Annotated in this window: 78 protein-coding genes and 7 pseudogenes (2 of these 85 only partly in view); 30 read left to right on the top strand and 55 right to left on the bottom strand. The window is 72.2% G+C overall.

Annotated features, from left to right (window positions below; genetic code table 11):
• From KKZ08_RS36290 to KKZ08_RS36270, 4 genes and pseudogenes are all read right to left on the bottom strand, one after another.
• Positions 1-17,149, bottom strand: the 5' portion of a protein-coding gene (locus KKZ08_RS36290; RefSeq protein ID WP_223778478.1) for a non-ribosomal peptide synthase/polyketide synthase. Its footprint begins 2,111 nt before the window's first position; 17,149 of the gene's 19,260 nt are visible here — the first part of the coding sequence; the start codon lies at positions 17,147-17,149; its stop codon lies off the left edge, out of view.
• A gap of 1,262 nt (positions 17,150-18,411) precedes the next feature.
• Complete coding sequence (locus tag KKZ08_RS36285; RefSeq protein ID WP_223778477.1) at positions 18,412-19,764, bottom strand: serine hydrolase domain-containing protein; 1,353 nt, start codon at positions 19,762-19,764, stop codon at positions 18,412-18,414.
• Between the two features lie 99 nt (positions 19,765-19,863).
• Positions 19,864-21,072 (bottom strand): cytochrome P450, encoded by a 1,209-nt coding sequence (locus tag KKZ08_RS36280; protein WP_223778476.1) that lies wholly within the window; start codon positions 21,070-21,072, stop codon positions 19,864-19,866.
• A gap of 1,444 nt (positions 21,073-22,516) precedes the next feature.
• Positions 22,517-23,025 (bottom strand): annotated as a pseudogene (locus tag KKZ08_RS36270) (transposase); the annotation flags it as partial.
• A 220-nt stretch (positions 23,026-23,245) separates the two neighbouring features.
• Between KKZ08_RS36270 and KKZ08_RS36265 the strand changes: the two are divergent.
• From KKZ08_RS36265 to KKZ08_RS36250, 4 genes are all read left to right on the top strand, one after another.
• Complete coding sequence (locus tag KKZ08_RS36265) at positions 23,246-23,902, top strand: maleylpyruvate isomerase family mycothiol-dependent enzyme (protein WP_223778475.1); 657 nt, start codon at positions 23,246-23,248, stop codon at positions 23,900-23,902.
• 628 nt (positions 23,903-24,530) lie between these two features.
• Positions 24,531-29,705, top strand: coding sequence for a DUF6531 domain-containing protein (locus KKZ08_RS36260; RefSeq protein WP_223779333.1), 5,175 nt, complete (start codon positions 24,531-24,533; stop codon positions 29,703-29,705).
• Between the two features lie 159 nt (positions 29,706-29,864).
• A complete protein-coding gene (locus KKZ08_RS36255; protein ID WP_223778474.1) occupies positions 29,865-30,284 on the top strand; it encodes a hypothetical protein in 420 nt (139 codons plus the stop codon).
• A 91-nt stretch (positions 30,285-30,375) separates the two neighbouring features.
• The gene (locus KKZ08_RS36250) at positions 30,376-31,101 is read left to right on the top strand and encodes a DUF6531 domain-containing protein (protein WP_223778473.1); all 726 of its coding nucleotides are present in this window, start codon (positions 30,376-30,378) and stop codon (positions 31,099-31,101) included.
• A 475-nt stretch (positions 31,102-31,576) separates the two neighbouring features.
• On the opposite strand, the gene KKZ08_RS36245 is transcribed toward KKZ08_RS36250, so the two are convergent.
• On the bottom strand, positions 31,577-33,286 hold the full coding sequence (locus KKZ08_RS36245) for a hypothetical protein (protein WP_223778472.1): 1,710 nt from the start codon (positions 33,284-33,286) through the stop codon (positions 31,577-31,579).
• On the opposite strand from KKZ08_RS36245, the gene KKZ08_RS36240 reads away from it, so the two are divergent.
• Positions 33,285-33,977 (top strand): methyltransferase domain-containing protein, encoded by a 693-nt coding sequence (locus KKZ08_RS36240; RefSeq protein ID WP_223778471.1) that lies wholly within the window; start codon positions 33,285-33,287, stop codon positions 33,975-33,977. The two genes, KKZ08_RS36245 and KKZ08_RS36240, sit on opposite strands and share 2 nt — an antisense overlap.
• Before the next feature lie 332 nt (positions 33,978-34,309).
• On the opposite strand, the pseudogene KKZ08_RS36235 reads toward KKZ08_RS36240, so the two are convergent.
• Positions 34,310-34,554 (bottom strand): annotated as a pseudogene (locus KKZ08_RS36235) (HNH endonuclease); the annotation flags it as partial.
• A 110-nt stretch (positions 34,555-34,664) separates the two neighbouring features.
• On the opposite strand from KKZ08_RS36235, the gene KKZ08_RS36230 reads away from it, so the two are divergent.
• The gene (locus tag KKZ08_RS36230) at positions 34,665-34,868 is read left to right on the top strand and encodes a hypothetical protein (protein ID WP_223778470.1); all 204 of its coding nucleotides are present in this window, start codon (positions 34,665-34,667) and stop codon (positions 34,866-34,868) included.
• A gap of 43 nt (positions 34,869-34,911) precedes the next feature.
• Here the strand turns inward: KKZ08_RS36230 and KKZ08_RS36225 are convergent, their stop codons facing one another.
• The 3 genes from KKZ08_RS36225 to KKZ08_RS38795 form a co-directional block, all read right to left on the bottom strand.
• The gene (locus KKZ08_RS36225) at positions 34,912-35,295 is read right to left on the bottom strand and encodes a hypothetical protein (protein ID WP_223778469.1); all 384 of its coding nucleotides are present in this window, start codon (positions 35,293-35,295) and stop codon (positions 34,912-34,914) included.
• A 385-nt stretch (positions 35,296-35,680) separates the two neighbouring features.
• A complete protein-coding gene (locus KKZ08_RS36220) occupies positions 35,681-36,232 on the bottom strand; it encodes a hypothetical protein (protein ID WP_223778468.1) in 552 nt (183 codons plus the stop codon).
• Between the two features lie 258 nt (positions 36,233-36,490).
• Positions 36,491-39,784, bottom strand: a complete 3,294-nt coding sequence (locus KKZ08_RS38795; protein ID WP_263303386.1) for a BTAD domain-containing putative transcriptional regulator — start codon at positions 39,782-39,784, stop codon at positions 36,491-36,493.
• A 347-nt stretch (positions 39,785-40,131) separates the two neighbouring features.
• Between KKZ08_RS38795 and KKZ08_RS36210 the strand changes: the two genes are divergently transcribed.
• From KKZ08_RS36210 to KKZ08_RS36190, 5 genes and pseudogenes are all read left to right on the top strand, one after another.
• Positions 40,132-41,661 (top strand): MFS transporter, encoded by a 1,530-nt coding sequence (locus tag KKZ08_RS36210; protein ID WP_223778467.1) that lies wholly within the window; start codon positions 40,132-40,134, stop codon positions 41,659-41,661.
• Between the two features lie 142 nt (positions 41,662-41,803).
• Positions 41,804-43,609: an MFS transporter gene (locus KKZ08_RS36205; protein ID WP_223778466.1), complete on the top strand. Its 1,806-nt coding sequence runs from the start codon at positions 41,804-41,806 to the stop codon at positions 43,607-43,609.
• A gap of 134 nt (positions 43,610-43,743) precedes the next feature.
• Positions 43,744-44,376, top strand: a complete 633-nt coding sequence (locus KKZ08_RS36200) for a hypothetical protein (protein ID WP_223778465.1) — start codon at positions 43,744-43,746, stop codon at positions 44,374-44,376.
• An 88-nt stretch (positions 44,377-44,464) separates the two neighbouring features.
• Positions 44,465-44,635 (top strand): annotated as a pseudogene (locus tag KKZ08_RS36195) (helix-turn-helix domain-containing protein); the annotation flags it as partial.
• A 144-nt stretch (positions 44,636-44,779) separates the two neighbouring features.
• Positions 44,780-44,899, top strand: a pseudogene (locus KKZ08_RS36190) (DJ-1/PfpI family protein); the annotation flags it as partial.
• Positions 44,900-45,033: 134 nt separating this feature from the next.
• Here the strand turns inward: KKZ08_RS36190 and KKZ08_RS36185 are convergent.
• The 23 genes and pseudogenes from KKZ08_RS36185 to KKZ08_RS36075 form a co-directional block, all read right to left on the bottom strand.
• The gene (locus KKZ08_RS36185; protein ID WP_223778464.1) at positions 45,034-45,747 is read right to left on the bottom strand and encodes an alpha/beta hydrolase; all 714 of its coding nucleotides are present in this window, start codon (positions 45,745-45,747) and stop codon (positions 45,034-45,036) included.
• 170 nt (positions 45,748-45,917) lie between these two features.
• The gene (locus tag KKZ08_RS36180; protein ID WP_223778463.1) at positions 45,918-46,808 is read right to left on the bottom strand and encodes a helix-turn-helix domain-containing protein; all 891 of its coding nucleotides are present in this window, start codon (positions 46,806-46,808) and stop codon (positions 45,918-45,920) included.
• 65 nt (positions 46,809-46,873) lie between these two features.
• Positions 46,874-47,725: an alpha/beta hydrolase gene (locus KKZ08_RS36175; RefSeq protein ID WP_223778462.1), complete on the bottom strand. Its 852-nt coding sequence runs from the start codon at positions 47,723-47,725 to the stop codon at positions 46,874-46,876.
• A gap of 152 nt (positions 47,726-47,877) precedes the next feature.
• Positions 47,878-49,125 carry a helix-turn-helix domain-containing protein gene (locus KKZ08_RS36170; protein ID WP_223778461.1) on the bottom strand — a complete coding sequence of 416 codons (1,248 nt, stop codon included), beginning with the start codon at positions 49,123-49,125 and terminating at the stop codon, positions 47,878-47,880.
• A 137-nt stretch (positions 49,126-49,262) separates the two neighbouring features.
• Positions 49,263-52,106: a LuxR family transcriptional regulator gene (locus tag KKZ08_RS36165; protein WP_223778460.1), complete on the bottom strand. Its 2,844-nt coding sequence runs from the start codon at positions 52,104-52,106 to the stop codon at positions 49,263-49,265.
• A gap of 63 nt (positions 52,107-52,169) precedes the next feature.
• Complete coding sequence (locus tag KKZ08_RS36160) at positions 52,170-52,784, bottom strand: FMN reductase (RefSeq protein ID WP_223778459.1); 615 nt, start codon at positions 52,782-52,784, stop codon at positions 52,170-52,172.
• Entirely contained in the window at positions 52,781-53,866 is a 1,086-nt protein-coding gene (locus tag KKZ08_RS36155; protein WP_223778458.1) for an LLM class flavin-dependent oxidoreductase, read from the bottom strand. Before KKZ08_RS36155 ends, KKZ08_RS36160 begins: the two co-directional genes overlap by 4 nt.
• A gap of 103 nt (positions 53,867-53,969) precedes the next feature.
• Positions 53,970-54,806, bottom strand: coding sequence for an alpha/beta hydrolase (locus KKZ08_RS36150; protein ID WP_223778457.1), 837 nt, complete (start codon positions 54,804-54,806; stop codon positions 53,970-53,972).
• A 134-nt stretch (positions 54,807-54,940) separates the two neighbouring features.
• Entirely contained in the window at positions 54,941-57,709 is a 2,769-nt protein-coding gene (locus tag KKZ08_RS36145; RefSeq protein ID WP_223778456.1) for an AAA family ATPase, read from the bottom strand.
• The gene (locus KKZ08_RS36140) at positions 57,706-58,593 is read right to left on the bottom strand and encodes a carbohydrate ABC transporter permease (protein ID WP_223778455.1); all 888 of its coding nucleotides are present in this window, start codon (positions 58,591-58,593) and stop codon (positions 57,706-57,708) included. The genes KKZ08_RS36145 and KKZ08_RS36140 overlap by 4 nt, the downstream gene beginning before the upstream one ends.
• Entirely contained in the window at positions 58,590-59,555 is a 966-nt protein-coding gene (locus KKZ08_RS36135) for a sugar ABC transporter permease (protein WP_223778454.1), read from the bottom strand. The genes KKZ08_RS36140 and KKZ08_RS36135 overlap by 4 nt, the downstream gene beginning before the upstream one ends.
• The gene (locus KKZ08_RS36130) at positions 59,555-60,886 is read right to left on the bottom strand and encodes an extracellular solute-binding protein (RefSeq protein ID WP_223778453.1); all 1,332 of its coding nucleotides are present in this window, start codon (positions 60,884-60,886) and stop codon (positions 59,555-59,557) included. Before KKZ08_RS36130 ends, KKZ08_RS36135 begins: the two co-directional genes overlap by 1 nt.
• 102 nt (positions 60,887-60,988) lie before the next feature.
• Positions 60,989-61,714 (bottom strand): alpha/beta hydrolase, encoded by a 726-nt coding sequence (locus tag KKZ08_RS36125; protein WP_223778452.1) that lies wholly within the window; start codon positions 61,712-61,714, stop codon positions 60,989-60,991.
• Between the two features lie 65 nt (positions 61,715-61,779).
• Entirely contained in the window at positions 61,780-62,094 is a 315-nt protein-coding gene (locus tag KKZ08_RS36120; RefSeq protein WP_223778451.1) for a GNAT family N-acetyltransferase, read from the bottom strand.
• 46 nt (positions 62,095-62,140) lie between these two features.
• On the bottom strand, positions 62,141-62,869 hold the full coding sequence (locus tag KKZ08_RS36115) for a GPR1/FUN34/YaaH family transporter (protein ID WP_223778450.1): 729 nt from the start codon (positions 62,867-62,869) through the stop codon (positions 62,141-62,143).
• Between the two features lie 16 nt (positions 62,870-62,885).
• A complete protein-coding gene (locus tag KKZ08_RS36110) occupies positions 62,886-64,721 on the bottom strand; it encodes an amidohydrolase (RefSeq protein ID WP_223779332.1) in 1,836 nt (611 codons plus the stop codon).
• A 47-nt stretch (positions 64,722-64,768) separates the two neighbouring features.
• Positions 64,769-65,722, bottom strand: a complete 954-nt coding sequence (locus KKZ08_RS36105; protein ID WP_223778449.1) for an alpha/beta hydrolase — start codon at positions 65,720-65,722, stop codon at positions 64,769-64,771.
• A gap of 52 nt (positions 65,723-65,774) precedes the next feature.
• A complete protein-coding gene (locus KKZ08_RS36100; protein WP_223778448.1) occupies positions 65,775-66,368 on the bottom strand; it encodes an alpha/beta hydrolase in 594 nt (197 codons plus the stop codon).
• Positions 66,359-66,529: pseudogene (locus tag KKZ08_RS36095) on the bottom strand (NAD-binding protein); the annotation flags it as partial. The pseudogene KKZ08_RS36095 and the gene KKZ08_RS36100, both read right to left, overlap by 10 nt.
• A gap of 55 nt (positions 66,530-66,584) precedes the next feature.
• Positions 66,585-67,163: a DNA starvation/stationary phase protection protein gene (locus KKZ08_RS36090; protein WP_223778447.1), complete on the bottom strand. Its 579-nt coding sequence runs from the start codon at positions 67,161-67,163 to the stop codon at positions 66,585-66,587.
• A gap of 87 nt (positions 67,164-67,250) precedes the next feature.
• Complete coding sequence (locus tag KKZ08_RS36085) at positions 67,251-67,757, bottom strand: DoxX family protein (RefSeq protein WP_223778446.1); 507 nt, start codon at positions 67,755-67,757, stop codon at positions 67,251-67,253.
• 5 nt (positions 67,758-67,762) lie between these two features.
• On the bottom strand, positions 67,763-68,425 hold the full coding sequence (locus KKZ08_RS36080) for a hydrolase (protein ID WP_223778445.1): 663 nt from the start codon (positions 68,423-68,425) through the stop codon (positions 67,763-67,765).
• A 1,380-nt stretch (positions 68,426-69,805) separates the two neighbouring features.
• A complete protein-coding gene (locus KKZ08_RS36075) occupies positions 69,806-70,771 on the bottom strand; it encodes a pirin family protein (RefSeq protein WP_223778444.1) in 966 nt (321 codons plus the stop codon).
• A 130-nt stretch (positions 70,772-70,901) separates the two neighbouring features.
• On the opposite strand from KKZ08_RS36075, the gene KKZ08_RS36070 reads away from it, so the two are divergent.
• The 3 genes from KKZ08_RS36070 to KKZ08_RS36060 all read left to right on the top strand — a co-directional run bounded on the left by KKZ08_RS36070 (position 70,902) and on the right by KKZ08_RS36060 (position 73,017).
• Positions 70,902-71,267, top strand: coding sequence for a tetratricopeptide repeat protein (locus KKZ08_RS36070; protein WP_223778443.1), 366 nt, complete (start codon positions 70,902-70,904; stop codon positions 71,265-71,267).
• Positions 71,268-71,432: 165 nt separating this feature from the next.
• Complete coding sequence (locus KKZ08_RS36065; protein ID WP_223778442.1) at positions 71,433-71,996, top strand: dihydrofolate reductase family protein; 564 nt, start codon at positions 71,433-71,435, stop codon at positions 71,994-71,996.
• An 85-nt stretch (positions 71,997-72,081) separates the two neighbouring features.
• Positions 72,082-73,017, top strand: coding sequence for a glycosyl hydrolase family 18 protein (locus KKZ08_RS36060; protein ID WP_223778441.1), 936 nt, complete (start codon positions 72,082-72,084; stop codon positions 73,015-73,017).
• Positions 73,018-73,051: 34 nt separating this feature from the next.
• Here KKZ08_RS36060 and crcB (KKZ08_RS36055) read toward each other — a convergent pair whose 3' ends face one another.
• From crcB (KKZ08_RS36055) to KKZ08_RS36040, 4 genes are all read right to left on the bottom strand, one after another.
• The gene (gene crcB, locus KKZ08_RS36055) at positions 73,052-73,426 is read right to left on the bottom strand and encodes a fluoride efflux transporter CrcB (RefSeq protein WP_223778440.1); all 375 of its coding nucleotides are present in this window, start codon (positions 73,424-73,426) and stop codon (positions 73,052-73,054) included.
• Positions 73,423-73,770 (bottom strand): DUF190 domain-containing protein, encoded by a 348-nt coding sequence (locus KKZ08_RS36050; protein WP_223778439.1) that lies wholly within the window; start codon positions 73,768-73,770, stop codon positions 73,423-73,425. The genes crcB (KKZ08_RS36055) and KKZ08_RS36050 overlap by 4 nt, the downstream gene beginning before the upstream one ends.
• Positions 73,767-74,255: a fluoride efflux transporter CrcB gene (crcB, locus tag KKZ08_RS36045; RefSeq protein WP_223778438.1), complete on the bottom strand. Its 489-nt coding sequence runs from the start codon at positions 74,253-74,255 to the stop codon at positions 73,767-73,769. Before crcB (KKZ08_RS36045) ends, KKZ08_RS36050 begins: the two co-directional genes overlap by 4 nt.
• Before the next feature lie 187 nt (positions 74,256-74,442).
• Positions 74,443-75,270, bottom strand: coding sequence for a LuxR C-terminal-related transcriptional regulator (locus tag KKZ08_RS36040; RefSeq protein WP_223778437.1), 828 nt, complete (start codon positions 75,268-75,270; stop codon positions 74,443-74,445).
• 188 nt (positions 75,271-75,458) lie between these two features.
• On the opposite strand from KKZ08_RS36040, the gene KKZ08_RS36035 reads away from it, so the two are divergent.
• Complete coding sequence (locus KKZ08_RS36035; RefSeq protein ID WP_223778436.1) at positions 75,459-78,722, top strand: cytochrome P450; 3,264 nt, start codon at positions 75,459-75,461, stop codon at positions 78,720-78,722.
• Between the two features lie 26 nt (positions 78,723-78,748).
• On the opposite strand, the gene KKZ08_RS36030 is transcribed toward KKZ08_RS36035, so the two are convergent.
• From KKZ08_RS36030 to KKZ08_RS36020, 3 genes are all read right to left on the bottom strand, one after another.
• A complete protein-coding gene (locus KKZ08_RS36030) occupies positions 78,749-79,729 on the bottom strand; it encodes a hypothetical protein (protein ID WP_223778435.1) in 981 nt (326 codons plus the stop codon).
• 106 nt (positions 79,730-79,835) lie between these two features.
• Complete coding sequence (locus tag KKZ08_RS36025; protein ID WP_223778434.1) at positions 79,836-80,690, bottom strand: alpha/beta hydrolase; 855 nt, start codon at positions 80,688-80,690, stop codon at positions 79,836-79,838.
• A gap of 37 nt (positions 80,691-80,727) precedes the next feature.
• Positions 80,728-81,453, bottom strand: a complete 726-nt coding sequence (locus tag KKZ08_RS36020; protein ID WP_223778433.1) for an alpha/beta hydrolase — start codon at positions 81,451-81,453, stop codon at positions 80,728-80,730.
• A gap of 638 nt (positions 81,454-82,091) precedes the next feature.
• Here KKZ08_RS36020 and KKZ08_RS36015 point away from each other — a divergent pair.
• Positions 82,092-82,265, top strand: a pseudogene (locus KKZ08_RS36015) (GNAT family protein); the annotation flags it as partial.
• A 1,147-nt stretch (positions 82,266-83,412) separates the two neighbouring features.
• Here the strand turns inward: KKZ08_RS36015 and KKZ08_RS36005 are convergent.
• Positions 83,413-84,060: a hypothetical protein gene (locus tag KKZ08_RS36005; protein WP_223778432.1), complete on the bottom strand. Its 648-nt coding sequence runs from the start codon at positions 84,058-84,060 to the stop codon at positions 83,413-83,415.
• Between the two features lie 589 nt (positions 84,061-84,649).
• Between KKZ08_RS36005 and KKZ08_RS36000 the strand changes: the two genes are divergently transcribed.
• From KKZ08_RS36000 to KKZ08_RS35990, 3 genes and pseudogenes are all read left to right on the top strand, one after another.
• Positions 84,650-85,417, top strand: coding sequence for an SDR family oxidoreductase (locus tag KKZ08_RS36000; RefSeq protein ID WP_223778431.1), 768 nt, complete (start codon positions 84,650-84,652; stop codon positions 85,415-85,417).
• A 26-nt stretch (positions 85,418-85,443) separates the two neighbouring features.
• Positions 85,444-85,815: a MerR family transcriptional regulator gene (locus tag KKZ08_RS35995; protein ID WP_223779331.1), complete on the top strand. Its 372-nt coding sequence runs from the start codon at positions 85,444-85,446 to the stop codon at positions 85,813-85,815.
• Between the two features lie 393 nt (positions 85,816-86,208).
• Positions 86,209-86,406, top strand: a pseudogene (locus KKZ08_RS35990) (transposase); the annotation flags it as partial.
• A gap of 35 nt (positions 86,407-86,441) precedes the next feature.
• Here the strand turns inward: KKZ08_RS35990 and KKZ08_RS35985 are convergent.
• Positions 86,442-88,091: a penicillin-binding transpeptidase domain-containing protein gene (locus tag KKZ08_RS35985; protein ID WP_223778430.1), complete on the bottom strand. Its 1,650-nt coding sequence runs from the start codon at positions 88,089-88,091 to the stop codon at positions 86,442-86,444.
• A 158-nt stretch (positions 88,092-88,249) separates the two neighbouring features.
• On the opposite strand from KKZ08_RS35985, the gene KKZ08_RS35980 reads away from it, so the two are divergent.
• Both KKZ08_RS35980 and KKZ08_RS35975 read left to right on the top strand, forming a co-directional pair.
• Positions 88,250-89,122 carry a LysR family transcriptional regulator gene (locus tag KKZ08_RS35980; RefSeq protein ID WP_223778429.1) on the top strand — a complete coding sequence of 291 codons (873 nt, stop codon included), beginning with the start codon at positions 88,250-88,252 and terminating at the stop codon, positions 89,120-89,122.
• Positions 89,119-90,033, top strand: a complete 915-nt coding sequence (locus tag KKZ08_RS35975; RefSeq protein ID WP_223778428.1) for a serine hydrolase — start codon at positions 89,119-89,121, stop codon at positions 90,031-90,033. Before KKZ08_RS35980 ends, KKZ08_RS35975 begins: the two co-directional genes overlap by 4 nt.
• A gap of 296 nt (positions 90,034-90,329) precedes the next feature.
• Here KKZ08_RS35975 and KKZ08_RS35970 read toward each other — a convergent pair whose 3' ends face one another.
• Positions 90,330-91,763: an NAD(P)/FAD-dependent oxidoreductase gene (locus tag KKZ08_RS35970; protein WP_223778427.1), complete on the bottom strand. Its 1,434-nt coding sequence runs from the start codon at positions 91,761-91,763 to the stop codon at positions 90,330-90,332.
• Positions 91,764-91,927: 164 nt separating this feature from the next.
• On the opposite strand from KKZ08_RS35970, the gene trxA reads away from it, so the two are divergent.
• Positions 91,928-92,353 carry a thioredoxin gene (gene trxA / locus KKZ08_RS35965; protein WP_223778426.1) on the top strand — a complete coding sequence of 142 codons (426 nt, stop codon included), beginning with the start codon at positions 91,928-91,930 and terminating at the stop codon, positions 92,351-92,353.
• A gap of 43 nt (positions 92,354-92,396) precedes the next feature.
• Here the strand turns inward: trxA and KKZ08_RS35960 are convergent, their stop codons facing one another.
• The gene (locus tag KKZ08_RS35960; protein ID WP_223778425.1) at positions 92,397-93,431 is read right to left on the bottom strand and encodes a LacI family DNA-binding transcriptional regulator; all 1,035 of its coding nucleotides are present in this window, start codon (positions 93,429-93,431) and stop codon (positions 92,397-92,399) included.
• 158 nt (positions 93,432-93,589) lie between these two features.
• Here KKZ08_RS35960 and KKZ08_RS35955 point away from each other — a divergent pair, with 158 nt between their 5' ends.
• Together KKZ08_RS35955 and KKZ08_RS35950 are read left to right on the top strand one after the other, a co-directional pair.
• Positions 93,590-95,026, top strand: coding sequence for an amidase (locus tag KKZ08_RS35955; RefSeq protein ID WP_223778424.1), 1,437 nt, complete (start codon positions 93,590-93,592; stop codon positions 95,024-95,026).
• 272 nt (positions 95,027-95,298) lie between these two features.
• Positions 95,299-96,153, top strand: a complete 855-nt coding sequence (locus tag KKZ08_RS35950; protein ID WP_223778423.1) for a calcium-binding protein — start codon at positions 95,299-95,301, stop codon at positions 96,151-96,153.
• 120 nt (positions 96,154-96,273) lie between these two features.
• On the opposite strand, the gene KKZ08_RS35945 is transcribed toward KKZ08_RS35950, so the two are convergent.
• Positions 96,274-97,353 (bottom strand): glycosyl hydrolase family 18 protein, encoded by a 1,080-nt coding sequence (locus KKZ08_RS35945; RefSeq protein WP_223778422.1) that lies wholly within the window; start codon positions 97,351-97,353, stop codon positions 96,274-96,276.
• Between the two features lie 100 nt (positions 97,354-97,453).
• A complete protein-coding gene (locus tag KKZ08_RS35940) occupies positions 97,454-98,302 on the bottom strand; it encodes a TIGR02452 family protein (RefSeq protein ID WP_223778421.1) in 849 nt (282 codons plus the stop codon).
• Between the two features lie 159 nt (positions 98,303-98,461).
• Between KKZ08_RS35940 and egtA the strand changes: the two genes are divergently transcribed.
• Genes egtA through egtD form a run of 4 tightly spaced genes read left to right on the top strand, consistent with a single transcriptional unit; the run spans position 98,462 to position 102,856 of the window.
• Positions 98,462-99,802: an ergothioneine biosynthesis glutamate--cysteine ligase EgtA gene (gene egtA / locus KKZ08_RS35935; RefSeq protein ID WP_223778420.1), complete on the top strand. Its 1,341-nt coding sequence runs from the start codon at positions 98,462-98,464 to the stop codon at positions 99,800-99,802.
• Positions 99,799-101,142: an ergothioneine biosynthesis protein EgtB gene (gene egtB, locus KKZ08_RS35930; protein WP_223778419.1), complete on the top strand. Its 1,344-nt coding sequence runs from the start codon at positions 99,799-99,801 to the stop codon at positions 101,140-101,142. The genes egtA and egtB overlap by 4 nt, the downstream gene beginning before the upstream one ends.
• Positions 101,142-101,897, top strand: coding sequence for an ergothioneine biosynthesis protein EgtC (gene egtC, locus KKZ08_RS35925; RefSeq protein ID WP_223778418.1), 756 nt, complete (start codon positions 101,142-101,144; stop codon positions 101,895-101,897). Before egtB ends, egtC begins: the two co-directional genes overlap by 1 nt.
• Positions 101,894-102,856 carry an L-histidine N(alpha)-methyltransferase gene (gene egtD / locus KKZ08_RS35920; protein ID WP_223778417.1) on the top strand — a complete coding sequence of 321 codons (963 nt, stop codon included), beginning with the start codon at positions 101,894-101,896 and terminating at the stop codon, positions 102,854-102,856. Before egtC ends, egtD begins: the two co-directional genes overlap by 4 nt.
• A gap of 62 nt (positions 102,857-102,918) precedes the next feature.
• Here the strand turns inward: egtD and KKZ08_RS35915 are convergent, their stop codons facing one another.
• Positions 102,919-104,199, bottom strand: coding sequence for an extracellular solute-binding protein (locus KKZ08_RS35915; protein ID WP_223778416.1), 1,281 nt, complete (start codon positions 104,197-104,199; stop codon positions 102,919-102,921).
• A 215-nt stretch (positions 104,200-104,414) separates the two neighbouring features.
• Between KKZ08_RS35915 and KKZ08_RS35910 the strand changes: the two genes are divergently transcribed.
• Complete coding sequence (locus KKZ08_RS35910; RefSeq protein ID WP_223778415.1) at positions 104,415-104,639, top strand: dodecin; 225 nt, start codon at positions 104,415-104,417, stop codon at positions 104,637-104,639.
• A gap of 78 nt (positions 104,640-104,717) precedes the next feature.
• Here KKZ08_RS35910 and KKZ08_RS35905 read toward each other — a convergent pair whose 3' ends face one another.
• Entirely contained in the window at positions 104,718-105,206 is a 489-nt protein-coding gene (locus KKZ08_RS35905; RefSeq protein ID WP_223778414.1) for an HAD family acid phosphatase, read from the bottom strand.
• 68 nt (positions 105,207-105,274) lie between these two features.
• On the opposite strand from KKZ08_RS35905, the gene KKZ08_RS35900 reads away from it, so the two are divergent.
• Positions 105,275-106,282 (top strand): LLM class flavin-dependent oxidoreductase, encoded by a 1,008-nt coding sequence (locus tag KKZ08_RS35900; protein ID WP_223778413.1) that lies wholly within the window; start codon positions 105,275-105,277, stop codon positions 106,280-106,282.
• Positions 106,283-106,382: 100 nt separating this feature from the next.
• Here the strand turns inward: KKZ08_RS35900 and KKZ08_RS35895 are convergent, their stop codons facing one another.
• The 8 genes from KKZ08_RS35895 to KKZ08_RS35860 all read right to left on the bottom strand — a co-directional run.
• Positions 106,383-107,633, bottom strand: a complete 1,251-nt coding sequence (locus tag KKZ08_RS35895) for an ABC transporter permease (protein WP_223778412.1) — start codon at positions 107,631-107,633, stop codon at positions 106,383-106,385.
• The gene (locus tag KKZ08_RS35890; protein ID WP_223778411.1) at positions 107,630-108,391 is read right to left on the bottom strand and encodes an ABC transporter ATP-binding protein; all 762 of its coding nucleotides are present in this window, start codon (positions 108,389-108,391) and stop codon (positions 107,630-107,632) included. Before KKZ08_RS35890 ends, KKZ08_RS35895 begins: the two co-directional genes overlap by 4 nt.
• Positions 108,388-109,656 carry an efflux RND transporter periplasmic adaptor subunit gene (locus KKZ08_RS35885; RefSeq protein ID WP_223778410.1) on the bottom strand — a complete coding sequence of 423 codons (1,269 nt, stop codon included), beginning with the start codon at positions 109,654-109,656 and terminating at the stop codon, positions 108,388-108,390. Before KKZ08_RS35885 ends, KKZ08_RS35890 begins: the two co-directional genes overlap by 4 nt.
• Positions 109,657-109,803: 147 nt before the next feature.
• A complete protein-coding gene (locus tag KKZ08_RS35880; protein WP_223778409.1) occupies positions 109,804-110,016 on the bottom strand; it encodes a ferredoxin in 213 nt (70 codons plus the stop codon).
• Positions 110,017-110,073: 57 nt separating this feature from the next.
• The gene (locus KKZ08_RS35875; RefSeq protein ID WP_223778408.1) at positions 110,074-111,279 is read right to left on the bottom strand and encodes a cytochrome P450; all 1,206 of its coding nucleotides are present in this window, start codon (positions 111,277-111,279) and stop codon (positions 110,074-110,076) included.
• Positions 111,280-111,291: 12 nt separating this feature from the next.
• Positions 111,292-112,404 carry a cytochrome P450 gene (locus KKZ08_RS35870; protein WP_223778407.1) on the bottom strand — a complete coding sequence of 371 codons (1,113 nt, stop codon included), beginning with the start codon at positions 112,402-112,404 and terminating at the stop codon, positions 111,292-111,294.
• Between the two features lie 43 nt (positions 112,405-112,447).
• A complete protein-coding gene (locus KKZ08_RS35865; RefSeq protein ID WP_223778406.1) occupies positions 112,448-113,515 on the bottom strand; it encodes a cytochrome P450 in 1,068 nt (355 codons plus the stop codon).
• A gap of 47 nt (positions 113,516-113,562) precedes the next feature.
• Positions 113,563-115,343: the 3' portion of a non-ribosomal peptide synthetase gene (locus tag KKZ08_RS35860; protein ID WP_223778405.1), read on the bottom strand. Its footprint extends 9,427 nt past the window's final position; the window shows 1,781 of its 11,208 coding nt (coding positions 9,428-11,208); its start codon lies beyond the right edge, outside the window — the gene reads right to left on this strand; its stop codon occupies positions 113,563-113,565.

Here is a 115,343-nt window from a genome sequence, read left to right as displayed (position 1 = left end):
TGGTGGCCTCCCGGGCGTCCAGGTCCCGCAGGGCGAGTCCCTGGGCGCCCGCGGTCGCGTCGCCGACGGGATAGTTCTCGAAGACCACCAGGCTGTCGAACAGGGCTGCACCGGGCGGCAGTTCGCCGAGCGCTTGCAGCTCGGTGAGGGGCAGGTGGTCGTGGCGGCGGTCCTCGGCGCGGGCCTCCTGGAAGGCGCGCAGCCAGGCACCGCAGCCGGCGCCGCCGTCGACCTCGGTGCGGGCGGGCAGGGTGGTGATGAACAGGCCGGTGATGGTGTCGGCGCCGGGCAGGTCGGCGGGCCGACCGGAGACGGTGGTGCCGAAGCAGACCTCCTGCTCCCCGCTCCACCGCGCGAGGAGCAGCGCCCAGGCGCCCTGCACGAGGGTGTTGAGGGTGAGGCGGTGGCGGCGGGCGAACTCCTGGAGCCTGCCGGTCCGCCGGGCGTCGAGCCGCTGGGACAGCCAGGTGCCGGAGCGGGCCGTGGCGTCCGGGGCGGGCCGCCGGTCGTACGGCAGCGGGGTCGGGCCGCGCAGGCCGGCCAGGGCGGTGCGCCAGTGCTCCTGCGCCTGGCGGGTCTCGCGGGCGGCGAGCCAGGCGGCGTAGTCCGCGAACGGCCTGCGTTCGGGCAGGTGGGGCCGCTCGCCACGGGTGAGGGCGGCGTGCGCGGCCGTGACGTCGGACAGGACGTGGAAGACGCTCCAGCCGTCCAGCAGGACGTGGTGGAAGGTCCACACGACGCGGACCGCGTCCGGGCCGAGCCTGACCAGGGCGAGCCGCAGCAGCGGGGCGCGGTCCAGGGCGAGGCCCCGGGCCCGCTCGTCGGCGAGCAGCCGTTCCAGCTCCGCGTCGCGCCGGTCCGCCGGGACCGCACTCCAGTCGTGCTCCGTGACCGGCAGCGTCACGTCCCGGTGGACCACCTGGAGCGGCACGGGTACGCCGCGCAGCGCGACGGAGGTGCGCAGCACGGGGGTGCGGTCGACGACGTGCTGCCAGGCGGCGGCCAGGGTCCGCACGTCGTGGGCGCCGTCGGCCACGAACGTGATCTGCTCGACGTACAGGCCGTGTTCCGCCTCGTCCAGGCCGTGCATCACCATGCCGGTCTGGGTGGGCGTGAGCGGATAGATGTCCACCACGTCCGCCACGCCCGCACCCTCGCCGACGAGCCGGTCGACGGCCGCCTGGTCCAGCGGGGCGAGCGGGAAGTCGGCGGGGGTGCGGCCACCGGCGCCGGGCTCGGCGCAGTGCCGGACGATGGCGCGCAGTTCGTCGGTCAGCTCGTCCGCCAGCCGGGCGACGGTCTCCCGGTGGTGCACGTGACGCGAGTACGACCAGGTGAACTCCAGTCGCTCCTCCGCGACTTGGCCGAGGACGTCGAGGAGGTGGGGCCGCTGTGCCGAGTGGTCCATGCCGCCGGACAGACCGCCGTAGGGCGCGTGCAGCAGGCCGCCCGGTGTGCCGGTACGGTCCTGGCGGCCCAGGTAGTTGAAGCAGACCGGCGGCAGGGCGGGCAGCTCGCGGCCGGCCGTGGGGTGCAGGAAGCGCAGCGCACCGTAGCCGAGTCCGCCGTGCGGCACGGCCCGCAGGTTCTCCTTGACGGCCTTCAGGACGGTGCCGGTGTCCGCGTCGCGCGGCGCGTCCAGGGCGACGGGGTACATGGTGGTGAACCACCCGGCGGTCCGGGAGAGGTCGGTGTCCTCGAACAGTTCCTCGCGGCCGTGTCCCTCCAGGGTCACCGCCACCCGGTCCTGTCCGGTCCAGCGGGCGAGGACCCGGCCGAGCGCGGACAGCAGGACGTCGTTGACACGGGTGCGGTACGCGTCCGGCACGTCCTGGAGCAGTCGGCGGGTCTCCTCTGCGTCGAGTCCCGCGGTCACGCTCTCCTCGTCGGCGACGGTGTTCGCGCCGCCGGGCTGGTCTACGGGGAGTGTGGCGGCGCCGTCGTCGAGGCCGCGCCAGTGGGCGAGTTCACCGTCGAACCCGCCCGCCTCGGTGTGCTCGGCGAGCCGCCGCGCCCACGTCCGGAACGACGTGCTCTTCGGGACGAACGCCGGCCGCCCGCCGCCCCGCAGCGCGTCGTAGGCAGCGTCCAGGTCCTCCAGGACAAGACGCCAGGACACGGCGTCCACGACCAGATGGTGGGCGGCGAGCAGCAGCACCGGCCGCCCGCCGTCGCCCGGCCGGCACAGCGCGGCCCGCAGCAGCGGCCCGCCTGCCAGGTCGAAACCGGCGCCCAGGGCGGCGGCCACCTCGTCCGGGGCCGTACGGTCGTGCACATCCAGGTGGACGTCGTGGACGCCGCCGGGCGGGGTGCCGTACTGCCGCCACCGTCCGTCGCCGAGCGGTTCGAAGCGCATCCGCAGGGCGTCGTGGTGTTCCAGTACGGCGGACAGGGCGGCGCGCAGCAGTGCCTCGTCGGGGTCGGCGGCCAGCTCGTAGGAGACCGTCTGACTGAAGTGGGCGGGGTCGCCCGTGAGGGTGTCCAGGAGCCAGTGCTGTACGGGAGTGAGCGGGGCGTCACCGGCCACCGGGCCCTGCTCGGCGGCTGTGACGGTGTCGGGCACCGGCTCGGCCACGGCGGCGAGTTCGGCGAGCGTCTGGTGGGTGAACAGGTGCCGGGGGGTCAGGGCGAGTCCGGCGCGGCGGGCGGCGGAGACGATCTGGATGCCGAGGACGGAGTCGCCGCCGAGCGTGAAGTAGTTGTCGTCCGCGCCGACTTCGGGTACGCCGAGCACCTCGCGCCAGATGGCGGCGAGGGTCTGCTCGGCCTCGGTACGCGGTGGCCGCCCACCCGTGCCTGCGCCCGGCGCCGCCCACTCGGGTACGGGCAACGCACGTCGGTCGAGCTTCCCGGTGGCCCCGAGCGGCAGCCGCTCCAGCGGGACGATGAGGGCGGGCAGCAGGTGGTCGGGGAGGCTGCGGGCGAGGAAGGCGCGGAGTTCACCGGTGTCGGGCAACACCCCCGCACGGGGCACCACGTAACCGATCAAGCGCCGGTGCCCGCCGTGTTCGACGACGCGGGCCGCTGCCGCCGCCACGGCCGGGTGGCGGGTCAACGCCGCTTCCACCTCGCCCAGTTCGATGCGGAAGCCCCGCACCTTCACCTGGTCATCGCCGCGGCCGAGATAGACGAGGTCGCCGTCCGCCGTCCAGCGGACCAGGTCGCCGGTGCGGTACATGCGGCTGCCGGGCGGGCCGAACGGGTCGGGGAGGAACCGGGCGGCGGTCAGGCCGGGGCGGCGCAGGTAGCCGCGGGCGACGCCGGTTCCGGCGAGGAACAGTTCGCCGGGCGCGCCCGCCGGCACCGGGCGCATCCGCTCGTCCAGGACGTACGCGCGGGCGCCGCCGAGCGGTCGGCCGATCGGCGGGTCGCGGTCGGGGTCGGCGGGGTCGCAGGTGAAGGCGGTGGCGTAGACGGTGGCCTCGGTGGGGCCGTAGATGTTGTGCACCTGGCACGCCTGGCTGCCGGCCACGGCCTCGCGGACCCGGCCGACGGTGCGGGCGGGCAGCCCCTCCCCCGCGAGGACGACCGTGTCCGCGGTGACGTGGACGGCGTCCTCGGCGAGCAGCCGGTCCAGAGCCGAGGGCACCGCGCTGAGCAGTCCGGCCCGCCAGGGGCCGGGGCGTTCGGCGAGGGCCAGCAGGTCGCGCACGATCTCCACGCAGCCCCCGGCAAGCAGCGGCGCGAAGATCTCGAACACCGATACGTCGAAGTTGAGCGAGGTGGACGCCACCACGTGCTCAAGGCCGCGCCCGGTGAACTCGGCCGCCGCCCAGTCGGTCAGGGCACGCACGGAGGCATGGCTGACGACGACCCCCTTGGGACGGCCGGTCGAGCCGGAGGTGTGGATGACGTAGGCCGGGTGTGCCGGGAGCAGAGCGGCTTGGCGTTCGGCGTCGCCGATGGGGGTGTCCGGCAGGTCGGTGCCGGGCTCCGAGTCGAGGAGGATCCGGGTGTACGGGCCTTCCGGCAGCCGCCCCGCGGTCTCCGCGGCCGTGATCACGGCGTCCGGGCGTACGTCCTCGAAGAGGAACGCGACGCGCCCGGCGGGGTACTGCGGATCGACCGGCAGGTACGCCGCGCCGCTCTTCAGCACCGCGAGGAGCGCCACGACCAGGTCGGCGGTGCGGGGCAGGCAGAGGGCGACGAAGCGCTCGGGTCCGGCGCCGGCGGCGATGAGCAGCCGGGCCAGCCTGTTGGAACGGGCGTCGAGTTCGCGGTAGCTGAGGCAGGTGTCGGCGTGGCGGACGGCCGGGGCGTCGGGGGTGCGCTCGGCCTGCCGCCGGAACGCCTCCGGCAGGGTGTCGTGCGGCGCCTCGGCCACCCGCCCGCCGAACCGGGTCACCAGGTCGCGTCCCTCGGCCGGGCCGAGGAGGGCCAGGTCGGCCAGGCGGCGGTCCGACGCGTCGGCCATTCCGGTCAGCAGGGCGCGCAGGCTCTCGCCGAGCGCCTCCACCGTGGTGGCGTCGAAGGCGGCCGGGTCGTAGTCCAGGTTCACGGCCAGCGACTCGCCGGGCGCGACGACCACGCTGAGCGGGTAGTTCGTCGGTTCCAGGTCTCGCTCCGGCTCCATGGCCAGACCGTGCCGGGCCATCGCGCCCTCGTCGAAGGGGTAGTTCTCGAAGACCACGATGGAGTCGAACAGACTGGTGCCGCCGGGCACGTCGCTCCACGACTGCACCTGCGCCAGCGAGACGAAGTCGTGGCGGCGGGCCTCCGCCTGGGCCTCCTGGAGTTCGCGCAGCCAGTCGAGGAGCGCGCGCCGCCCGTCGACGCGGGCCCGGGTCGGCAGGGTGTTGATGAACAGGCCCACCATCGAGGTGACGCCGGGCATGTCGGCGGGTCGGCCGGAGACGGTCGTACCGAACACGACATCATCGCCGCCGCCGTAGCGGGACAGCAGCAGCGCCCACGCGCCCTGGACGACCGTGTTGAGGGTGAGTCCGGCCTGTTGGGCGCTCTCCCGCAGCCGTGCCGAGACGTCCGCGCCGAGTGCCATCCGCACGGTTCCGGAGGAGGAGGCGCGGTGGGCCTCGGCGGGCCGCCGGTCGCGGGGCAGTTCGGTGGGCGCCTGGAAGCCCGCGAGGGTGGTGCGCCAGTACCGTTCGGCGCGGTCGGTGTCCTGCACGGACAGCCAGCGCAGGTAGTCGGCGAAGGGCCGCCGCTCGGGCAGTTGCGGGCGGTGCCCCGCGGTCAGGGCGGCGTACCGCTCGCACACCTCCTCGAAGACCTGGGCGGCGCTCCAGCCGTCGAGCAGGACGTGGTGGAAGGTCCACACCAGCCGTACGCGGTCCGCCGCAAGGCGGATCAGCGTCAGCCGCATCAGGGGCGCGGCGCCCAGATCGATGCCCGCCTCCCGGTCCTCGGCGAGCAGGCGCTCCAGCTCCCGCGCGCCGCGCTCGGCGGGCCATCCGGTCCAGTCGTGGTGGGCGACGGGCACGGTGGCCCGGTGCCGGACGACCTGGAGGGGTTCCGCGGTCTCCTGCCACACCAGGTGGGTGCGGAGCACCGGGTTGGCGTCGGCGGTGTGCTGCCACGCCTCCCCTAGGGCGTGCGGATCGGTGACGCCGGACAGCACGAACTGCACCTGGTTCACGTACGTACCGCTGTCGGCGTCGAGCAGGCTGTGGAAGAGCATGCCGGCCTGCATCGGTGTGAGCGGGTAGATGTCCGCGACGTCCCGGCCGTCCCCGGCGATCCGGTCCACGGCGGCCTGGTCGAGGCGGGCCAGCGGGAAGTCCGACGGGGTTCGGCCGCCCGCGTCCGGCAGGGCGCAGTGCGCGACGATGTCGCCGAGCGCCCGCAGCATTCCCTCGGCCAGCGCGGTGACGGTCTCCTCGCGGTGCCGTCCGGCGCTGTAGTACCAGGTGATCTCAAGCCGGTCGTCCTCGACGCGGGCCACGACGTCCAGCAGGTGCGGCCGTTCGGTGTCCGGTGCCTCGGCGCCGCCCAGGCCACCGGGTACCCCGGCGACGAGGGTGCCTGCGTCGGCGGACCAGTCGAAGCGGCCCAGGTAGTTGAAGCTGATGCCTGGTTCGGGCGCGCCGGTGAGTTTCTCGTCGCGTACGAGGTGGCGGAGCACGCCGTAGCCGATTCCGCGGTCGGGTACGGCCCGCAGCTGCTCCTTCACCGATTTCAGCGCGGTGCCCCAGGAGTCGGCCGGGACGGACAGGGCGAGGGGGAAGAGCGAGGTGAACCAGCCGACCGTGCGGGACAGGTCGACGTCCTCGAACAGCTGGTCCTCGCGGCCGTGCCCTTCCAGGCCGACGGCGACGGTGTCGCGTCCGGTCCAGTCGCTCAAGGCCCGGCCGAGCGCGGTGAGCAGCACGTCGTCGACGCGGGTGCGGTAGACGCCGGGGACGCGGCGCAGGAGGCCGTCGGTGCGTGCGCGGTCGAGGCGGACGGTGACCTCGCGTACGTCGGCCGTGGTGTTGCCGCCGTCGCGGTCCACGGGCAGCGGGTCGGCGCAGGCCCGGGCGGTGCGCTCCCAGTGGCCGAGCTGCCCGGCGAAGCGGTCGTCGTCGCGTAGCCGGGAGGCCCATTCCCGTACGGAGGTGGTGCGGGCGGGCAGCCGTACGGGTTCGCCTGCGGCGGCCTGCCGGTAGGCGGTCTCCAGGTCTTCGAGCAGGATCCGCCAGGAGACGCCGTCGACCACCAGGTGGTGGGCGACGAGCAGTAGCCGGGCGGGCCGGTCGCCGTCGGCGGTGAACAGCCGGGCCGTCAGCAACGGGCCGGTGTCGAGGCACAGTCCGGTGTGCGCGGCCGTGGTGGCGCGTTCCTCGTCCGCCGCGTCGTGGACCTGGAGCAGCTCGGGCACCGGGCCCTCGGCGGCGACGTCCTGCCGCCAGGCGCCCTCGTCGTCGAGGTGGAACCGGGCGCGCAGGGCGTCGTGGTGCGTCCAGAGGGCGGTGAGGGCGGCGCGCAGGGCGTCCTGGTCGACGGCGCCGGGCGTCTCGATGACGACGGCCTGGTTGAAGAAGGCGGGGTGCGCCGGCCGCGGGTCGAGGAACCAGCGCTGGATCGGCAGGAGTTCCGCCGCTCCGGTGACGGGTCCGGTGCCGGCGATGTCGGGCGCGGCACCGCCGGTGGCGGCGGCCAGTTCGGCCACGGTGGGGTGCCGGAAGAGGTCACGGGGGCTCAGCGCGAGTCCGGCGGCGCGGGCCCGGGAGACCACCTGGATGCTGAGGATGGAGTCGCCGCCCAGCATGAAGAAGTTGTCGTCCACGCCGACCCGTGCTACGCCGAGCAGTTCGGCCCAGATCCCGGTGAGGACGCGCTCGGCCTCGGTGCGCGGGGCGCGGTGGGCCTGTTCGCCGCCCGCCGCCCAGTCGGGTGCGGGCAGCCGCCGCCGGTCGACCTTGCCGTTGGCCGTCAGGGGCAGCTCGGGCACGGTGACGAACGCGGCGGGCAGCATGTAGTCGGGCAGTCCGGCCGCCAGGTGGGCACGCAACTCGGCGGCGGAGGGCAGCTCGGCTGCGCCGGCCGGCACGAGGTGTGCGGCGAGCCGCTTGCGTCCACTGTCCTCGTACAGGGATACGACGGCCTCGGCGACGGCCGGGTGGGCGGTGAGCCGGGCCTCGATCTCGGCGGGTTCGACGCGGAAGCCGCGGATCTTGATCTGGTCGTCCGCGCGGCCGACGAAGTGCAGTTCGCCGTCGGCGCTCCAGCGCACGATGTCGCCGGTGCGGTACATGCGGGTGCCGGGCGGGCCGTAGGGGTCGGCGAGGTAGCGGGCGGCGGTCGCGCCGGGCCGTCCCGCGTAGCCCCGGGCCAGGCCGGCGCCGGCGATGTACAGCTCGCCGGGGATGCCCGGCGGCTGCGGCTGGAGGGTGCCATCGAGCACGTACGCGCGGGTGTTGTCGAGCGGGCGTCCGATGGGCAGCACCGCGGGCAGCGGGTCGCCGGGGCGGAAGACGCGGCGGGTGGCGAAGGTGGTGGTCTCGGTGGGGCCGTAGCCGTCGACGACGGTCAGACCGGGGCAGGCGTCGAGGACCCGGCGCACCACCGCGCCGGGCACGGCCTCACCGCCCGTCCACACCTCGCGGGCACCGCGCAGGCAGCCGGGGTCCTCTTGGGCGAGCAGTCGGAACAGACCCGCGGTCAGCCACAGGCAGCTCACCCGCTGCTGCGTGATCGCGTGCCGGACCTGGGCGGCTTCCAGGTCGCCGGGCGGGGCGAGCACGGCCGTGCCGCCGCGCAGCAGCGGCACCCACACCTCGTAGGTGGAGGCGTCGAAGGCGTGCGGCGAGTGCACGAGGACCCGGTCGTGCCCGGCGAAGGCCCGGTCGAGGGCGAGCGCGGCGACGTCGCGTTGGCGTACGGCGACGCCCTTGGGGGTGCCGGTGGACCCCGAGGTGAACATCAGGTACTGGACGTTGTCGGGGTGCAGGGCCTGGCTGGGAGCGGGACTGGTGGAGCTGGTGGGACCGAGGAGGCTGGTGGGACCGGCGGGACCAGAGCCGCCCTCCGCACCATCAACACGCAGAACGCCCTCGCCCGGCAGCACCTCGCGCGCCGTCACCTCCCACGCGGCATCGGTCAGCAGCAGACCGGCCCCGGCCTCCGCCAGGGTCCCGCGCAGGCGCTCGGCCGGTGCCCTGCCGTCCAGTGGCACGTACACGCCGCCGGTGCGCACGAGCGCGAGCTGGGAGACGATCAGGTCGACGGAGCGGTCCATGAGGACGCCGACCGGGTGTTCCGGACGGACCCCGGCCTCAGCCAGCCGCGCCGCCAACCGGGCGGCGCGGGCGTCGAGTTCACGGTAGGTGAGGCGCTCGTCCCCCGCTTCCAGGGCCACGGCGTCGGGTGTGCGGCGCACCTGGGCGGCGAAGAGGTCGGCGACGGTGCTGTCGGGCAGGTCGGTGGTGGTGTCGTTCCACGTGCGCAGGACCTGTTCGCGGCGGTCCTGGCCGAGCAGCGGCAGCCGGGCGGGCGGGCGCCGCGAGCCGGTGGGCATGCCGGTGAGCAGGACGGTGAGGTACTCGGCCATGCGCCCGGCCGTGTCGGCGTCGAACAGCTCGGGGTCGTAGCCGAGGCGCAGGCCCAGCTCCGCTCCCGGGTAAGCGGTCAGGCTCAGCGGGTAGTTGGTGGTCTCGACGCCTTCCAGGCCGCTGAGGCGCAGTCCGTGGGTGGCGGCGAGGTCGTCGTCCACCGGGTAGTTCTCGAAGACGACGATGCTGTCGAAGAGGCCCACCCGCTCGGGGAGTCGGGTGAACGTCTTCATCCGGGTGAGCGGCAGATGGTCGAAGCGCCGGTCCTCGCTCTGGTCCTGCTGGAGCGCGCGCAGCCAGTCGAGCAGGGTGCCGTGGCCGGGGACGCCGACCCGGGTGGGCAGGGTGGTGATGAACAGGCCGGTCATGGCCTCCGCGCCGGGCAGCTCGGCCGGCCGGCCGGACACGGTGGTGCCGAACACCACCTCGTCGCGGCCCGCCTGCCGGGCGAGGAGCAGCGCCCAGGCTCCCTGGACCAGGGTGTTGAGCGTGAGGCCCGAGGTGCGGGCCAGCTCTTCCAGGGCCCGCGTGTCGGCGGCGGGCAGCGTGCCGTGGACCGCGTGCGTGGACTCGGCGCGGTGGGCCTCGCGCGGCTCGCGGTCGTACGGCAGCGGCGTGGCCTCGGTCAGGCCGGACAGCCGGTCCCGCCAGTGCCGTTCGGCCGCTTCCCGGTCACGCCGCCGCAGCCAGGACACGTACTCCCGGTAGGGCGGGCGGTGCGGGAGGGCGGCGGTGTCGGGTCCGGCGTGCTGGGCGAAGACGTCCGAGAGCACCTGGAACATGCTCCAGCCGTCGAGGAGCAGGTGGTGGAAGGACCACACGACGCGTACGGCGCTGTCGGAGACCCGGGCGAGCAGAAGGCGCTGGAGCGGAGCGCGCCCGAGGTCGATTCCGTCGGCGCGGTCCCGGACGAGCAGCTCGTCGAGGCGGGCGCGGCGCTCGTCCTCCGTCAGATCGCGCCAGTCCAGGTGGGTGACGGGCACGGCCGCGTGGCGCTGCACCACAAGGAGCGGTTCGGGTACGTCCTGCCAGACGACCCGGCCGCGCAGCACCTCGGTGCGGTCGGTGACGTGCTGCCAGGCCGCCGCGAGGGCCGCCGGGTCGGGCACGCCGTCCAGGGCGAACGTCAACTGCTGGACGTAGACGCCGCGGTCGTCCTGGGAGAGGCCGTGGAAGAGCATGCCCGCCTGGGTGGGCGTGAGCGGCAGGACGTCGGCCACCGCGGCCGGGTCCGCGCCGGTGATCCGGTCCACGGCGGCCTGGTCGAGCCGGGCCAGCGGGAAGTCGGACGGGGTGCGGCCCGCGGCGCCCGGCCGGGCGGCGTGCCGGGCCAGGTCGCTGAGCGCGTCATTGAAGCGCCCCGCGAGGTCCTCCACCGTGTCCTTCCGGCCGGACTCATCGGCGTAGAACCAGGTGAACTCCAGTTCCTCTCCGACGTGTTGGCCGACGACCTCCAGGGCGTGCGGGCGCTCGGCCGTCGGGTCGGCGTCCAGTTCCAGCGGGCGTACGGTGCCCCGGTAGAGGCTGTCGGGGGCCTCCGGAGTGTCCATGCGGCCCAGGTAGTTGAAGCTGATCTGCGCGGCCGCGGTGCGCGGCGCCGCCTCGGGCCCGGTGAGCCGGAGCAGCGCGTCATGGCCGAGGCCGTTGCGGGGTACGGCGCGCAACTGCTCCTTGACCTGTTTCAGTACGGTGTCCCAGCCCGCGCCCTCGGGGACGGCGAGCGCGACGGGGTGCCGGGTCGTGAACCAGCCGACCGTGCGGCTGATGTCCAGCTCGTCGAAGAGCTCCTCGCGGCCGTGTCCCTCGACGTCGACCACCACCCGCTCCTGGCCGCTCCAGTCGCACAGCGCCCGGCCGAGCGCGCCGAGCAGGACGTCGTTGGCCTGGGTGCGGTAGGTGTCGGGCAGGGTGCGCAGCAGGGCGGCGGTCGCCTCGGCGCCGAGGCGTACGGTGAGCGACCTCTGCTCGGCGTAGGTGCCGGGGCCGCCCGTCAGTCCGGCGGGCAGGGCGGACCCGGTGGCGGGGACCGCCTCGGCCCAGTACGCGCGCTCGTCGTCGAAGCCACCGGCCGCCGCGTAGGCGTCGAGTCGGCGGGCCCACTGCCGTAGCGGCGAGGACTTCGCGGGCAGTGCGGCGGCGCCGTCCTCGCCCGCGCGGCGGGCCCGGTAGGCGCGGTCCAGGTCTTCGAGCAGCAGCCGCCAGGAGACGCCGTCGACCACCAAGTGGTGCACGGCGAGGTGCAGTACGTGGTGCGCGCCCGCGCCGGGGTCGTGCAGCACGGCCCGCAGCAGCGGGCCCCGGGCGAGGTCGAACGGCCCGAAGTGCGGGGTGTCGGTGTCCGTCTGCGGACCGGTGTGGCGGGCCAGGCGGAGGCGGGGGGCGCTCTCGTCGATGTGCCAGCCCGCCGGCTCGCCGGCGGTGAAGCGGGAGCGCAGGGCGTCGTGGTGGGCGACCAGGTCGTTCAGCGCGTCCTCCAGCGCCTCCGGGTCCAGGTCGGCGGGCATCCGCAGGGACAGTGCCTGGGAGAAGTGACCGGCGCGTGCGCCGACGGCGTCGAACAGCCAGTGCTGGATGGGGGTCAGCGGGGCCGTGCCGGTGGGTGCCTCCAGTACGGGCGCGGCTTCGCGCGGTTCCGCCGCCGCGTCCGCGCAGTGCGCGAGGGCGGCCACGGTCTGGTGCTGGTAGAGGTCGCGTGAGGTGAGCGGCAGGCCCTCCTGCCGGGCGCGTGCCACCACCTGGATGCTGAGGATCGAGTCGCCGCCGAGTTCGAAGAAGTTGTCGTCGACGCCGATGCGTTCCTCCCGCAGTACCTCCGCGAGGATCCGGACGAGGGTGCGCTCGGTGGCCGTGCGGGGCGCGACGTGGCGTTTCGCGCGTACGGCGGGGCCCGGGCTGGGGAGGCGGCCGCGGTCGAGCTTGCCGTTGGGGTTGAGCGGCAGGGCGTCCAGTACGACGACGGTCGACGGGACCATGTAGTCGGGCAGCGTCCGGCCGAGCTCCCGGCGCACCGCCTCGGGTTCGGTGGGCTGCCCGGCGACCGGGACGACGTAGCCGACGAGGCGCCGGTTACCGTCGCCGTCACTGGCGGCGACGGCCGCCGCCTCGGCCACGCCCGCGCAGCCGCGCAGTGCCTCCTCCACCTCGCCCAGTTCGATGCGGAAGCCGCGCACCTTGACCTGCTGGTCCGTGCGGCCCACGTATTCGAGTCCGCCGTCGGGGCGTCGGCGCACCAGGTCGCCGGTGCGGTACATGCGCTCTCCCGGCGCGCCGAACGGGTCGGCGACGAACCGGGCGGCGGTCAGCCCGGGCCGGTTCAGGTAGCCGCGGGCCAGGCCGCCGCCCCCGAGGTACAGCTCACCGGGGACGCCGACGGGCTGCGGCCGCAGGAAGGTGTCCAGTACGTAGGTACGGGTGAGCGCCACCGGGTCGCCGATGGGCGGGGCCTGCTCCGGCAGTCGGTCACCGGCGAACCAGGCGGTGGCGTACACGGTGGCCTCGGTGGGGCCGTAGACGTTGGCGATCCGGCAGCCGGGCATGGCGGCCCGCACGTCCTGCGCGGTCTGCGCGGGCAGGGCCTCGCCGGCGAGGACGACGGTGTCGGCGGCCAGGGGTGCCGTGCCGCCCGCCACGAGCCGGGAGACGACGGACGGCACGCCGCTGAGCAGGGTGGCGCGCCGAGGTCCGGCGCCGTCGGCGAGGGCGGGCAGGTCGGCGACCACCTCGACGGTGCCGCCGGCCACCAGGGGGCAGATCAGTTCGAACACCGAGACGTCGAAGTTGAGGGAGGTGGAGGCGATCACATGGGCCAGACCCGCGGACCCGAACCGCTCCCCTGCCCACGCGGCGAGCGCGGCGACACTGCGGTGGCTGACCACCACGCCCTTGGGGCGGCCGGTGGAACCCGAGGTGTAGATGACGTACGCGGGATGGTCGGGCAGCAGCGGCCGGATCCGGTCGGCATCGGTGAGCGGGGAGTCGGTCAGGTCGGCATCGGTGAGCGGGGAGTCGGTCAGGTCGGCATCGGCCTGCGCGGCGTCGGCCAGGCCGGCATCGGCCGGCCCGGCACCGGCCAGCCCGGCATCGAACAAGCCGGCGTCAGCCAGCCCAGCATCAGCCAGCTCGGCGTCAGCCAGCTCGGCGTCAGCCAGCTCGGCGTCAGTCAGCCCCACATCAGCCAGCCCGGCATGGGACGAGCCACCGTCGGCCAGCCCAGCATCAGTCATCCCGGCGTCGGACAAGCCGGCGTCAGCCAACCCCGCGTCAGCCAGCTCGACGTCAGTCAGCCCTGCATCAGCCAGCCCCGCATCGTCCAGCCCGGCACGGGACGAGCCAGCGTCGGCCAGCCCGGCGTCAGTCACCCCGGCATCAGCCAACCCCACATCGGCCAACCCGGCATCGGACAAGCCCGCATCGGACACCCCGGCATCGGACAAGCCGGCGTCAGCCAATCGAGCCTCGGCCAGCCCCGCATCAGCCAACCCGGCACCGGCCAGCCGGGCGTCCGGCACGCCCGGCTCGCCCGGCCCAGCGCAGTCCTCCAGCAGCAGCGGCACGCACTCCGAGGGCAGCGTGGACGCGGTCTCCCGGGTGGCGAGGATGAGGGCGGGACGGGCGTCGTCGAGCATGAGGCGGACCCGCTCGGCGGGATAGGCCGGGTCGACCGGGAGGTAGCCGGCGCCCGAGGCGAGCACCGCCCACAGCACGGGGACGAGGTCGGCGGAGCGCGGCAGGCAGAGCGCGACCAGGGTCTCGGGCCCCGCGCCGCGCGCGACGAGCCGTCGGGCCAACCGGGACGCCCGTCGGGCGACTTCGGCGTAGTCGAGGCGGACCTGGCCGCAGACGACGGCGGTACGGTCCGGAGTCCTGGCCGCCTGGGCGTGCAACAGCGCGGGCAGTGTGCCGTACTCGTTGTCCCGCGCCGCGCGGGCCGGCGGATTCCAGCTCTCCACCAGCGTGCGCTGTTCGTCGGCCGCGAGCATGGGCAGTTCGGCCAGCGCGCGGCCCGGACCGTCCGCCATGCCCTCAAGGAGCCGGTGCAGGTGGGCGGTCATCCGGGCCACCGTCGCCGCGTCGAACAGATCCTTGTTGAACTCCGCGGTCAGCACGCAGCCGCCGTCCGCGTCCGGCGTGAACTCCAGCACCAGGTCGAAGCGGGCGGCGGGGCGCGGCAGCGGGTGGTCGGTGACGCGCAGCCCACCGGCGAGCGGCAGCACGGGAGGGGCGGTCTGCTGTACGACGAGCACCTGCACCAGCGGGGTGCGGCTGGGGTCGCGGGGCGGGGCCAGCTCCTCCACCACCCGGTCGAACGGAACCCTGTCGTGGGCGAAGGCGTCAAGGACCGTCGTCCGCATCGTCTCCACGAACCGGTCCACGGTCGCCCGTTCGTCCACCTCACCACGGAGCACCACGGTGTTGGCGAAGAAGCCCGGCACATCTTCCAGGTCCCGGCGGCCGCGGCCGTTGGTGACGGTGCCGAACGCGATGTCCCGCTGGCCCGAGTAGCGGGAGAACAGCAGCGCGGCGGCGCCGGCGAACAGTGTGAACGCCGTGGTGCCGCGGCCCGCGGCCAGTTGCCGCAGCCGGGACGTCAACTCCGCCGGCAGCACGTGCCGGTGGGTCGCGCCGACGGTAGTGCGCACGGCGGGACGCGGCCGGTCCGTGGGCAGCTCCAGGTGCGGAAGGTCCGCCAAGTGCCGCTTCCAGTAGGCCAGATCGGCGGCGTCCGCGTCCCCGGCCCGCTGCCGGCGCTCCCAGACCGCGAAGTCCGGGTACTGAACGGCGGGTCGCTTCAGTCCGTCCGGCTCACCGGTGGCCTCCGCGTGGTAGAGGGCGGCGAGCTCACGGGTGAGGATGCCGACCGACCAGCCGTCAGTGACGATGTGGTGCTGGGCCAGGAGCAGCAGGTGGTCCTCGGCGGCGAGCCGGACGAGCAGCGCCCGGGTGAGCGGACCTGCCGTCAGGTCGAACGGGCGGCCCAGCTCCGCCGTGAGCAGCTCCTCGGCGGCCTCGGCGCGGCGTGCGTCGGGTACGCCGGTGAGGTCGGCCGTCCGCAGGGGTACGTCCGGCTCCGGCGCGACACGCTGGACGCCCTGGCCGTCGACCGTGGGGAACGTGGTGCGCAGGGAGTCGTGCCGGCCCGCGAGACGGAGCAGGGAGCGGTGCAGCGCGTCCGGGTCCAGGGCGCCGCGCAGCCTGAGCGAGACGCCGGTGTTGTACTCGGTGCCGCCCTCGGTCAGGTCGTCCAGGTACCACAGCCGCCGCTGCGCGCTGGACAGCGGCAGTGCGCCCTCGCGGGGGGCCGGCGGGATCGGCTCCGGCGGCGCGGCGGCCGACGGGTCGGCGAGCAGGGGTGCGAGCGCGGCGACGGTCCGCGCGGTGAACACGTCCCGCACGGTCAGCCGGACGCCCAGGTCGTCCCGGACGCGGGCGAGGACACGGGCGGCGAGGATCGACTCGCCGCCCAGGTCGAAGAAGTCGTCGGTGACGCCGACCGTGTCAAGGCCCAGGACATCCGCCCAGATCGCGGCGAGGGCCCGCTCCTCGGCCGACCGCGGCGGCAGGTGGCCTGCCGACACCGACCGCTCCGGCGCGGGCAGGGCCCGCCGGTCGATCTTGTGCTGCGGGGTGAGCGGCATCCGGTCGAGGACCACGATGGCGGACGGCACCATGTGCCCGGGCAGCACGGCCCCGAGGGCGGCGCGCAGGGCGACCGGGTCGAGGGGGTGCGCGACGGGCTGGGGAGCGGGGCCGGCGGATGGACTCCGGGGTGCCGCGGTGACGTAGGCGACGAGGCGCTGGTGGCCCGGTACGTCCTCGCGTACGACGACCACGGCCTCGCCGACGGCGCCATCACCGGCCCGGCGCAACGCCGCCTCGATCTCGCCCGGCTCGATCCGGAAGCCGCGGATCTTCACCTGCCGGTCGAGGCGGCCGAGGAACTCCAGCTCTCCCTCGGCGGTCCACCGCACCCGGTCACCGGTGCGGTACAGACGCGCTCCCGGCGCACCGAAGGGATCGGCGACGAAGCGCGCCGCCGTGAGACCGGGGCGGCCCAGGTAGCCGCGGGCCACCGCGTCGCCGCCCACGAACAACTCGCCGTCGGCGCCGGGCGCCACGGGCCGCATCGCGGCGTCCAGGACGTACACCCGGGTGTGCGGCAGGGCGCCGCCGACCGTCGGCGTACCGCTGCCCGCGGTGAGTGGCCCGGTCCACGTGGCGACGATGGTGGTCTCGGTCGGGCCATAGGAGTTGATCATCCGGCGGCCGGGTGCCCAGCGGTCCACGAGATCGGCCGAGCACGCCTCGGCGCCCACGATCAGCGTGCGCAGGTGGCGGGCGGTGCCCCGCGCGGGGTCGGGCAGCGAGGTCAGCGCTGCGGGCGGGATGAGGGCGTGGGTGATGCGGTGCTCGTCCAGGACCGCGGCGAGTTCGTCGCCCAGCCAGGGCCCGTGCGGCGGTACGACGAGGGTGGCGCCGCACAGGACGGAGATGAACAGCTCCAGGACGGAGGCGTCGAAGCTCGGCGACGAGAACTGGAGCACCCGGTCGCCGGGGCCCACCGCGTACCGTTCGGCGGCGGCCGCGGTGAAGCCGCCGATGCCGCGGTGGGTCACCGTCACGCCCTTGGGGGTGCCGGTGGAACCGGAGGTGTAGATGACGTAGGCGGCGTGGTCGGCGTCGACGCCGGGGTCGACCGGGTGCCCCGTGTCATCTTCGGCGTCGTCCAGGAGTTCGGCCACCCGGCGCGGATCGTCCAGGGTGAGCGCGGGCGCCGCGTCGGCGAGCATCAGCGCACGGCGCTCGGCGGGGTAGGCGGGGTCCACGGGCAGGAAGGCGGCGCCCGCCCGGGCGACGGCCAGCTCCGCCGCGATCAGCTCCATGGAGCGCGGCAGGACGAGGGCCACCACCCGGTCAGGGCCTGCGCCCCTGCCTATCAGATGCGCGGCCAACCGGCGGGTACGGTCGGCCAGTTCACGGTACGTCCAGGTCCGCCGACCGTCGGTGAGGGCCGGTGCGTCCGGGGTCCGGGCCACCCAGGCGGTGAACAGCTCGCCGAGCGTCGGATACGCCGAAGCCTCCGCGTTCTCCGGTGCGTCGGCGTTGGGGCCGCCCTGCGGCAGGGAGGACGCCGGTGCGGGCTTGTCGTGCAGGTCCGTCATGGGTGAAGTCCTTCTGGAGAGCGGGGGATGCGGCGCGGGCCACGCGGACGATCCCGGCCTTACCTCGTGGGCGGTGCGCCGGATCGGACGTGACACACCGGGTGGGCGCGGCGGTGCGGCGGTGCGTATGGGTGACCTTGTGGGGAGTGGACGTGATCGGGGTACGGCGGGGTGGTGCGGTGACCGAGGGGCGGGTGCCGGTGACGGGGCCGAGGCGCCGACGAGCGGCCCACCGGCCCGGGTGATGGTGCCGCCACCGGGCCGTCGGAGGGAGCCGGAGCTTCCGGTGACCGCGGCCGTCGACAGCACACCCGCTGGTCCCGGTGGGCGGGACGCCGCCGGGACCGTCGGGGCGAGCCGGAGCTGCCGGTGACCGCGGTCGCCGAGAGCACCCGAGCCGACCGGGCCTGACGCCAGGACCACCGCACCGGCGGCCCGACCGCCGAACACGATGGCCCAACCACCAAGCCGACGGCCGGCAGTCGACCCAGGCAGCCGGAACAGCGAGCCCAGTGGCCGACTCGCCGAACCACCAAGCCCAGCAGCCGAACCGCCAAGCCGGGCGGCACCGAACCGTCGAGCCCGGTAGCCACACCACCGAGTCCGGCTGCCGAATCGCCGGACCGGAAGGCCGAACCACCAAGCCCAGCAACCGAACCGCCAAGCCGGACGGCGCCGAACCGTCGAGCCCGGTAGCCACACCACCGAGTCCGGCGGCCGACCCACCAGCCCCGGTGACCGGAACCGACCGGCCCGACCCGAGGGCCGGAACCGCTCGGCTCGCCGGCCGACCCGCCGCCCGGGTCCAAGCGGCCGACCACCACTGGCTCCCGTCGATCCGACCACCCTCGGCCCACCACCGGGCCCCGCCTACGAGCCCGGCAAGCGGCCCAGCCACCGAAATCACTGGATCCGACCGGCGCCCGGCGGACCGGTGTGCCGCCAGCGTGACCCGGCGGTGACTCCGCCGACCACCACCGCAGTGGTCCGGCGGCGGTGGCCCACCGGCCCGGACCGGCGACGTCGAATCGCCACCGGAACCGGTGCCACACGGCAAGGCGGCAAGGCGACTACGCGCACAGGCCCCCAGGCGGCCGCGGGCACTGGACCCGCGCCCGGCCCCCAAGGCAACCGGAACCGACGCACCCACCAGCCCTCGCCCGAGCCGAACCCGCGCCGACCAAGGCCGAGCCGGTGCCGACCAACGCCCGTCCCCCGACCGGAAGCCACGCCCGTCCGAGCCCACGACAACGGTGTCCGGCTCAGCCGTCGTCGGCGCGGCGCGCGGTGCGCCCGGATATCTGCACCCGGTCGATCGTGCCGGTGGCCGGATCGCGGTGGAACCGGCCGCCGGGTTCGACACGCCCGGTGGCCGGATCGCGCAGATCGCAGGACAGGTCGGCGTAGCAGACCAGCGGAAGGGGCAGGTCCCCGTCGACGGACAGGGCCGGCGTGCCGTCAGGTCCGGGCGCGACGCGATAGGTCGTGGTGCCGTTGCGGTAGGTGCCCACGCAGTCGGGCAGGCCGACGGGACGGCCCCGGTCCGCGGCGAGCACGTCGGCGGGCACCCGGATGCCGGTGAGCCCGGCCAGGTCCTCGGTGAGCTCGCGCCAGAGAGCGGTGGCGCCCCCGGCATTGCCCGTGAAGGCCACCACGATTCCGCTCTCCGGGTCGGCCCGCAGATGGCAGGACGTGCCCTGGGCGTTGCCGTCGTGGCCGCACCACACCCTGCCGTCCCGCTGGTACAGGGCGAGTCCGGCACCCCAGCCGTCGGCGAGCGTCCCCGGATCGGCGGCGGTCTCGGCCCGGCGCATCTCCTTGGCGACGGCGGGCGGCAGCAGGTCCGAGCGGCCGGTCAGCGCGTTGCCGAAGGCGACGAGGTCCAGGGCGCTCGCGAGCAGCGCACCGGCGGGCGCCTCCAGCGGTGCCAGGTTCTGCCGGGCGGCGACGGCCTGCCCGGTGGCGGTGTTGACGGCGTGCCCCGCAGCCACGGGACGCACGGGCGCGGCGTCGCCGATGAACGCGGGCCGGACACCGAGGGGTTCGAGAAGCAGTACCCGCACGGCCTCGGGCCAGGGCATGCCGGTGACCGTCTCCACCAGCCGTCCGGCGGCGACGTAGCCGGCGTTGGAGTAGGAGAAGTCGGTCCCGGGCGTGAACAGCAGGTCCCGGGCGGTGCAGACGGCCGTCAGGTAGCGCGTGGGGGTGGTCGCGGCGGCGGTGTCGGAGTCGGGTCCTGTCGGCAACCCGCCGGTATGAGCCAGGAGTTGACGGACAGTCACGTGCGGGGTTCCGGCCAGCTCGGCCACGTACTCGGCGGCCGGCTCGTCCAGGTCGAGGTCGCCGTCGTCGGCCAGGAGCATGACGAGCGCGGCGGTGAAGGGCTTGGTCAGCGACCCCAGCGGAACCGCGGTGTCCGCGGTGAAGGGGCTGCCGGTGGTGACGTCGGCGGTGCCGGTGTGCACGGCGACGACGCCGCTGCCGATGTCCAGGGCGAGTTGGGCGCCGGGCACCCGGTGGGTGTGGGCCAGGTCGTCGAGACGGTCTTGCAGCTCACGGCTCAACAGCGACGGCGCCCGGAGGGCGACCGGAGCGGCGGGGATGGTGTACGGCATGAGAAGGGGACTCCCGTTGGTGGGTCTCATGTGCGGGTGTGCGATCCGGCCCGGGCACGAGCGGTGCGGGCCGGCCGGAGGCGCTGCGCGCGCCGGGGGCTACGGTCTGGCGACCTCGACGGGCAGATGTCGTACGCCGATGAGGACGGCCGGGTTCTGGTAGACGATGTCCTCGCAGGAGGGGATCACCAGTTTGCGGAACCGTTCATGCAACATGTGAAGAGCGATCCGCGCTTCCAGCCGGGCCAGCGGCGCGCCGAAACAGAAGTGGATGCCGTGCCCGAAGGTCAAGTGCGGGTTGGGACTTCGGGTCACGTCGAAGACGTCGGGGTCGGCGAAGCGGGCGGGATCCCGGTTGGCGGCGCCGAGATGGGCCATCAGCATCGTGTCGGCCGGAATCTCGTGGCCGCCGAGGACCACGGGCCGGGTGACCCTGCGGCCCAGTTCGGGGAAGGGCGGCAGCCAGCGCAGGACCTCCTCGACGGCGGCCGGGACGCGCGTGGGGTCGGCGCGCAGCGCGGCATCCGCGTCGGGGTGCTTCTCGAAGGTGACGATCGCGTTGCCCAGCAGCGCGGTCGTGGTGATGTGCCCGGCCACGAGGAGCAAGGCCACGAAGCCGACCATCTCCTGGTCGCGAAGGCGGACCCCGTCGACCTCGGCGGCGATAAGTCTGCTGGTGAGGTCGTCCCCGGGGTGGGCGCGGCGGGCACGGATGTGCTCCAGCATGTAGCCGTTCATCTCGCGCACGGTGGGGGCGATGGCTTCCAGCGCCCGCTCCAGGTCGCCCATGTCGGGCGCCTCGCCGAGCTGGTCGCCGCCGAAGAGGACGCTCGCCCACTCCTGGAAGAGCCGGTGCTCTTCCGCGGGAATGCCGAGCAGTTCGGCGATCACGATGATCGGCAAGGGGTAGGCCAACGTGTCGACCAGGTCGAAGCGGTCGCGGTCGGCCACGGCGTCGAGGAGCCGGGCACAGACGGCCTCGATGCGGGGCTCAAGTCCTTGTACGACGCGCGGGGTGAACGCCTGGCTCACCAGGGTGCGGAGCTTGCGGTGTTCCGGCGGGTCCATGCCGACGAAGTTCCCTTGGGTAAAGGTCTCGAAGTCGGACTGGGTCGGTGCGAGGGTGGAGAGCTCCGAGGAGTACGTCGCCGGGTCGGCGAGCACGGCGGAGACGGTCTCGTGATCAAGCACCTGCCAGACGCGTTGGGTCTCGTCGTACCGCACCGGCCCCGTCTCGCGTAAGCGCCGCCAGCGGTCGGGTAACTCCTCCAAGAGGGGTCGCTCGCCGGTCGGTTGCTTGCTGATCACCTTGTCTCCCTTGCTAGCGGCTGGCGCGTGCGGGCACGGTGGAGTCACGCGCACAGGGGTGTGGTGGGCCGGGTCGGCCAGGGTTGGGCGGCCCCGGGCACGGCTGTGCCACTGCCGCCTGGACCCGAACCCGTACCTGCTGCCCGTACCTGCTGCCCGCACCTGCTACCTGGGCCTGGACGAGAACGGCACGTGGTCCGCGGGGCCCGCGTACGGCAGGACGGGACAGTCAATCGGCGTCAGTCCGACGCCAAGGCGGCCTCGCGGCCTTCAACACATGCGGTACATGCGGTGCAGGATGCCGCGGCGGCCGCGTGGCCGACCACAGCCCCGCAGCCTGCCCAGCCGTGCGGTGCGCAAACCCGACATAACCCATCCCCCTCGGCGATACCCCCGCGTACCGGATACGCGGGGCCCTCCCAGCTCCTGGACGGACGACGGACCCCCAGTCCCGGCCGTTCGAAACGGGTGTGAGAGTACGCAATCGCAGCGCGTCCCATGCTGCGATCGACATGATGCGCCCCTACGAACACCTTCGTTTCGATGGAACTCGGCCACAGTCTTCACGGGGAGTCACGCGCAAGCAACCCCCTGAGGTTGAACGGAAAGTATCCCACCGGTGCTTTTGCGTCACCGCCCGGCCAGTTCGTCCGGCCGGCCGCACAACAAGGCCGACCGCCGATGTCGCACCGCCGCGTGTGCCCCGGCAACCCATCCGCAAACCGAACTGTGCGGAAAAGACCACGGCCAGCGCGTGGACGGGCACGCCGAACGCCCCGGAGACGGGCCGAGTGGACGCCCCGCCGCGCCGTCGCCATACCGGCCCGGATCTCTCCTGATCTGGGGTGATGATTTGGCCAGCGGACGCTCCGGGCCCCGCCGACGGGCCGGTGGCACAACACGCCACGGGCGTACCCGATCCACGGCCGACGCGCCCCGGTCGGCTATGCGCCACCGCCGGATCGCTCACCCACACCACAACCGGACGGAACGGCGGGTCTCCCCCAACGTAGAGATTCCGCCATTCGGCGAGCGTTTGCGCAACCGGCCAACTGGTGTTCGTCCCCAGTGCCATACGTCGAGCCCGGCCCTCGGGTGGAAGGACCGGGCTCGGCTGTCGGTGGGCGCTGTCCGCGCCGCGTCAGCGGTGGATGGTGGATCAGCACCTGACCACCCAGTGGTGGGAGCGGAGCCGGGCTCCGGTGGTTCCGTTGGTGTTGCCGCATCACACGTCGGTCGTCGGACCAGCGAGCCCCGGGCCCGGCGGCGGCCCATCTGGTCCTTCTTCTCCAGGATGCTGTGCGGAATTGGCGCCGGCGCAGGTAGATCCGTATACGACGGCAGCTGTACGCCTTATCGGCGTTCAGCGCATCCGGGCGCGTGGCCGCCGCCCCGGCGAGGAACTCGGACCTCGGCCATGACTTGCTCGAACATGCTCCCGTCGGTAGCCGACGTCCGCCACGATGACGATGTGCGGTTCACCCGGCGCCCACTGCCCCCGCCGCGACGAGCCGTTCGACAACGCCGCGGAGCTGGTCGGCGGTATCCGCGGTGGCGTCGTCGGCCGGTCCCAGACGGACCGCGTCCAGGATCTGCGTCCACGAGGTGGCGCCCATCTCCAGCACCGCGACGAACGAGTACGGCCAGCCGGGAATGAACTGCGAGGCCGTCTCGCCCGGCCGTAGACGTGGCAGAACAGCCGGTCCGGCGGGCAAGGAGCGTCCGACCGCAGCCGGTCGGTATCGATCCGGCCCTGGTCAAGTCCGTCGTACTCGCACCGTGTGCACGGCGGTGTTCGGGCAGGAGCGTCAGCTCGACTGCCGAGTGCACCGCGCCGGGCGCACACAGCACCGCGTCCGCCAGCTCGCGCAGCTCATCACCACGTCCGGTCAGACGCGCGTATGACTCGTCCCGGAAGCGTGGCACTCCTCCTGCCGCGGCTTCAGGCAGCATCCCCACCCTCACGACCGTCGTCTCGTTCAGCGCGCCTTGATCGGAGTACATGATCAGACGAAGGCCGCCCCAGCGTCAGGAGAATGCCCAGGTGAGCGGCATAGTTCGAGTACCTTCTCGACACTGGGAGGTCGAATAGGTTCGCTACGCAGGCGCAGTCGATGAGTTTGGGCGGCGATAGGAGTCTGATGGAGGACACCCGATCTCTGGAGGCCGCCCTATGACTGAACCACACGTTTCGGAAACCCGGAAAGCTCTGGAACGGGCGATCCACGTCGAGCGGTTGGCGCTCGCTCAGGACCTCGCCGAACTCAGCGAGGCTCAGTGGGCGAAAGCATCACTGTGTGAACGCTGGACCGTGGAGGAGGTCGTAGCCCATCTGACGGCAGGCGCCGGCACGAGGATGTGGCGCTGGCTGCTGAGCATGCTGGCCGCGCGGTTCGACCCCGATCTGCACAACGACCGACGACTCGCAAAGCACCGTGGTGCTACCCCCGAAGAGACCCTGCGGCGATTTCGCGAAGTTGTCGCCGGGCCCGCCGGGCCGACAGGACATACTGCGGCCTGGCTGGGCGAAATAGTCGTCCACAGCGAGGACATCCGCCGACCATTGGGTCTCGTGCGGACACCCCCGGTGGCCACGACGACCGCCGTGGCCCGGTTCTTCGCCGGCCGCGATTTCACTGTCGCGAGCAACACTGCGATCGCGGGCTTGCGGGTCGAGGCCACAGACGGACCGTTCACGACCGGATCGGGCGATCTGCTCCGGGGGCCAACGCTCTCGCTGGTAATGGGGATGGCAGGCCGCGCAGCAGCCTGCGAGGACCTTGAGGGGGACGGTGCGGCAGTCCTGCGCGCCCGACTGCGCTCAGGTTGAAGAACAACGGGCATGGACGAGGCGCTTGCCGCCCATACCGTCCAAGCCCCGCAAGGCCGCGGCATTCGGGCCTGCTGATCCGCGAACCGCGGCCGCTGCGCCTGGAGACCCTTGGCACCGTCCTGCCCCGGCTCACAGCCAAAGAGCCGGGGCCCCTCATGCGCCCCTTAGGGACGCGCCCCCTCCCCCTCCAGTCACCGCACCACTTCCCCTCATTTGCCGCCCGGACCTGGGAAGTTCACCTCCGCTGCCCGGCACCCATGTACGGGTTCACGCCAAAGGACACGGCTGCTTCGGCCGCCTTCAGCGTGTGCTCAGGCGTCACGCGGTGAAGCCGTCCACGAGGCACCGGAGGATTCCAGTCGTCTCCGCCGTACCGGGTTAGTTCGAGCACTCAGTGGATCAAAGGTACTGCTGACCTTCTTCACAACTGCTCGACAGGCGGTGCATCATTTCCACGCAAGCGCGAAGACTCGTCACGGCCGTCCTGGCCCTGGCCCTCTTGGTCGTGGCGGGCGTCGCCCCGGCCTGGGCAACCCCGCCCCGGGCCCGGCCGGCCACCACGGCCGCGGCCGTCACCCCCGAGAAGGCCAGGACGGCCGCCGATCTGCCCAAGCCGCCCAAGGCCATGACCCTGGCCGAGCGGCGCGCACAGGTCGCGAAAGAACAGCACGAACTGTCGCCGATGCGCGCCTACATGAACGCGCCCGACAGGAAGCCCGAAGGCACACCGCACAGCCACCCGGACCCGAGCCGGATGCGGCACGGCCCGGCCGCCGCCCCACCGCACCGCGCGGCCGACCCCCGCGCGGCGCCCGAGAACCCGGCGTGGGTGTCGGCCTGGGCCACCGCCTACCCGGGCAAGCTGTCGATCGGCGGCCAGGTCAAACTGCCCAAGCGGGGATCGACGTACAGCGGAATGTGGCTGTACGTCATGGACGAGGGCGGCGCCCCGGTCCACCAGCTGGAGATCAAGAAGGCCACGGACGACCCCAAGGGCGACACCCCGGACACCGGCGCCTGGTGCTACGACTGGTGGACGAGCAACTCCTACCCCACCGACCAGTGCTTCTGGTGGGCGGGCAACGAGCTGGGCGGCGGCCTGAAGGACGGGAAGAAGTACTACGCCTGGGTCTTCATGAACAGCGCCGACGGCTCATCGAGCCCAGGCGGGACCACGTCCCCGCTGGTGGAGGCGTTCTACACCCCGGACATCCCCGGCGCGCAGGCGGGCATCTGCGGCTGCTACGCGCAGGCGCACCGCGCCGATCCGGTCAACACCGCGACCGGCATGTTCTACCAACAGCTCACCGACGCCTCCTTGGTCAGCCCCGGTGTGCCCCTGGCCCTGGAGCGCACCTACCGCTCCGACTCCACCGCCACCGGACTGCTGGGGCGCGGCTGGGCGACGCCCTTCGACGCGAGACTCACCCTCGCGACGGGCAAGGTGACGTACCGGACGGCGGACGGCGCGTCGTTCGTGTTCACACAGGACAGCGACGGCACGTACACCGCCCCGGCCGGATCGACGGCCAAGCTGACCAAGAGCGGAAGCACCTACGCGGTCACCACCCCGGACCACACCAAGCGCACCTTCGGCAGCGGCGGCCAGCTCACCTCCGTGACCGACCGCGCGGGCAAGGGCCTCAGCCTGGCGTACGCGTCCGGCGGGCTCACCACCGTCAAGGACGCCGCGGGCCGCACCACCACCTTCACCACCGGCGCCGACGGACTGCTGTCCAAGGTGGAGCTGCCCGACGGGGGTTCGGTCGCGTACGAGTACGCCGGTGGCCTGCTGACCTCGGTGACCGACCCGGCGGGCCGGACCTCGTCGTACGCGTACGACGCGAACAAGCGCCTGACGTCCCTCACCGACCCGGCGGGCGGCAAGGTCACCAACGCCTACGACGGCGCGGGCCGCGTGAAGTCCCAGACCGACCAGAACGGCAAGACCACCGCGTTCACCTGGGACGGCAAGAAAAAGCAGGCGCATACCACGGCGCCCGACGGCGGCGTGTGGACCGACGTGTACTCCGGCAACGTCCTGATGGAGACCCTCGACCCGTACGGCAAGAGCATCACGTACGACTACGACCGCCAGTTGCGGCCCGTCACCATCACCGACCAGCGCGGCAACGCCACGACCATGACGTACGACAGCGCCGGTCGGATGCTCACCCGCAGCGCGCCCGCCGCGCTCGGACACAAGGAGAGCTGGACCTACGACGGCGCGGGCAACATCACCAGCACCACCGACGGCCGCGGCAACAAGACGACGTACGCGTACAACGCGTCGAACCAGCTTCAGACGGTGACCGACCCGTTGGGCGGCAAGACCACCTACACGCACACCCCGCTGGGTTCCCTCGCGACGGTGACGACGCCGCGCGGCAAGACCACGACGTACGGGTACGACGCGGCGGGCAACCGGACGTCGGTCACCACGCCGCTGGGTGAGAAGTCCACGTTCACGTACGACAAGGCCGGCCGGATCCTGTCCAGGACCGATCCGCGCGGCAACGTCGAGGGCGCCGACCCGGCCGCGTACACCACGAAGTACGCCTACGACGGACGGGGCCTGCTCACCTCGGCCACCGATCCGCTGGGCCGCACCACGACCTACACGTACGACGGCGCCGAGCAGCTGACCTCCGCGCGCAACCCGGCGGGCGACACCACCACCTTCGCCTACGACGACGCCGGGCACCTGACCCGGACCACCGACCCGTCCGGCAAGTCCGTCACGCGTACCTACGACGCGGGCGGACGTCTGGCCTCCGAGACCGACGCCGTCGGCGGCAAGACCACGTACACCTACGACAAGGTGGGCCGCCTGCTCCGCAGCGTCACGCCGCGCGGCAACGCCACCGGGGCGGACCCGGCCGCCCACACCACCAGTTACGCCTACGACGCGGCGGGCAACCGCACCAAGGTCACCGATCCGACCGGCGCAGCCACCAGCACGACCTACGACGCCGTCAACCGGCCGCTCGTGGTCACCGACCCGCTGGGCCGCACCACCGGCTACGCCTACGACGCCAATGACAACGTCACCAAGGTCACCGACGCCGCCGGAAAGACGACCACCTCCGGCTACGACAAGAACAACCGGCGCACGAGCAGCACCGACCAGCTGGGCAAGACCACCACCTACGCCTACGACGCCGATGGCAACCTGCTCAGCCGCACCTCCCCGCTCGGGCACAGGACGAGCTGGACCTACGACGGCGACGGCCGACAGGCCACCGCGGTCGACCCCCGCGGCAACGCCACCGGCGCCGACCCCGCCCGGTACACGACCACCTACGGCTACGACCCGGCGGGCAACCCGACCACGGTCACCGACCCGCTCGGTGGCGTGAGCACCACGGACTACGACGCGGCGGACAACGTCACCCGGCGCACCGACGCCGACCGGCGCGTCACCAGCTACGGCTACGACAAGCTGGACCAGCTGACCGAGGTCACCGCTCCCGGCGGCGCCGTCACCGCCTACGGCCACGACAAGGCCGGGAACATCAGCCGGCGCACCGACGCGAAGGGCCGCGTCACCACGTACGGCTACGACGCGGCACGCCAACTCACGTCGGTCACCGACCCGTTGGAGCGCGTGACGTCGTACGCGTACGACGCCGACGGGAACCTCGCCGAGAAGACCACGCCCCGCGGCACCACCACCCACACCTACGACCCGCGCGGCCTGCTCACCAAGGTCGACTACTCCGACTCCACACCCGACGTGACCTTCGGCTACGACGCGACCGGCCGCATGGTCTCACGGGCGAACGCGAAAATCTCCGAGGACTTCGGCTACGACGCCGTCGGCAACCTCACCAGGACCCGCGGCTTCGCCTACACCTACGACGCGGCCGGGCAGATGCTCACCCGCAAGTACTCCGACGGCAACACCAGCACGTACACCTACGACAACGACGGCCGGACCGCGACGATGGCGGCCGACGGCAAGACCACCACGTACGCCTGGGACCCGGCGGGCCGGCTCACCAGGTCCGCGCTGCCCAACACCGAGACCGAGGAACGCGCCTACGACCGCGCGGGCCGCCTCACGGCCGTCACCGCCACCAAGGGCGACACGACGGTCACCAAGACCGCGCTCGCCCTCTCCCCGGCGGGCCTGCCCACTCGCGTCGACGTCACCCGCGCCGGGGTCGGCACCGGCGGCTGGGACCTGGACTACGACGCGGCCGGACGCCTCACCTCCGGCTGCTTCCCCCAGCCCTGGGCCGACGGCTGCGCCGCCAACCGTGCCACGTCCTACACGTACGACAAGGTCGGCAACCGCCTGACCTCCACCCTGGGCACGGAAGCGACCAGCTACACCTACGACGCGGCCGACCAGCTCACCTCCGCCACCACCGGCACCACGACCACTGCCTACGACTACGACGCCGAGGGCAACCAGACCAAGGCGGGCGCGGACACCTACGGCTACGACCTGGCCGGACAGATCTCCGCCGCCACCGTCGCGGGCGCCTCCTACACCTACGACCACGACGCGAGCGGCAACCAGGTCACCGCCGCCAAGGACGGCACGGTCACCAGCCGCACCCAGTGGGATCCCAACGGGGCCCTGCCGATCCTGGCCACCGAGTACGACAGCGACTGGAAGGTCAAGCAGTCCTACCGCTACGACCCGCTCGGCCAGCCCACGGCCACCAGGACGGGTGGCGCGGACCTCTTCTTCTACCACCACGACACCCAGGGCTCCCCGGTCGACGTCACCGGCAGCACCGGAACGCTCCACCAGCGTTGGGCCTACGACCCCTACGGCACCCGTGTGCTGGGCACGGTCACCGGCGGCGCCCCCGCCGGCACCCCGTCGTACACGGGCGCCCGCTACGAGGCCAGCACCGGCAACCTCGACCTGCACTCCCGCCAGTACGACACCACCACCGGCCGCTTCACCCGCCCCGACCCGGCCACACGGGACCAGTCGACCCCGTACGTCTCGCCGTACGCCTACGCCGACAACGCCCCCACCCTGTACACCGATCCCAGCGGGCTGACCCCGGTCCCGGGTGACGACGGCAACGGCAAGGTCGACAGCTTCCAGGAAGGGGCGCGGGTCTTCGGGAAGGGCTTCCTCCGGGGGCTCAAGGCGCCCTTCGACTTCTTCGGCGACGCGAAGGACGCGGTCACCGGCAAGAACGGCGGCGCCGGTGCCTTCGTCGACAAGTACCTGCCCATCCGTCCCGCCTACCGCCTCTACCGCAGCGAGCACCTCCTCCGGCAACAGGGCTGCGACGCGCTGGCGGACCTGTACGCCGAGGCGGCCGACGAACTCGTCCAGCAACTCGCCCTCACGGGCGTCGGCGGTCTGACCGGGTGGCGCAAGACAGCGGCGGCTCCGCGAGGCAAGGCGGAGAGCGTGATGGGCATTCCGCCCGTCTCGTCGTTCACCTGGGCCGGTGACAGCGTCCGCTACACGAAAACCGCCACGGCCATCGGCGACGACGCGAACACACTCCAGAACCTGCGACGTTCGAAGGGCACGTACGGCCACGACGTCATCGTCCACGGCAACAAGCAGGGGGAATTCATCGTCGACGGCAAGGTAACCCACCCCCAGCAGATCGCTGACCTGGTCAGGGAGAATCCCAACTACCACGGAGGTCCCATCCAACTGGTCACCTGCCACGGAGCCTGCCAGGCGGCCGGAGAAATCTCCAAGGCACTCGGTGGCGTGGAAGTGAGAAACGCGAGCGGCCATCAGGTCGACATCGATCCACGCACCGGAAGGGTCCGTGAGTGGCCGGAGGGTCCGCTGGGCGATCCCAAGTGAACCGGCCCGACAGCAGCCCGGAGTAGCGTGCAAAACACGTGTACGGGTGCGCCCGGGGCCGGGCCCCGGGCGCACCCCACACATACACACCCGCACTGATGTGATGACACCCACCACCGTCAGCGGCCCGTTCGACAGCTCGTTCCGGAAGGACGTTCCATGCGCCAGGTCACCCCGCTCGGCTTGTTCGGCGACAGCTCCAGCCAGTCCCATTTCATCGGCCGCGCGGACGAGATCCGTGAACTCTCCGGCCAACTGCCCGTGAACGAACGCGGACGCGTGGCGGAATACCTGCGGACGGCACCTGTGATCATCGCTCTCATGGGATTCACCGAGGACGTCGTGGGAACCGAGTTCTCCGTCATGGGCGGGTCGGCCCTGCACAGTGACGGAACCTTCTACTGGCGCCGCGACACGGCCGAGTACGTGGAGACCTACGGCACGGGCCTTCCCTCCGCATTCATGGAACACGGCGCCCGACTGGCATGGCGCGTGCCCTCCCTCACCGACGAAGAGGTACTGGAAATCGACGACTTCTTCATGTTCCTCCGCGCACGGACCAAAGGGACCAGCTGGTGATCCCTCTCAACCGCTCCCTGTCCCGGCACAGCGGGCGAGCTGGTTGACAGTTCCTCAGACGACAGACCACACCGAACTAAGGAGCACAGACATGCCCTTCCCTATACGCAACAGCATCACCCTTGGTTTAGCTGGAATGAGCTTAGCGGCCCTAGGCGTTGCGCCGGCGGATGCGACCTCCCAGGAAACAGCGCAGGCCATTCACCAAGAAGCTCGAAACTCGACAGGTGACGTGCGGGTAGTGGACGCGGAGGTGACGAGCAAGGGATTCCCCTTCAGTCTGACCAGGTTTTATCACTGGGATCCCGCAGCGGCGCCCGGGCTCCTGGGCAAGGGGTGGAAGCTCTCCCTTGAAGCGCGGATCGATGTCTCCACCGAGACGGTCGTCCTGCATGATGCGGACGGCACGAAGGTGACCTTCACCAAGCAGAGCGACGGCACCTACAGCGCGCCGGAGGGCACGCCGTACAAACTGTCGGCTACGAGCGACGGCTACCGCCTGACGCCGAACAACGACGGACCGGTGCGGAACTTCGACCAGGCCGGACGTCTGACCACGGTCGTGAACCGAAGTGGAGATGGCCTCCATCTCGCCTACGCGTCGAACGGAGGGATAGCGTCAGTCTCTGATGCCGAGGGCCGTGTGGTCCGGTTCACGACGAGCAGCACGAGATTGTTGCTGAGGGTTACGTTGGCCGACGGCGGACGCGTCACCTATGTGTACACGAACAGTGGATATCTGACGCAAGTCGCAGATGTTCTCGGCCGAGTTCTGAGCTATACCTATGACTCGCAAGGTCGACTCATCACCCACTGAGTTCCAGAACTCAAGGGGACCGACACCTTCTCCCGGCGGAGAACGGTGCCGGTCATCCATCGACTTCGCACAGGTGCCCGATGCGGCGTTCCGTGTCGCCGTACCCGCTCCCGTGCTCTTGTGACGGCGTGCTCCGGTGCGGCTTCGCCATCTGACGGAGCCGCGCAGAGCACTGGATGGGCATAGACGCCCCTGGACGGTATCTACAACCTGTGCCATGTGGTGCCAAGTGAGGCACCGAAGGCAGACACACCGACAACGTTCGCGGACAGGGCAAGCTCCTCATCGCGTCGGGAGACGGGTTGACCGGCCACCCCGGTTAGGGTGTTGTACGTTGACATACCCCCGCGCCCGTGCCAAAGCTGCCCAGGGGCGTCGGCTGGTGGTAACACTTTCGGGTGTCTCATCCGGTAGCCGACAGAAGCCGTGGCTTTGGGTGAGGTTGTTCGCTGGCCAGTGCGAGACATTTCTTCGGTCAGCGTTCAGCGTTGCTGCCGAGGTGCCGTTGCAGGTCGATGTGCCGGAATTGGTAGACATGGCCGACTTGGCGCAGAACTCCGCGATGGTCGTGAGCATCTTGCAGGAATGCCATCAGTTCGCGGGGTAAACGACGACGCATTGCCAAGTAGGTCCGTGCGATCACGAGGTGGGGCCAGGTTGCCGCCGCCGTCCCGAGCATGGGAGCGATCGCCGCCCCGGTCATCACTCCCAACATGATCCTGGAGTCGATACCGACAGTAGCCGTGCTGGAGCCCAGCCCGAATTCGTCTCCGATCGGGGTCGCGAATACGAGCCCGAAGACAGCTCCGGTCACCGCTGCGAGGACGAGGCCCACCAGGAGGAATGCACGCCGGTCCGTGGTGAAGAGCCTCGACGCTCCGATGCCGGACCTCAGATCAGGCGTCCTGGATGTGAGTGCGCGCCCAGTCCCGTAGACGGCGACCATCAGGCCTCCGCACACCAGCCCGGCCAGCACCGCAGCGAGGAACTGGTCCTCGAACGGCCACCCGCCCACCGCTCCGCCTGTGAACCCCACCGCGAATCCGCCCACTTGCCGGCGAACACGTCGCCCGGTGACTTCCCCCGCGAGGCCGCCGCACAGCCCTCCGAGGAACACTCCGACCAGGTCGTAACCGATGAGGACCCAGCCCAGGGCTGTGGCCACGATGGCTGTCAGGCCCCACAAGCCACCGATGAGCCCCTCGCGTGGCCGCTGCGGGCCGGCACTCGCGGCAGCCGAACGCCTGAAGGGACGGAACACCAGGCATCCCAGCATGACCCCGACGAGACACCCCGCGACGGCATTGGTAGCCACGAAAAAGGACGCTGTCCCGTCGACGAGAAAAAAGACCAGTCCACCGACCGTGACGCCGACCAGACCGAACAGGAGGGCACTGACGGACCGCCCGTACGCGCGCATCCCCGTGATCGCGCCCGCTGTTCCGCTGGAGACGACGCTCAGTACCTTGACCGTCCCATAGTCGTAGTCGCCGACCGCACCCGCGGCCCCCCACCACAGAAGGCCGAGCACCAGCCCGCCCACGAGGCACTGAACTCCCCTTGGGACGGCTCGGCGTAGTTCCCACCAGGCCAGGTCGGGGCTGCCATGACAGTGCGATTCCTGGAAGCGGGCGAGAAAGACGAAGGCGCGCTGGGCCTGGGCGGCGCTCCAGCGGGACGGCTGTGGCCCGTCGGGGGCGTAGGCGGCGGGGATGAAGGACCGGAACAAGTGCTGTGCCACCGCGGCCCGGTCGGGGAAGGCCTGCCGGTCGCAGAGCTCGTCCGGGTGTGGCACGGGGTGTGAACGGCCGGTGCCGGGGCGGGGGTTGTAGATGGTGCGGGCGAGGAAGAGTCCCAGTGGGGTGCTCAGCGCCTGGCCGACCGGGCTGTCAGTACCCAGCTGGTCGATGACCGCGTTCCAGCGGGCCGCGCCGGGAGTGTGCGGTCCGCCCGCGTCGCGGTGCAGATAGGTGGCGACGCGTTCGGGGTCCGGGGGCAAGAGCTGAACGACGGCGGCGCCGTTGAGGCGGAGTGTGGGCCCCTGGCCGCTCACTGCGGCCCGGTAGGCAGTGGAACGGGCGGCCAGCACCAGCGGCCGACGGGCAGGTAAGGCCCGGTTGAGAGCGTCCAGGGCGAGGGGGTGCAGATGCTCGGGAAGTTCGTCAGCCGCGGAAGGATCCTCCATGACTCCATGTACGCTGCACGGTGACAGCACCGAGTCCAGGGTATTGACCGCCTGCGGCCAGATCGCCCCCGTCAGCGGTTCACGGGCCGGACGAGCTGTCGCCGAGCTGGCCGAACGCGGCGTCCACGCGGTGGGCGTGGATCCCAGTCAGTGGATGCTGGCGGCGGCCCGCCAACGGTGGCCGGAGTCCGAGTTCCGTCAGGCGGGGGCGGAGGATCTGCCGTTCGCCGACGGAAGCGTGCGCGGCTACCGTGCCGACAAGGTCTTCCACGTACTCCTGGAGCCAGAGCGCGCGGTGGCGGAGGCACGACGGGTTCTCTGCCCGGGCGGCAGGATCGTCCTGGTCGGTCAGGACTGGGACGCCATCATGATCGACTCGGATGACGCGGCGCTCACCCGCAGGATCGTGCACGCCCGCGCCGACCTCCTGGGCACGCCCCGCGCCGGCCGCCAGTACCGCAGCCTGCTTCTGGCCGGCGGCTTCGACGATGTCACGGTCGAGGTGCACACCAGTGTGTTCACCGACCCCGCGATGCTGTCGCTGCTCGCGAGACTCGCCGAGCCGGCCTGCGCCAGCGGCGCCGTCAGCCGTGACCAGGCGGACGAGTGGCTCGCCGAGCAGCGCCGACGCGCCGAGGCCGGCCACTTCCTCATCGCCATTCCGTTCTTCGTGGCCTCCGCTTCCGCTTAAGCGCCTGCGGGCGATATCGAGGCCGCTCTTCTTACCGCGTTCACCGTAGCCAGGTGGGGAGTTCACCTCACCGCCCCCGCCTCCCGGGTGCTCGGCGAAGGCGAAGTGCGCGTGCAGATATACGACGACGCGGCACCGCTGGACCCGCACGACACCGTCCGTGGAGGCACACGTTTGCGGTCCAAAGAAGGACGCCCGTCATCCGATGGGGAACGCAGGTGCAAGGCCTGCCGGGGCGCTCGCGAACGGTGGCCCCCGTCCCACCAGGACAGGGGCAATCACCGTTCCGCCGCACGACCGGGCAGCGCTGGGCGGCCGCCCGTCGGCGAATGTCAGGCGGGGGTGTAGGTGACGGGGGTGTCCTTGCACTGCCGGCGGCGAAGACCGCGATGGCGTCCAGCTCAGCGGGGGCCGCGGCCGGGTCCCAGCGCAGCTTGGTGGACACTCACTCCGCGACGTCGCGGCAGTGGGCGCCGGGCAGCGGCAGCAGCCACCCGGCCGGACCCTGGTCGGCCTTGGCACGGTTGGTGCGAGCGGTGACGGTCACCAAACTGGTGGGGGCGCCCAGGTCGTTGGCGCAGCCTCGCGGCGGGCCGCACTCCTTCGGTGACATCCAGGCGACCGGTGTCCGCATCGAAGCCCGCGGTCTGGACGTGCCCAGCGAGCTCGGGCGCGGCCGCGGTGAGGATGCCGTCGAACTGCGCGGGGACGCTGCCGCCGGTGGCCGGGGCGACCATTCCGCGCTCGGTCATCATCATGCCGATCGCCGCACCGAGCCTGAGCGGTGCGCAGCCGTCACGTCGTACGACGGTGCCGGTGCGCCGCTTCGGCTTCTTCGTCTGGGTGGCGCGCTTCCTCTCCACCGCCTCCCGGAAGGCATCGACGTACTGACTCACCGTTTGTTGAGCGGGCAGCGGGCGTTCGGCGCCGCGGGTCAGTTCAACGGGGCCTTGGGCGGTGTCCCGTAGAAGGTGATGCGCGGCCAGCCGCGCCGGGTGGCGAGTTCGTTGAGGGCCTCGGCGACCTCCTCGGGGGAGATCTCCTGCTGGCCGGAGGTCTCCTCGTGCCGGATGCTGAAGGTCATCGACACCTCCGCATACCCCGAGGTGTGCTGGGCCCGCCCGGAGAACTGGGTGCCCGGCTCGAACGCCACCGCCGCCGCCCGGGCGGGCCCGGCCTCGGTGCTCTGCGCGCCCTTGTCCTCCGTGGCGCCGGTGCCGTCGCTGTCCGCATGAGCCGTACCCGCGGAGGCGAGCACCGCGCCTGCCGCCGCCGAGCCCGAGTAGCCCAGCAGTGACCGCCTGGAGACGTTGGACATGTTCCCTCCCTGGTGAGACGGGTCCCCCCCTGGAGACCCGCAGTGATCGTAAAGGCCAACGCGGCCCCCTGGAGCGGAACTCGACCACTCACTTCGCACGCTGCGCCTTCGGCTCACCCCTTGGCGGAGAGCCGAAGGCCCAAAGACTCAGGGAAATGCCCTCATGACCATCTTTCGCTGGGCCAGCTGCCGACAGTCAGCTACTCCCGGGGGTTCTCAACGGCTCCGGCGCCGCCGGCGCCTCTCAGGAGCCCGCTCGGCGCCCGGCTCGCCGAGCGCGGCCCCCGGGCCCATCGGCTCGCGCCCCTCCCGGCACGGCGTACGGACGGGCAGCGGCTTCGACTTCGCCTTCTACCCGGCGCCGTTCTGGCGAGCCTGTCGACGTTCATCGCTGCCAGAGGAAGGCGGCCTCGCTACAGGGGCGGCAGTGGAAGACGTAGCCAAGGCCGCCCCCGCCGAAGTTGGCGGAGGAGGCGAAGTCCGCTCCTTCTTCGAACGCGGCCGTGAAGGTCATACGGGCAGCGCAGGATGGGCACGCTGGAGTCTCGTCGCCCTGGAGCCAGGGGGGTTCGCTGCCCAGCCACCCCAGCACCGGCTCCTCGGTCGGGGTGTCGGCCGGGTGGGGACGCAGGGCGGTGACCGCGCCGAGCAGCGTTTCGCCTTCGGCGGGGATGGTGGCCGCCGACAGCGGGCCGCTGAACACTACGGCGCGGTTGCCCCCAGCAGTGGCGTCCCAGTCGTCGCACATGCCCGGGTTGTTCTGGCAGAGGAATACCGCGATCACACCCCAGTCGAGGGGCAGGTGAGCGAAGAACAGCATGTGGCCGCCACATTCGCGGCAGTTCGGCCAGGCGAACCCGTCCGGGACGAGGGGCACTCCCCCCGTGCGCAGTTCGAGAGCGTCAGCTACGGCCTCTCCGCCGTGTACCAGCAACATGGCCAAAGCCTAGGCGCAGCCGTTTCCACACCGCTGCCCGGCCCCGGCCTGCCACGACGCTTCTCGAGGGCGTGTACGAGGCATTCGGTGCGCGCCGGGCAGCCGGTGCGCATGGCCCATCGTCGCACGGGTACGCCGTTTGATCGCCGCGAAGGTCGGCTTGCCGTACCTCGTAGAGCACGGCGCTGGGCCGTCTTCGGCCGCACGGCCCGCCGGGCCGTGCCGGCCCCATGAGCGGCACGCTCGCGGAGGTCGGGGTCACAGGTCCTCGAGGAGGGCCGGGTCGCGGGCGTCGAGGGTGCGGCCGGTGGCGAGTTCCTTGGTGTAGAGCTCCTCGCCCAGGACTTCCCGTACGGCGGCGGCGATGCGGTCCACGTCCCCGCTCTCCGCGCGGGGCAGGGGGCGGCCGACGGATTCACGGGCGGCGGTGGCGGCTCCGAGGAGGCGGGCGGCGTGGGCGTGGTGGCCCGTCAGGGCGCACGTGCCGGCCAGGCCCTCGAGGGCGAGGGCGAGGGCGCGGGGGTCGCCGGTCCCGCGGGCGGCGGCGTAGCCGGCGAGGTGGTGGGCGCGGGCGGTGCCGGCGTCGCCGCGCTGTTCGGCGACGAAGCCGAGCTCGGCCATGACGAGGGCGGTGCCGAGGTCTCCGTAGACGGCGCGGAGCCAGCCGAGCCACTTGGTGAGGTGGGCCTCGGCGTCGTCCAGGCGGCCCTCGCGGCGGGCGACGAGGGCGAGACCGGTCTCGGCGAACTGCTCGCCGCGCTTGTGGGCCTGTTCGGCGGCGAGGCGCAGGCCGTGCTCGTGGAAGCGGCGGGCCTCGGCGTGGTCGCCGGTGAGCAGGGCGATGCGGCCGAGGCCGGACCATTTGTAGGAGGCGTCGGTCCACAGGCCGAGTTCCTCGGCCATGCGCAGGCCGTCGCGGTGCGTGCGGGTGGCCTCGTCGTAGTCCTCGTGGATCTCCGCGAGCTGGGCGACCAGGTCTCCTGCCTTCAACTGACCCCAGCGGTCGCCCAGTTCGCGGAAGAGTCCGAGGCTGACGCCGGCGTCGCGGGAGGCGGCGGGGAAGTCGCCGCGGATGAGCGCGTGCCCGGCGCGGACGGTCAGGGCGGCCGCGCGGCCCCACGGGTCGCCGAGTTCCTCGAAGGCGGCGAGGGCGATGGCCGCCCGGTCCTGGTTGGAGGCGAGGTCGCCGGAGCCGTACAGGGTGAAGGAGAGCAGCCACAGGGCGTGGGCCCGGTCGCGGGGGCCGGTGATGTGGTCGATGAGGGGGAAGGCGGCGGCGGCCCTGGCAGGGCCCTCGGCGTCGCCGGAGTGAAGGGAGAGGGCGGCGCGGCGGACGGTGGCGTCGGCGTGGTGGGCGCGGCAGAGGGCGGTGTCCTCGGCGGGGACGGCGAGGGCCTGGTCGAAGGAGCGCAGGGCCTCGCCGAGCCGGCCGCGCAGGAACCAGTACCAGGACTGGGCGATGACCAGGCGCAGGGCGTCGTCGGCGGCGCCGGTGCGGACGCAGGTCTCCAGCGCGGCGCGCAGGTTGCCGGCTTCGGTGTCGAGGCGTTCGAGCCAGGTGCGCTGGTCGTGGCCGCGCAGGCGGGGGGCGGCGGTCTCGGCGAGCGCCAGGTGGTGGCGGGCGTGCCGGCGGCGTACCTCCGTGGTCTCGCCGGCTTCGTCGAGGCGTTCGAGGCCGTAGGCGGCGACGGATTCGAGGAGCCGGTAGCGCGCGCCGGCCGGGGTGTCGGCGGCGATGACGAGGGACCGGTCCACCAGGCGGGCGAGGAGGTCGAGGACCTCGTCGGTGGCGAGGGCGTCGTCGGCGCAGACCGCTTCGGCGGCGTCCAGGGTGCAGCCGTCGGCGTGGACGGCGAGGCGGCGCAGGACGGTCTGCTCGGCGGGGGTGAGCAGTTCCCAGCTCCAGTCGATGACCGCGCGGAGGGTGCGCTGGCGGGCCGGGGCGTCGCGGCGGCCGGCGGCGAGCACACGGAAGCGGTCGTCGAGGCGGGCGGCGAGTTCGCGCGCGCCGAGGGTACGGACGCGGGTGGCGGCCAGTTCGAGGGCGAGCGGGATGCCGTCGAGGCGGCGGCAGACGGCGGCGACGGCCTCGGCGTTGTCGGTGGTGAGGGCGAAGTCCGGGTCGGCGGCCTGGGCGCGGGCGACGAACAACTGGACCGCCTCGGCCCGGGAGAGGGTGTCGGGGCCGGTGGCGGTGGCGTCGGGCAGGGCGAGGGGGCCGACGGGGCGGAGGATCTCGCCGGTGATGCCGAGGGGTTCCTGGCTGGTGGCGAGGACCCGCAGGTGGGGGGCGTGGGCGAGGAGGGTGCGGGTGAGTTCGGCGACGGCGTCCACCACGTGCTCGCAGTTGTCAAGGAGCAGCAGGGCGCGTTTGGCGTGGAGGGCGGTGGCGAGCCATTGGGCCGGGGTGTCGGGGCGGTCGTCGGAGCCGTCCGGGGAGGTGTCGTCGCGCATGCCGAGGGCGGCGGCGACGACGTGGGCGGTGGCGGACACGTCGCCGGAGGTTTCGGGGCGGGCGGCCGGGCCGGTGAGTTCGACGAGCCACGCGCCGTCGGGGAAGGCGTCGGCGGCCTGGGCGGCCGCTTCGAGGGCGAGGCGGGTCTTGCCGACTCCGCCGGGCCCGGTAAGGGTGACGAGCCGGCCCCGGGGGCCGGTGGTGTCGGCGAGGAGCGTACGCAGGGCCGTCAGGTCGTCGGCCCGGCCGACGAGTTCGGCGAGCGGGACGGGCAGGTTGCCGCGCCGGCGGGGGGCGCCGGTTCCGGGGGTGATGGCCCCGGCCGGGGCGGCGGGGGTGGCGGGGGCGTCGAGGGACGGGTCCTGCTGGAGGATCGCCTGGTGGAGGGCGGTGAGTTCGGCGCCCGGGTCGAGGCCGAGTTCGTCGCGCAGGCGGGCGCGGAGGCGGGCGTAGCCGTCGAGGGCGTCGTTCTGGCGGCCGGCGCGGTAGAGGGCGCGCAGGTGAATGGCGTGGAGACGTTCGCGCAGCGGGTGGGCGGCGACCAGGCCGGCGAGTTCGTCGGCGAGCAGGTGGTGTTCGCCGAGAGCCAGGCGGGCGGCGGCCTGCTCCTCCAGGGCCGAGACGCGTTGTTCCTCGAGGTGCTGGACGGCCCGGCGGGCGAAGGGCTCGTCCTCGAACTCGGTGTAGGCGGGGCCGCGCCACAGGGCGAGGGCTTCGGTGAACAGCGCGACCTTGGCGCGGAGGTCGGAGGTGGCGCGGGCCTGGGCCGCCAGGTCGGCGAAGCGGCCGGCGTCGATGGTGTCGGGGGTGACGCCGAGGAGATAGCCGGGCGCACGGGAGACGACGAGGGCCCGGCCGCCGGGCTCCGCCTCCTCCAGCGTGCGGCGCAGTTGCCAGACCTTGGTCTGCAGGGCCGCCGCGGGTTTGCCGGGAAGATCCTCGCCCCATATGTCGTCGAGGAGGCGGTTCGTGGAGACGGGCCGGCCGGCGTGTATGAGGAGGTCGGCGAGGAGGGCGCGGACCTTGGGCTCCCCCAGTGGGACCGGTCTGCCGTCCGTGGTCCACACCTCTAGAAGACCCAGTACCCGAAAGCGCATGGCCGCACAGTAGCCCGTAGCGCGGGGTCCGGGAGGCGCGGGGCGCGGCGCCGTACGGGACGGGAGCCGGTACGGGCAGGGCTGCGGTGCCGGACGGCGTGGGAACACCGGGCGGGGACTCGGAAGTACTGGGCGCGGGGCGGCCGTGAGAGCCCGTGAGCGCGCGAGGCGACGTTCGTGAGTCGGCCGTGAGGGTGCCGAGAGAAGCGGGGGCCAGTGTGTTCGTGAAGCCGCCGCAAGGAACGGGCGGCGGTCAGCCACGCAGCGACTCCTGAACGCCCGAGACCCCCGCAGAGGTCCCGGACCGCCGGAGATCCAGAAACCAGGATCGAGGAATCGAGGACCCCATGTCTCGCGCATCCCGTACCAACCGAACGAGCCAGGCCACGGACGTCGGGTCGCAGGACCTGGCGGACCGTACCGGCTCGGCTCCCGACCCGCGCCGCTGGCTGGCGCTCACCTTGCTGGTCGCCTCGTTCTTCATGGTGATCGTCGACTCACAGATCGTCATGCTCGCGCTGCCTGCCATCGAGTCGGAGCTCGGCTTCGCGGCCGGCGGCGTCCAGTGGGTGATGAGCGCCTACCTGCTGAGCTTCGGCGGCCTGTTGATGTTCGGCGGACGCACGGCCGACCTGCTCGGCGGTCGCAGGATGTTCCTGCTCGGCACGGCGTTGTTCGGCATCGCCTCGGTGCTGTGCGGTCTGGCGTGGACCGACGAGGTCCTCATCACCGCCCGTGTCGTCCAGGGTGTGGCCGCCGCCGTCATGACGCCGACCGCCATGGCCGTTTTGATGCACACCTTCGCCGAGGGCCCGGAGCGCAACAAGGCGCTGGGCATCTGGACCGGCATCGGCGCCTTCGGTGCCACCGCCGCCCTCCTCATCGGTGGTCCCATCACCGATGGCCTGGGCTGGGAGTGGATCTTCTACATCAACGTGCCGGTCGTCGCCGCGGTCCTCTTCTTCGGCCCGCGCCTGCTGAAGGAGACCCCGGTCCGCCCCGGCCGCCGCCGCTTCGACCCGGCCGGCGCCATCACCATCACCGCCGCCATCGCGCTCTTGGTGTACGCGGTCTCCGAGGCCCCGCTCGCCGGCTGGGGCAGCGGTCAGACCATCTGGATGCTGGTCGCCTCCGCGGCGTTCCTGGTCGTCTTCACCGTCATCGAGAGCAAGTCGCAGGCTCCGCTGATCCCGCTGCGGATCTTCCGCTCCCCTACGGTCGTCGGCGGCAACCTCCTGATGCTCATCGTCGCCATGGCGGTCTACGGCGGTGCGCTCATCACCTCGCTCTACGCCCAGCAGGTGCTCGGCTACAGCGCGGTCAAGTTCGGTCTGAGCACCGCGGTCTACGCCCTGATGTCGATCATCGGCGCGAACGTCAGCGCCCGGCTCGTCGCGAAGGTCGGCTACAAGCCGATCGCCGTCGTCGGTATGGCCCTGCTCTCCGGCGGCCTGCTCCTGCTCACGCAGATCGACCCGAACGGCGGCTACTGGAGCGACCTGTTCTTCGGCCTGGTCATCTTCGGCTCCGGTATCGGCTCCACCAACGTGGCCGCCTCGATCGCCTCGCTGACGGGCGCCAAGCCGGAGGAGTCCGGTCTGGTCTCCGGCATCAACAACGCGGTCTTCCAGATCGGAGCCGCGCTCGGTATCGCCATCGCCTCCTCGGTGGCCTTCGCCCACACCACCGGTACGGACGCCGCCGGCCTCAACGAAGGGTTCCAGGCCGGGTTCCTGGCCACCGCGGTCTTCGCGATGGTCGGCCTGGTCACCGCCCTGCTCCTGCTGCTGAGCCGCAAGCCGGCCCAGCCGCCGGTCGCCGCCGGTGACGGCGCCTCTGCCGAGGCGCAGAAGGTCCACGTCCCAGCCGGTCACTGAGCCCGCGGGCCGGGTCACCGCACCGCCACGCACCACCGGTCCGCGTCCGTCACACACCACCGCACAGGGGTAGCCCCAGCTCCATCCGGGCTGCCCCTGCGCCGTTCCCCGGACTGTTCGCTCCCCTCGTCAGGAGAACCGCATGTCGTCGGTCGTACGCCTCCCCGCCCACCGCAGCCCGGCCGCGAACCGCGCCGGAGCCGAGGAAAGGACCCGCTGGTGGGCCCTGCTCGTGGTGCTCGCCGCGGTGTTCATGACGACGCTCGACTTCTTCATCGTCAACGCGGTGGCGCCGGCGGCCCGGCGCGACCTGGACGCGGGGCGCACCGCCATGCAGGCGGTGCTCGTCGGGTACGGCCTCGCGTACGCCATCGGCCTCATCACCGCGGGACGGCTCGGGGACCTGTACGGGCCGCGGCGGGTGTTCGTGGTGGGACTCGCGCTGTTCACGGGCGCCTCGGCGGCGTGCGGGCTGGCCACGGGGCCGGGATTCCTCGTGGCGGCGCGGATCGCGCAGGGCCTGGCCGCCGCGTTGATGGCACCTCAGGTCCTCGCGCTGATCGGCCGCATGTTCCCCGGGGCCGACCGGTCGCGGGCCTTCGCCTGGTACGGGGCGACCGTGGGGATCGCCGGCACCGGCGGGCAGGCCGTAGGCGGGCTGCTGCTGGCGGCGGACCTGGGCGGGCTCGGGTGGCGGGCCTGTTTCCTCATCAACCTGCCACTGGGGCTGCTGGCGCTGGCGATGGCCCGGTTGCTGCCGGCGGATGCGACGGGGACTGGGGCGGCTTCCGAGGACGGGATACGCGGGCTCGACCCGCTCGGGGCGGTGCTGTCCGCGGCCGGGCTGCTGGCGCTGGTGCTGCCACTGGTTTCCGGCCGCGAGTCCGGGTGGCCACTCTGGACGTGGATGAGCCTCGGCCTGTCCCTGCCGCTCCTCACGGGGTTCGCCTCGCACCAGCGGCGCCGGATCACGGCGGGGCACAGCCCGCTGCTGGACCCGGCACTCTTCCGGGACCCCGGCTTCACCCGGGGCGTGGTCTGCGTGGCCCTGCTGTTCGGAGGGTCGGCGGGGCTGACGTTCGTGCTGTCCCTCTTCCTCCAGGAGGGCCGGGGCATGTCACCGGTGACGGCGGGCGTGGTCGGCGTCGCGCTCAACGCCTCCTTCTTCGCGGCGTCCACGCAGACGGGCCGCCTCACCGGCCGGCTCGGCAACCGGATCACCGTCCTCGGCGGGACGGTCCTCGCGGCGGGCTTCGCCCTGATCGGCTGGTCCGCCTCCTCCGTCGGCGCCACGGGGCTGCCCGTGGGGCTGATCACCGGACTCGCCGTGACCGGTACCGGCATGGGACTGCTCATGGCCCCCCTGACGGCGGCCGCGCTGGCGGGCGTGCGGGCGCACCTGACCGGCATGGCGGCCGGTGTCCTGGGCACGGCCCAGGAGACCGCGGGCGTCCTCGGCATCGCTGTCACGGGGCTCGTCTTCTTCCACCGCCTCTCCCCCGGCGGCGCCGCAGCCCCACAGGCGGGGGCTGCGGCCTGGCTGGACGCCTTCCGCACGGTGATGACCGTCCTGGCCGTCACCGCCCTGGCGATCGCCGCGATCACCGCTGCCGCCATCCGCCGCCACGCGGTTCCGGACACCAGGTGGACCGGCCCTGAGGGCCCGTCACCCGCCCTCGCGGCGCCGGCCAACGGGCCGGGCCCCGGGCCCGCGCTCCGGTCCGCACCGGTCTTGGTGCCCGCCCCGGCCGCCGGCGGTGCGGAACCAGAAGCTGCGGCCCGCCCCGTATCGGCCGCTGCGGGCACACCCCCCGCCGCGGGTACGGGCTCGGAACCGTCGCGCCGCCCCGCCGTCCCGCCCAGCCCTTGCGATCGGGCGCATGTCGATCACATCGCCGATACCGGTTCTGCGTTCCTCCGATGGCGCCCTGCTCCGATTCGACGGTGATGCGCTGGTTTTGCGCCGGAGGACCGAGGAAGTCCGGATTCCCCTCCTGGCGATAGAGCGCATCCGTTCCGAGCGGCGCAGTCTGGCCGTCAAACTCACTGCCCCGTCCGGAACGGTGCCCGCGATGCACCGGGTTGGACGACGTGAGCGAGGCTGCCGCTGGCCTGTTCGCCGAAGCCGTCAACGCGGTCCTGCCTGAGCGTCCCGCGAGCGCCGAGGGCTCAAGACTCGTGACCACCCGCGCGGTGACCGAGTCCCAAGAGGAGAGGGACAAGCGAAGACGCAGGTGGTGGGGAACTGCTGTCGTCCTCGTGTGTGCCGGCCTTGCGGCGGCCGTCGCCGCCCATGGAGTCTGGACCTTCGCGTTCTTGATCATGCTGGTGGGTCCCGTTGGCGCGTTGCTCACAGCAATCGGTGCCGACATGGTGCGGTTGCGGTACCGCTCCCGGTACCTGCTCCGCCATGGCGTCACCGTCGAAGCGAGAAGAGTCAGTGAAATACGCGTTCTGGGCGGCGAGTTCGGGATGTTTGTGTACACCGACATGCACGGTGTGGAGCGTAGCGTGAACGTCAAGAGCCGCTCCGCTACGGTCCAGGTCGTCTACCACCCGGACAAGCCAGGCATCGTGACCGAATACGGCTCGCGGGCCAGCCGCGCGAGCGACACCGTCGCCGCCCTGTGCTTCCTCGTCTTCGGGCTCATCGTCGACGCGACGGTCATCGGCGTAGCGATCGGCTCCTTTCAGGGCATGTACCCCGGCTACTGAGACGCTGCTGGTGGGAGCCTGGTTTCTTGCTCCGCGAGCCGTCAACTGACCGCTCCCACTTGAGGCGTACTCCAGGTCTTGTGCCGAGCTGCTCGCCCAGCGCGTGCAGCGTGCAAGAGAGTTGCTGGAGACGACAGAGCTTCCCTTGGCGCGGATCGCGGAAGCCACGGGCTTCGGGGCCGTCGAGACGCTTCGCCATCACTTCGTCCGGCACGTCGGTACGACACCGTCGGCGTACAGGGGCGCTTTTCGCCGGTGACGGCAGCCTGCATCCGGGCCTGGCCGTATCTTGCGCACCAGGGGCACACGTGCCGGTGTCGCCGGGGGGCGGCCGTCGGAAGACTGAGCGTGTTCTCGCCGGCTCGTTCAGGGAATCACGCCACCTCTTCACGGAGTCCCTTTCATGCCTGGTCCATCCGTACGTTCTCGCCGTCCCGCACGCCCACTGCGTGTCCACACCGTCCTCTATGACGGCGTGGAGGAGCAGGATTTCGCCGGTCACATCGAGGTGTTCGGTACGATCCTGCTGATGCCTCGATGCGGCTCACCGACGGCGCCGCGCATCATGGTCAGCAACCATGGACAGCCCCGCCGATGCTCGGGCAGTGGCTCACCGCCGCCCGCGAGGCCGACCCACCGGTGATCACCTCGGGTCGGTCAGCTCGCCGCCCGTACCGCGTCCCTGATCAGGTCGGCGACCTGTGTGGGCTCGGAGAGGAGGACGGCGTGGGAGGCGCCCGGAAGTTCGACGACTACGGCGCCGGCCCGTGCGGCGCCGAAGCGCTGGACCTCGGGGCTGATCGTGCGGTCCGCCCCGGCCACCAGGGCCCAGGACGGTTTGGTCCGCCACGCCGCCGCGGACGCGGTCTCGGTAAAGGCGGCCGTGGCGAGTGGGCGCTGGGCCGTTGCCAGGACGGCGGCGATACTCTCGGGCACGTCCGCCGCGAACACGGAGGGAAAGGCCGTCTCCTCGATGGTGACCTCGACTCCGGAGTCGCCGTCAAGGAGCGGGTAGGTCCACGCCTTCAGGCTGCCCGTCAGCGGGGACTCGGGAAAGCCTCCTTGGAGCTGGCCGAGGCTCTCGCCCTCGTGGGGCACGTAGGCGGCCACGTATACGAGCCCCACGACGTTCTCCGCGGCGCCGGCCACGGTGATCAGCGCACCGCCGTACGAGTGGCCGACGAGTACGGCGGGGCCTTCGACCTGTGCCAGGACAGAGGTGAGGTAGGCGGCGTCCGAGGTCAGGCCCCGCAGCGGGTTCGACGGAGCGATCACCGGGATACCGCTGTTCCGCAGTTCCGAGATGACGCCTATCCAGCCTGTCGCGTCGGCGAAGGCACCGTGCACGAGGACGACGGTGGGGTTGGTCATGCGAGTTCCCTCTCGGTGTCGGGCCACGTGTGGGGTGTCGTCACGACGGTCCAGGGCGCGGCCCGGAACGCGGCAAGAGGTCCGTGAGACGGTTACTCACGGTAGGACCATGGAAGCGGCACCCCTTGTGCGTGGGCGCATCCGCGCTGGCACGACGGCGCACACACGTCTCAGCGCCTTCGCTCGTCCTGTGCGCCGGCAGTCGTCGTGAAGGCCGACGTCGCCAGCGCCTGCCATTCGCTGGGACTCATGCCGTAAGCCCCGCGGAACGTGCGGCTGAAGTGCGAGGGGCTGCTGAAGCCCCAGCGGTGTGCCACCGCGGCCATGGTGATCCTCCGGTTGGAGCGGCCCAGTTCGAGCCGACAGAACTCGAGCCTGCGCCGCCGCACCCAGTGGCTCACCGTGCTGCCGTCGTTCTGGAAGAGCTTCTGCAGGTACCGGACGGAGATGTGGTGGGCGCGTGCGATCGACTCCGGTGAGAGGTCCGGGTCCATCAGGTGTTCTTCGATGTAGCCGTGGATGCGGGACAGCATCTCGTTGGCGGCCCCGGACGCGTCCTCGGCCTCGTCCGTCGTGTCCGCTTCGAGGAGCTCCATCACCAGGACGGAGAGGAGGTGTACGGCCGTCCGGGCACGCCGGTCCCCGACCGTGGACCGGCGGAACTCGGCCTTGGCGGCGAGCGCGGTCAGGAAGTCGGACGCCAGCGCCCCGATCCCCTCCCCGCCGCGTACGGGCACGCCGAGCACCTGGTTCAGTTCCGGCTCGGTGACGCCCAGATAGCAGCGGGGCACCCGGAAGAAGATCATCTGGCAGTCCTCGCCGAACCGCAGCATGTGCTGTCGGGCCGGGTCGCAGAAGACCAGGTCGTTCGGTTCCAGCAGGGTCTGGGCGCGCCCGTGGACGACGGTGACGGGCCCGCGGACATGGACGCCGAGGTAGACATGGTTCCGGTCGTTCGTCTCCGGCATCTCGGAGAGCATCTGGACCAGCCACCCCGAGCGCGGGGAGGGTGAGGCCAGATCGGGCGCTTGTCCGGGCGTCCGTCCGGGCACACGAGACATCAGTGTGAGGGTCATGGAGGTCCTAGCCGTAGGTGCGTGGTGCGGGCGGAGGGCGGAGGGCGGATTCACACCCCGTTCGCCGTCTCCTCGGCCAGGAACTTCTCCAGCACGGCGTTGAAGGCCGGCGGGTTCTCCAGGAAGGGGAAGTGCGAACTCGCCACGTCGGAGGCGAAGACGTGCAGGCGGGCGCCGGGAATCCGCTCGGCGACGAAGCGCTGCGAGTCGGGGTTCACATGGCTTCCCTCGCAGCCGATCACCAGGGTCGGCACGTCGATCCGGGGAAGCACGTCTCGCCAGTCCTGCGCGCAGTGGTCGAACAGCAGGGGTACGCCCGCGTAGGCGGGTGTCGACCGGATCTCCTCGTCGACGAAGGCGAGCACCTCGGGGTCGGGGTCGCCGGAGAACATGCCGCGCACGAAGTCGGCGCGGACCGTGTCACCCTCCGGCCCCGTGAGGGCCGCGCCCAGGTACAACAGCCCCGACACATCGAAGATGGCACCGGAGTCCCGCTGTTCCCGCTCGGTCATCCAGGGCACGGCGGCGACCGCCGCGGGCTGGTCGACGGCGACGAAGCGCCGGATCCGTCCGGTCCCGTACTGGTCGATGAAGCTCCACCACACCGAGACACCCATGGACCAGCCCAGTGCGTCGAAACGGTCAAGACCGAGATGGTCGACGAGTTCGAGAACATCGCGGGAGAGCCGGGCGATGCGGTAGCCGTGACGCGGCTTGCCGGACTTCCCGTGGCCGCGGAGGTCGACGGTGACGACGCGACGGCCGGGCGCCAGCCCCTCGATCTGGTGGCGGAACATCGCCTGCGTCTGCCCCCAGCCGTGCAGCATCACCAACGCGACACCCGCGCCGCCGGTGTCCCGGTACGCGAGCCGTGCGCCGTCCGTCGTGATCAGTTCCTTCATGACCTCTCCCCTGGTCAGAGGCGGCACATCGGTCCCGCCCGTCTCGGCCATCATCGAATGGAGCCGGCCGCCCGCACCACCGCGAGCTGTAGGAATCGGGGCGCGAATCCTTCTCGCTTTGTCGAAGTCGCGTCGCCGGGGCGCATCCGTGGTCAGACGGGCCCGTCGGCACCCGGGGCGAGGAGTTCCTCGATCCTGAGGCCGAGGTGCAGAGTGAGCCGGTGGGCGCCGTCGTCAAGATCGAGTCCGGTGATCTCCTGGATCTGGCGCAGGCGGTAGTAGAGCGAGGTGCGGTGGATGCCCAGCGTGTCCGCGGTCCGGGGTATCGATCCCGCATGTTCGAGGAAGCAGCGCAGGGTGTCCCGCAGGCGGTCGCCGCCATGAGTGCCGCTCAGGACACGGAGCGGCTTCGGGACCAAGGACGCGTTCAGGGCGTGCTCGGGGAGCTGGAGCAGCACCGCGAGTTCCCCGAGCAGCTCCCAGTCACCGGCGCTCTTCAGGGTGGGCAGCCGGTGCGCCGCGCGTGCCGCCACGAGCGCCTGCTCGTACGACGTCCATGCGTCGTCCAGGCGGGGGTGCCGGCCGCCGACGCCGATCACCGGGTCCGCCGACGGGCCCAGGAAGGTGCGGAGTTCGTCCAGGATGCGAGCGGACTGTGCGGTGACCTCGTCCTGGCCGGGCGGACTGTCGCGCAGCTGGAGCAGTGTCGCCCGGTCCTTGCGGATCGCGATGAGGCCCTGGGCCGAACGCGTCTGCCGGAACCCCTCCAGCGCCCCCCACAGGGCCGCCTCGGGCTGCCGTACGACCTCGGTCGCGCAGCTCAGCTGGACGACGGTGACCAGGACGTGCTCCGCCGCTCCGAGCGATCCGAGTTCCCGGCCTCGCCAGCGCGCGGTGGTACGGGCGGCGACGTCGGTACCGACGAGTTCGAGGACCAGGTCCCGCTCCTCGGCCTTCCGGGTGTCGGCGGCGATGTGCTCTCCGTACATCTGGGCGGCCATGGCGTCCGCGGACCGGGCGATGACACGTGTCTCGTCCTCCGTGAGCGTCTTTTCGGGCACGACCACCATGAGCAGTCCGAGGAGATGCCCGCGCTCGCGCAGGGGCACCACGTAGCGGGGCAGCAGTCCGAGGTCGTCACGGCCGTCGATGAATCCGGCCCGGGACCACTGGGTCACGCCTTGGGCGAGGACGTAGCGGATGGTCGCGTTGTCGGCGCGGCCCTGCAATAGGGTGCCGATACGGACCGGGTCCTCGTCGCCGAAGTGGCGGCTCGTGCAGACCATGCGGACCAGCGGGTCGTCGACGGCGACGGACCTGCCGAGCCGCTCCGCGAGCTCGTCGACGAGCGCCTGGAGCTCGGGGCTTCCGGGGCGGGCTCGCTGGAGCCTTGCGGTCATGCGCTGTTCCTCTCTCGACCAACGTTCCCCGCGGGCTACTCCATGTCCGCGGCTCTTGATCAGTCTGAGGAAGTGACGGCGTCGGCACATCACACGAATCGTGCATTGTCATGACGCCCGCAGGGGATGCGAAGCGACTACTCTCCGCTGTCGCGCTTCTTCACCAGCCGGGTCAGTGCCGCGCGTGAGGTGATGTCCAGCTTGGTGAAGGCCCGGCGCAGGTGCGAACCCACCGTGTGCGGCGAGAGGGAGAGGTGCCCGGCCACCTGGTGGTTGGTCAGCCCGCGGGCCACGAGCCGTACCACCCGTATCTCCGCGGCCGTCAGCTCGGGCCACGCACCGGAGAGCCCGGCCGTCGAGGGCCGGCGGCGGACACCGGACGCCCGGAGGCGCCGGCGGACGCGCGCGACGTCCCGCTCGGCGCCCGCTCGCGCATAGAGCGTGAGGGCCGTGTCGAAGTACGGGACCGCTTCGGACCTGCGGGTGGCCGCCAGCTTGCGTCCGGCGTCCTCCAGTGCCGATGCCCGGGCCAACGGCCGGGGGCAGTCCTCGTACAGCCGGACGGCGCGTACGAGAGGGGCGAGGTCGTTGTCCAGGAGCCCGCGGGCGTGCGCGGCGCTGGCGGCGAGCAGCGTGAGGCCGGGGTTGAGCGCGGCCAGCCGCTCGGCGAGGGTCACTGCCTGCGCGGCCCGTTCGTGCGCGCCGGCACGCAGCGCCAGGCGGACGAGGACCGGGGCGTCGGCGGGGTCGACCAAGCCGGCGTAGGCCGGCCGGTCCGCGGCGGGTGACGTCATCGTCTCGTCGAGTTCGGCCATGGCACGGTCGGGCCGGCCTTCGAAGTCGGCCATCAGGGCCAGCATCCAGGAGCCGAAGTGGCGGACGACGGGCGCGTCGTCGCTGCGCATGCGCCGCGCCTGCGCCGCGTACGCCCGTGCGGTCTGCCGGTCGCCGGTGTGGAGGGCGACGCGCATCATCACGTACCGGAGCGTTACGTCGGCGAGGTTGCCGGGGCCTGGATCGTCGGCCGTCGCGGACACGGCTTCGGCGTCGGCTCGGGCGTCCGCCAGCCGTCCGGCCTCCAGAAGGATGCGGGACCGGGTCATGAGCCACATACGGGTGGCCGCCGTCCGGCCCTGCTCCCCGGTGATCCGGATGCCGTCCTCCGCGGCGGCGAGCGCCTCCGCCGAGCGTCCGGCGGTGTTCGACAGGAGAGCGTGCCACAAGGCCTCGGGAACCCACAGCGAGGTGCTTACGCCCAGGGCGTCGGCCAGCGCGGCGGCCCGCTCGGCCTGCCGGAACGCCTCGGTCAGGTCCATGCGGTGGAAACTCACAGCCGAGCGGACCGTCGTCAGCGTGGCCTCGGCGGACCGGTCCCCCGCTGCCGCCGCGGTCTCCCACGCCTGCGCGGCGACCTGCTCGGCCGCGGCGTGCTCGCCCGACATCGACAGGCCCACGGCGAGCATGGCGAGCAGCCGCCCCCTGACGTCCACGGGGGTCCCGGGCAGTGCCGCCCCCGCCCGGGCCTGCCGGACCGCCTCGGAGAAGTCGAACGGTACGGCGAGGCGTGCCAGGGCAAGGCGTATGCGCGCCTCGTCCGCCGGTCCGAGACCGCCGGTCGCCAGGGTGGCGGCTCCCAGCTCACGCGCTTGGGCGGCCCGGCCCGTCTGCCAGAGCAGTGGGATCGTCTCGGCGACGACCCGCGGCCGCTCCGGGGCGTCCGTGGTGGTGAGTTCGAGGGCCTTGAGGCTCCGTTCCGCGGCACGTCCCGGAGCGGTGGCCGCGAGTTCCGCTGCCTCGGTGCGCAGCCGGCCGGCCTCCGCAGCGTCTCCCGGCCCCGCTCTCCCGGCCGACGGCCCGGGGCGCCCGGCGGGGAAGGCCACGCTCCCCGGCGGCGGCTCGGCGACCCGGCCGTGCCCGGCCCGTCGCAGGGCCAGGGGCAGGCTGGCTTCCACCGCCTCGCGGACCAGGTCATGGCGGAAGGCGAGATGATCGCCGTCCTCGGCGAGCAGATCGGCGTCGAGGGATTCCCGCACCGCGGTGATGAGCGCCGCCGAGGACCTGCCGAGCAGTTCGGCCAGCAGCGCGATGGTGACCGGGCCGCCCACGGCTGCCACCGTTCGGACCAGCTCCCGTGCCTCTTCGGACAGCTGGCCGAGGCGGCGCACGACCGAGGGGAGTTCCCGTGGGGCGGGGGGTCCGGCCGACAGCCTGGCCGTGCCGTTCTCGATCGTCACCGCCTCCCGCAGCGGGCCGAGCAGCTCGACCAGCAGCTGCGGGACCCCTTCGGCGCGGCGGACGACGCGGAGGACGTCCGGGCCGGGGGTGGCCCCGAGGACGTCCTCGGTGATCCGCGCGGTCGCCCGGTCGTCGAGCGTTCCCAGCGCCAGCTCGTGCGCTCCTGCCCGCCGGATCCTGTCCAGGGTCGTGCGCACTCCCGACGGCACGCTGCCGCCGCGCACGGCGACCACCCACAGGATGGCGTGCGACGAGAGTCCGGCCGCGAGGGTGTTGAAGGTGAGCAGGGTCAGGTCGTCGCACCACTGGAGGTCGTCGAGGACGACGAGCAGGGGGCCGTTTCGGGCCGTCTCCCGCAAGCGGTCCCCCAGTTCCTGGAGCAGCCAGAAGCGCCGGCCGGGAGCCGTGGCGAGGTCCCTGAGGCGGACGGCGCCCGACAGCGGTTCCTCGCCGGAGAGCAGGCCGTCGAGGAGCGGGCCGAGCGGCACGAGCTGTTCGCCGGGGGCCGCCGCTCCCTCGAACACCCTCGTTCCGCGCCGCTCCGCGGCTGCCGCGGCCTCCGCGAGGACCCTGGACCTGCCGATGCCGAGGGGGCCTTCGACGCGGATGATCCCGCCTTCGCCCCGGTCGAGCGCGTCGAGCCGCGCCTCGATGAACGCCAGTTCGGCGTCCCTGCCGTGGAGGGGCGCCCGTACACGATCGAGGTCGCCGGGCACGGTCCTCGTCGTCACTCGGTTCACGCTCATACGGCGGAACAGTATGAACCATGCGGGCCCACCACTCCGCCGTCGCCCGGCCAAGGGCCCGTCTCAGTCGAAGCGCAGGTCGGCGAGTTGCCGTTCGAGGACGGTGACGTCGTCCTCGGGCTCCGCACCGGCCGGGCGCGCCGCCATGAGCGTGGCGAGCTCGGCGCCCGCCCGGTGGACACGGCCGGGCAGACCGTGGGTGTACTCGTCTCCGCCCGAGCCCCAGTCCTCGGAGGCCGCGAACACGGCGGTGGGGACGACGACGGCACGGAGATAGGCGAAGAGCGGGCGCACGGCGTGCTCGAGGACCAGGGAGTGGCGGGCGGTGCCGCCCGTCGCCGCGGTCAGGACCGGCTTCCGGGAGAGGGCGTCCGGATCGATCACGTCGAAGAAGGACTTGAAGAGACCGCTGTAGGAGGCCGCGAACACCGGAGTCACCACGATCAGGCCGTCGGCCGTCGTCACCGTGTCGATCGCGGCGCTCAGCCGCGGCGGTGGGAAGCCGGTCACGAGGTGGTCGGCGATGTCGCCGGCCAGTTCCCGCAGCTCCACGACCTCGGTCGACGGCGCCTGCCCCCGGGCGGCGAGTTCGTCGCCGGCGGCCTCGGCCAGCCGGTCCGCGAGCAGGCGGGTGGAGGAGGGGGTGCTCAGCCCCGCGGAGACGACGGTCAGCTTCACGCGGCGGACACCTCCCGGACGGCTCGCAGGGACGCGTGCGTGGGAGCCTCCGGCACGTCGGCCGGCCGCCCGCGTGCGAACTCCCTCCGGAGCACAGGCACGACCTCTTCGCCGAGGATGTCCAGCTGTTCGAGGACGGTCTTCAGGGGCAGGCCCGCGTGGTCCATCAGGAACAGCTGGCGCTGATAGTCGCCGACGCTCTCCCGGAACGACAGGGTCCGCTCGATGACCTGCTGGGGAGAGCCCACCGTCAGCGGGGTCTGCTCGGTGAAGTCCTCCAGCGACGGGCCGTGTCCGTACACGGGAGCGTTGTCGAAGTAGGGACGGAACTCGTTCACGGCGTCCTGGGAGTTCTTGCGCATGAAGACCTGTCCGCCCAGGCCGACGACGGCGTCCTCCGGACGGCCGTGGCCGTGGTGCGCGAACCGGCGCCGGTAGAGCTGCACCATGCGCCTGGTGTGGTCGGCCGGCCAGAAGATGTTGTTGTGGAAGAAGCCGTCGCCGTAGAAGGCGGCCTGCTCCGCTATCTCGGGGGACCTGATGGACCCGTGCCAGACGAAGGGCGGGACGCCGTCCAGGGGCCGGGGTGTCGATGTGAAGGACTGGAGCGGCGTACGGAACGTGCCCTCCCAGTCCACGACGTCCTCGCGCCACAGCCGGCGCAGCAGCGCGTAGTTCTCCTTGGCGAGGTCGATGCCCCGGCGGATGTCCTGCCCGAACCACGGGTAGACCGGGCCGGTGTTGCCGCGCCCCAGCATGAGGTCGACCCGGCCGTCGGCCAGGTGCTGGAGCATCGCGTAGTCCTCGGCGATCTTCACCGGGTCGTTGGTGGTGATCAGCGTCGTGGACGTGGACAGGATCAGCTTCTCGGTGCGGGCGGCGATGTGGCCGAGCAGGGTCGTCGGCGACGACGGGACGAACGGCGGGTTGTGGTGCTCGCCCGTCGCGAAGACGTCGAGGCCGACCTCCTCCGCCTTGAGGGCGATGGCGACCATCGCCTTGATGCGCTCGTGTTCGGTCGGCGTGCGGCCGGTGGTTGGGTCGGGGGTCACGTCCCCGACGGTGAAGATGCCGAACTGCATGGGGTGTCTGCTCTCCTGGGCTCGTCCGGTTCCCGCGCCGGGAACCGGGGGGCGGGGTGACGCCGGGTGCTCCGGCGTCACCCGGCGGGTCAACGGGGCGGCGTCACTTCGCCAGGAAGGCGAGGAGGGCGGTGTTGACCTCCTCCGCGTGGGTCCACAGCAGACCGTGCGGGGCGCCCTCGATCTCGACGTAGTCGGCCGACGGGAGCGCCTTGTGGAACGGGCGGGCGGTGCCCTCGGCCGGCAGGATGCGGTCGGCCGTGCCGTGCAGGATCAGGGCGGGCACGTCCACGGCGGGGATGTCGGCGCGGAAGTCGGTGTACCAGGTCGCCGGCGCGGCGGACGCGGCGAAGGAGCCGCCGCGGGCCGCGGTGTTCCAGCTGTTGCGGACCGCTTCCTCGCTGATGCGGGTGCCGAGGTTCTCGTCGAGGTTGTAGAAGTCGTTGAAGAAGGCCGTGTAGTAGGCGTAGCGGTCGGCCTTCACGGCGGCGACGATGCCGTCGAAGAACTCCTTCGGGGCGACGCCGTCGGGGTTGTCGTCGCTCTTCAGCAGGCAGGGTTCGAGCGAGGCGAGGAAGGCGACCTTGGCGACGCGGCCGGAGCCGTACGTGGACACGTAGCGGGCGACCTCGCCGGTGCCCATGGAGAACCCGACCAGGACGGCGTCCTTCAGGTCGAGGGTCTCCAGCACGGTGTTCAGGTCGGCGGCGAAGGTGTCGTAGTCGTAGCCGGTGGTCGGCTGGGAGGACTGCCCGAAACCGCGGCGGTCGTACGTGATCACGCGGTAGCCGGCATCGAGGAGCGCGGCGCTCTGTCGCTCCCAGGAGTGGCCGTCGAGAGGGAAGCCGTGGATGAGGACGACGGGCTGACCGCTGCCCTGGTCCTCGAAGTACAGCTCGACGGGGTTGGTGTTCTCCTGGCCCACGGTGATGTACGGCATGGGGATGCTTCCTCGATTCGGGTCGGCTGGTCCGCGCGTCGGAGCGGCGCGGCATGCCCGTCACGCTAGGACCGGTCCCGCACCTCCTGTTGCCGTACCGCGCACCACACCTTGCACGGGGGCGCCGAGGTCACTCAGCCGCCGGTGGCTGTTTCGGCGTCGTCCTGCGCGAGCACGATCCGGGCCAGGTGGACCCGCGAGCGCACCGAGAGCTTGCGGAAGATCGACGCCAGATGGGTGTTGACCGTGTGCGGCGAGACGACGAGGACCTCCGCGGCCGACCGGTTGGTGTGGCCCGCGGCGATCAGCCGGGCCACCTTGCGTTCCGAGGCCGTGAGCGCGTCCCAGCCCTGGCCGAGGCGCGGCCGAGGGCCTCCGGCGCGTCGGCCGGAGCGGCTCGTGGCCCGTTCCAGGTCGGCCCGCACCCGGTCTGCCTCGGCGTCGGCCCCCGCCTGGGCGTACAGGTCGTGCGCCCTGGTCAGGGCGGGTGCCGCAGCGGGGTCGCCGGCCTCGAGAAGCGCGCGCCCGAGGTCGGCGGACGCGGCGGCGAGCGGCAGCGGCCTGGGGCCGGTGAGCAGGACGCGGACCGACTGCTCCAGGAGTTTGTGGTCGGCGTTCACCAGGCCGGCCACGTGGGCGGCCGTCCCCTGTGCGGTGGGCACGGAAGGGTTGCGGGTGGCGTGCTCCGCCGCCTGGGCCGCGAGGCCCTCGGCCAGGTTCCGGTCCCCGCCGCGCAGGGCGATCCGCACGGCCTGGGCGGCATGGGGGCGCAGGAGCCGCCAGCGGAAGAAGGGATGGTCGCGCTGGACGGACCGGACCAGTTCGGCCGCTGCCGCGTGGTCGCCCCCGGCTTCGGCGACGACGGCCTCGAAGTACTGGTGCGTGGCGTGGTTGCCCGTGTTCGGCCGCTCGGCCACGGCCGCCCGCACGACGTCCAGGTGTTCCAGCGCGGCTTCGCGGTCGCCGCGCAGCATCGCGAGGATGCCTCGGTTGACGCGGATGTTGACCAGGTTGCCGGGCACGTGGAGGTCCGCTTCGAGCCGCTCGGCGGTGACGAAGTCGGCGTCCGCGTCATCGAGCCGGCCGAGCCCCATGTTCAGGGTTCCCTGCGCCCAGACCAGCATGGCGGGGCGCAGGGGTGCGTCGCCTGCCGTCCGGAGCAGTCGCCGTACGGTGTCGAAGTCGTCCAGGTGGATGCGGGCGACGGCCTCCTCGGGCAGGAAGGCCGTGTCGAACACGCTCAGCGCCGTGTGGTGTCCGACGGCGGCGGCGCAGTCGCCCGCGTTGAGGGCGATCTCGCCGAGACCCCACAGCGCGAGGACACGGGCCTCCCTGTCACCGGACCGCTCCGCCTCGGCGAGCGCCCGTTCGCCGGTCTCGCGAGCGGCATCGAGGTCGCGCCCGCGGGACCGGGCGAGGGCCTGCCGGGCGGTGAGCCGGGCGCGGATCACCGGGTCGGTGACGGCTGCCAGTGCTGCCGTCGAGCGGCGGGTCAGCTCGTGGACGTCGTCGAGGTGCCACAGCGTGTCGCCGAGCACGGACTGCAGGCGGGCGAAGACGTCCAGGGGCGGCTGCCGGGCGAGCAGCATGTCCCCGGTGTCCCGTGCCTGGACGTACCGGCCCGCGCGGGTCAGCGCGACGACGGCCCGTTCTCCCACGTCGAAGACCATGGGCGCATGGGGCGGTACGAGTTCCAGGGCGCGTACGGCCAGGTCGGCGGCGAGGTCGGGCATCACGGCGATCACGTCCGCGGCCGCCGTGCCGAGCAGCGCGATCGCCTCCTGGTCGCCGGGTTCGGCGCTTTTCAGCAGATGCGGGACCGCGTCGGTGGAGCTCCGGCCCGCCGCGACGAGCCGGCTCGCGGCCTCGCGGTGCAGCGCCCGGCGTACGGAGGGGGCGAGATCGGCGTACACCGCCTGACGGAGCAGGTCGTGGCGGAACAGGAGGCGTTCGCCGTCGTCGTGGAGGAGGGCGGCCGTGATCGCCTCATCCACTTCGGCGCTGAGGCCGGACGCGGGCCGGCCGCACAGGGCGGCGGCGTCCGCGAGGGAGAACGCGCGACCGAGGACCGAGCCGATCCGCAGGAAGTGGAGGGTGTCCGGCCGGAGATCGGCCAGCCGGTCGCGTACGCCGAGGACCAGCCGCTTGGGCGGCTCCGGCGTGTCCGCGCCCGACGCCGCGATGCCCGTGAGCATCTCGGCCGCGAGGAAGGGGTTGCCTCCCGCCCCGTCGAGGAGTTCCGCGACCCGCGTCGGCACGTTCCCGCCGAGGACGTCCCGGGCCAGCTCGGTCAGGGCCGTGCCGGACAGCGGCCGGAGGGGGAGGGTCGTCGTCCGTGGCCCCTGCCCGTGCAGTTCCGGGTCGTTCCTGCCCGTGAGCAACCAGAGGACCGGGGAGCTGAGCAGCCGTGCCGGCATCACACTCAGGGCGAACCGGCTCAGCGGGTCGGCCCATTGGACGTCGTCGACCGCGATCAGTACGGGCCTGCCCGCCGAGCGCTCCTCGATCAGCTGGGCCAGTCGTTCGACGAGCCAGACGCGCTGGTCGTGGTGGCCCGCGAGGTCCGCGAAATCCGTACTCGACAGCAGCGGCGGGTCCCCGTGCAGGAGGCCGGAGGCCAGCGAGGCGAGCGGTGCCAGCTCGTGCAGTTCCTCGGCGCAGCCGTGGCTGACGAGGAAGCCGTGCGCCCGTGCGATCGAGACGGTCTCCTGCAGCAGTACGGTCTTCCCGATCCCGGGCTCGCCCAGGAGCAGCGCGATCGTTCCTCCCTCGCCGTCGCGCACCGCGTCGACCAGGGCGCGCAGGCGCTCCAGCTCGGCTTCGCGGCCCCGCAGCCCGGGCCGGCTCAGCGCCGCGCTCCCGGGCACCGCCCTGCCTTCCCCCTCACGCCGGCCGGGGCTCATCCCTTGACCGATCCGGCGAGCAGTCCCCGTGCGAAGTGCCGCCGGAGGGCGAAGAAGACGAGCAGCGGGACGAACGCCGCCACGAAGGCTCCCGCGGTGAGCCGCTGCCACTCGTTGCCGTACGTCCCGGCCAGGCTCGCCAGTCGGACCGTCATCGGCGCGGTCTCGGCCGTCCCGCCCGACAGCGTCAGGGCCACCAGGAGGTCGTTCCACACCCAGATGAACTGAATGATCGCGAAGGAGGCCAGGGCCGGGCGGGCCAGGGGCAGCACGATCCGGAGCAGCAGCGTCCCGTGCGACGCGCCGTCGACGCGGGCGGCCTCGATCAGGTCCCGGGGCAGCCCCGCGAGGAAGTTGTGCAGGAGGAACACCGCGAACGGCAGCGCGAACACCGTGTGGGCGAACCAGGCCTGGCCAAAACGCGCGGGGCCGGTGGGGTCCCAGGCGGGCAGGAACAGCCAGCCCTGGGAGAACAGCTTGAGGAGGGGGACGAGCGCCATCTGGAGCGGCACCACCTGGAGCGCGAAGATGCCGACGACGAGCGCGTCCCGTCCCCTGAAGTCGATCCACGCCAGGGCGTACGCCGCCAGGAACGCGAGGACGAGCGGGAACAGCACCGAGGGGAGGGTGATGACGACGGAGTTGACGAAGTACTCCGCGAGCCGCCCTGACCCGTTTCCGCCGCCGGACAGCACCTCTGCGTAGTTGTCGAGCGTGAGGTGCGGCGTGCCGAACACGGTCCACCAGCCCGTGGTCTTGATCTCCTCCTCTGGGCGGAACGAGGAGAGCAGGAGGCCGAGGGTCGGTGTCGTCCAGAGGATCGCGATCACCACGGCGACCGCTGTGAAGGCGCGGGAGGCCAGACGCTCCCGGACGCCGTTCACCCCGCCCTCCGCTGTGCCCGGACCTGGTGGGCGACGAAGGGAGTGACGAGGACGAAGAGGAGCACGGCGAACGCCGCGCCGCGGCCCGTCTCGCCGTAGCGGAAGGCCTGGTCGTACATCTCGTGGGCGATGACGCCCGTGTCGAACTGTCCGCCGGTCATGGTCTTGACGACGTCGAAGGCCTTGAAGGTTCCGATCGCCTGGGCGAGGACGACGACGAGCAGCGTGGGCCGGATCGACGGCATGGTGATCCGCCAGAAGATCTGCCGGGGCGACGCGCCGTCGAGTCGGGCCGCCTCGGTCAGCTCCCGCGGAACGGCCCTGATCGCGCCGGCCAGCAGGACGGCCGCGAAGCCCGCCTGGGCCCACACCATCACCACGATGAGGAACAGGACGTTCCAGGGAGAGTCGACGAGCCATTGCCTCGGTTCGCCGCCGAACGCGACGACGACCTGGTTCAGCAGCCCGATCTGCGCGCCCTCCGCGGGGCGGTAGGCATAGACGAACTTCCACACGACACCCGCGCCGACGAGCGAGATCGCCATGGGCATCAGGACGAGCGACAGCGCGAGCGCTTCCCACCGCGACCGTACGACGGCCGCCGCGTAGAGCAGGCCGACGGAGGTCGCCAGCGACGGCACGAGCACCACCCAGGCCAGGGTGTTGCCCAGCGCGACCAGCGCCCGGGGGTCGGTGAACATCCACACGTAGTTGTCGAAGCCGGCCCACGTGGCTCCCCCGTTCCCCGTGAACGACAGCGCCAGGGTGCGCAGAGCGGGCAGGAGGAGACCCACCGTGAGCAGCAGCAGCGCGGGGGCCAGCAGGAGGAGGACCGCGGCCCTTCTCCTGACCGGCCCCCGGTGCAGCGCCAGCACGATCAGGGAGACCACCGCCGCGAAGGCGGCGAGGCCCTGGAGCAGGTACAGCAGCTTGGGCTGCTGGGCGACGACGTCGAACGGCATCAGTGGCTCGGCCAGGACCGTTCGACGGACTCGGCGACCCGCCGGGTGCTCGCGCCGCCGATCCAGTCGACGGACCCCTTCCAGAACGTCCCGGCGCCGACCGAAGCGGGCATCAGGTCCGAACCGTCGAACCTGAACCGTGTCCCGGGATCCTGGAGCAGCTGGATCGAGAGCCTGTCGACCGGGGTGGCGGCATTCGCCGGATCCACGCCCTTGTTCGCCGAGACGAACGGGCCCTTCTTCATCCGAGCGTTCGCGAACTCCGCGGAGGCCAGGTACTCCTGGTAGGCCCGCACTTCGGGACGGTCGGCGAACGCCGCGGCGAACACCCCACCGCCCAGTACGGGATGGTCGGCCGGCTCGGCCCCCGGCAGGAGGAAGACGTAGACGTCCTCGTCCGGCCCGATCCCGGTGCCCTTCGGCCACATGTCGGCGTAGAACGAGGCCTGGCGGTGCATCGCACAGTCACCGGAGAGAATCGGTGTGCCGGCCTCCTGGAAGGGGATCGACGCCATCGAACGGGCCGGACCGAAACCGCCGTTGGCGTACCGGTCGTTCTTGAGGATGGACCCCACGGTGTCCATGGCCTTGATCACCCGCGGGTCGTCGAACGGGATCTTGTGGGCGACCCACTGGTCGTAGACGTGCGTCCCCTGCTGACGCAGCAGGACATCCTCGATCCAGTCCGTCACGGGAAAGCCGGTCGCCTCGGCGGACTCGATGCCCGCGCACCACGGCTTGACGCCCGACGCCGCGACCTTCTCCGTCACGGCCATCAGCTCGGACCACGTGCGGGGAACGCTCAGTCCCCTGTCGCGGAAGAACTTCGGCGAGTACCAGACGAACGACTTCACGTTCGCGACCAGCGGCGTGCCGTAGAGGGTGCCTTCCACGGTCGCGTAGCTGTTCCAGTCCGCCGACCAGCCGCGCTTCGCGAGGGCCGCGACCCCGGCACTCGCGGGCTTGAGCTTCCCCGCTCGCGCGAAGCGTTCCAGGAGGCCGGGCTGAGGGAAGAACGCCACGTCCGGAGCGTTCCCGCCGTCCACCCGGAGCTGGATCTGGGCCTCGAACTCCCCGTCGCCCTCGTACTTGACGTCGATCCCCGTGCAGTCCGCGAAGTCCGCCCAGGTCTCTTCGAACAGGTCCGCCTCCCGGTCCCGGTTCTCCGCGTAGACGGTGACCTCGGTGCCGGGGTGCTTGCCGTACTTGGCGTACGGACCGCAGTCCGCGGCGGCACGCGTCCGCTGGCCACTGTTCTGCGGAACACCGCAGGCGGTGGCAAGGGCGGCGAGCGTGATGACGGCGAGCGCGAGCCTCGCGCCGAACCTCATGGGCGTATCTCCTCCGATCGCCCGCCGAAGAGGTCTGGGGGCGATCAGAAGCTACCAGCGCTCGAATAAAATCGACTAATCGTTAGATCTTGACTGATCGGGTCAGCGGGCGGTGGACCGGGCCGCTTCCTGGATCAGCTCCGCCACGGCCTTGTGCTGGGCGAGCATGACCAGGTGGGAGGAGTCGACCTCGACGATGGTCATGCCGGCGCGCTCGTAGCCGTAGCGCTCCACATCGGGGTTGATGGTCTGGTCGGAGGTGGCGACCAGGCCCCACGAGGGCTTGGTCTTCCACGCCGCGACCGGCGCCGCCTCCGAGAAGGCACGCGCGGCCAGGGGGCGCTGGGAGACGGCGAGCACCGCGGCGAGGCCGGGGTCGATGTCCGCCGCGAAGAGGGCGGGGAACTCCTCGATCTTCACCGAGACGTCCGTACCGGTCTCGGTGGACCCGGCCACCGGGAACGGGGTCTGGACGAGCGCGTCGGCGAGGCCGGACTCGGGGAAGCGGCCCTGCAGCTCGCCCAGGCTCTCTCCCTCCTCCAGCGCGTATCCCGCGAGGTACACCAGTGCGCGGACGTTGTCCTCCGTGCCGGCGAGGGTGATGACGGCGCCGCCGTAGGAGTGCCCGACCAGGATCACGGGGCCTTCGACGGAGCGGATCACCGAGGCGATGTAGGCGGCGTCGTCGACGAGGCCGCGGTTGGGCACGGCCGGGGCCAGCACGTCCATGCCGGCGGCGGTCAGTTCGGGAATGACGCGGGCGAAGCTGGAGGCGTCGGCGAAGGCGCCGTGGACCAGGACGGCGGTGGGGCGGGCGTGTCGGGACATGTGAGGACTCCTCGGTGTGTGGCTGGGGACGGGTCTGGGGATGCGGGAGACGGACGCGCGGTGCTTCACAGACCGAAGCGGGCGCGCCTCGCCTCGGGAACCAGGTCGGTGTACTCGGGGTGTTTGCCGATCCACCCCCGGATGAACGGGCAGTACGGCAGGACCCGCAACCCACGGGTCCGGGCGTCGTCGAGCGCTCCCCGGGCGAGGACGCCGCCCAGGCCGCGGCCCGCGAACCGGCTGTCGATCTCGGTGTGGAGGAAGGCGATCTCGCCCTCCGAGAGGTGGTACTCGGCGAAGCCGGCGGTCCCGGCGCCGTCGTCACCGGCGAGGATCTCGTACCGGGACCTCTCGGGCCGGTCCGTCACCTGCGGTTCCATGGGTGCTCCTGTGCGGTCGTGGGGTGGCGGGGCGGGCGGGGCCGGGTCAGAGCGTGCGGCGCACGCCGGCCTGGCGTTCCAGGTTGCGCAGTTGGACGGCCAGGTCGCCTTCCACGGCGAAGTGGGCGGGGCCGCTGCGGCCGATGGGCAGGACCTGCTCGCTGCGCATGTCCTCGAGCATCAGGGCGAACGCCGTGTACATCGCGACGAGCGCCACCACGAAGCCGAGCGCGCCGGCCGTGAGCGTCAGCCATTCGGCACCGGTGATGCCCGCGAGGCCGGTGGCCGCCCAGCGGGGCAGGGAGGCCACGATGACGAACCACAGCGCGCGCTTGGGCCGCGTCACGGCGGTCATCAAGGCCCCGAAACCGAGGAGCGCCAGGTTGAACACGCCGAGGACCTGGAGGCCGTCGGCCGCGCCGCTGAACATGATGAGCGCGTACGCCAGCCAGCTGCCGGCGAACACCGCCATCAGCGTCGCCGCGATCACGTCACGGGCGCCGAAGGCCAGGACGCTCACCAGGAGCTGGAGGGCGAAGGCCGGGAGCACCGTCAAGGCGACGGCGGGGCGGGCCGCCTCACCGAGCAGCCCCAGCTGAAGGCAGCCCGTCATCACGGAAGCGATGGCGATCGTGAAGAAGCCCAGCGGCATGGGGGAAGCGATGGGGCGCAGGTTGATCCGGGTCATCGACCGGAGGTCCGGCTCGAAACGGCGTCCCGGGGGCGGGGCCGCCGGGGTGTCGCCACCGTCGGCGGCGGGGGAAGCTGCGGACATCGGGTGGATCTCTCTTTCAGTGCTCGAAGCAGGGGTCGACGAAGGACGGCGTCGTGTCGGGAACGGAGCCTCGGGCGACACGCCAGTGGCGGTGCTGCTCGGACTCGGCGACGGCCTCGGCCACCATCGACGCCTGACGCGCGCCGCTCTGGTAGCCGCCGAAGTGGGCCACGGGGCTCCAGGCCGGGCTCACCGGCGGGATGGCCTCGTCGAGACCCGCGTACTCGGCGCAGGCGTGGACGATCCGGCCGCCGACGACCGTGAGTACGGCTTCGATGTCGGGGATGACGGCCTCGGGCACGGTGAGGTAGTCGTCGGACAGGATCGCGAGGTCTCCGTAGAAGCCCTCACGGAGGGTTCCCTTGACGTCCTGCTCGCCGGTGAGCTCCGCCCCGCCGCGGGTGTAGAGGCCGAGGGCGGTCTCCCGGTCGATCGGGTTCCCGGCCGGGCTGAGGGCCGTGCCACCGACGGTCCGCCCGGTCACCAGCCAGTGGAGCGCCACGGTCGGTCGTCGTCGGCGGGTCAGGCCCCGGTCGAGCATGGCCCGGACCGGCGGGGTGTGGGCGGCGGCCTCGGCGCCGTAGCGGTCGCGGAAGGCGGTGCCCTGGAAGGACATGCGGTTCTGGACGGAGACGGCACCGCCGAGGGCGGCGATCCGGTCCAGGCTGCCGGCCGAGACGGTCTCCGCGTGGTCGAAGAGCCAGCGGTTGCCGCCGGGGAAGAGTCCCTCCGCGGCGAGTTTCTCGAAGACGGCCAGGTCGCGGCGGATCGTCTCGTCGTAGGTCGCGTGGAGCCGGAAGCCCCAGCCGTTCTCCATCAGGAGCCGTACGGCGCTCTCGAACTCGGCCTCGTATCCCGCGGCGAGTTCGGGCCGGGGTTCGGAGAAGTTCTCGAAGTCGGCGGCGGCCCACGTGAGGTTCTCTCCCGCGCCGTTGAGCCGGAGCCACTCGTCGCCGTCGCCGGGCTTGACCATCTCCGTCCAGCGCTTCAGGTCGGCCAGCTCCTGGCCCGCCGTCTGCGGGAACAGGTGGTAGGCGATCCGCAGGGACAGCTCGCCCGACGCCGCCAGGTCCATGACGGTGGCGTAGTTGTCGGGGAAGTTCTGGAATCCGCCGGCGGCGTCGACCGCGGAGGTCAGTCCGAAACGGTTCAGCTCCCGCAGGAAGTGGCGTGTCGACGTCCGCTTGTCGGCCTCGTCGAGGGCCGGTGCCTTGGCCAGGGTCGAGTACAGGATCAGGGCGCCCGGCGCCGCGAGCAGCACGCCGTTGGGTTCGCCGTCCCGGCCGCGGACGATCTGGCCGCCGCGGGGATCCGGGGTGTCGCGGGTGAACCCGGCCGCCCGCACCGCGGCCCGGTTCATCAGGGCCGACTGGTAGAGGTGCAGGACGAAGACGGGGGTGTCGGGGGCGGCGGCGTTGAGTTCGGCGACGGTCGGCATCCTGCGCTCGGCGAACTGCTCGGCGGTCCAGCCGCCCACCACCCGGATCCACTGCCCCTTCGGGGTGCGGCCGGCCTGCTCGCGCAGCATCGCGAGGGCGTGGCGGAGGCTGCGCACGCCGTCCCAGCGCAGTTCCAGGACGTAGTTCAGGCCGCCCCTGATCACGTGCAGGTGCGAGTCGTTGAGACCGGGGATCACCCGGCGGCCGAGAGCGTCGACCACCCTCGTTCCGGGGCCGACGAGGTGGGCGAGGCCGTGGTCGTCGCCGAGGGCCGCGATCCGGCCGTCGCGGATCGCGACGGCACGGGCCTCGGGGCGGGCGGCGTCACCGGTGAAGACCCTGGCGTTGCGGACCAGGAGGTCGGCGTGCTCGTGTTCCCGGCGCGTGCCGGGGACGAGGCCCGCCACCGGCATGCTCGCCGACTGCCCGTGCACGGAGGTTCCGTGTGTCGACGGCCCGGTCATGCGAGGGCCTTGCGGAGGGCGTCGGTGGCGAGGCCGATGGCGAGTTCCGCGGCCTGCGTCCGGCGCAGGTCGTTCAGCATGACGAAGTCGTGGATGGTTCCCTGGACGCGCAGCGCGGTGACGGGGACGCCGGCGGCGCGGAGCTTCGCCGCGTACGCCTCGCCCTCGTCGCGCAGGACGTCGGCCTCGGCGGTGATGACCAGGGCCGGCGGCAGCCCGGTCAGCTGCTCGGTGGAGGCACGCAGCGGCGAAGCGGTGATCTGGGCCCGCTCGGCCTCCTGCGTCGTGTACTGGTCCCAGAACCAATTCATCGCGTCACGGCGCAGGAAGTAGCCCTCGCCGAAGGCGTGGTACGAGTCGGTGTCGAAGCCCGCGTCGGTCACCGGGTAGAAGAGGACCTGGTGGGCGATGCGGACGTCACCGCGCTGCTTGGCCATCAGGGTCAGGGCCGCGCTCATGTTGCCGCCCACGGAGTCGCCCGCGACGGCGATCCGGGTACCGTCGAGGTCCTTGTGGTGGCCCTCGCGGGTGACCCACTGGGCGACGCTGTAGTTCTGCTCGATCGCGACGGGGTAGCGGGCCTCGGGCGACAGGTCGTATTCGGGGAACACGACAGCCGCCCCCGTGCCGACGGCGAGTTCACGGACCAGCCGGTCGTGGGTGTGGGCGTTGCCGAACACCCAGCCCGCTCCGTGGATGTAGAGGACCACGGGAAGCGGGCCGGTCGCGCCGCGCGGGCGGACGATCCGGGCACGGACGTCGCCGGTCGGGCCACCGTGGACGGTGATCCACTCCTCGTCGACGGCGGGCAGCGGGACACCCTCGCCGCTCTGGACACCGTCGACGGCCTTGCGGCCGTCCGCCACGGGGATCTGGTGGAGGAACGGCGGCTGGGCGGTGGCGTCGGCGAAGGCCTGCGCGGCGGGTTCGAGTATCGGTCGGTTCTTCATGAAGGGCTCTCCTTGGGGGGATGTACGGGACGGGACAGGGAAGGTCGAGGGCTCAGCGAGTCGCCCGCACGGCGTCGAGGATCACGTCGGCGACCACGGCGGGACGGGAGACGGCCACGGCGTGCGACGCGTCCACCTCGGTGACGTGCGAGCCGGCGCGGCGGGCCATCCACCGTCCAGCGGCCGGCGGGATGTTCTTGTCGGCCGTGGTGATCAGCGCCCGGGAAGGGATCGTTTTCCAGGCTGCTTTCCCGGCCTTCTCCTCCAGCGCGGCGGTGGCGACAGGACGCTGGGCCGCGGCCATGAAGGCCGCGTCTGCGGTGGGGACGTCGGCGGCGATCTGCCGGTGGAACTTGGCCCGGTCGATGACGAGTTCGGTTCCGGTGCCGCCGCCGGGCAGCGGGTACGACTGCGGGTTCACCGTGTCGCCGAGGGTGGAGCCGGAGAACTTGGCGGCAAGCTCGGCTGCGCTCTCACTCTTGTCCGGGGTGAACGCGGCGATGCAAACCAGGGCCTGCACGCGGCTGTTGCCCACCGCGGCGCCACTGACGCCGCCGCCGTAGGAGTGGCCGACCAGGACGACGGGGCCGTCGACGGCAGCCAGCACACTGCGCAGGTAGGCGGTGTCCGCCGCGAGCCCGCGCACGGCTCCCAGCCGGTCAGCAGGGCTCGATCACGGACGAGGAGGGTGACGGAGGAGCCGAGCGAGCGCCGCGCCGTGGTCATCTCGCAGGCCACCGCTCCCCCGCCGATGACGACGAGCCGCCCGGGCACGACGGCGGCCGTGGTGGCCTGCCGGTTGGTCCAGGCACCACCTCGCCACCTGGCCCGCCATCGACCACGACGACGTCGTACGGGTCCATCAGCCGCGTACCAGAGGGGTGTCCACGAGGTGCTCGGCCAGGAACCACACCTGTGCCTCGCCGGTGCGGATGACGTCGGAGACGAGGAGGTCGGTGCTGCCCTCGTCGCCTTCCGCCGAGATCCGGGCGGCGGCGTCCCGCGCCTCGATCAGGATCCGCTCGTGCGCGTCGAGGAGCCGCGACAGCATGACGGGCACCGGCTCGACGCCATCCGGCGGCCGGGGTACAGCGGTCAGCTCCGCGACGTGGCGCGGGTCTCCGACGGCGACGCCGCCGAGGCTCTGGACCCGCTCGGCCAGCGCGTCCACGATGGCCAGTTGGGCTTCCGCGTGCTTGTCCAGCATCAGGTGGAGCGAGTAGAAGGTCGCCCCGCGCATGAGCCAGTGGTGCTTCTTGTAGAGGGCGTACAGGATCTGCGTGTCGGCGAGTACGCGGTTCAGCCGTTGGCAGGCGTACATGCGGGTGTCGTGGCCGAGTCCGATCGGCAGCTGCTTGAGCGTGCCGAACGCCTGGGTCTCGGCGCCCTTCTGGTGCAGCAGCGGCTGGCCGCCGCCGCGCTGGGTCGTGAGGGAGTCCATCGAGTGCTCCTGTTCGGGAAAGAGGGCGGGAAGGGTCCGGCCGCCCGGTTGGGGGGAGTGGGCGGCCGGACCCGGTCTGCGGCGCGCTCAGCGCTCGGCGATCGCCGGGACGGTGGACCGGTGCAGGACGAGCCGGGTGAGCAGTCCGCTGCCGAGGCCGGCCACGAGTGCGAGGGCGGCCCACCACGGCGGGTACGGCGTGAGGCCGAGGACCGCGTCGAGGGACCAGGTGCCGGGGCCGGTGGTGGCGAGAGCGGCGGCAGTACCGACGAGGACGAGCGGATACTCGTACCCGTCGTTCTGCACCCATAGCCCATGGCGCCATTTCACGGTGAGAGCGACCGTCATGACCCCGATGACGCCGGTCGCCGCCAGCGGGGTCAGGACGCCGGCGGCGAGCAGCAGACCTGATCCGATCTGCCCCCCGCCCGCCGCCAGGGCGGTCAGCACTCCGCCGCGGAACCCGTCAGCGCGGAACTCCTCCGCGCCGCCCTCGAGCCCCCTGCCGCCCAGGTGCGAACTGACCTTCTGCACCCCGTGGCCGGCGACGAGCAGCCCCACCAGCAGACGCAGGATCAGGATGCCGGTGTCCAAGGAGGTCAGCCCGCCGCGTGCGCGCCGATGACGCTCTGCGCGTACACGACACCCAGGCCGTACGCGCCCGCATGCGCCTTGACGATCTCCATGACCGCCGGGTACGTCTCCTGGCGCGCCCAGTCGCGCTGCAGCTCAAGAAGTACCTGCACCCAGGTCACCGGCACCGCACCGGCGGCCAGCATCCGCTGCAACGCGTGCTCGTGGGCGGCCGGGCTGACGCCGCCGGACGCGTCGGAGACCACGTACACCTCGTAACCCTGCTCCAGGGCGGAGAGGGCGGGCAGCACGAGGCAGACCTCGGTCCACAGGCCGGAGAGGATGATCTTCTTGCGTCCGGTCGCCTTGACCGCCGCCACGAGCGCCTCGTCCTCCCAGGCGTTCATGGTCGTACGGTCGATGACCTCCTGCTCGGGAAACACCTCGGCGAGCTGCGGCAGCAGGGGACCGGAAAACGACTCCGCGGCGACCGTGGTCAGAACAGCCGGCACGTCGAAGGCCTGCGCCGCCTTGGCAAGACCCACGGTGCTGTTGATGATCGCGGCGCGATCGCCGCTCCCGGTACCGAAGAACATCTGCGGCTGGTGGTCCACGAAGAGCATGACCGAGTTGTCCGGCGTGAGCAGATCCTTGCTCGGGGCGGCCTGCACCTTGTTGATGTCGAACATGAGGGGTCCTCTCGAAGCAATCGGTAACGTGCCCGCCGCCTCCGCGGCTCGGCACTTCTTCAAGCTAGGAGCGATCCGAGCGACCGCGTTGACCTCCTGCGCCCAGGAGTTGGCACGACAACGCACAACCAGTCAACGGTCAGAGCCGCACAGTGTCACGAGCGCCAACGCGCAAGTACCCACAACGGGGCGCCGCACCAGTGGAAACGCTGGTGCGGAACGGGCTGCCGCTGGGGAGGATGAAGCCGCGTTGGGGAGCGACCGGGGAGGATCGGCCGTACAGAGGGGCAGTAGGACGAAAGCGTCGGAAAGATTGATCGCCGCAGGTCGGACCGCCTGTACAGCCAATTTCTACAGGTCAGCGGCGTGAGGGTGACAACTTCAAGAAGATCTCCTCGCCCACCAACTCCGCTGTTCAGCCGGCTCTTGCCAGCCCCGAGCGCCAGTGTTCGACGGCGCAGCTGGCGGCGGCCGGCGGGGATGGCCCTGATGGTGCACACGGCAGAGACGGCAACTCGACTGTTCTCGACGAGTGCACGTTGCCGGTGACTGGCGAGCGGTGCGTCAGACGCGTGATCACGAACCTCGCGTGCTCGACGTGACCAAGGACGGCCTAACCCTGGTGGAGACGGCGCTGGGCATAACCGTCGCAGACGTCCACGCCGCGACTGCCGCTCCAGTGCTCGTCCACGCGAAGACCGCGAGCTGCCGAGGCAGCGCAGGGTGCCTCCGCATTTCCCTGTCCGCTTCTTCGGACACGGCCCCGGGACCAGCAGACGAAGAACCTACTGGCGCTCCGAACACGCGGATCACCACTCTGCTCAACTCCCCCATTCCCCCAAAATCACGGCATCGACGTAAGCCCACACCGCTTGCCACGCCAAAGGCATCAGCCGGTCAAATCAGCATTCATTTCGCGGCTCCGCCGCGCTCTGAGAGGCGCACTGCGACCTTTCTACGTGTGACCAGACGTGACCCTTCTCGCGTAAGGCCGCAGACCATACTTCGTCGCGCATAAACGGGACCAAGCCTGCGGCGCTGTCGCGGGTCCTGGACCAGTGCCCTCGATTAGTCAGCATCAGACAGTCGGCAAGCGAAGCAATGCCGCTACCGCAGCTGGAAACGCGGGCGGTCCTGGGCCTCCCACCAGCACACGCGTCAGAGGGCAGCCAATCTGACTACTCGTCAGTAAGGTCAGCAAAGGATCAGCAAGCGCCCGATTCAACCTGGGCATACGTGCCGAACATGCGAGCCGCAGCCCAACTCCGCGACCGTCCCATCGCCGCTCGACCGAGCCCTACCGGCGCTCCCCGCCGCGAGAGATCGACCACCCCCTTCCTGCACCTCTACGACCATCAACGCCAGACACGTAACACCAGGTCAACGCACCCGCCCCCGCGGTTTCAACGCCACCGGCGGCAGTTCCGGGGCGGGCAGCGGCGCGCCCTCGTAGCCCGTCACCTCGCCGAAGCGGGAGCCCGTCATCCAGTCACCCCGCGCCTGCTCGATCTCCTCCTGGCTGCGGCCCACGAAGTTCCACCACATCACCAGCTCCTCCTCGAACGGCTCGCCGCCCAGAAGCATCAGGGACGCCTCCGACTCGGCGCGCAGCGGGAGTTCCGCGCGGCCGCAGCCGAGGTAGAGCATGGAGCCGGGGAGGACCGGGACGCCGTCGACGTGGGACTCGCCGGACATGGCGAGGACCGCGTACTCGAAGTCCGGTTCCAGGGGGAGGCGTACGTCCGCGCCGCGGGCCAGCGTCAGGTCCGCGCCGACGATCGGGGTGTACGTCGTGCCGGGTGAGCTCGCCCCGTCGAGGCTGCCAAGGATCAGCGTCGCGGTCAGACCGGGGGCCGTGAGCCGCGGCAGCTCCGCGTGGTGCTCGAAACGCGGGGCCGTGTGGCGGTCGGCGTCGGGGAGCGCGACCCACAGCTGTGCGCCGTGCAGGAAACGGGCGTGGGCCCGCGGGCTCTCCTCGGAGTGCGAGATGGCGTGGCCCGAGGTCATCAGGCCCAGCTCGCGGGGGCGGATGGTCTGGAGGCTGCCGGTGGAGTCGCGGTGCAGGACCTCGCCGTCGTGCAGCCAGCTGACCGTCTGGAGTCCCATGTGCGGGTGGGGCGGCACCTGCATGCCGGGCTCGTCCGCGATGTCGTCGGGGCCGTAGTGATCGACGAAGCACCACGCGCCGACCATGCGGCGCCCCAGGTTGGGCAGCAGGCGGCGGACCTCGGTGGACTCGCCGAGCTTGACCTGGCGGGGGCTGAGGAGTTCGCGTACCGGTTCCGCGACGACGAAGCCACGGCCGCCGCATCTGCTCGGCACCGCCTCGCGATCAAGATTGCTCATGCCGCACAACCTAGTCCTGTGGGCGCCGCACGTCAGTCACCCGTCGGGAGTCACCGTCGGCAGCCACGCGCCACCACTGGTGGAATATTCAACTACAGGGCTTCGTTGCAGCGTGCGAAGGAGGCGGACGATGGAGATGACCTATTACGACCACGGGACCGCGGCGGAGCGCTGGGAGCGTGCGCGGCAATTCTTCGAGGCCAAGGAGTACGCGACGGCCGCGGGCATCCTCGGCACCCTGGCCGACGAGGTGCCCGAGCAGGTCGCCCCGCGTCTGCTGCTCGCCCGCGCCTACTACCACTCGGCCCAACTACTGCGCGCCGAGGCCGAGTTGCTGAAGGTCCTCGAACTCGACCCGGTGGAGAGCTACGCCCGCCTGATGCTGGGGCGCACGCTGGAGCGGCAGGGCAGGGCGGCCGACGCGGCACCACACCTGCGGATGGCCGCCGCGCTCAACGGCGACTTCGGCCAGGCGCCGCCGCCACGGGGCGAATGACCTGACCGACCGCACACCTGCCGCCCGGCAAGGCCCCCGTCAAGGCCCCCGCGAGACTCGCGGGGGCCTTCGACACGCCACAACCCGCCCCGCCGGCCGCGTATCGTCACGAAAGGCGCCACGGCGGCCGTAACCGCGGCGACGACCGCGAGGAGCGCGACCGCGATGCGAAAGATCATCTGGATGATGTCGGCGTCTTTGGACGGCTTCATGGAGGGGCCGGACCACGAGATCGACTGGCACCTCGTCGACGAGGAACTGCACCGCCACTTCAACGACAAGGTCCGGGCGATGGGCGGGATCCTGCACGGCCGCGTCACGTGGGAGCTCATGGCCGAGTTCTGGCCCACCGCCGACCAGGACCCCGCGTGCAGCGACTTCGAGGCGGAGTTCGCCCCGATCTGGCGTGACACGCCCAAGTACGTCTTCTCGCGCACCCTGCGCGAGGCCCAGTGGAACACCACGATCCTGCGCGAGGTGGTGCCCGAGGAGATCCGGGCCCTCAAGGAGAGCGCGGCCGGCGACCTCTGCGTCGGCGGCGCGGACCTCGCCGCGTCCTTCCTGCGCCTGGGCCTGATCGACGAGATCCACACCTACGTCCACCCCGTCGTGCTCGGCCGCGGGAAGTCCATGTTCCAGGCGCGCGACGTGCGGGCCGACCTCCGGCTCGCCGGGACCCACACCTTCGGCAACGGCGTCGTACAGCTCCGCCATGAGCTCACCAACTAATGCGCATTAGCTCTGTCTTGCCCTAGCCATTCGCCGCGGCTCCCCGTAAGAATTGCGGCGACTTCGACCCAGGGGAGAGATGAGCATGAAGAGGCGCAGCGTCCTGCTCGCGGCACTGGCTCTCACGGCCGCGTCCGGCGGTACGGCGATGGCGGCGGCGAAACCGTCCGCGGCGGGGAAACGCGTGGTCGTCTATTACCAGACGCAGTACGCGAATGGCGCGTATGTGTCGCCGCTCGCGCTCACCGAGCACCGCACCGGCGTCACGGACGTACTGGTGGCCGCGGTGCACCTCAATGACCTCAACGGCCCTTACGCACCGGTGCACTTGAACGACGACCCGCCGGGCGCGGCCAAGTACGACCGGATGTGGCGCGACCTGAAGACCCTGCGCGGCCAGGGCGTGCACGTGCTGGCGATGGTCGGTGGCGCGGCGCCCGGCAGCTTCACCCGGCTCGACGAGGAATTCGACACGTACTACCCGCTGTTGCGGGACTTCATCCGGCGGTACGAGCTCGACGGCGTCGACCTCGACGTGGAGGAGCGGATGTCGCTGGCCGGTATCGAGCGCGTCATCAGCGCGCTGCGCGCCGACTTCGGTGCCGATTTCATCATTACGCTCGCGCCGGTGGGCAGCGCGCTCAGCGGCGGCGGAAATCTCTCCGGCTTCGACTACGACGCCCTTTACCGCAGCCGGGGCGGTGACATCGCGTGGTTCAACGCGCAGTTCTACAACGGCTGGGGCCGCATGAACTCCACGGCCGATTACGACGCCATCATCGCCCGCGGTCTGATTCCCGCATCGAAGGTGGTCGCGGGAACGCTCACGTCACCGGCCAACGGCGGCAGCGGCTATGTCGGCATGACGACGCTGAAGTCCACGCTCGGCGCGCTCGCCTCGAAGCACCCGGGGTTCGGCGGGGTGGCGGGCTGGGAGTACTTCAACTCCCAGCCCGGCGGCACCGCCGCGCCCTGGAAGTGGGCGGCCGAGGTCGCCTCGGCACTCAAGATCCGCCGCTGAGACCACGACAGCCGGTCGCGGCGGTCGAGGTGCGTCACAGCCACAGGGCCTCGGCGACGGCCACCCCCAAGAAGGCCGCGCCGAGGCCCACGACGACGCTTCCGATGGCGTTCGCAGCCGCGTAGAGCCGGGCCCCGCCCTCGGCGAGCCGCAGCGTCTCGTACGAGAAGGTCGAGTACGTCGTCAAGGCCCCGCACAGGCCCGTGCCGAGGAACAGCTGCGCGGAGGCGGAGGCGGCGCCCGCCGAGACGGCCCCGGCGAGCACGCCGAGGACCAGGCAGCCCACGACGTTGACGGTGAAGGTGCCCCACGGGAAGACGGTGTCGTGGCGGGCCCGCACCGCACGGTCGGTCAGGTGGCGCAGCGGGGCGCCGATCATCGCCCCGGCGATCACGGACAGCCAGTTCACCGGTCCTCCTCCCGTCCCACGTACCGGATGACCTCGCAGTCGTCCAGGATCACCAGGCCCTCCGCGACGAGTTCGTCGAGCTGCGGCAGGAACGCGCGGATCTTGTCCTCCGCGTCCACGATCACCACCGCGACCGGCAGGTCCTCGCCGAGGGAGAGCAGCCGGTGCGTGTGGATCAGCGACGAGGCGCCGAATCCCTCGATGCCCCGGAAGACGCTCGCCCCGGCGAGTCCGGCCCGGTGCGCGCGGTGCACGATCTCGGTGTAGAGCGGCTTGTGGTGCCAGAGGTCGGACTCCCCGATGAAGATCGTCACCCGCTGCGCCGTGCCCGTGAGCCTCGTCATGACCGCCTCCACGCCATCAGGCGGCGCGTGGTCCACGCCGCGCTCCACACCGCCGCGAGCGCCGCGAACAGCGTCAGTGCCAGATAGGCGAGGCCCGTGCGGACGTGGCCGCCGCTCACGAGTCGCTGGATGTCCACCGCGTACGTCGAGAAGGTGGTGAAGCCGCCGAGCACGCCCGTGCCGAAGAACGGCCGCACGAGGCGGTGCGCCGCCCACACCTCGGTGATCAGCACCATGAAGACGCCGATCACCGCGCATCCCACCGCGTTCACCAGGAGCGTCGGCCAGGGGAAGCCGTCGGGGGCGACGGGCCAGGCGAGGGACGCGCCGTAGCGCGCCGATGCCCCGATGGCGCCGCCGATCGCCACCACGGCGAGGACCGGCCCCTGCCCGTGCGCCGTCCCGCCCCGCCGCCGGCCGGGCGCGGACAGGTCGAGGTCGGGTTCCGCGGGTTCGCCGACCGCTTCGGGCCGCTGGGCTTCCATGGGTGTGCGCCTCCTACTCGCGTCGCCCGTCGCCGGGCGCACTCGTTCGCAAGTAGGGACCGTTGGCGGCATCCTTCGCCGCGGTTCGGGTACGGCGGGCCCCACCGCCGCGCGGCGCCCCCGAGGCCGGGCGCACCCGTGGTCCGGGGAAGATCACCCGGCCCGGAAGATCGCCGCTGACACCAGGCTAACCGCCCGGCCGGAACACCGCGTCACCAGGCTCCGGCAGGGCACGGCCGGGCGCGGCAGGCGGGACGTGAGGCCGGTGACCAGTTCGCGGGGCCTGTCGCGCGGTGGGCGCCGACACCTCGGGCGGCCACGCATTCGCGTCGAGGAGACCCAGTACGTAGGCGCGGGCCACCAGCGCCGTCCGGTTCTGGACCCGCAGCCGGCGGCAGAGCCGGGTCAGGTGGTAGTTGACGCCGTCGACGCCGATGCCGAGGGCGCGCGCCACCACCGCCGTCGTGGCGCCGCCCGCGACAAGCCGCAGGACACGCGCCTCCTGCGCGCTGAGTGCCGGGTGCGCGTAGTCCTCCCCCGCCTCCCCGGAACGCGTCGCGCCGCCCGGGCCCGACGCGGACGGCTGTGCCCGCTCCTGTGCCACGCGCAGCGTCACCAGCAGGGGCGGTGTCTCCTCCAGCGGATCGGTGACCGGCTCCACGGTCAGCCTGCCGTGGCGGACGACCTGCCCGGCCGTCCAGCTGACCTCGACCGGGTAGCGGGACCTGCGGCCGGAACGCATGGCCTCGTCGAGCTTGCGGAGCTGCTTCCTGTTGGTGGGCGTGAGCAGGTCCAGCAGCATGCGGTTCGCGACCCGGCCCGGCTGGAGTCCAAGGGCCCCCGCGAAGGCGGGGTTGGCGACGGAGACCAGCCCTTCGCCGCTGCTGATGGCGGTCGGCACCGGGGAGCGGTCGAGCAGGCTGAGGAACCTGCCCCGCCACACCGCCGCGTCCGCCACCTTCGGCCTGCCCGGATCCGCCGCGCCACCCCGCGGCCCACCGGCTGTTCGGGACACGTCCCGCCTCCTCTCCCTGCCCCCTCACACATGTCACCCCGGTCCGCGCAAGCGACTGCGCGGAAAAGCCCCCTACAAGATTATGTAGTTCTCGCGGCGGGCGGCCGTCCGGGTCACGGGACGGTGGAGTGCGCGCCCAGCACGTCGGGCGCTCAACTCCCCCACGTCCTTGGGAAGAGGCACTGGCCATGAGCGAATCCCCCACTGTCGAGGTCCACGGTCTCCGGAACGCCCCGGACCCCGGACCGCCCACCGTCGATGTCACGGCAACGGGGCTGAGCAGCACCCCCGTTCAGCAGGCCGTGGAGCTCGCGCGCCGGTACGGCCCGCTCTACGTCCGCCGCTACCACGGGCGCGACAGCGTCTGGGCCTCGTCCCTGGAACTGGTCGAGGAACTCTCCGACGAGACACGGTTCGCCAAGGGGGTCGGTCCCGCCCTGGAGAACGTCCGCGGCATCGCGGGTGACGGCCTGTTCACGGCGTACGACGACGAGCCCAACTGGGCGAAGGCGCACGACATCCTGCTCCCCGCCTTCGCCATGAACTCGATGCGTACGTACCACCCGCACATGCTGCGGGTCGCCCGGCGCCTCATCGCCTCCTGGGACGGGCGGTTCACGCCGGGCGCGGCGCAGTCCGCTCCGGTGGAGGTGTCGGAGGACATGACCAGGATGACCCTGGACACCATCGGCCTGTCCGGCTTCGGCTACGACTTCGAGTCCTTCGCCCGAACCGAGCCCCACCCCTTCGTCGCGGCCCTCGTACGCTCGCTCGGGCACAGTCAGGCGAAGCTGGCCCGGACGCCCGGCGGGGACTACTCCGCCGAGGACGCGGAGTTCGCCGCCGACGCCGCCTTCCTGGCGAGGGTCGTCGACGAGGTCATCGGGGCCCGCAAGGCGGCGGGCGACACCTCCACCGACGACCTGCTCGGCCTGATGCTGGGTTCCCCGCACCCCGGCAGCGGCGAGGTCCTGGACGAGGCCAACATCCGCAATCAGGTCATCACCTTCCTGATCGCCGGGCACGAGACGACCTCGGGCACGCTCTCCTTCGCCCTCTACCACCTCCTCAAGAACCCGGCGGTCCTGCACCGCGCACAGGCCGAGGTGGACGCGCTGTGGGGCAGCGCCCCCGACCCCGAGCCGTCGTACGAGGACGTGGGCCGCCTGCGTTACGTGCGTCAGGTCCTCAACGAGGCGCTGCGGCTGTGGCCCACCGCGCCCGCGTTCCAGCGCCGGGCCCTCGCCGACACGACGCTCGGCGGGCGCCACCGGATGAAGGCCGGCGAGTTCGTGGTCGTGCTCACGCCGATGCTGCACCGCGATCCGGTCTGGGGCGACAACGTCGAGGAGTTCGACCCGGATCGCTTCGCGCCCGAGGCCGAGGCGGTCCGCTCCCCACACGCGTACAAGCCGTTCGGGACCGGTGAACGCGCTTGCATCGGGCGGCAGTTCGCGCTGCACGAGGCCACCATGCTGCTCGGCATGCTCATCCACCGCTACCGGTTCATCGACCACCGTGGCTACGAGCTGAAGGTCAAGGAGACCCTCACCCTCAAGCCCGACGGTTTCACGATGACCCTGGCGGCACGCACCCCCGAGGACCGCGAGCGGAGCCGGTCCAACCTGCGGGAGCTGGTCTCCCTCACCCGCGAGGACGGCACGGCGGGCGCGGCCGACCGCCGCCCGGCGGACGGGCTGCCGACGCGCGTACCGGCGGGCACCGCGCTGACCGTGCTGCACGGCTCCAACTTCGGGACCTGCCGTACGTACGCGCAGCAGCTCGGCGAGGAGGCCGCCGACCTGGGCTTCGACGTGCGCGTCGCGCCCTTGGACGAAGCCGCGGGCGCGCTGCCCACCGGGACGCCGGTGGTGATCGTCGCCGCCTCCTACAACGGCCGGCCGACCGACGACGCGCGCGCGTTCCTGTCCTGGCTGACGGACGCGGCACCGGACGCGGCCACCGGCGTGCGGTACGCGGTGCTCGGCGTCGGCGACCGCAACTGGGCGGCGACCTACCAGCGGGTGCCCACCCTCATCGACGACGCGCTCGCCGCGTCGGGCGCGACCCGGCTCCTGGAGCGCGCCGAAGCCGACGCCTCCGGGGACCTGTCCGGTGCGGTACGGCACTTCGCCTCGGCGCTGCGGGACACACTGCTGCGGCGGTACGGCGACCCGGAGAGCGTCGGGGCCGCCGACACCGCCGCCCCGGCCAGGACGTACGACGTCGTGGAGGTCACCGGCGGGCCGCTGGACGCGCTCGCCGCGCGGCACGGCACGGTGGCGATGACGGTCGTGGAGAGCGCCGACCTCGTCGACATGACACATCCGGCGGCCCGCCCGAAGCGGTTCCTGCGCGTCGCGCTCCCTGGCGGCGTGACCTACCGCACCGCCGACCACCTGACCGTGCTCCCCGCCAACGCGCCGGAGTCGGTCGAGCGCGCGGCGGCCGTGCTCGGCGTCGGTCTGGACACGGTCCTGAACATCCGGGCGCACCGGCCCGGCCGGGCCACCCTGCCGCTCGACCGCCCGGTCACCGCCCGTGAACTCCTCACCCGCTACGTCGAGTTGGGCGACGCACCGACCCCAGCTCAGGCCGCGCTGCTCGCCGAGCACAACCCGTGCCCGCCCGAGCGGATCTCCCTGGAACAACTGGCCGCCGACCCCGAGGCGTTGGCGGCCCGGCAGGGCGGTCTGCTCGATCTGGTCGAGGACCACCCGGCGCTGCGGGGGCGACTGCCGTGGCCCGTGCTGCTCGAACTGCTGCCGTCGATCAGGACCCGCCATTACTCGATCTCGTCGTCGCCCGCCGCCTCACCGGGCCACGCGGACCTGATGGTCTCCCTCCTGTCGGCCCCGGACCGCTCCGGTCGCGGCACCTTCCGCGGCACGGGATCCTCGTACCTCCACGGCCTGCGGCCCGGTGACACCCTCCACGCGCGCGTGCAGCCCTGCCGGGATGCCTTCCGTCTGCCGGACGACGCGCGGACGCCGGTCATCATGGTCGGCGCGGGCACCGGCCTCGCACCCTTCCGCGGAGTGATCGCCGACCGCCTGGCGCGGTCACGCGAGGGCGCCGAACTGGCCCCGGCGCTCTGCTACTTCGGCTGCGACCACCCCGACGTCGACTACCTGCACCGCGCGGAGCTCGAGGACGCGGAACGCGCGGGCGCGGTGTCCATGCGTCCCGCGTTCTCCAAGGCCCCCGGGGGCGACGTGTTCTACGTCCAGCACCGCATCGCGGCCGAGGGCGAGGAGATCTGGCGGCTGCTGGAGGCCGGAGCCGTCGTGCGGGTCTGCGGCGACGGCTCCCGGATGGCCCCGGGCGTGCGCGAGGCGTTCCAGCGCGTTCGTACGAAGTACGCGGGTGGCGACGCCGCGGCGGCCGAGGCCTGGTGGGCGGAGCTGGTCGACGCGGGACGCTACGTCGAGGACGTCTACGCCGGCAGCTGACGGCGCGGCAGGGCCGCCGGAGGTTGTCAGTGACCGGCGGACTTGATCCGGGCGGTCAGCAGGTTCGGGTCCTCGTCGGTGAAGTAGGCGCCGCTGGCGACGTACGCCTTGGTGCCGCGCATGGCGAGGGACGTCGGGTTCTGGAGGCCGTCGGCGGCGGTCAGCACGGTGGTGTGCCGACCGTCCGGCCGCACCAGGGCGACCTCGTTGTCCGCGTTGATCGCGGCCAGCAGGGTGTCGCCGCGGCCGGTGAACGCGAAGTCGTCGATGTCGACGAGTCCGGTGGCCCGGACCTCCAGGGGCCCCGGGGCGCCGTGCCGCACGATCGGGATGCGCAGCACGGTGCCCCTGTCGAGGTTGGTGACCCAGGCCGCGCCGCGGTGGATCTTCACGCCGTTGGCTCCGAGGAAGCCGGTCCGCGCCAGCTCGGGGGCGGCGGCCCACTTGGTGGGGGTGCCGCCGCAAGTGGGCACGCGCCAGACCGCGCCGAGGGCCGAGTCGGTGGCGTACAGCTGTCCGCCGCGCTCGTCGAGGGCCAGGCCGTTCGGCAGCCCCTCGGGCGGGAGCGCGGCGATGCGCTGCGGGGTGCCTCCCGGGCGCAGCCGCCATACGCCGGTCAGGTCGCCGCTGCCGGTGGCGTACAGGAAGTACAGCGTTCCGTCGTCCGCGCGGACGATCCCGCCGAGGAACGGTGAGGACAGGACGGGGGTGCTGCTGCCGGCCGGCGGGGCCGGCAGGGTCGCGAGGACACGTACCCGGCCGTCGGGGCCGATGCGGGCGATCTGGCGGCTGAAGGCGAAGGTGACGTAGGCGGCGCCACCCGGCCCGAGGGTGATGTTCTCCGGGCGCTGTCCGGCGGCCATGTCCAGGTGCGACACGATGCGTACGTGCGCCACCGGGGCGCTCGCCGCGTGCGCGTGGCCGGCGACGGCGGTCAGGGCCACGGCGGTGACGACCGCCGTGGTCAGGAGGTGGCGCCGCCGTGGCGCCAGGGTGGGACTCGGCATCCTGTGCTCTTCTCTGGTCTTCTGCGGTCTGCTCTGCGGTCTGCTCTGGGGTCTTCTCTATGGCCGGTCCGGGCTGTTCGCCGCTCGGGCCCGGGGCCGGCCGCGCTCAGCGGCCGGCGCGGACCTCGCGGGAGGCACGCAGGATCAGGTCGGTGACGGGGCCGGGGTCACTGACGGAGACCGCGTGGGGCGCGCGGACCGTGACGGTGTGGGCGCGGGCGCGGCGGGCCATCCAACGTTCGGCGGCCGGCGGGATGTTGCGGTCCCCGGTGGCCACGAGGTACCAGCTCGGGATCTTCTTCCACGCCGCGGCCGTGGCCGGCTCCTGGAGCGCGGCGAGGGCGATCGGGCGCTGCCCGACGGCCATGACCTGCGCGGTCTTGGTCGGCACCCCGGCCGCGAACTGCTCGCGGAACAGCTCCTTCTTGATGACCAGCTCGGTGCCCTCGCCGCCGCCGGGCAGCGGGTAGGTCTGGGTGGCGGTGGCCTGCCCGAGGGTGCTTCCTGGGTACTTGTCGGTGAGGCCGAGCGCGCTCTCGCCGATGTCGGGGACGAAGGCGGCGATGTACACCAGCGCCTTGACGCGCGGGGCGTCGGCGGCGGCCTGGCTGATGACGGCACCGCCGTAGGAGTGGCCCACGAGGACGACCGGTCCGGACACGCTGTCGAGGACGCTGCGGATGTAGGCGGCGTCGCTCTTGAGCCCGCGCAGCGGGAGCGCGGGCGCGAGGACGCGGTGGCCGCGGCGCCGGAGGCGCTCCACGACACCGCTCCAGCTGGAGGCGTCGGCGAACGCTCCGTGGATCAGGACGACGGTGGGTCCGGCCGGACGCCACCGGGGTTCGACCGGCCGGGCGGTCGCGGCCGCCGGGGCCGAGGAGGTGATACCGGCGGTGCCGAGTGCGGCGGCGCCAGCGAAGAGGGAGGCGGTCACGGTGCGACGTGAGAGGGGCGCGTTCATCGTTCGCTTTCTGAGGAGGGAGGCGGGCGCGGCCGGATCAGCGGGAGGTGGCCTCAACGGCCTTCTCGATCAGATCGACGACGCGCCGGGGGTGGGAGAGCATCACCAGGTGCGAGGAGTCGACCTCGACGGTGGTCATGCCGGCCCGCTGGTAGCCGTAGCGCTCCACGTCGGGGTTGATGGTGCGGTCGGAGGCGGCGACCAGGCCCCAGGAGGGCTTCGTCCGCCAGGCCGCGACCGGCGCGGCCTCGCCGAACGCCTGGGCGGCCAGGGGCCGCTGGGAGACGGCGAGGACGTAGGCGAGGTCGGGGTCGACGTCCGCGGCGAAGATGGCCGGGAACTTGTCGACGCGTACGGACACGTCGATGCCCGGGGTGTCCGACCCCTCGACCGGGATGGGCGTCTGGACGAGCGCGGCGGCGAGGTCGGAGTCCGGGAAGCGGCCCTGGAGCTCACCGAGGCTCTCCCCCTTCTCCAGGGCGTAGCCGGCCAGGTAGACAAGGGCCCGGACGTTGTCCTCGGCGCCTGCGACGGTGATGACGGCGCCGCCGTAGGAGTGCCCGACCAGGACGACGGGGCCGGGGATCTGCCGGACGATCGAGGCGACGTACGCGGCGTCCCCGATGAGGCTGCGGTTGGGCACGGCGGGGGCCACGACGTCCAGGCCGCGGGCGATCAGGGCGGGGATGACGCGGGCGTAGCTGGACGCGTCGGCGAAGGCGCCGTGGACCAGGACGACGGTGGGCTTTTCGGTGCCGTACATGAGTAACTCCGTTGTCAGGAAGGGTGGTTGGGGCGCTCGCGAGGGGCACGCACTCCAGGGACATACGGAGTATTGAGGACGAGGGCCGGGGCGCTTTGACTGTCCGCGTCCTGGTTCTGGCCTGTGCGTGCCATGCGGGGGTCCCCCGCTATCGGGAAGGCCGGGGCATGGTCAAGCGGCGCTCATTCCCCGGCGGTGTCGTCCTGCGAAAGCAGTTCGTGCACGTGTCGCAGGACGTCGAGCTGAGCCTCGTTGTAGAACTCGACCAGCGCCTGCACGACGACCGACTGGGTGATCGCCCCGTCGGGCGCGTCCGGGGGGGGGACTCGAACTGTGCACCGACGTCGCTGCGGGGTGCCGCGAGTTGCTCCTTGAGAGCGGACATCGCCGCGGGGGTGAGGAAGCTGGAGAGCGCCAGCAGGAGGGATCGCCGCGCCTCCGGCAGATCGTCGGCTAGCGCCTTGAAGTCCGCGGTCAAGTCGCTCGAGGCCCGGTTGTCCAGGATCGCCGCCAATTCCCGTCGCATCCGCTGCCGGCGTTCGGTACTCGCCGCTAGTTCCGTGTCCAGAACGCGCAGGGTCAGCTCCCCCTTCTCGTCGGCGGCTTCGACCGAGGGGATGTCCGACAGATGCACCGACTGGGCGCTGGGCGAAGCCGGGTTCCATCGCCTTGAGCTGCGGCATTCGGCGAGCAACCTGGCATCGTGCCGTGTGGCGGTCAAAGCCGGTTCCGCCCGAGAAGGCGTCCGTCGCGATGCACTGCTGCATGCGGACGGCTGGCACGACATGCATCTCCACGCTCGCGTCCGATAGCAACGAGCAACGGTTTCACCGTCGCCTGACTCTGACTCGGCCCCGGGTTTCGCCAGCGGCGTCTGGTCCTGAGTGAGTGACTCTGCCAAAAATCTTGTCCACTACCCCTTTCGCCCCGGCGCTCGATGGTCGGGGCCCTTAATGGGCATTGAGACAAGCGGCTGTACTGGTAGCTGGTGGCTTCCGGGTGAAGACGGGGCCGCCCGTCCTGTACGGCTGCCGCTAGATGGTCGTTCGCCATGCTCGTTGGCGTGGAATGGCCTGCCGTCCAGGAAGTTCTGGAAGGTGGTTGGCGGCCGTGGCTGGTGCTCTGATGGCGGCGACAGGTGTGCGTTGATCCGCTCGATGTTCACAGCGATGGCGGTGAGGACATGCTGGACATGGGTTTTGTCCTCACCTCGTTGGCGGCAGCGGCGCAGACCGTGGCTGCGGATGAACTCGCTGAGGGTGCTTTCGATGCCTGCGCGCATCGCGTGGTTCGCCTGCTATTCCGCGGTCTGCTGTGCGTCCCGGGCCCTGATTTGCCGCTCGTAGAGCTCCTGGGAGAGGAAATTGAGCAGGCGTGCGTCGGAACGGGTGCAGCTGGCTTTGACTGGGCACGGCCCGCAGTCGTTCTTGGCGAACTTGACGCGGACGTAGGGCGTCATGGAGGGCGGGGTCGACCATTCTCTGCTCAGCTTGCCCTCCGGGCAGGTGACCCGCTCTTGCTCCCAGTCGATGGCGAAAGTGTCGCGATCAAAGGCGTTGCACGGACGCTCATGGCCGTAGTGGCCTCGGGGTTGCTCGCGCGGGCAACCCGGGCAGTCAACTCCGGTACCTGCGGGCCGGGACCGAGACGGACACGCATTCCGATCACCTCCGGGACGGCGGATTCTCACACCGTCCCGCTGCGTCAGCACCCGGCACCCGGCACCCTTCAACCCCGCCCCGCATGGGTGAGGCAGGGAACGGACGTGCGGCAGCGTCTCAGACGGCTCACCGGCCCCACACGCCTCTCTGGCGGCGTTCGCAAGAGCGTTACAGCCAGCGCGCCATCCATCATGCCAAGCCATTGAACAGGGCGAACTCCCGCTGCGGGCATTCCGAGGACTGTAGCGATCACACTGCCGACCCCGTGGTCCTCAAGATTCCCGACAGAACCAGCTACTTACCCGACTACACGGAAGCCAGGCCCGTCACCCAGGCCCGATCCATAGCTACGGTCGGCATCATCCAGCGTCGCGCTTCCGTACTCGCCGCCTGCGACCCATTCGACCTTCACCTTGAAGTGAACGTCCCGCTTCGCAGGGTCGACTCTGAGGGTGAGCTGTTTTGGCTGGTCAGGGGAGATCGTGAAGGGGAAGTCCGTGCGGTCAGCCACGGACTTCTTACCCCGGGGGACGACAGGGACCGGACGCTGCTCAAGATTCACGTCGAATGCGGGGTCGTGCACCGTATCACCGCAGTCGGCCGAAGGCTCCTTCTTGCTGTGGGGCGGCACCTTGCTGAACACGACGGTGACGTCGATACCCGTCACCAAGACCGTCCTGTCCGTCTTGGTTTCCAGGGTGATGGGAAAGACAGCAGGCACGCAGGGCCCGGGGGAGCTTGCGTAGGCCGTCAACCCAGGTGGATTCGCCTGGGCTGCGAGCCACCCGCTTACGCTCTGCAATGCCCAGAGCGCGAAGGCTCCCGCTAATGGCAGCACGACGAGCGTGGCCCAGTTGTTCCGGTCCCACAGCGCTGACCACTGGTGCCTCAGCGTCGCGCTCTCCGGCGTGGCTTCCGGTCCTGCACCCGAGTCGGACTGCTGCATTGGCCCGTTCGTAACCGGTCCGGTGCTGCGCTCGGGCTGCTGCGACGAACCGTGCGGGTCTTCAGCCAACTCTCCTCCGGTGGCTCCGTGATGTCCGAACCGCAGATTGTCTCCCGACTTCTGGCGGATCCGCCTATCGATTACTCGCCAGATCTATGCGTGAGCCGAACACTCCGAGCGGCGGGAGCGTCACGAGCGCCGTACTCAACTGTCGTCCTGCGGTCACCAGGGGGCTCCCGCGCTGGACGGTGTACCGGCCGCGGCCTGCGGGTCGGGGAGCCGGGTCGCTCGCAGCCACCCCCGTCGTGGAACGCCCTGCCCCCTGACAGTTCGAGTGACAGGGGGCGAGGCGTTGTCACCGGGTGGCTATCCGAGCCAGGTGATGGTGAGGACGGACAGGCGGCGCAGGGGCCTGTTCACCGTTGCCGAGCCGAAAGTTGTCAACGGCGGAGCCGGGTGCACCGGTGAGATGGATCGGTCGAAGCGACCTGGTTGTCACCAGCGAGGCACGCGGCTTGTCTCAAACGCTCATGCGGCAGCCTTTCTGGCAGGCGCTGCTTGACCTTGCCGCTGGCGGCAGGGTTGCACGATGACCGGCATGAACAGCACCGCACCAACGAGCAGCAGGGTCGTCGCCGTCACCGGAGCCGGCACTGGGATTGGCCGGGCCACTGCCCGCGCCTTCGCCGCTGAGGGCGCCCACGTGATCGCGATCGGGCGGCGGGTCGAGCCCCTAGAGGAGACCGTGGCCGGGCACGACCGGATCACGCCGCTGGCCGCCGACATCACCGCCGAGGACGGGCCGGATCGGATCATCCGGGCCGTGCTGGAGACACACGGCCGACTGGACGTGCTGGTCAACAACGCCGGCATCGTGCGCGGCGGCGCTTTGGGCACGCTGACGCCGGAGACGATCACAGCTCAGCTTGCCACCAACTTGGTCGCCCCCATCCTGCTGGCCCAGGCCGCGCTGCCCCTCCTGGAGACGTCGGGCGGGGTGATCGTCAATGTCAGTACGTCGGTGGGGCAGCGGGCCTGGCCCGGCAGCTCGGTCTATGCGGCCACAAAGACCGCTCTGGAGCTGCTGACCCGCAGTTGGGCGGTCGAGCTGGCGCCCCGCGGGATCCGCGTGGTGGCAGTCGCTCCCGGCGCGATCGACACTCCCATCGGCGAGCACCAGGGCCTGACGCCGGAGCGGATGGCAGCGGTGCGGGAGTGGCAGCTGGCACACACCCCACTGGCCCGGATCGGCCGTCCTGAGGAGGTGGCCTGGGCAGTCACGCAGCTTGCCGCACCGGCCGCCTCCTTCGTCACCGGAGTGGTACTCCCCGTCGACGGCGGAGCGGTCGTGGCGTGATAGGAGTGGTCCGGGAGGTGCGAAGGGTGCGGATCGGTGAGCTGGCCAGGGCGACAGGGACGACCGCCCGTGCGCTGCGGCACTACGAGCAAGCCGGACTGATCTCCTCGCAGCGGGCCCCCAACGGCTACCGCGTCTACGACGAGCGGGCCGTGGTGCGCGTCGGCAACATCCGCTACCTGCTGGCCGCCGGGCTCACCCTGGACGACGTGCGGGTGTTCGCGCCGTGTCTGGACGGTGATGTGGCCGCCGCACCGCCCTCGGGCAAGGGCCTGCAGGTCGCGCTGCAACGTCTGGCAGTCCTCAACCAACGCATCGCCGCCCAGACCGAGGCCCGCGACCGGCTGCAAACCGCGTTGCAACAGGCAGTCGGTGGCCAAGTCCGCCCGGTAGCCTGACCGACCGCCTCATGACGTCGGCCGAAGCCCTGGGCGTCACTACGCGAGAAGTGACAACAAGTTGGCTCGGTGACATCCACCGTGCCTCGGCTCAATTGCGGTCGATGGGCTGAGCCGAAGCTCAGGAGTTGTCACCGGCGAAGCCGGACGAGCTGGCGGAGAAGACCAGTCGAGGCACGTTGGTTGTCACCGATCAGGCATCCCACTTGTCACAACCGCCCGTCCGGCAGAATTTCTGTCACCAGTACTGAAAATCCTTAGCTTGTTCTTTCTCTTCTGGCCTCGAATGATGCCCCGAACGTAGTCACCCACCTAGGCATTCGCCGGACATGAGGGCGGCCTTCGTCTGATCCTGAGCTCCGTCACGAGGAGAATCAGCCGAAGGCCGTTGTCATGAGTGTGGTGTGCCCGGATGTCCGGCGGGAAGCGTTCGCGGAGGCGTCACGCTTCCGAGCAGAGTTCTATGAGTGTCTGACCGCCCGGCGTGACGAAACGTTCGAACTGGCCGACGCGCTGTTGTGCGTCGACGGGGCGGTTACCTCGCCGGTGGACCTGACGATGGTGCCCGAGCACCGGCGTGGGCACGGCGCGTAACGGCCCCACGGGCTCCGGCACCCCCCCCTCGCTCACCCCGCCAGGTTGCGCAGGAAACGCGCGGCCACGGGGCCCGCGTCGGCGCCGCCGGAGCCGCCGTCCTCCAGGAGCACCGCCCACGCGAGGTCGGAGTCGCCCTGGTAGCCGATCATCCACGCGTGGGTGCGCGGCGGCTTGGCGGTGCCGTACTCGGCGGTGCCGGTCTTGGCGTGGGGCCGGCCGGGCAGGTCCTTCAGCGCGCGGGCGGAACCGGAGGTCACGGTGGCGCGCATCAGCTCGCGCAACCGGGCGCTCACCTCTCCGTCCAGGGCGACCGGGGCGTCGTACTTCTTCTTCACGGCGTCCGGCACCAGCACCGGCTGCTTGAACTCGCCGCTCTTGACGGTGGCCGCGACGGACGCCATCACCAGCGGCGAGGCCTGGACGCGCGCCTGGCCGATGGTCGCGGCGGCCTTGTCGTTGTCGCTGTTGCTGACGGGGACACTGCCGTCGTACGTGGTGGTGCCCACGTCCCAGCTGCCGCCGATGCCGAACGGGCGGGAGGCGTCGCGCAGATCGGTGTCGGACAGGCGGCTGCGGGCGTTGACGAAGTACGTGTTGCAGGAGTGCGCGAAGACGTCCGCGAAGGTGGCACCGGCCGGGAGGTCGAACTGGTCCTGGTTCTCGAAGCGCTGCCCGTCGACGCGCGCGAACTTCGGGCAGGCGGCGCGGTCCTCGGGTCGCAGGCCGCCCTTGAGGAGAGCCGCCGCGGTGACCACCTTGAAGACGGAGCCGGGCGGATAGCGCCCTTCGAGGGCGCGGTTGAGGCCGCCGGGGCGGTTCACGGCGGCGCGTATGTGGCCGTTGGACGGGTCGACGGCGACGATGGCCGCCTTGTCGTCGACGCCGGTCAGGGCCTTGGCCGCCGCCTCCTGGACGCGCGGGTCGATGGTGGTGCGCACCGGGCGGCCCCCGGCCTTCTCCGCCTTGGTCAGTTCCTTGACGGCGCGTCCGCTGCGGCGGTCCGCGACCACCAGGGATCTGCTGTTCCCGCCACCGGACAGGACGTCGTCGTAGCGGGCCTCCAGGCCTGAGGTGCCCTTGCCGCTGACCGGGTCGACGGTGCCGACGAGGCTGCTGGCCCGCAGCGGGTCGCCGTTGCCGTCGAGCACCTTCGCCCGGGTGTCGCCGCCCTTGAGCGCGAGCGTCTGCCCCGGCTTCAGCTCCGGATGGATCATCGGTGAGGTGAACTCGACCTTCCAGGCGCCCGATACCCGGTGCACTTGAGCCCGCGACTCCCAAGAGACCTTGCCCGCGCCAGGGACCGCCATGGTCACGGTGAAGGGGAACTCCGCCTTCCGATCGTCTTCCAGCTGTCCTTCGCCGTCGACGATCGTGGTCCTGGAGGGCTTGAGGTTGGTCAGCACCGAGGTGAGGAGGGAGGCGGCGCCGTCGGGGGTGTCGGTGTGGCTCGCCGCCTTCCGCGCGTCCTTCGCGGCCCACGCGTCGAGGAACGCCGTCAAGGGCTTGCGGGCGGACGCCAGTCGTGGGTCCTCGTCCTGCGTGTCGTCGCCCACCAGGGCGTAGACGCCGTATCCGCCTCCCCCGAGCAGGAGGAGGCTCACGAAGATGCCGAGCAGTCGCCGCTCCCGCCGTGACCGCCCGTAGGGGGCGGGGCGGGTACGGGTGTCGGTGCGCGTCAAGGTGCTCTCCGTTTCGCATCGGGCCTGGACATGGTCCTTGTGGAGGCCGACGGGCCGGCCCCTTCGGGAGTCAAGCCCGCACCCGTCCCGCATGTCGAATACGATCTCGGCATCACAGCGATTCGCAGGCTGTATCGCTGCACGCCAGGAGGTACGGAGTGCTGACGGAACGGCATCTGGAAATCTTCGTCGCGCTGGCCGAGGAGGAGCACTTCGGAACCGCCGCACAGCGGGTGGGCATCACCCAGCCACCCCTGTCGCAGGGCCTGCGCCGACTGGAGGCGCTGCTCGGGGTGCGCCTCTTCGACCGCGAGCGCGGAGTGTCCCTCACCGAGGAGGGCACCCTGCTGCTGCCGCACGCCCGCAGGGCGCTGACCGCGCTCAGGGAACTCCGCGAGACCGGCGCCCGCGAACACGCCGACGGCCGGCGCCTGCGCCTCGGGCTCGCCCCCGAAGTACCGGCGTCCGTCGCGGCCGGCGTGGCGGCGGCGCCGGTCAGGGCCGGTGAGCGGGCCCGGATCGGGATGGTGACGGCGTCCACCGCCGCGCTGATCGGTGACGTCGCCGCCGGCCGGCTCGACATCGCCGTGATCCGCCATCCCTCGGTGCTGCACGGGCTGGCCGCCGGGCGCGTGATCCTGCTGCCGACCTGGCTCCTCGCCCCGGCCGGCCGCGCCGATGCCGGTGGCAGGCCCGCGTCGCGCCTGCCCGTCGCCGTGCGGCCGCGTGCCGAGGCCCCGGCGGCCCACGACCTGTTCGTCGACACCCTGGCGAGCCGCGGCCGCCGGGTGGAGACCGTGGTGGTCTCCGACGAGCGCGCCGGCCTCGCCCTGGTCGCCGCCGGGCAGGCCGTGCTGGTGACGGCGGACGAGACACTGACGGCCACCGGCGTCGAGCGGCGGGAGGCGGCGGATCCACCCCTTCCGCTGCGCCTGCGCGTGGCCTGGGATCCGAGACGGCCGGGCGCGGAGAAGACGGCGGAGACGGCACGGCTCCTTGAGGACGCCCTGGCCCGGAAGGTGACACCGTGAGCGGGCGGAGGCCGGGCAGTGGTGTGGAGCGGGACATCCGCGGCATGTTCGACGACGCGGGCGTGCGCGGCTGGCTGCACGTGGCGGAACTGCGCCGCCCGTCGGCCCGGGTGACCATCGACCCCGGTGAACGACTGCCGATCGGCTCGGTCTACAAGGTGCCGCTGATGGCCGCCTTCTGCCGGCTCGCGGACACCGGGCTGATCGACCCGCGCCGCAGGCTGACCCTGGAGCCCGACGAGCGCGTGCCGGGCCCGACCGGCATCTCCGTCCTGAGCGACCCCGTCACCATGTCGCTGCGCGACCTGGTGGTGCTGATGATGACCATCTCCGACAACGCCGCCGCCGACGCCGTGCTCAGGGCGGTCGGCCCGGACGCGGTCGACGCCCTCTGCCGCGACCTGGACATGCCCGACACCCACATCCACGCGGGCGTGGTCAGCAACTTCAGCCGGCTGGTCGCCGAGACGGGCGCCCGCTCGCTGGACGCGGCCCTTGCACACGTGGCGGACAACGACACGGTCGTGCCCCCGGGCGTCTACGACCCGGCGCTCAAGGCGTCCAGCACTGCGGCGGACATGGCACGGCTCCTGCGGGCCATCTGGACCGGGGAGGCCGCATCCGACGAACGCTGCGCGTTCATGCGTGACGTGATGCGCAGGCAGGCGTGGGCACACCGGCTCGCCTCCGGGTTCCCCTACGACGACGTCACCGTCTACGGCAAGACGGGCACCTTCGGCTCCCTGCGCCACGAGGCGGGCGTCGTCGAACTCGCCGACGGCAGCACCTACACGGCTGTGGTCTTCACCCAGGCCGCCCGCTCCGACGCCAAGCTGCCGCGCGCCGACGCGGTGATCGGTGCGGCGGCCCGGGTCGCCGTGGAGGAACTCCGGGGGCGCCAGGACACCTGAGGAACCGCCCTCTGGAACCACCGCGAAGGGTTCTCCCTCAGGCAATGCCCCCCCTGCGCGCCACACGGCTGCGGGTGCGGCACGGGCACCAGCGAGCGGCGCCCACGGGGAAGCCCCGCCGTGGACGCCTGCTGCGGGAGAGGCGGTACTCACGTGGCCGCCTGCCGAGGGGAGGGTACGGGCGCCGAAGCGCTGTCCCGCCGAGGCTGGAAGCGGCGGGAGGGCCGCACTCGCCCATCGGTGCACGGGGGCTTGCCCCGGAGCGAACGCCGGTGCGTCCGCGGCGCCGTCCGCCCTCACCCGCGGTACGTCTCCAGGAGGCGCAGCCACACCTCGCTGATCGTCGGGTAGGCGGGGACCGCGTGCCAGAGGCGGTCCAAGGGGATCTCGCCCGCGACCGCCATGGTCGCCGAGTGGATGAGTTCGCCGACGCCGGGACCGACGAAGGTGACGCCGAGGACGATCTCGCGGTCCAGGTCGACGATCATGCGGGCCCTGCCGCGGTAGCCGTCGGCGTACAGCCCCGCGCCCGCGACGCCCGACATGTCGTAGTCGACGGCGCGGACCCGGTGCCCGGCGGCCTCCGCCTCCGCGAGGGTCAGGCCCGCCGAGGCCGCCTCGGGGTCGGTGAAGACCACCTGCGGGACGGCGGCGTGGTCGGCGGTGGCGGAGTGGGCGCCCCAGCGGTCGGTCTCCAGGAGGGGCACGCCCTGGGCGCGCGCGGCGATGGCGGCGCCCGCGATGCGGGCCTGGTACTTGCCCTGGTGGGTGAGGAGCGCGCGGTGGTTCGCGTCGCCCACCGCGTACAGCCAGTCGCTGCCGTCCACGCGCAGGCTCTCGTCGACCGGCAGCCACGAGCCGGGCTCCAGGCCGACCGTCTCCAGGCCGATGTCGTCGGTGCGGGGGGCGCGGCCCGTGGCGAAGAGGATCTCGTCGGCCCGGAGGGACGAGCCGTCGTCCAGGGTCGCCGTGACGGTGCCGTCCTCGCGCTTGACGGCGGTGACCGAGACGCCGAGCCGGACCTCGGCGCCCGCCTCGGTCAGGGCCTCCTGGACCAGCTCGCCCGCGAACGGCTCCATGCGGGGCAGCAGGCCGCCGCCGCGTACCAGCACCGTCACGTCGGAGCCGAGCGCCTGCCAGGCGGTGGCCATCTCCACGGCGACGACGCCGCCCCCGACGACCAGGAGGCGGCCCGGCACGTGTTCCGCAGCGGTCGCCTCGCGGCTGGTCCACGGCTTGACGTCGGCGATGCCCGGCAGGTCGGGCAGGGCGGCGCGGGTGCCGGTGCAGACGGCCACCGCGTGGCGGGCCTCGATCCGGTGCTCGGTGCCGTCCGTTCCGGTGACCGTGACCTTGCGGGGGCCCGTGAGGCGGCCGTGGCCGCGGTACAGGGTGACGCCGATGCCCTCCAGCCAGCCGACCTGGCCGTCGTCCTTCCAGTGCGAGGTGTAGTCGTCGCGGTGCGCGAGGACCGCGGCCGCGTCCAGCGGGCCCTGGACGGACTGGCGCAGCCCGGGGACGCGGCGGGCGTCCGCGCGGGCGATGACGGGACGGAGCAGCGCCTTGCTGGGCATGCACGCCCAATAGGAGCACTCGCCTCCGACGAGTTCGCTCTCCACGATCGCGGCGCTGAGCCCCGCCGCGCGGGCCCGGTCCGCCACGTTCTCCCCCACGGGACCGGCTCCGATGACTACTACGTCGTATGTCTTGGCATCCTTCATATCCGTCATGGGGACAGTCTGTCGGCAGGTGTGCGCCGGGGCCACATGGGTAAGCGCGCGGGACACGCCCGTGCACGCAGGGAACACTTCCGTGCGCGTGACGGGCGGAATACGTACGTACCATCGGCCGTTGTCGACAGCGGCCATGCCCCACATCAGGAAGCAGGGACACCATGAGCAACGCGACACTGGAGCTCACCAAGGAGAACTTCGACCAGACGGTCACGGACAACGAGTTCGTTCTGATCGACTTCTGGGCTTCGTGGTGCGGTCCTTGCAAGCAGTTCGCCCCGGTCTACGAGAAGGCCGCCGAGGCCAACCCCGACCTGGTCTTCGCCAAGGTCGACACGGAGGCGCAGCCGGAGCTGGCCGCCGCCTTCAACATCCAGTCGATCCCGACGCTGATGATCGTCCGTGATCAGGTCGCGGTCTTCGCCCAGCCGGGCGCGCTGCCCGAGGCGGCGCTCACGGATGTCATCGGCCAGGCCAGGAACCTGGACATGGACGAGGTCCGCCGGCAGGTCGCCGAGGAGCAGGCCAAGCAGCAGGAGCAGGGAGAGGGCCCGGGTCAGGGACAGAGCCAGGGCGAGGGCCAGTAGGGAGGAAGGTGCCGGCCGGTCCTCCCCCGACCGGCCGGGCCGACTAGCTGGACTCGCGGTGCACGATGTCCGCCGCGAGCACGTCGTGCACCTCGGGTCCGGCGCCCGGGTCGCGCACCACGCGGTCGACGAGTTCCGCGAGGCCGCGCCCCGAGGGCAGCTCGATGCGGACGGTGCTGAGCCGGGGCCTCAGCAGTCTGCCGAGCATCAGGTCGTCGGAGCCGATGACGGCCGCCTCCTCGGGGATGGCGATGCCTTCGTCCTGGAGTGCCCGCATCACGAGCATCGCGTACTCGTCGTTGTACGCGAAGACGGCATCGAGGCCCAGGGAGCGCCAGCGGGCCGCGAGCGCGGCGGCGGACTCCTCCGTGTGGGCGAGGGGCAGTTCCGTGACCGAGGCGCCGGTGATGTGCGCGGTCTCGACCGCCCGGTGCAGCCCTTCGACGCGGGGGCGCGAGAAGATCTCCAGGCCGGGCTCGGTGGGAACGATCGCGCCGATCCGGCGCCGCCCGCGAGCCAGCAGGTGCAGGGCCGCGGCCTCCCCCACCCGGCGTCCGTCCATGAGGAGCGCGTGCGCGCCCTCGACGCGCTGCGGTCCGAGGGTGAAGACGGCCTTGGCGCCGGACCGCTTCAGGACCGTCACGCCGCGCGGTCCGAGCGCGGAGGCGTCGGGCGCGAGGACGGCCACCGGGCGCAGCTCCGCCCAGGCGCGGGCGGCGTCCTCGCCCGTCATGCCGAGGCTCGCGTACTGCACGACGGTGTAGTCGAGACGGCTGAGTGCCCACTGGAGTTCGTTGAAGAACCTGCCGAAGAGCGGGCCCATCGGGATCTCCGAGGTGGGCATGAGGACCATGCGGCTGTGTCCGGCGCGCAGGCTGCGGGCGGCGGCGTGCGGCACGTATCCGAGTTCTCTGGCGGCGTCGTGGACGCGGCGGCGCGTGGGCTCGCTGATGCGCACGGCGCTGGCGTTGTTGAGGACGTAGCTGACGGTCGCGCGCGAGACTCCCGCCAGGCGTGCGACGTCGGCGCTCGTCGGCACGGAGCGCTGTGCGGGCTGCTGGTTCGGTATCTGCACCATGACATCGGCATCCTCGCAGACGGCGGCGGAACGGGCGCGGGCGGGCGGGTGCCCGGGTCCCGCGCGGAGGTCGGCGTGAAGTCCCTTGGCGGCGTTCCGTGTTGGGCCGCTCGCCGGTTACCGTGCGGTCACCCGTCGCCGACCGAAGGTGCCCCCACATGACTGCCGACCGTGACCGTGCCGATGGGCTGGCGCGCACCGCCCGCGCGCTGGCCGAGGGAGAGGTGTCCTCGCGTGCGCTGACCGAGCGGACGCTGGCCAGGATCGAGGCGGCGCAGCCCTCGCTGAACGCCTTCAGGCGGGTGCGGGCCGAGGCGGCGCTCGCGGAGGCGGACGCGGCCGACCGGGAGCTGGCGGCGGGCGGGCCGTTCGCGGACCGGCCGTTGCTCGGCGTGCCGCTCGCGGTCAAGGACGACATGGACGTGGCGGGCGAGCCGACCGCGTTCGGGTGCAGGGGCGACTTCCCGCCGAAGTCCAAGGACTGCGAGGCGGTGCGGCGGCTGCGGGCGTCCGGTGCAGTGATCGTCGGCAAGACCAACACGTGTGAGCTGGGGCAGTGGCCCTTCACGGAGGGGCCCGGCTTCGGCGACACGCGCAATCCTTGGCACACCGGGCATACGCCGGGCGGTTCGTCGGGCGGCTCGGCGGCCGCGGTCGCCGCGGGCCTGGTCCCGGCCGCGCTCGGCTCGGACGGCGCGGGCTCGGTGCGCATACCGGCCGCCTGGACGCATCTGGTGGGCATCAAGCCGCAGCGCGGGCGGATATCGACGTGGCCGTGGCCCGAGGCGTTCCAGGGCATCACCGTCAACGGCCCGCTCGCCAGGACCGTCGCCGACGCCGCGCTGCTGCTGGACGCGGCGAGCGGTAACCACCCGGGCGATCCGCACCGGCCGCCCGCCGTGCGGGCCGCCGAGGCCGCGACGCGCGAGCCGGGGCGGCTGCGGATCGCGCTGTCCCTGCGCATGCCGTTCACGGCGACGCCCAAGCGGCTGGACCCGGCGGTGCGGCAGCGGGTCGTCGCGCTGGCCGACCGGCTCGCCGCGCTCGGGCACGACGTGGAGGAGGCGGATCCGGACTACGGGCAGATCGGCCTGGCGTTCGTGCCGCGCGCCACGGCGGGCATCGCCGAGTGGACGCGGCACGTCCCCGACGTCGCGCTCCTGGACCGGCGTACGCGTGAATCGGCCCGGCTGGGGCGGCTGTTGGGCGGCGCGCCGCTGCGGCTCGCGCGCCGCGCCGAGGCCGTGCTGCACCGTCGGGTGGGCGCGGTCTTCACGGCGTACGACGTGGTGATCACGCCGACCACCGCCGCTCCCCCGCCCGGGATCGGCACGCTTGCCGCCCTCAGCGGCTGGCGCACCGACCGGGCGATGATCGCCGCCTGCCCCTACGCGTGGCCGTGGAACGTCCTCGGCTGGCCGGGCGTCAACGTCCCCGCAGGGCATGTGGCGGGCGGTCTCCCGGTCGGCGCCCAGCTACTGGGGCCCGAGGGCAGCGAGCCGCTGCTGGTGTCCCTGGCCGCGCAGTTGGAGGCGGACCAGCGGTGGTACGAGCGGTGGCCGGCGCCGGTCCCGGACGCGGCACCGGCGCCTTAGCAGCGGGGGCGCGCGCCTGCTCGGTCGGGTCGCGTGGGCCGTCTCGGCGGGCCTTGCGCGACGCACGCCGCACCACCACGTGACGCTGACGCTCCATCACCACCAGGCGACCCACGCCCCGTCACCACCGGCCGCACCGCCGCGCTGTCACGTATCGGTCACCACGCCGTCCGCCACTGTTCATGGGCCGCCGGGCAACGCCGTTCTCGGTCCTCCTGTCTAACCGGGTGACCAGAAGCACCACCGCACACACCCTGAGGGGTCACTTCCGCATGCGCGTTCACCGGACCATCGCGGCCACCGCCACTCTCGCCCTCGCCCTCGGCACGGCCTGCTTAACGGCGTCGACCGTCCAGGCCGCCCCGTCCGCCGCCGAGGCCACGGCCTCCGTCGTCCTCGCGGACGGCGAGCTCTGGTACAAGGCGGCGCCGGGCCAGCAGAACCAGGTGACGGTCGACGAGAAGATCGATCACCGCGGCGAGCACGAGTCCTACTACGTCCTCACCTTCCACGACCGGTACGACATCGCCATCTCCGCCGACGCGGCGGAGTGGGACGAGTGCGCGTACCCCGAGGAGGGCGACCGCACCGTCGTGCGGTGCGCGGTCAAGATCCCGGAGAACTCGGACGACTCCGACAGCTACGACATCGACCTCGGCGACCTGGACGACACCGCGACCCTAGCGCCGGACAGCCAGGCCTGGGCCGGGATCTACGGCGGCAGCGGCAACGACGTCATCAAGGCGTCGGAGTCCGCGCTCCTGCACGGCGGTGACGGCGACGACCGTCTCGACGGCGGCGGCGGACCGTTCGGCTTCGGCCCGTGGGGCGACGCCGGGAACGACACCCTGACCCGTTGCAGCCAGGACTGCTTCGGCGGCCCCGGCAACGACTCCCTGACCGGCACGGGCGAGGAGAACACCCTGCACGGCGAGGACGGCAGCGACGTCCTGTACGGCAGGGGTGGCGCCGACGTCCTCTACGGCGGCAAGGGCAACGACAAGCTGTACGGCGAGGCGGGCGACGACACGCTGTGGGGGAACAGCGGCGACGACGTCCTGTGGGGCGGCACGGGAACCGACAAGCTCTCCGGCGGTCCGGGCCGCAACGAACTCCACCAGGACTGAACGGCCCCCTGAACCGCACCGGGGAGCGGACAGCTTCCCTGAACCGGGGCAGCGGCCGCGCACGGACCGCGGGCCGCCCCTCGACCCGGGCCTCCGGGCCGGGGGTGGCCCGAGGTGCCGTCAGGTCCCGGGCGTCGCCAGCGTGCGCCACAGCTCCGGGTCCTCGAAGCCGAGCGCCCACAGCACCGTCCTGTCCACGCCGTGCTTGCGCAGGACGGGCAGGTGCGCGGCGGTGCCGCGCGCGTCCTGGTACCAGACCTCGCGGGTCGTGCCGCCCTCCTTGTACGTGAAGTGGGGTGTACCGGAGGCGGGGTCGATGCGGTAGGGCGCGCCCACCTTGCGGCGCAGCGCTTCCGCGCTCCTGGACGTGACGTGGCGGGCGCGGCCGGGCTTGCCGACGGCCCAGTCCCAGCCGTAGGCGGGCAGCCCCATCTCCAGTTTGGCGCGCGGCACTTCGGCGGTGGCGCGGGTCAGGATGTCGTCGTACCAGGCGGGGGTGGAGAGCGGGCCCGGCCGGCCCTCGGCCCAGTGCAGGTTGTAGGCCATGATGCGCAGCCGGTCGGCGGCGGCGCCGAGGCGTGTGTAGTCCCAGACGCGGCCGGTGCCCGCGGTCTTCGGGGAGACGGTGATGACGCATTCCTTGCGCAGGGCGCGCAGTGCGCGGCAGAGGTCGGTGACCATCGTGGCGTAGCCGTCACGGACCTTCTCGTAGTCGGCGTCGCCGGTCGGCGCGATGGTCTCGTAGTCGAGGTCGAGGCCGTCGTAGTCACGGCCGTCCATGAGGGCGAGCAGGTTCTTGACGTGGCCGGCGCGGCGGTCGGGGTCGGTCACCAGGGCGGCCAGGGCGCCGCGCGGCATCTTCTCCATGACGGTCGGCACGACCTTGATGCCCGCCCCGTGCAGCCCGTCGACGACGCGCTGCTCCTCGGCGCTGAAGTGTTTGCCGACGGATCCGTCCGCCTTCGCCTCGTACCAGAAGGGGCTGACGGTGTGCAGTTGGCCGGCGTGGCGAAGGGCGGTCTCGTACGCGTTGTCCTGGTCCCAGTACGGGAGCCAGGCGGAGGCGGTGCGGGACGGCGGGGCGGCGGCGGGCGGCGGGGCCGGGTCGGAGGCGGCCGGGAGCGGGGCGAGCGCCGAGGCCGCGGTGAGGGCGGCGAGAGCGGTCAGGGCACGGGTTCTGCGCGGGAGTCGAAACACCATGGACCGAGCCTGCGGGCCGTGGGGGAAGCCCGCTCCGCGGATTGGGCCGGACAGGTTCCACGGTGACCCTTCCGTTCTACGGTGGCCCTTTCGACTGCCTTCATCGGTGATCGGCGAACGCCCGCTCGAAGGCCCCGCGCGTCACCGCGCCCCTGGTGCGGTCGAGCACCCCGAACACGACGTGGTCGAACCGCCCCGCGAACCGGCCGCCTTCGCCGAGCAGCGTCCGGAAGGCGCCCGCGACGTGCGCGGGGTCGTTCATGAACACGCCGCAGCCCCACGCGCCGAGGACCAGGCGGCGGTAGCCGCACGCGAGCGCCGTCTCCAGGACGCGGGCGGCGCGCCCCGCCACGGCGTGCGGGATGTCGGCGGCGCGCTCGGGGGCGCTGCGGCGGATCACCCCGGCGTTCGGCGCCGCCGAGGTGAGGAAGCCGACGAGGTAGGGCGACTCCAGCAGCTGTCCGCGGTCGTCGCGGAAGACGGGGACCGAGGGCGAGTGGATCACGCGGTCGGTGTAGAAGGGGTCGCGGTGGGCCCGGTGGTGGTCGTAGAAGGCGCGCGCCTCAAGCAGGCAGGTGTGGAGCGCGGAGGCTCGGCAGAGCGCTTCCTCCTGTGCCTGCGCGCCGTTCAGATAGCCGCCGCCGGGGTTGCGCGCGGACGAGAAGTTGAGGACGGCGAGGGGTGAGCGGCCCGCCGTGGTCCCCGCGTCAGCGGTGAGTCTGCGCGCCGCTTCCAGGCTGCTCTCGCCGGTGACCTCGAAGACGGTCGGGACGGGCTCGCGCCGGGGCGTGCCTGCGTCCACCGGCTCCGGACCGAACATGCGGGTGCCTGCACGGGCCGCCGTCACCGAGTCGCCGATGACCGCCTTCCGGCCGCCCGGCGTGGTGTACGCGCCCGCCGCGACGATCTGCTCCGTCTCCTGCGCCACCGCGCGCAGCCGGGCGCTCATGCCCGCTCCCCCGTGTCGTTCATGAACGCATGGTGAGCCGGGCGTGTCGGTCGGCGCAACAGAAATTCCTGGTGCGGGAACGGCCGCAAGGGCACTCTTGTGCGATCGGCCTTGAGGGTTTTGGGTGTGACGAGCACCCCTGACTGGAAGGATTCCCGCATGCCTGAAGGAGACTGTACGAAGCACCGCCCCCCGCCGCGCACGGAGGCACCGGACCCGGTGACCGAGGCGGAAGTGGAGGCCCTGGTCCGCGGCATCTGCTTCAAGACGGGGCCGCCTCGCACCACCGGTGTCGAACTGGAGTGGCTCGTCCACGAACCTGGACTGGCCCATGTGCCCGTCCCTACCGCCCGCCTCGAAGCGGCCTACGCCGCACTGCGGGCCCTGCCCCTGCACGCGTCACTCACCGTCGAACCCGGTGGCCAGCTGGAGCTCAGCTCGCTGCCCGCCGCTTCCCTGACGGAGTGCGTCTCGGCCATGCGGGCCGATCTCGGCCTCGTCCGCGACGCGTTACGCTCCCACCGCCTCACCCTCAGCGGCATCGGCGCCGACCCGTGGCGGCCCCCGGCACGGATCCTGCGCGAGCCCCGCTACGACGCCCTGGAGTCCAGCCTCGACCGCGGCGGCCCCGCCGGGCGCCGCATGATGTGCTCGACGGCGTCCGTGCAGATCTGTCTGGACGCCGGGTACGAGGAGCCGGGCCCGCTCGGTTACGCGCGCCGCTGGCGCCTCGCGCATCTGCTCGGGCCCGTCCTGGTCGCCGCGTTCGCCAACTCGCCGCTCCAGGACGGCCGTGCCACCGGCTGGCGGTCCACCCGGCAGGCCGTGTGGGCGGGCATCGAACCCGGCAGATCCGGCGCCCCGCCGCTCGACGGGGAGCCGCGCGAGGCCTGGACACGGCACGCCCTCGACGCACCGGTCATGTGCGTCAAGGGAGCACCCGGCGACGGGCCTTGGCGTGTCCCGGAAGGGCTCACCTTCCGCGCCTGGACCCGCTCGGGCCTGCCGCGGCCGCCCACGCGTGACGACGTCGACTACCACCTGACCACGCTGTTCCCGCCGGTGCGTCCGCGCGGCCACCTGGAGCTGCGCATGGTGGACGCCCAGCCGGGCGACGACGGCTGGGTCGTACCGCTCGCCGTGACGAGCGCGCTGTTCGACGACCCGGAGGCGGCCGAGACCGCCTACCGCGCCGTCAAGCCGCTGGCCGAGCGCGACGGGCCGCCGGGCTCGCCTGCCGCGCCGCACAGCCCGCTGTGGCTGGACGCGGCGCGCCACGGCCTCGCCGACGCCGAGCTGCGCGAGGCCGCCGCCGTCTGCTTCGCCGCCGCCGCCGACGCGCTGCCCCGGATGGGCGCGGACGCCTCGACGCGGGACGCCGTCGCCACGTACGCCGACCGGTACGTCGCACGGGGCCGCTGCCCCGCCGACGACCTCCTGGACGGTCTCGGCGACGCCCATCGACACCATGACGCCTCGGGGAAGGACGCCCGACGATGAACAGCTCCACCACGGATGCGGCGGCCCTGCGCGAGCGCGCGCTCGCCGCGCTCCTGGCCGCCCGCGACCGCACCACCCTCCTCACCTCCTGTGTCGAGGACAGTGAACTGACCGCGCAGCACTCGCCGTTGATGTCACCGCTGGTCTGGGACCTCGCACACATAGGCAACCAGGAGGAGCAGTGGCTGCTGCGCGCGGTCGCGGGCCGCGACGCCATGCGGCCCGAGATCGACTCGCTCTACGACGCCTTCGAGCACCCCCGAGCCGAGCGGCCGAGCCTGCCGCTGCTCACGCCCGCCGAGGCCAGGGGGTACGCGGCCGAGGTGCGGGGCCGGGCGCTCGACGTACTGGAGAAGACGCCGCTGCACGGCACTCCGCTCACCGACGCGGGCTTCGCGTTCGGGATGATCGCGCAGCACGAGCAGCAGCACGACGAGACGATGCTCATCACGCACCAGCTGCGCTCGGGGCCCACCGCGCTCACCGCGCCGGACCCGGAGCCTGGGCCGCCCTTCACCGGGCCGAGCGAAGTCCTGGTCCCCGGCGGCCCGTTCACCATGGGCACCTCCACCGAGCCCTGGGCCCTGGACAACGAACGCCCGGCGCACCGCCGCCTGGTCCCGCCGTTCTTCATCGACACCACACCGGTGACGAACGCCGCGTACCAGCGTTTCATCGACGACGGCGGCTATGAGGAGATCCGCTGGTGGTCACCGGCGGGCTGGGCGATGGTGCGTCGGAACGGGCTGCGCGCTCCGCTGTTCTGGCGCCGCGAGGGAGGGCAGTGGCTGCGGCGTCACTTCGGGACGGTGGAGCCGGTGCCCGCCGACGAGCCGGTGCTGCACGTGAGCTGGTACGAGGCCGACGCGTACGCGCGCTGGGCGGGCCGGCGTCTGCCCAGCGAGGAGGAGTGGGAGAAGGCCGCCCGGCACGACCCGGTCACCGACCGCTCCCTGCGCTACCCGTGGGGCGACGCGGACCCCACCCCGGAACACGCGAACCTCGGACAGCGGCATCTGCGCCCCGCCCCGGCGGGCAGCTACCCGGCAGGCGAATCCCCGTACGGCATACGCCAATTGATCGGCGACGTATGGGAGTGGACGTCCAGCGACTTCCTGCCCTACCCGGGCTTCGCCGCCTTCCCCTACCGCGAGTACTCGGACGTGTTCTTCGGCGGCGACCACAAGGTGCTGCGCGGCGGGGCGTTCTCCGTGGACGCGGTGGCCTGCCGGGGCACGTTCCGCAACTGGGACCACCCGGTGCGGCGGCAGATCTTCTCCGGGTTCCGCACGGCGCGGGACGCGGCGCCGACCGAAGCCCCCGAACCCGAGGTGTCCTGATGTGCCGTCACGTCGCCTTCCTCGGCCCGCCGGTGCCGCTGGGAAGCCTCCTCGTCGAGCCCGCGCACGGCCTGTACCGCCAGTCGTGGGCGCCCCGCCGGCAGCGGTACGGCACGGTCAACGCCGACGGTTTCGGGGTGGGCTGGTACGCGGAAGGCGACCCGGCGCCCGCCCGCTACCGGCGCACCGGGCCGATCTGGGCCGACCAGTCCTTCGCCGACCTCGCCCGGGTGGTGCGCTCCGGAGCACTGCTCGCGGCGGTGCGCGACGCCACGCTGGCGGGCGCGGACGGCGAGGCCGCGGCCGCGCCCTTCGCCGCCGGGTCCTGGCTGTTCAGCCACAACGGCGCGGTGGCGGGCTGGCCCGGCTCGCTCGCCGCCCTGGCCGGGGGCCTGCCCTCCGCCGAGCTGCTGTCGATGGAGGCGCGCTGCGACTCCGCGCTGGTGTGGGCGCTCGTCCTGCACCGGCTGCGGCGGGGCGACGAGGCGGGGCAGGCCCTGGCCGACACCGTCCTGGACGTCGCGGCAGCCGCCCCCGGATCGCGCCTCAATCTCCTGATGACCGACGGCGACACGATCACCGCGACCGCCTGGGGCGACACCCTCTGGTACCTCGCGGAGCCCGGCCGCCGCACCGTGGTCGCCTCCGAGCCCTACGACGACGACCCGCACTGGCGTGAGGTGCCCGACCGCACCCTGCTCGCCGCAAGCCGCACCGACGTACTGCTGACCCCGCTCAAGGAGCCACCCGCGTGAGCCCGTTCCTGCTGACCCGCACCCTGCCCGAGGACGCCACCGGAGCCGCGCTGCGGGCCGACGTCCTGCACGGCCTGTCCCGCACCCCGAAGACGCTTCCGCCCAAGTGGTTCTACGACGCCCGTGGCAGCGCCCTCTTCGAGGAGATCACCACCCTGCCCGAGTACTACCCGACCCGCGCGGAGCGGGAGATCCTGATCGCCCGCTCCGCCGAGATCGCGGGGGCCACCGGCGTACGCACCCTGATCGAGCTGGGCTCGGGCTCCTCGGAGAAGACCCGCCACCTGATCGACGCGATGCCGTCCCTGCACACGTACGTCCCCGTGGACGTGAGCGAGAGCGCGCTGACCGGCGCGGCGAACGCCCTGCTCGCGCAGCGGCCGCGGCTCGACGTGCACGCCCTGATCGCCGACTTCACCCGTGGCCTCGCGCTGCCGGCCACGCCGGGGCCGCGCCTCGTCGCGTTCCTCGGCGGCACGATCGGCAACCTCCTGCCCGCCGAACGCGCGGCGTTCCTCACGTCGGTGCGGGGGCTTCTCTCCCCCGGTGACACGCTGCTCCTCGGCACGGACCTGGTGAAGGACGAGTCGGTGCTGGTCGCGGCGTACGACGACGCGGCGGGCGTCACGGCCTCGTTCAACAAGAACGTCCTGTCGGTGATGAACCGCGAACTGGAGGCGGACTTCGACCCTGACGCCTTCGACCACGTCGCCGTCTGGGACCGCGAGCACGAGTGGATCGAAATGCGGCTGCGCTCCACGGCCGCGCAGACGGTGAAGATCCCCGCGCTCGGCCTGGCCGTCGACTTCGCGGCCGGCGAGGAGATGCGCACGGAGGTCTCGGCGAAGTTCAGGAAGGAGAGCGTGCGCACGGAACTGGCCGGGGCGGGGCTCGGTCTGACGCACTGGTGGACGGATGAGCGCGGCCGGTTCGCGCTGTCGTTGAGCTCGCCGGTGTAGGGGCGGGGATTCGGCCCCCGGTGCCGTTCGCACCACGCGTACGGCACCGGGGGCCTGCCCCGTCACAGGCCGCCGAGGCGCAGTGCCTTGGTGATCTCGCGTGAGGCCTCGCGGGCGTGTGTCGCCGGGGCGCCGCCCGTCAGGACGGCGGTCATGTAGTCCTTGATGGGGTTGTCGGCCTCGACGGCCGCCCAGCGCGGGGAGTTGGGGGTCGCGCGGCCGTTCGCCGCGCCGACCGCCATCGCCGCGACGCCCGCCTCGCCCGCGACGGCGGGGGCCAGCTTCGCCTTGTTGGGCACGTAGTTCATGGTTCTGGCCAGGTCGGTCTGCCACTTCTTGCCCGCCAGCGCCGCGATCACCTCGACGGCGCCCGAGTGGTCGTCGCTGCGCTCGGGCACGACGAGGTCGGAGCCGCCGGTGAAGACCGCGCCGGGCTTGCCCGCCTTCTTGCCGGGGATCGGGAAATAGCCGAGCTTGCCCTTCAGTTCGGGGTTCTTCTCCTCGATGGCCCGCGCCGCGCCGGGCACCGCGATGATCTGGGCGACGTCGCCGCCCGCGAACACCCCGGTCTGCGCCGGGTGTTCCTCGTCCGCGTCGCGCGGCCCCCGGCCGAGCGTCTGGAGGCGCTGGTAGAACGCCATGCCGCGCAGCGCCTCGGCCGTGTGCAGGCTGCCGCGCCAGTCGCCGGAGGACTCCTTGGTCTCCTTGGCGAGGTCGCCGCCCTCGTCCCAGATGAACCCGGCGAGGGTGTACCAGTCCTGGCCCGCGAGATAGATGCCCTGGTTCCCGCCGGTGTTGAGCTTCTGCGTGTCCGCGATCCACTCCTCGCGGGTGCGCGGCGGCCGCGTGATGCCCGCCTTCGCGAAGAGGTCCTTGTTGTAGATGACGACGCGGTTGGCGGCGTACCAGGGGATGCCGTACTGGGCGCCGTTGTGGCGGCCGGGCTCCGCGAGACCCGGCAGCCAGTCGTCCATGCCGAGGTCGCGCGCCGACTCCAGGGTCAGGTCGTACAGGCCGCCCTCGTCGACGTACTGGGCGACCTGGGTGTTGCCGACCTCGATGACGTCGGGCCCGTCGCCGTCCTCCTCCTTGAGCGCCTTCTTCACCTTGGCCCCGATGCCCGTCCACTCCTGGACACGGACGTCCAGGTCGATGTCCTCGTGCTCCTTCTCGAAGTCCTCGGTGAAGCGCTCGACGAACGCGGGGGACGCGCTGCCCCGCATCAGCCAGACGGTGACGGTTGTGCGCTCGTCCCCGCCGGGCAGCACACCGCACCCGGCGAGCAGGACGGCACACGAGAGGGCGAGGGACAGGGGCGTGGCGGCGCGGCGGTGCGGCTTCACGTGGGTCACTTTCTGCCTGCGGACAGGGGAAGGTCAGCCCGACGCGGGGGGTGAGCAGCTGGCTCGAACGGGTATTGGCTGGATTTTGGTATGTACCAATCGCCCGGTCAAGGGGGTACGGGATCCCATACGCCGTCTCGCGCGTCCGCGCGGGCTGGTGCACGGTGGAGTGACGCACTTCGCGACGTCACACCACGGCCGGGAGGAACCCCCTCATGTCGGACCACACCTACCGCGTGACCGAGATCGTCGGCACCTCGCACGAGGGCGTCGACCAGGCGATCCGCAACGGCATCGCGCGGGCCTCGCAGACGCTGCGCTCGCTGGACTGGTTCGAGGTGACCCAGGTGCGGGGGCATATCGAGGACGGGCAGATCCAGCACTATCAGGTGGGGCTGAAGGTGGGGTTCCGGTTGGAGGACGGGGACGTCGGGGTGTAGGCGTCCTGCCGGCGGCGCGGGGCGCGCTTTTGCGCAGTTCCCCGCGCCCCTAACGGCGGGGGCGCGTCCCTTGGCTGCTCAGGTGCGGCCCTCTTTTTCCTGGGCCTCTTTCAGGGTCTCGGAGGTGTGGGCCCAGTCCGCGCGTACCACCGTGAAGCCCGCGCGTACCGCCTCGTCGCAGACCAGTTCGTCGTCGTCCACGAGCATGCGGACCTCCCGCTTGCGGGCCAGGTTCCGCAGGATCTCCAGCTTCGTGCGGCGCGCGGGGCGCCGGTCGTCGTTGCGGCGCATCCAGATGCGGCCGGTCGGCAGGCCCTGGCGTGCCAGCCACTCCTCGGTGTCCGCCCGGCAGCGCTCTGGGCGTCCGGTCAGGTAGACGACCTCGCAGTCCAGCGCGCTCCGCCGTGCCAGGTCGACGCCCTGCGCCAGCGGCGGGTCATGCGGCGCCGCGGCGAAGAAGGCGTCCCAGTCACGGGGCCTGCGCTCCAGGTACCGCTGCCGGTGCGCGGTGTCGGCGAGCGTGCCGTCCAGGTCGAACACGGCCAGAGGTCCGCTGTCGTCGGTCACGGCATCAGCGTAATCAGGCCGACGGGAATCGACGGGAATCATGGCGGCTCCCAGGCGTTGAACCCTGCGTGAGCTCAGTGATCGCGGCAACCCGGTTCTCCGTCCTCGACCGCTCGCGCACCCGTGAGGGGCACGACGGTCCGGCAGCCCTGCGCGACACCGTGCGCCTGGCCCAGGAGGTGGAGGCCCTCGGCTACCACCGCTTCTGGGTCTCGGAGCATCACGGCGTGCCGGGCGTCGCGGGCTCGGCGCCCACGGTCCTCGCCGCGGCCGTCGCGGCGGCCACCCGCACCATCCGCGTCGGCACCGGCGGCGTGATGCTGCCGAACCACCAGTCGCTGGTGGTCGCCGAGCAGTTCGGGGTGTTGGAGTCGCTGTTCCCGGGGCGGATCGACATGGGGCTCGGCCGCTCCGTCGGGTTCACGGACGGGGTGCGCAAGGCGCTGGGGCGCGACAAGGACGATGCGCGGGACTTCGCCGCGCAGCTGACGGAGCTGCTCGGCTGGTTCCGCGGCACCTCGGAGACGGGCGTACGCGCGCGTCCCGCGGAGGGGCTCACCGTGCCGCCGTACGTCCTCGCGGTCGGCGAGGGCGCGACGATCGCGGCCCGGGCGGGGCTCCCGCTGGTCATCGGGGACATCAAGGGCCGCGAGAAGATGCTGCGCGGCATCGACACCTACCGGGACGCTTTCCGGCCCTCGCCCTGGCTGGCCGAGCCGTACGTCATGATCGCGGGCACCGTCGCCGTCGCCGAGACGGAGGAGGAGGCCCGTCGGTTGCTGATACCGGAGGCCTGGTCGATGGCGTACTCGCGGACGCACGGCACGTTCCCGCCGCTGCCGCCGGCCGAGCGCGTGGAGACGCTGACGATGACGGAGAGGGAACGAACCTTCTACGAGTCGGCGCTGAGCGGCCAGCTGCACGGCACCCAGGAGCAGGTCGCCGACGAGCTGGAGCGGGTGATCAAGGAGAGCGGCGCTCAGGAGGTGCTGGTGACGACCAGCACGTACGACCGCGAGGGCCTCCTGGACTCCTTCCGTCGCCTGGCCCGGCTCCGGGGACCCGCCCCGAGCTGAGGACCCGCCCGCGCCGCGGCCGGGATCGGCCCGGGGGTGGCGCGGACGGGTGCGGTACCCCCGTGGCACGGGGGATGGTCCCAGCGGGAGTACCGCGGTCTCAGGTGGTGGCCAGCGCTTCGGTCGGAGGCAGCCGGGCCGCTCGTACGGCCGGATAGAACCCGGCGAGGCCGCCGATGACGAGGGTGGCGCCCACCCCGCCCGCCATCGCCCAGAACGGGACGACGGACGGCCAGCCCTGGTAGGAGGCGTAGCCGCCGGTGACCGCGATGCCGAGCAGGACACCGCCGAGGCCGCCGAGGGCGGAGAGCAGCAGGGCCTCGGCGAGGAACTGGGTGCGGATCTGGCCGCGGGTCGCGCCCTGGGAGCGGCGCAGGCCGATCTCCGAGCGGCGTTCCAGTACGGAGATGACCATCGTGTTGGCCACCCCGACCCCGCCCACGAGCAGGGCCACCCCGCCGAGGCCGAGCAGCAGGCCGCTGAGGGCGTCGTCGGTGGCTTCCTTGGCGGCCAGCGCGTCGGAGGGCCGGGAGACGGTGGTCTCGGTGGGCGACTGCGGGTTGGCGGTGGCGCCGAGGACGCTCTGGACGTCGTCCACGGCCGGTTCCTCGGCGCGGGTGTAGATGGTCGTGGGGTAGCCGTCGAAGCCGAGTTCCGCCTTGGCGGCGGACCAGCCGACCAGGACCGAGGAGTCCAGCGACGGCACGAGTTCGTTGGCGGCGAGGAGGCCGACGACGGTGTACCAGCGCCCGTCGAGCCACACCTTCACGTCCGGTCCCGCCTGGTGCACCCCGAGCTGTTCGGCGGCCTTGGGGCCGAGGACGGCGGCCGGGTAGCGGCTGTTGGCGGCGTTCAGCCAGCGGCCGTCGACGATCTCGGCGCCCACGGACTCCGGCAGGTCGGTCCGGGCGGCGGCGACGGTGAGGCCGCCGGTCTCCTGCTTGGGGGTGTGGTCGTTGCGGTAGACCTTCGCGCCGGTCCTGCCGATGGCGGAGACCGACTCCACGTTCTCCATGTTGCCGATCATCTCGACGGACTCGGCGGGCAGATGGGCCGCGTCGCCCGTGAAGGACTGGCCGGGCGTGACCGTCAGTAGGTTGGTGCCGAGCGCCTGGAGGCGGCGGTTCAGGTCCTCGGTGGACGAGGTGGAGATGCCGACCACGCCGACCATGGCGGCGATGCCGATGGCGATGCCCAGCGCCGACAGGAAGACCCGCATGGGGCGCGAGCGCAGTCCGGAGCCGCCGACGCGCAGGACGTCGGCCGGGTTCATCCGGGCGGGCTTCGGCCGTCGCGACGGCTCGGGGCTCGCGACGCGCGCCGGCTCCCTGGTCGCGTTCGTCGTGCTCATCGCACGGCCTCCTCGGGCACGACGGCCCTTTCGGGCACGAGAGAGCGGGACGGCGCGGGGCCGCCGGAGTCGTGTTCGATACGGCCGTCCTTGACCCGCACCTCGCGGGGCAGCGTCGCGGCGATGTCCCGGTCGTGGGTGATGACGACCACCGTCGTGCCGGCCTCGTGCAGCTCGTGCAGCAACTCGATGACGACCGCGCCGGACCGCGAGTCCAGCGCCCCGGTGGGCTCGTCGGCGAGGAGCAGCGGCGGGTCGCCAAGCACGGCCCGCGCGATGGCCACGCGCTGCTTCTCGCCGCCGGAGAGCTGGTGCGGCTGGTGGTGGAGGCGGTGGCCGAGGCCGACCCGGCGCAGCGCACGCTCGGCGAGGCGGCGCCGCTCGCCGCGCGGCCTGCCGCTGTAGAGCAGCCCATCCGCGACGCTGTCCAGGGCGGGCACCCCGGACGACAGGTGGAACTGCTGGAAGACGAAGCCGATGGTGCCGGCCCGCAGCGCGGACAGTTCGCGGTCGCTCAGGGCGGCGACGTCGTGCCCGTCGATGCGCACCATGCCGGCCGACGGGCGGTCCAGGGTGCCCATGATGTTGAGCATCGTGGACTTGCCCGACCCCGAGGGGCCGACGATGGCGAGGAGCTCACCGCGCCCGATGACCAGGTCGGCGTCGCGCAGGGCGGCGACGTCCCCGTACGTCTTGCACACCCCGGCCAGTTCGACCACGGGGCGGGCCAGGGGCGCCCGCGTGGGATACGAGGTCACTTGGGGACCCCCACGACGGTGCCTTCCTTGATGCCGGTGCCGGAGACCTCGACCCTGCCGTCGGCGAACATGCCGAGCTTGACCGGGCGGTACTCGGTGCTGTCGCCCGTGACGACCTCCAGGGCGTAGCCGCCGCCCTTCCGTGCGACAAGGGCGTTGACGGGCACCACGAGGACGTCCTCGCGGGTCTCGGCCTTCAGGGTGACCTCGACGGCTGCGGCCTGGTAGCGGCCGAGTCCCTTCTGGTCCTTCACCGTCAGCTCCACGGGAAGCGTGGGGTCTTCGTTGCCGCCCGATCCGCCGGACCCGGCATCCGAGTTTCGCCGTTCGCCGCTCCGCGGAGCCGGTCGATCCGTGCTGCCGTTCCGGTTCACCTCGCCCTGCGCTTCGCCCCGAGGTTGCCGTCCGGGGAGTCGACCGTGGTCCTTCCACTCGTGTCGCCCCGGTTGCGCGGGAGCTCGCCGCGAGCGTCCTGGTGGCGCGATGCCGCCGCGGCGACGGCTATCGCGACGACGACGATCAGCGAGGTGCGCAGCGGACGCCGCCGTGCCACTCGTCCGCCCGGTCGCGGTCCCGAGGTCCGGCCGGTCTCGAGGGGCCGCCGTGTCGGGCAGCGCCTCGGCGGTCTTGGTGGCGACGCGCCGGCGCCGGGCCGGAGCGTCGCGCGGACGTCGGTCCTTCCGTTGACGCCGCCACCCGGTGCCGCAGGTCTGCGCGTTGAACTTGGGATCCTGCGGGTCGACGCCCGCGCCGACCAGGTCGATGTTCATGCTCGAACCGTTGATCTCGGGGTCGGGGAACTTGGATACGCCGTTCTCGCGCAGGCACTTCGCCCAGGCCGTGACCTTGGCCGAGTCGAGTGACTCGCCGCCACCGCCGCCTCCGCCGCTTCCGCCGAGCCCCTGGGGCGCCTTGTCCTTGCAGGCCTCCTGCGCCTTCTGGAACGACGCGGAGTCCGGGTCGGCGCCGCCGCCGTCCGGGGTCAGCTTGACGCCGCCGCTGTCCTGCTGCGGGTCCGGGAAGTCGGGCACGCCGTTGCCGCGCATGCATTCCGAGTAGGCGAGGGCCCGGTCGAAGGCGCTCTTCGGTGACGGCTCCTTCTCCGACGAGGCGGCGGAGGAATCACCGGAGCAGCCCGTCAGGGCGGCGCCCGTGACGAGAGCGGAGAGGGCCAGGAGGGCGGGTGCGATGACTCGCCTGGGTGCGGTGACTCGCTTGGGTGCGACGCGTTCGTGCGCGGTCGCTCGCTTGTGGGTGAGGAACATGGTCCACACTTCTACGCGGCGGGCGGTCACACGGCGGACACAAAGCCGGGCGTCCACACAGTGCGCGCATGACCAGCGACTTCACGGCCGGGCATGCCGGACGGCCACGGGCCGGCGGGGACCCGTGGCCGTACCTCTCCATCCGTCCTACGCGTCCTGCGCGTCCCGCGCGTGCAGGGTGATCGCGCCGGTCGGGCACCTCCCCGCGGCGCCGCGCACCGCCCGCTCCGCGTCGGCGGCGGGCAGCGGCACCTTGAGCAGCACCTTGCCGTCGTCCTCCGACTGGTCGAACACCTCGGGCAGGTAGCTCACGCACAGACTGGAACCGGCGCACCGGTCACGGTCCACCCGAATCTCCATCTCCCTCTCCTCTCCCTCTCCCTCGCCCTCTCATCCCGCTCGTACGACGCCGTCGCCTCACCAGGTCACCGGCAGCCGCTCGACTCCGTAGGCGGTCGACAGGACCCTGAACTCGACGTCCTCGGCCGGTATCGCGAGGCGCAGTCCAGGGAAGCGGCGCAGCAACTCCCGGTAGCCGATGCGCAGTTCCATGCGGGCGAGGGCGGCGCCCAGGCAGTGGTGGATGCCGTGGCCGAAGGCGACGTGGGGCACGGGCTCACGGGTGACGTCGAGCCGGTCGGGCCCGTCGGTGAGCGCCGGGTCGCGGTTGGCCAGCGGGATCGAGCAGACGAGGGTGTCGCCCGCCCTGATCCGCTTGCCACCGAGCGTCATGTCCTCCAGCGCGACGCGGGGAGTGGGGGCGTGCGGCACGGACAGGTAGCGCAGCAGTTCCTCGATGCCCCGGTCGAGGGCCCCGGGGTCGTCGCGTACGAGGGCGAGTTGGCCCGGGTTCTCCAGGAGGGCCAGCGCCCCGAGGCCCAGCATTCCGGAGATGTTGTCGAGGCCCGCGAGCATCAACAGGACGCAGATGCCGCGCAGTTCCTTGTCGGTGAACTCGTCGCCGTGGTCGCGCACGAGCATGCCGATGAAGCTCTCGTCGGGGTTCTTGCGCCGGCGGGCCACCATGGCGGCGAGGTAGCGGGTGAACGCCGTGCCCGCGGCTGCCCGCTCCCCTCGCTCCCTGCCGGTCTCCAGGTGGGCGTGGCAGCGGCGCAGGAAGTCGTCGCGGTCGTCGCGCTCCACCCCGATCAGCTCGCACAGCACCGGGCCGGGAATGGCGGACGCGAACAGCTCGACGAGGTCGGCCGGTTGGCCGGCGCGCTCCACTGCGTCCAGCCGCTCGGCGACGATGGCCTCGATGCGGGGTTGGAGTCTGCGCATCCGCCGGAGCGTGAACTCGGGCGTGAGCATCTTCCGCAGCCGGGTGTGCTCGGGCGGGTCGTAGTCCATGAGCAGCCCGATGCCGTCGTCGGGGCGCGGGGCGGCTCTGCCTCCCGCCGCCGGCCGGGCGCCGAAGCGGCTGGTGGAGAACCGCACGTGGTCGCCGAGGACTTGGCGCACCTCGTCGTAGCCGGTGACCAGCCACAGGGGCCGGTCGCCGGTGCCGGGCGCCAGGCTGACCCTGGTGACGGGGCCGCCGTCCGCCAGCCGGCGCAGTTCGGCGGCCGGGTCGAAGCGGGTGCGGCGGGTGTGCAGGGGGACGGGTGTCGGCTCGTGCGGCATGTCGCCCCTCCCCTACCAGGACACCGGGAGTGTCTCCACGGACCGTGCCGTGAAGCGGAGTTCGTCGCGCGGCACGGCGAGCCGCACCTTGGGGAAACGGTGCAGCAGCCGTGAGATGGCGATGCGCAGCTCCATGCGAGCCAGTGACGCGCCCATGCAGTAGTGGAGGCCGTGTCCGAAGGCCATGTGGTGGCTGTTGTCCCGGGTGATGTCGAGGGTGTCCTGCGGCTCTCCGGGCGGCCGTGTTCCGTTGGCCTCCAGCAGTGAACAGGCAACGAACTCCCCGGTCTTGATCACGTGCTCCCCGATGGTCACGTCCTGCGTGGCGGTACGGGGCGAAGCGTGCGGGATGATCGTCACGCTGCGGATCACTTCCTCCACCGCGTGGTCGATCAGCTCGGGGCGTTCGATGAGCAGGGCCAGCTGGTCCGGGTTCTCCAGGAGCCCGACGAGGCCGAGGCCCAGGGTGCCGCCGGTGATCGGGATGAAGGAGGCCAGGAGGGTCGCGGCGGTGCCGGTGAGTTCGGCGTCCGTGAGGTCCTTCCCGTGGTCGCGGATCAGCCGGCCGAGCAGGTCGTCGCCGGGCTTGCGGCGCTTGTGCCGCATGAGTTTGTCCAGGTAGGTGAGGTATGCGGTGCCCGCCATGTCCCGCTGCTCCCGGTCGGGGTTGTCCAGCCGGTTGGTATCGAGGTGCCGGACCAGCTCCGCCTGGTCGTCGCGCGGGATGCCGAGCAGGGCGCAGCCGATCAGGCTGGTGGTCGGCCAGACGAAGTGCCCTACGAGGTCGACCGGTTGCCCGGCGCCTGCCATGGCGTCCAGGCGGTCCTTCACGACGCCCTCGACGAGGGGTTCGAGGGCACGGACCCGCCGGAGCGTGAACTCCCCGGTGAGCATCCTCCGCAGCCGGGTGTGCTCGGGCGGGTCGTACTGGAGGAGGTTGCCGGGCTGGATCAGCCGACGGGACGCCTCGGGGGTCTGCGCGGGCGGCATGGTGCTGAACCTGTCGTCACTGAGGATCGCCCGCACCTCGTCGTAGCCGTTGGCGATCCAGGCACGGTCCGAGGTCCCGGGCACGACGGTCCGGACGAGAGGCGTTTGGTCGGGCTCCTTCAACGGCTTGGGCATGGACGGGCTTCCTTTCCCGCACAGGTCCGCCAGGGCGTGGGGTTCACCAGACCACCGGCAGTACGTCGACTCCGTAATTGGGCGTCCAGGTCCGGTACCGGAGCTGCTCGGCCGGCACGGTGAGCCGCAGGCCGGGGAACCTGCGCAGCAGGGCCGGCAGCGCGATCCGCAGCTCCAGCCTGGACAGCGACGCGCCGAGGCAGTGGTGGATGCCGTGCCCGAAGGCCATGTGGCCGCTGCTGTCACGGGTGATGTCGAGGGTGTCGTGCGGCACGCCGGGCAGCTGGGCGCGGTTGACCGCGAGCAGGGAGCACATCACCACCTCGCCCGTCCTGATCACCTGATCGCCCACGCGTACGTCCTTGAGGGCGTAGCGGGGAATGGAGTTCGGGACGGACGAGACGTAGCGGAGCAGTTCCTCCACCGTGGTCGGAGCCGGCCTCCAGGGCCAGCATGTCCGAGGAAGATGCCAGTCTGACGTCCGATGCGGCGACGAGCGGTGGTCCGTGCGTCGCGGCGCTTGTGTGCGTGTCACGAGCGATATCGCCGCCCGCATCCGCTCCCGCTCACGGGGATCGGTGCGGTGGTCGGTGGCGGCGGCTGAGGTGGAGACGAAGTGGCGTGCCAGGTCGGCCGCGTCGTCGCGGGGCACGCCGAGCAGGGCGCAGCCGACCAGGCCGGGGATGGGCAGGGCGAAGGTGGGCATGAGGTCGGCGGGCGGCCCGGCGAGTTCCAGCGCGTCCAGGCAGTCGTCCACGATCTCCGTCACGAAGGGTTCGAGGCGGCGGATGCGCCGGACGGTGAACTCGGGCACCAGCATCTTCCGCAGCCGGGTGTGCTCGGGCGGGTCGTACCGCAGGAGGTTGCCGATCTCGACGCGCCCCGCGGCACCGTGCATCTGCGTGGGCGGCGGAATCATGCTGAACCTGTGGTCGTCGCTGAGGATCGCCCGCACCTCGTCGAAGCCGGTGGCGAGCCAGTGCCAGCCCGCGAACGCCCCCTGGGCGTCGACCCGGACGAGCGGTGTCCGCGCGCTGATGTCCGCCAGTTCGGGCATGGGTTCTATGCCGTTGCGGCGCGTGTGCGCGGCGGTTTTCAGTCGCTTCGACATTCAGGGGTCCCTTCGTGATCCGTGTTCCGCGGCAGGGGATCGGGCGTTCACTTCTCTCCGGTGTCGTCGGCCGCCAGGAGTTTCGCCGCGAGGATGCTCCCGATGTCCGACGACGGCACGGGCTGGAGCATGGTGTAGTGGCTCGCGGCGATCTCGTGGGATTCGACGTCCCCCGCGACGTAGGGCTGCCAGCTCTCCCGCGCGGCCGACGCGGTCAGTTCCGCGGGCCGGTCCTCGGCCGCGACGAACAGCAGCAGGTCGCCGTGGAAGCGGCGTGGCGTGTGGTGCGGGGTGAGACGGCCGATGTTGTCGATCACGGCTTGCATGTTCGACCTGAGGCTGTCGTCCATGCCGGCGTCCAGGCCCAGCGTCCGGCCGCGCTGCGTCCGTACGGATGCGGATTCCTCGTCCGGGCCGTCGGACCTGCGGCCGAGGTCGGCTCCACCGGATCCTTCGGGGTAGCCGTCAAGCACCGCGAGCAGCCGTACCTGTTCGCCCTGCTCCTCGAAGCGGGTGGCGATCGCGTGGGCGATCAGTCCGCCGAAGGACCAGCCGAGGAGGTGGTACGGGCCGGTGGGCTGGACGGACCTGATCTGCTCGGCGTAGTCGGCCGCCATCTCCTCCACGCTCCGCGGCATGGGCTCCTGTTCGGCGAGTCCGCGCGCCTGCACGCCGTGGACGGGCAGGTCCTGCGGCAGGTGCCGCAGGAGTGCCGCGTAGGCCCAGCTCAGTCCCGTGCCGGTGTGGAGGCAGAACAGCGGGGGCCGGGTGCCCGTCGGGCGCAGCGGCAGCAGGACTTCCAGGTCGCCGTGGTCGGTGCCGGCGCGGCGGGCCGCCCCGGCAGCGTGCTTCCCGTCCGGGCTCCTGCCGCGCAGGGCGAGCAGGCCGCCGGATGTCCACTTCGCGCGTTCGCCGGTGCGGAACATCCGCTCGCCCGCGGCCCCGAAGGGGCAGGCGACGAACCGTTCACCGGTCGGGCCGGGCCCGCCGGCGTACCCCCGTGCCAGTGCGGATCCCGCGACGTACAGGTCGCCGGTGCCGCCCGGCGGGACGGGGCGCAGGAAGTCGTCCAGGACGAAGGCCCGGGTGTTGGCGACCGGGCGTCCCGCGGGGGCCTGTGCGGGGAGGGGTTCGCCGGGCGCGGTCCTGTGGTCGAGCCACGCGCCCGCGGTCTCCGCCGTGCCGTGGACGGCGGCCAGTGCTGTCCGTGGGTGGCGGCCCAGCCAGTCCCGCGTCTCCTGCACGGCTGTCGCCCCGGTGTCGTCCATGACCGTGACGGCGGCGAACGGCGGTTGCCCTGCCTCCGGTTCGGGGACCGTCGGCAGCAGCGCACGGGTGGTGACGAGGTGCCGCGCGTCGTCCGGCCCCGCGGCCTGTGTCATGTCGTCGCCGGGCACCGCGAGTTGGACGCTGCCGCCCTCGCACAGGGCCGAGAGCAGCGGTGTCAGGTACGCGGAGACGGGAGCGCGTACGTCGAGGACGGTCGCCCCGTGCGGCGCCGGCGAGACGCGCGTCCGGTGCGCGACCTGGTCGCGCAGTGTCCGGTGCCCGATGACCGCGCCCGCGACGGAACCGTCGCCGCCGCCCGGCGCCGTGGTGCCGAGGACGAGCGCCGCCTGGCCGGGCAGCGGCAGCCGTCCGCCCGTTCCGCCGCCGGCGTTCGCGCCGCCCGCCGCGGCGGTCTGCGGCTCGTCGAGCATCACGATCGGTACGGTGATGCCGTCGGCCAGGAGCATGGCCAGGGCCCTGTCGCAGATCATGGCCGCCGGGGTGGCCCGGCGCAGGCACGAGGCGATGTCCTCCATGAGCCGGTTCGGGTCGGCGAACA

It is taken from the genome of Streptomyces sp. 135 (assembly GCF_020026305.1).
Taxonomy (GTDB): Bacteria; Actinomycetota; Actinomycetes; order Streptomycetales; family Streptomycetaceae; genus Streptomyces.
The sequence above is the reverse complement of the archived record's forward strand: the minus strand, read 5'-3'. Positions and strand labels throughout refer to the sequence as shown.

Bases quoted from the DNA above. Each gene is read 5' to 3' on its own strand.
- KKZ08_RS36285 (WP_223778477.1), bottom strand. From the start codon at position 19,764: ATGCCGTACACCATCCCCGCCGCTCCGGTCGCCCTCCGGGCGCCGTCG.
- KKZ08_RS36265 (WP_223778475.1), top strand. From the start codon at position 23,246: ATGACTGAACCACACGTTTCGGAAACCCGGAAAGCTCTGGAACGGGCG.
- KKZ08_RS36260 (WP_223779333.1), top strand. From the start codon at position 24,531: ATGACCCTGGCCGAGCGGCGCGCACAGGTCGCGAAAGAACAGCACGAA.
- KKZ08_RS36255 (WP_223778474.1), top strand. From the start codon at position 29,865: ATGCGCCAGGTCACCCCGCTCGGCTTGTTCGGCGACAGCTCCAGCCAG.
- KKZ08_RS36250 (WP_223778473.1), top strand. From the start codon at position 30,376: ATGCCCTTCCCTATACGCAACAGCATCACCCTTGGTTTAGCTGGAATG.
- KKZ08_RS36240 (WP_223778471.1), top strand. From the start codon at position 33,285: ATGACTCCATGTACGCTGCACGGTGACAGCACCGAGTCCAGGGTATTG.
- KKZ08_RS36245 (WP_223778472.1), bottom strand. From the start codon at position 33,286: ATGGAGGATCCTTCCGCGGCTGACGAACTTCCCGAGCATCTGCACCCC.
- KKZ08_RS36230 (WP_223778470.1), top strand. From the start codon at position 34,665: ATGCCGTCGAACTGCGCGGGGACGCTGCCGCCGGTGGCCGGGGCGACC.
- KKZ08_RS36225 (WP_223778469.1), bottom strand. From the start codon at position 35,295: ATGTCCAACGTCTCCAGGCGGTCACTGCTGGGCTACTCGGGCTCGGCG.
- KKZ08_RS36220 (WP_223778468.1), bottom strand. From the start codon at position 36,232: ATGTTGCTGGTACACGGCGGAGAGGCCGTAGCTGACGCTCTCGAACTG.
- KKZ08_RS38795 (WP_263303386.1), bottom strand. From the start codon at position 39,784: ATGCGCTTTCGGGTACTGGGTCTTCTAGAGGTGTGGACCACGGACGGC.
- KKZ08_RS36210 (WP_223778467.1), top strand. From the start codon at position 40,132: ATGTCTCGCGCATCCCGTACCAACCGAACGAGCCAGGCCACGGACGTC.
- KKZ08_RS36205 (WP_223778466.1), top strand. From the start codon at position 41,804: ATGTCGTCGGTCGTACGCCTCCCCGCCCACCGCAGCCCGGCCGCGAAC.
- KKZ08_RS36185 (WP_223778464.1), bottom strand. From the start codon at position 45,747: ATGACCAACCCCACCGTCGTCCTCGTGCACGGTGCCTTCGCCGACGCG.
- KKZ08_RS36180 (WP_223778463.1), bottom strand. From the start codon at position 46,808: ATGTCTCGTGTGCCCGGACGGACGCCCGGACAAGCGCCCGATCTGGCC.
- KKZ08_RS36175 (WP_223778462.1), bottom strand. From the start codon at position 47,725: ATGAAGGAACTGATCACGACGGACGGCGCACGGCTCGCGTACCGGGAC.
- KKZ08_RS36170 (WP_223778461.1), bottom strand. From the start codon at position 49,125: ATGACCGCAAGGCTCCAGCGAGCCCGCCCCGGAAGCCCCGAGCTCCAG.
- KKZ08_RS36165 (WP_223778460.1), bottom strand. From the start codon at position 52,106: ATGAGCGTGAACCGAGTGACGACGAGGACCGTGCCCGGCGACCTCGAT.
- KKZ08_RS36155 (WP_223778458.1), bottom strand. From the start codon at position 53,866: ATGCAGTTCGGCATCTTCACCGTCGGGGACGTGACCCCCGACCCAACC.
- KKZ08_RS36150 (WP_223778457.1), bottom strand. From the start codon at position 54,806: ATGCCGTACATCACCGTGGGCCAGGAGAACACCAACCCCGTCGAGCTG.
- KKZ08_RS36145 (WP_223778456.1), bottom strand. From the start codon at position 57,709: ATGAGCCCCGGCCGGCGTGAGGGGGAAGGCAGGGCGGTGCCCGGGAGC.
- KKZ08_RS36135 (WP_223778454.1), bottom strand. From the start codon at position 59,555: ATGCCGTTCGACGTCGTCGCCCAGCAGCCCAAGCTGCTGTACCTGCTC.
- KKZ08_RS36130 (WP_223778453.1), bottom strand. From the start codon at position 60,886: ATGAGGTTCGGCGCGAGGCTCGCGCTCGCCGTCATCACGCTCGCCGCC.
- KKZ08_RS36125 (WP_223778452.1), bottom strand. From the start codon at position 61,714: ATGTCCCGACACGCCCGCCCCACCGCCGTCCTGGTCCACGGCGCCTTC.
- KKZ08_RS36120 (WP_223778451.1), bottom strand. From the start codon at position 62,094: ATGGAACCGCAGGTGACGGACCGGCCCGAGAGGTCCCGGTACGAGATC.
- KKZ08_RS36115 (WP_223778450.1), bottom strand. From the start codon at position 62,869: ATGTCCGCAGCTTCCCCCGCCGCCGACGGTGGCGACACCCCGGCGGCC.
- KKZ08_RS36110 (WP_223779332.1), bottom strand. From the start codon at position 64,721: ATGCCGGTGGCGGGCCTCGTCCCCGGCACGCGCCGGGAACACGAGCAC.
- KKZ08_RS36105 (WP_223778449.1), bottom strand. From the start codon at position 65,722: ATGAAGAACCGACCGATACTCGAACCCGCCGCGCAGGCCTTCGCCGAC.
- KKZ08_RS36090 (WP_223778447.1), bottom strand. From the start codon at position 67,163: ATGGACTCCCTCACGACCCAGCGCGGCGGCGGCCAGCCGCTGCTGCAC.
- KKZ08_RS36080 (WP_223778445.1), bottom strand. From the start codon at position 68,425: ATGTTCGACATCAACAAGGTGCAGGCCGCCCCGAGCAAGGATCTGCTC.
- KKZ08_RS36075 (WP_223778444.1), bottom strand. From the start codon at position 70,771: ATGAGCAATCTTGATCGCGAGGCGGTGCCGAGCAGATGCGGCGGCCGT.
- KKZ08_RS36070 (WP_223778443.1), top strand. From the start codon at position 70,902: ATGGAGATGACCTATTACGACCACGGGACCGCGGCGGAGCGCTGGGAG.
- KKZ08_RS36065 (WP_223778442.1), top strand. From the start codon at position 71,433: ATGCGAAAGATCATCTGGATGATGTCGGCGTCTTTGGACGGCTTCATG.
- KKZ08_RS36060 (WP_223778441.1), top strand. From the start codon at position 72,082: ATGAAGAGGCGCAGCGTCCTGCTCGCGGCACTGGCTCTCACGGCCGCG.
- KKZ08_RS36050 (WP_223778439.1), bottom strand. From the start codon at position 73,770: ATGACGAGGCTCACGGGCACGGCGCAGCGGGTGACGATCTTCATCGGG.
- crcB (WP_223778438.1), bottom strand. From the start codon at position 74,255: ATGGAAGCCCAGCGGCCCGAAGCGGTCGGCGAACCCGCGGAACCCGAC.
- KKZ08_RS36035 (WP_223778436.1), top strand. From the start codon at position 75,459: ATGAGCGAATCCCCCACTGTCGAGGTCCACGGTCTCCGGAACGCCCCG.
- KKZ08_RS36030 (WP_223778435.1), bottom strand. From the start codon at position 79,729: ATGCCGAGTCCCACCCTGGCGCCACGGCGGCGCCACCTCCTGACCACG.
- KKZ08_RS36025 (WP_223778434.1), bottom strand. From the start codon at position 80,690: ATGAACGCGCCCCTCTCACGTCGCACCGTGACCGCCTCCCTCTTCGCT.
- KKZ08_RS36020 (WP_223778433.1), bottom strand. From the start codon at position 81,453: ATGTACGGCACCGAAAAGCCCACCGTCGTCCTGGTCCACGGCGCCTTC.
- KKZ08_RS36005 (WP_223778432.1), bottom strand. From the start codon at position 84,060: ATGCAGCAGTCCGACTCGGGTGCAGGACCGGAAGCCACGCCGGAGAGC.
- KKZ08_RS36000 (WP_223778431.1), top strand. From the start codon at position 84,650: ATGACCGGCATGAACAGCACCGCACCAACGAGCAGCAGGGTCGTCGCC.
- KKZ08_RS35970 (WP_223778427.1), bottom strand. From the start codon at position 91,763: ATGACGGATATGAAGGATGCCAAGACATACGACGTAGTAGTCATCGGA.
- trxA (WP_223778426.1), top strand. From the start codon at position 91,928: ATGAGCAACGCGACACTGGAGCTCACCAAGGAGAACTTCGACCAGACG.
- KKZ08_RS35960 (WP_223778425.1), bottom strand. From the start codon at position 93,431: ATGGTGCAGATACCGAACCAGCAGCCCGCACAGCGCTCCGTGCCGACG.
- KKZ08_RS35955 (WP_223778424.1), top strand. From the start codon at position 93,590: ATGACTGCCGACCGTGACCGTGCCGATGGGCTGGCGCGCACCGCCCGC.
- KKZ08_RS35950 (WP_223778423.1), top strand. From the start codon at position 95,299: ATGCGCGTTCACCGGACCATCGCGGCCACCGCCACTCTCGCCCTCGCC.
- KKZ08_RS35945 (WP_223778422.1), bottom strand. From the start codon at position 97,353: ATGGTGTTTCGACTCCCGCGCAGAACCCGTGCCCTGACCGCTCTCGCC.
- KKZ08_RS35940 (WP_223778421.1), bottom strand. From the start codon at position 98,302: ATGAGCGCCCGGCTGCGCGCGGTGGCGCAGGAGACGGAGCAGATCGTC.
- egtA (WP_223778420.1), top strand. From the start codon at position 98,462: ATGCCTGAAGGAGACTGTACGAAGCACCGCCCCCCGCCGCGCACGGAG.
- egtB (WP_223778419.1), top strand. From the start codon at position 99,799: ATGAACAGCTCCACCACGGATGCGGCGGCCCTGCGCGAGCGCGCGCTC.
- egtC (WP_223778418.1), top strand. From the start codon at position 101,142: ATGTGCCGTCACGTCGCCTTCCTCGGCCCGCCGGTGCCGCTGGGAAGC.
- KKZ08_RS35910 (WP_223778415.1), top strand. From the start codon at position 104,415: ATGTCGGACCACACCTACCGCGTGACCGAGATCGTCGGCACCTCGCAC.
- KKZ08_RS35895 (WP_223778412.1), bottom strand. From the start codon at position 107,633: ATGAGCACGACGAACGCGACCAGGGAGCCGGCGCGCGTCGCGAGCCCC.
- KKZ08_RS35885 (WP_223778410.1), bottom strand. From the start codon at position 109,656: ATGTTCCTCACCCACAAGCGAGCGACCGCGCACGAACGCGTCGCACCC.
- KKZ08_RS35880 (WP_223778409.1), bottom strand. From the start codon at position 110,016: ATGGAGATTCGGGTGGACCGTGACCGGTGCGCCGGTTCCAGTCTGTGC.
- KKZ08_RS35875 (WP_223778408.1), bottom strand. From the start codon at position 111,279: ATGCCGCACGAGCCGACACCCGTCCCCCTGCACACCCGCCGCACCCGC.
- KKZ08_RS35870 (WP_223778407.1), bottom strand. From the start codon at position 112,404: ATGCCCAAGCCGTTGAAGGAGCCCGACCAAACGCCTCTCGTCCGGACC.
- KKZ08_RS35865 (WP_223778406.1), bottom strand. From the start codon at position 113,515: ATGTCGAAGCGACTGAAAACCGCCGCGCACACGCGCCGCAACGGCATA.